This is a genomic window from Synechococcus sp. WH 8016, from assembly GCF_000230675.1.
In the GTDB taxonomy this organism is placed as follows: Bacteria; Cyanobacteriota; Cyanobacteriia; order PCC-6307; family Cyanobiaceae; genus Synechococcus_C.
In genome coordinates this window covers 1,038,820-1,144,878 of record NZ_AGIK01000001.1, presented here as the reverse complement: position 1 = coordinate 1,144,878, position 106,059 = coordinate 1,038,820, and the positions used below count along the sequence as shown (strand labels likewise).

Sequence of the window (106,059 nt, the reverse complement as noted above, 5' to 3'; positions counted from 1 at the left end):
CATCACCACCCGTCGAATTTCGGTCACTGGCGGCTGGATGGGACGGGATCGCAGTCAGGTGGTCTTCAGTCAGGTGCGTGAAGTCCGCAGCGTGTCCCGCGGCTTTGGCGCCTGGGGAGACATGGTTCTTGTCTTGACAGATGGATCACGTCTGGAGCTGCGCTCCGTCCCACGGTTCCGGGAGCTCGAGGCTTTCATCGAAGAGCGCATCCGTGCCCGACGTGAAAATGCGAGTGCGAAAGAGGAAGACAACAAGGGCTTCGCGGCCTGAGTTAGGTGTTCGCCTCAAGCGAATTTCCACAGAAGCCCTTGTGCTGTTGCACACTGGCAACAACATTCATCAATCACTCGGAACGCCATTGTGATCGGGTACATCTCCGACAATCTGTTGCTGCCAATCCTGGATTTTTTCTACGGATTGGTTCCAAGCTATGGCTTGGCGATCGTGGCCCTCACGGTGGTGATTCGCCTGGCTTTGTTTCCTCTCAGCGCAGGCTCGATTCGTAGCGCCCGGCGCATGCGCATCGCCCAGCCTGTGATGCAGAAGCGTCAGGCTGAGATCAAGGCCCGCTACGCAAGCGATCCCCAAAAGCAACAAGCCGAACTCGGAAAGTTGATGAAGGAGTTCGGCAGTCCTCTGGCGGGCTGCTTGCCACTGCTCGTTCAGATGCCCATTTTGTTTGCGCTGTTTGCGACGTTGCGGGGATCACCCTTCGCGGATGTGCCATACACCCTCAATCTCAAGGTGCTTCCCGCTGATCAGATTGCCGCTGTTGAGCCCAAGCCTTTCACCAGCGCCAGCCATTCGATCTTCATTACGGAAACGAATCACGTCCCCATCATCGCGAGCCTTCCCGGCGGCACCAAGATCGGGGCTGGAGACTCCGCCACGATTCAGCTCGAGACGCGCAGTGGAGAGAGTTTCCGCGATGTGATTTCGGGTGTTGATAACGGCCAAAGATTCCTTCCCAATTGGACGGTCACCAAGGGAGAGGGCGTTGTCAGCGTGAGTGAGACGGGAACGATTACGGCTCTCACGACCGGCGATGCAACGGTTGAAGGAAAAATCACAGGTTTGGCCGCCCGCAGCGGCTTCTTGTTCATCAAGGCCCTCGGTCAGGTTGGTTTTTACACCGAGGGGGCGATCAATTGGGACATCGCCATCCTGATTGGTGCCTTCGGTCTCAGCCTGTTCGCGTCACAGCTTCTCTCTGGCATGGGGATGCCCGCCAACCCCCAGCAGTCCACGGCTAACAAGATCACTCCAGTGATGATCACGGGGATGTTCCTGTTCTTCCCACTCCCTGCTGGTGTTTTGCTCTACATGGTGATCGCCAATATTTTCCAAGCCCTGCAAACGTTCCTGCTCACGCGTGAGGCTCTGCCTGACAACCTTCAGTCGATCCTTGATGATCAAAGGCTGAAGAATTCCCAGCCTGCAGCGGCCTCTGCGGGTGGTGGATCCAGCTCTGGTCGGATGCCCTTCGAGCCCAAAGGCGGAAACAAATGATTCCTGGGCTCGAGCCCGTTCCCCTTCGCGAGCTGCAAGCTCTTGGGTCTGTTCGTGATTGGGAATTCGAGGGCCAACTGGATGAGCTTCCCTCCCTAACCCCCGTTCGCGGCAATCTCCAGGCCGAGCACCGCGTCAATATTCTCGAGGTTTCCGGCTCAGCTCAGACCATCGTTTGCCTTTGCTGCGATCGCTGTCTGAAGCAGTTCAACCGCAAGTTGTCCACGCAGGTGAATGAGCTGATCTGGCTTGGCGATCCTGAAGCTGCAGAGGCGATGGCTGAGCAGGGCCTCGATGCGTCTTCAGTGGATGGACTTGTGGAAAGTCTTGATCCAAGGGGCAGCTTTGAACCAGAGCGATGGGTGTTCGAGCAATTGAGTCTTCAAATTCCAGCCGTCAATTTTTGCGGTGATGACTGTTCAGGCATGCCTCAAGCGGCCAACCAAGAGCCCCCTGCTTCGCTGTCGGCCGCGGCCGATCCGCGTTGGCAGGCACTGTTGAACCTGCGCGCTGATGTCGGCGAGGAGTCGGAGGTATCCCGTGACTGAACAGTGGGCCCAAGAACTCGATCTGCTCATTCGCGCCGGCACTCCTCTGATCTGGATTCGCAGCCACGAGGAGGAGCGCGTTGAATCTCTTTTGAGTCAAGCGGCCGAACGCTTGCCAGGCCGGCGACTGGCGTCATGGGACTTTGTGAGTGGCCTTTCAGGTGTCCTTGGCAGCGAGGGACTCGGAGCTCGTCAGCCGATGGTTGTTCTGCAGTGGTTGCAGGATCTCGATGGCAACAGTCCCACGCTGTTTCTGCTCAAGGATGTGCATCGCTTTTGCGATGACCCGGGGATCGCCCGCATGCTGCGCAATCTCACGAGTTTGTTGCGTGGACGCCCTCATACCCTTGTGCTCGGTTGTGGCAGCTGGACTCCGCCCCCAGATTTAGAAGAAGCCCTCACCCTGCTCGACCTGCCCCTTCCCCAAGAACAGGAGTTGATGACCCTGCTTGGCAATATTTCGAAGGCAACAGGATCGCCCCTCAATAGCGAGGTGCTTGAGGAGCTCACCCATGCCTGCTGTGGATTGAGTGAATCACGGGTGCGTCACGTGGCGGCGAAGGCGTTGGCTCAGCGCGGCGAGCTCGGCCGCCAGGACCTTGCTGATGTGCTGGAGGAGAAGCGTCTCGCCCTGGCGCGTAGCGAAGTGCTGGAGTTCTGTCCTACCGACGCCACCCCCGCCGATATTGGTGGGCTGGAAGCTCTCAAGCAGTGGCTCGAGCAGCGCCACCGTGCCTTCAGTGATGAGGCCAGGCGCTTTGGCTTGCCCCTCCCTCGGGGTGTGCTCTTGGTAGGGCCGCAGGGAACGGGTAAGTCGCTTACGGCGCGAGTGATCGCCCACAGCTGGTCCATGCCCCTCCTGCGTTTGGATGTGGGTCGGCTTTTTGCCGGACTCGTTGGCGCGAGCGAAGCACGCACGCGCGAAATGATTCAAAGGGCTGAAGCGATGGCTCCCTGTGTGCTTTGGATTGATGAAATCGACAAAGGATTTGGCAGTGACGGCCGCAGCGATGGCGGAACCAGTCAGCGGGTCTTGGCCACCGTTCTGACCTGGATGGCGGAGAAAACATCTCCAGTGTTTGTGGTGGCCACCGCCAATGGAGTGGATCGGCTGCCCGCTGAACTGCTCAGAAAGGGCCGCTTCGATGAGATTTTTCTCCTCGATATGCCCGCTCGCTCTGAACGTCAGAGCATCATGGAATTGCACATCGGTCGCAGACGGCCAGGGCTGCGCCTTCCCGTTGAAACCGTCGTCGACCGGACGGAGGGGTACTCCGGAGCAGAGCTCGAGCAAACGGTGATTGAAGCCATGCACCTGGCCTTTGCTGAGGGCCGTGAATTGGCGGAGTCCGATTTGATTCAAGCTGCGGCTCAATTGGTTCCTCTGTCGCGTACCGCCAAAGAACAATTGGAAGGCCTGAAGCAATGGGCGAGTAGCGGCCGGGCGCGTCCAGCTTCATTGCGACTGGTAACGAACCCTGACAGGGCGTAACGAACCAGGGGCATGGGCCCAGACAAGGTTTGGCGACCTCCGTATGTTTCGTCAATAGCGCCCCTTTGTCCGTGAATCGTTTTTCGGATCTCACCACCCAACTCGCTGCTGCCTGTCTTGGTGCCGGTGTGATTACAACCGTTGCGGTTGCTCAGGGGCAGAATCCGATTACAGCCCTCGGCATCACCTTGTTCTCGGCTGTTGCCGCGGTGATGGTTGGACAGGTTCTCTAGGAACGTTGATCATTTGATCTGAACCGAGACGTAGGCTTTTCAGCCTGCCCTCTTCAGAACTTCCGTGCTTGACCAGCGCCTGGTGCGTGACAACCCCGAACTGATTTCCCGTGAGTTGGGACGGAGGGGGATGGATGTTGATCTCACAGGTCTTCAGCTGATTGCACAGCAGCAACGCGATCTCGAGGAGCGTCGCAGCAGCCTTCAAGCCGAGGGCAACCGCATTGGCAAACAGGTTGGTCAGCGCATTCAAGCCGGGGCCGATCCAAAAGGGACTGAAGTTGCTGAACTTCGCCTGCAGGGCAACCAAATCAAGCAGAAGGTTGCCGTGATCGAGGATGAGGAGAAGCAACTCACGGCACGGTTGCGTGAGGAACTCCTTAGCTACCCGAATCTGCCGTCAGAGGCTTGTCCAGACGGTCGCAGCGAGGACGACAACAAAGAGGTTCGTCGCTGGGGTGATCCCAGGGTTGAAGACGGACTGATTGAGCATTGGCAAATCGCCGAGCAGCTGTCTTTGCTCGATACGGAGCGGTCCGTCCGAATTGCCCAAAGTCGCTTTGTGACCTTGTTTGGGCAAGGCGCTCGGCTGGAGCGAGCGCTCATCAACTTCATGCTGGACCTGCACACGGGGAAGGGCTACCGCGAAGTGCTTCCTCCGGTTTTGGTCAACAGCGCCAGCCTGATGGGATCAGGTCAACTGCCCAAATTTGCTGAAGAAAGCTTCCGTTGCGCGGAGGATGACCTCTGGTTGACACCCACCGCAGAGGTTCCGCTCACCTCGCTGCATCGCGACGAAATTATTCCTTCGGATCAATTGCCCCTGCGCTACGTGGCCTATAGCCCCTGCTTTCGCAGGGAAGCCGGTAGCTATGGACGGGACACGCGGGGGCTGATTCGCTTGCATCAGTTCAACAAAGTTGAGCTGTATTGGTTCGTCCATCCCGAGCGCTCTGAAGAAGCGCACGCCCAAATCACCGCCGACGCCGAAGCCGTGCTTCAGGCCCTGGACCTGCCCTATCGCGTGCTTGAGCTCTGTACGGGGGATCTGGGTTTCTCCGCCGCCCGCACCTATGACCTCGAAGTTTGGTTGGCAGGTGCAGGTGCGTTTCGGGAAATCTCCAGCTGCAGTGTCTGTTCCGATTTCCAGGCTCGTCGCTCCTCTATCCGCACGAAAGACGGCAAGACCACACGGTTGGTTCACACGCTCAATGGCAGTGGCCTCGCGATTGGCCGCACCATGGCGGCTCTGCTTGAGAACGGGCAACAGCCAGACGGGAGCGTGAAGCTTCCCCAGGCTTTGGTTCCGTACTTCGGTTGCGATCGTCTCCAGCCAGAATGAATCGATTAATGGATCCGATATGAACGTTCTGGCAGCACTGTTGGTTCTGGGGCTGCTGATCGTGATCCATGAGGCTGGTCACTTTCTTGCGGCCAGATTTCAGGGCATCCGCGTGAATGGATTTTCGATTGGATTTGGACCTGCCCTATGGAAACTCGAGCGTGGAGGTGTGACCTATGCCTTGCGCGCCCTTCCTCTTGGTGGCTTCGTGTCCTTCCCCGACGACGAGGAAGACAGTCCCATCCCTGCGGATGACCCTGACCTTCTTCGCAACCGCCCGATCCCACAGAGAGCCCTGGTCATTAGTGCAGGGGTGCTGGCCAATTTGTTGCTCGCTTGGCTGGTTCTCGTCGGCCATACCGCTCTGGCAGGAGTGCCCGGTGATCCTGACCCTGGGGTGATGGTGATGGCTGTTCAGCCGGGTGAACCCGCTGAGAAAGCAGGCTTGCAACCCGGTGATCAAATTTTGAGCATCGAGGGATTGTCCCTGGGTCGTGGCGAGAAGGCCGTGAAAGACGCCGTGACGCCCGTTCGCGACAACCCCTCTCGAGCCCTTTCACTTGAGGTGCAGCGAAATGGATCGCTTCGAGTGATTGCGCTCACTCCGGAGGACCATCAAGGCCAAGGACGCATCGGTGCCCAGCTCCAGGCCAACTTCAGTGGATCCACGCGCGCTGTCCATGGCGTGGGTGAAGCGATCGCAAGTGGATCAGAGCAGTTCTCTGGACTGTTGCAACGCACGGTGTCCGGATATGGAGCCTTGTTCACTGATTTTGGAACGACAGCTCAGCAGGTGAGTGGGCCGGTCAAGATCGTGGAGATGGGCGCCCAACTCTCCAGTCAGGGCGGAAGTGGTCTCGCCCTGTTCATGGCGTTGATTTCGATCAACCTCGCAGTGCTCAATGCCCTCCCATTGCCCCTTCTTGATGGAGGGCAGTTGGTGTTCATCCTTTTGGAGGGAGTGCGCGGACGGCCTATCCCAGAGCGCTTTCAGCTGATTGTGATGCAATCCAGCTTTTTGCTCGTGGTTGGCCTGAGTGTGCTTTTGATCGTGCGCGATACCAGTCAACTCACGGTTGTTCAGCGCTTGCTTGGTCAATGAACAGATAGAGTGAGAGATCAAGACGTCCGATCTGAACTCGCTGCATGGCCAAGAAGTCGATGATTGCCCGCGATGTGAAGCGGAAAAAGATAGTTGAGCGCTTTTCGGAAAGGCGCGCAGCCCTGATGGCTGCGTTTCATGCGGCTAAGGATCCTATGGAGCGTCTTGAGATCCACCGCAAGATCCAAGGGTTACCTCGTAACAGCGCCCCCAACCGTGTGCGCAATCGCTGCTGGGCCACTGGCAAGCCCCGTGGCGTGTATCGCGATTTTGGCCTGTGCCGTAACCAGCTCCGTGAGCGTGCACACAAGGGTGAACTTCCCGGTGTTGTGAAGTCCAGCTGGTGATTGGAGTTCACTCTCTCCCAATTGATTCGACGAAGAGGTGAGTCATCACCTCTTTTTTTTGACCTTTTTTATGGCGACGGATCTGTTGGATTTTGTGGATCTAACCGGGTAACCCCAGCAGTGGGTTCCGCTCAAATGTAAGAATCAGAATTGACAGAAAGACATAAACCAACGTGCAAGGTCAGACGCAGTCGATCTCCTTTGACGGTCGGGAGATACGGCTGACCACTGGGCGGTATGCCCCTCAAGCCGGTGGCTCGGTGATGATTGAGTGCGGGGATACCTCCGTATTGGTCACGGCTACACGCTCCACAGGTCGAGACGGAATTGATTTTCTTCCGCTGATCTGTGATTACGAAGAGCGTCTCTACGCAGCAGGCAGGATTCCTGGAAGTTTTATGCGGCGTGAGAGTCGCCCCCCTGAGCGAGCCACGTTGATTTGCCGACTCATCGATCGGCCGATGCGTCCGTTGTTTCCAAGTTGGCTGCGGGACGATTTGCAGATCGTTGCAACCTGCATGTCTCTGGATGAGCGGGTTCCAGCTGATGTCCTCGCGGTGACGGGTGCCTCCATGGCCACCCTGCTGGCAAAGATCCCCTTCTATGGGCCGATGGCCGCTGTTCGCGTCGGTCTGCTCGGTGATGATTTTGTCCTTAATCCCAGTTATCGGGAGATTGAGCGAGGCGATTTAGACCTCGTTGTCGCTGGCACTCCTCAAGGTGTGGTGATGGTGGAAGCCGGCGCGAATCAGCTCCCAGAGGGAGATGTGATTGAAGCGATCGACTTTGGTTATGAAGCCGTCTCTGAGTTGATCAAAGCTCAGCAATCCATCCTGAAAGAGGCTGGGATCGAGCAAGTGATTCCAGAGGCTCCTGAGCAAGACAAAACGCTGCCGGTTTATTTAGAGAAAGCTTGCAGCAAGGCGATTGGTGAGGTGCTCGGCCAGTTCGAGCAGACCAAGGCTGAGCGTGACGAAAAGCTGGATGCCATTCGCAGCACAACGGCGGAAACGATTCAGGGTCTCAAGGACTCTGATCCCGTCCGCGTCGCGGTGAGTGCCAACGGCAAGGCCCTACCGAACAGTTTCAAAGCGCTCACCAAAACCTTGATGCGCCAGCAGATCCTTAAGGACGGCAAACGGGTGGATGGTCGCAACCTTGATCAGGTGCGTCCGATCAGCGCCGCTGCGGGAGTGCTTCCGAAGCGCGTGCATGGCTCAGGTTTATTTCAACGCGGTCTTACCCAGGTGCTGTCGACCGCAACCCTCGGCACCCCAAGTGATGCCCAGGAGATGGATGACCTCAATCCAAGCAACGAAAAAACCTACCTTCACCACTACAACTTCCCGGCTTACTCCGTCGGTGAGACCCGTCCCATGCGCTCTCCTGGACGCCGCGAGATTGGTCACGGTGCCTTGGCTGAGCGCGCCATCGTGCCCGTTCTTCCTGCGAAAGACACCTTCCCCTACGTGGTGCGTGTTGTCAGCGAAGTGTTGAGCTCCAATGGCTCCACTTCGATGGGTTCCGTCTGTGGAAGCACATTGGCTCTGATGGATGCCGGCGTTCCTCTGAAGGCTCCTGTGAGTGGTGCGGCCATGGGCCTGATTAAGGAGGGTGATGAGGTCAAAATCCTCACTGATATCCAAGGCATTGAAGACTTCCTTGGCGACATGGACTTCAAAGTGGCGGGTACTGATAAGGGGATTACTGCTCTGCAGATGGATATGAAGATCACGGGTCTCCCTGTGAGCACCGTGGCTGATGCGGTGAATCAGGCTCGCCCTGCGCGTCTTCACATCCTCGAAAAGATGATGGAGGCGATTGAAAGCCCACGGGAGGGTCTCTCTCCTCACGCCCCTCGTTTGCTGAGTTTCCGCATTGATCCTGAGTTGATCGGTACTGTGATCGGCCCTGGTGGTCGCACCATCAAGAACATCACGGAGCGAACCAACACCAAGATCGACATCGAAGACAGTGGCATTGTCACCATTGCCTCCCATGACGGTGCCGCGGCAGAGGAAGCTCAGAAGATCATTGAAGGCCTCACCCGCAAGGTGAATGAGGGCGAAGTGTTCACGGGCTCCATTACCCGCATCATTCCGATCGGAGCCTTTGTGGAAATTCTTCCCGGCAAAGAAGGCATGATTCACATCTCACAGCTTTCTGAGGCACGGGTCGAAAAAGTTGAAGATGTTGTGAAGGTGGGAGATGAAGTCACGGTGCGCGTGCGTGAAATTGACAATCGCGGCCGTATCAACCTCACCCTGCGTGGCGTTCCTCAGAACGGCGAGTCTCCTGACTCACAACCTGCTCCGACACCCGTAGCGCCCCTCTCCTGAGAGGCGCCCGCCCAGGCTCAGACCTGAAAACCGGGATCAATCACTTCCATGGCCTGTGCCCCTTTCTTACACAAAGTGGCATGGGCTTTTCCATGGCTAGCGATCAAACAGCCTGCCTGGCGAACATCGCCGGTGTTGTAGGTGAGCTCTCTGCCGTCTGCATGGGTGAAGGCACCTCCAGCTGCGAGTAGCACCGCTTCTGGAGCGGCCATATCCCAATCTTTCGGAGCACTTTTCCCAGAGAGGGAAATGTATAAATCGGTTTCGCCGCGAAGGATGGTGGCCACTTTGCAGCCAACACTGCCCACGGCCTTGGAGTCGCCAAGTTCCAGGGCGGTAATCAACTGCTCAAGTCGCTGATCTCTGTGACTGCGGCTTGCCACCAAGATCAGCTCATGGGTGACCGTTCGCTCACTGAAACGAACTGGCGCTCGTTCTCCGGAGCGGTTTTCGCACCATGTCCCCTCACCCACGACCCCAATCCAAAGCTCTTCCGCCTCGGGGAGCAGCACCACCCCAAGGACTGGCCGCTGCTGATGCACCAAGGCCAGATGCACGGCGTATTCGCCTGTGCCTTGGAGGAAATCCTTGGTCCCATCGAGTGGGTCCAAAATCCATAGCCAATCCGCCGCCAAGGGTTGCCCCTCCGTCAGTTTTTCTTTGGCTGTTTCCTCACTGAGAAGGGTCCAAGCGGCGCTTGGGAAGGATTGTTTTAAGCCATCCAGCAGCCATTGATTGACGGCAAGATCAGCAGCGGAAACAGGACCTTCTCCGCCGTTGTCAACGCTCAGGGCTTTCGAAAAACCGTGGGGTGGTTGTTCTCCACGGGCATAGGCGCGCAGGATGTCGGCAGCCCCCCAGCTGAGGGGGCGAAGAACCTTTAAAACATCTTCCAGGTTGATACCGGCAAGAAGGGTCGGCGAGCTCGGCATCATGGTTTGATCTGGGCTGAGCCATTGTGAAGCAACGCGCTGAACCTGAGGCTGGCGTGCTTTATGTCGTAGGGACTCCGATTGGCCATCTCGGTGACCTGTCGCCTCGTGCGCGTGATCTGTTGATCGCTGTGGACACCATTGCTTGCGAGGACACGCGGCACAGCGGACAGCTGCTGAGCCGTATCGGTTCAGAGGCTCGACGGTGTTCCTTCCATCAGCACAACACCCGCACGCGGATTCCCCAGTTGTTGCTGGAATTGGAAGAGGGCCGCAGCGTGGCGGTGATCAGTGATGCCGGTTTGCCAGGGATTAGTGATCCTGGGCAGGACTTGGTCGCTGCTGCGCGTGCGTCTGGCTGTGAGGTGATTTCTATTCCTGGCCCTTGCGCGGCGACGACGGCGCTGGTGAGCAGCGGGCTTCCTACCGACCGGTTTTGTTTCGAGGGGTTTCTTCCGTCCAAAGGCAGAGAACGCCGGGACCGACTGGCCCTCATCGCAATGGAGCAGCGCACCAGTGTGATTTATGAGGCCCCTCATCGTTTGTGCCAACTGCTGGAGGAGTTGTTTGAGCTTTGCGGTGAGGAGCGATCGTTACAAGTGGCTCGAGAACTCACGAAGCGGCATGAGCAACAGGTGGGGCCAACCGTTGGCGCGGCGCGGATGCATTTTCAAGAGCACCCCCCCCAAGGGGAATGCACTGTGGTGTTGGGAGGAGCCCCACCCCTCGAGATCGAAGCCTTAAGCGACACGCAGTGTTGTGAGCAGTTGTTGGCACTCACCGCCGAGGGGATGAGTGCCAAGGATGCGGCCAAGCTGTTGTCCAGTCGGATTGGACGTTCGAAACGGGAGCTTTATGCGTTACTTCACGCTGTGAGCGAACCGTCAGACTGATCAAGTCAAAAGCGATTGCGATGCTGATCCGGCTACGACTGCTGCTGTTGAGTTTGGGGAGTGGGCTAACGCTGCTGTTAGTGCTCTGCCTTGGTGCACAAAATCTGAATGATCGCTATCGCCTCAACCTTGGCGTTGGTCGGTCTGCCCCCCTTCCCTCCGGCTTCATTGTTGGCGTCAGCTTGGTGCTCGGAATCATCAGCGGTGGCAGTGTGGCTGCGGTGTTGGCGCCAGCGCCTGATTCAGACCCAGACCGCTGAATCATGACTTGAGTGAAAAGAGGGATCCTTCAACCACTAAATGCGTGATGCCACGGGCAAGCAGGTAGGACGATGTTTGCTCAAAGACTTGGGTGTCTGGCACTTTGATCACCCGCTGACTGCGGCCGCATTGGCGTTTGGCAGCACGTGGACTTGCATAGAGGCATAAAGCCTGGCGTTGCTGCTCTGAGGGGTCACTCAGGCCCAATTCAGGGAACTCACTGAGCGGCCGTGGGTCCAGCTCCACCGTTTTGTCGACAAGCATGTAGACGCTGTCTGGCAAAAGTTCAGAGGCGAAGGGCCGGCAAATCACTTCTTGGGTGGTGACCTGTGGGAGGTCCACCGGGAGCACGGCTATCTCATGGAAAACATTTTCATCGTCCGTGTTGAAGGTTTCGTTGTCGTCGAGATCGGCGCCACCGAAATCTTCGGCATCATCGAGCGCGAGGATTTGGCCATCACCATCACCATCTTCATCTTCAACAGCATCGCCATCAGCTTCACTCCCCACGCTCTCTTTGCTGCCCTCCGCGTTGGTGCTTGGTGCTGAGTTAGGCACGCTGCTTTCTGAAGCAGAGCTCTCTAAAGCCGTCCCTTTGGCAGCACGCTGGATTTTGAGCTCGGCGTATTCATCAGCGCTCAACAAAGACCGAACGGTGCGACTCACCGTGTTTGCGCTGCATCCGAAGGCTGCCGCGATATGAGCGCTTGTTTCTCCAGCGCGGTACCGCTCCACAATTTCCTGCTTGTGGCTGTCGTTAAGCCGGCTGGGGGCCATCGTCTGTACCGCACAGTTTTCAAGCTTAAGCGGGGTGGTGGACGCCAACTGTCAAAATGGCCTGATGCTCCCTTAGCTCAGCTGGATAGAGCAACTGCCTTCTAAGCAGTCGGTCGTCGGTTCGAATCCGCCAGGGGGCGTTATGGCTTGAGGGGATTCAGCAAAAGCTGAGCCCCTTTTTTATTCCCAAGCGCGGTGTGAAGCGTTTTCCTTTGGCTGGCTGCTGTTACGAGTCTTGCCGCCGACAGGATGCTCAGCTTTGGGGCGCTGCGATCTTGACGCCTTCCTTGGTCACAATCTCGACGACCTTGTTCATGTCATCAAGCTCCTTTTCATTGGCCTTGAGGCTCTTAAAGACAGACTCCACCCCGCCAGGTTGGCCGATCATGACGTAACGGCAGAAATCGCCCTTAGGCGTTGGCGCATGAACCGTACCGGCTTTCACTAAATAGGATTCGCCAGTGGCAACGATGGTTGGGTGCCCTCCAATATTGAGGTTTAGTTCTCCCTCTAAAACCACATAGTTTTCATTCCAGTCGTGGGTGTGAGGGGGCTGTCCAACGCCACCAGGTGTCGCAAACTCAGCAACGCTGTATTTGCCATCGGTCTGGTCTGCCGTTAGGCGAAGGGTGATTGAATCACCAAGCACGTTGCAAACCTCAGGCTTTTTGTTGAAGAGGGCAAACATCTAACTAGAAATAAATACTTACTTGTGCACCTTCTGTGACGTCGCCAAGGATTTGTGTGTCTAAAAGCACGTTCTAAGCAGTCCGCCAAGCGCTTCTTCCTGGGTCAGCCGTAGTTGGCCTGGCGAATCATCTCAAAATCGATCCCCACAACTTTCGTTAGAACGAAGTAGAGACCCCATGCTGCGACGTTGGCTCCGATGACCCAGGCAAAAGTCGTTCGTCTGGCCTTTTTGCTGTCTTCGTCCATGCGTCAATGTCTCTTGATCTTGAGGCTACGGAAGGAGGGGACTCCATGTTGAGTTTTCCCTGGGCTGGGCACATGCGGACGCGCTGATTGACACCCACAAGGTTGATGGCCTAGCGCAAGCCGATCTGGTCTTGGCCGCAAAGCTGAATGGAAGTGACATTTAGACGCTTCCATTCATAAAGCTATCTCTGCTTCAACAAATGCACTCAAAAAGTACGAGTTTGGCATCATATAGAGGATGCTTGGCTTCAGCCTTAATGTCCGATCAGGGTGCAGCTTGGCGTGTTGATCAATCCATGAGCGGCCTTGCGTGTGTCGTCCATTGGCTGAAGCACGGTGCTTAGCGTTTCACTATCACGGATTGCTTCAAGAATCAGGATGCTTCCATAAAACACGATTTGGAAGTTCCAGGACTCGAAGCCAGGGAGAGTGAAGTTCATGGATTCGAGAGATGGGTTCGATGGATTCACCATCTCTCGAATCCATGGCTTCTGTGATGACAGGTATCAAGCTCTGCTGTGATGTTGCTCACGTTGTTTTTCATCCTTTCACCCATGTCAATGTCGATGCGAGTGTCTTCTGTTGTATGAAATGCCTCTTGCTGCTTGTTTCGCTGATGGGAACATCAGCCCTGGCTCAGAATTTTCAAACGATTGATCGCGTTGATGGTTGGTTGATTGAGCGCAAGGTTGATCGTGAACAAAATCATGTTTGCCGTGCATCGTTGCCTGGTGGTGGATCGTGGTTCTCTGCCCGGGTTCGTCTGGATCTCAATGACGCACTCGTGGTTCCAAAAGGATTGACCACACCCAATACGGCATCGGTTGATTCGGCGCGTAAGGCGCTGCATCTGTGCCGATCCAGTCTTCTCTACTTCTAAGCAGATCTGCGCTGAATCAGTTGGGGGCTGCGTGGGGGCTGGGTGCTTTGAAAGCGCTGTATTGGTTCTCAGGATTTCCCAAAGATCTTCTCCAGAGCATGACGTTCGTTTTGGAGTGAATTGGCTCCCCTTGATTTCAAAGCGCCCATGGGTCTTGGCTGCCGTGGACGATTTAAAAAGACCTTGCTGAGCCACCAAACCTGAAGGCCAAGAAACAGGACAGCCACCAGCCCCAGTGCAATTGCGCCCTGCATTAGTAGTGCTTGCCCCGGTTCTCAATGGCATCCCGTTTAAAGCACTCCAACTCCTCAGGCGTATGAAGCGGAGGCTTCTGCGTTTTGCCTGTCAGTCGCTTAAGAAGCCGTAGGAGACGTTTCATTTCGTCAGTTTGGCTCGGGCCGTGAAGATGGGGTTTGTGATTATCACGACTTGCAGTGTTTCACCACTGTGGTTCCACAGAGCATGGTCAAGGTTATGTCTCAAGACAGGCGCTTGAAACGTGGGCCGTTACCCCATGGACCAAGCCAGAGATAGCGCTCTGTGACCTGTTTGAGAGTGCCCCATTTCTGGCGACCAGTGGTGCCGCGGATTGTCAGCACGTCGTCTTGAAAATGCAGCTCCAACAGCGTTCCCATCAGAAGCTTCGGCAGCGGTTCCGCATCAATGACCACTGGGCTGACAGAACGGCTTGTAAAGCCGTTCTGCATCACCAGGGTCATCTGCACACGTTGGGTGCCATTGCCTCCCATACAACCCAGGTCGCCAGTCCAACCCACCAGCCAGATAGCTCCAAAACCATCTTGAATTCCAGGCTCCAACTGGACCTTGGCGTACTGGCTGGGGCTCTCCTCATGAATTTGGCAAGCCACTGTCTTGCTGTAGCGGCGCACAACATCCTGTGCACTGAGCCCTGGCTCGTTGGCCATCACCACTTGCATTGGAGCGATGGCAGAAAGCACAGCTGCCAAGATCGCAGTCTTGGTTCCCATCAACGAGCAGCAACAGCTTTCTCTATGTAGCAATCATTCTCAGGGCTGTTTCAGGACAGAGTTGGCGCGTGCAGCTTGCCTCTAGGGCACGTACAAAGCCAACGTCTTATTGATTTCCTTCTTTATTCCGTTTAGCCCTTGTTTTATTGCAAAGGTTGCTCGTTTAAAGATGTGCGTGTCAGCTAACGATCATAGCTGGAACGAAAATGTCCCTGAGGTTCTCCAATCGTCGATCGAAATTGAGCTGATCGGGCATTTAGTCACCGGAACCAATGGCACGTTTTGAGCCGCTGTTTAGGAACAGGAAATGCCGAAGCACTGTTAAAAAGTGGTAAAAACTTTGTTGATATTAAGTTGCCACGCTATGGTAATTAAAATGGATGTAATTATGGATCTCCGTACGGCAGGAGTTGTTATCCAGATCCTTAAATTGATGGCTGTGTCGGACGGGAACATGGCACCTGAGGAGCAGGAGCTCTTGGAATCTCTTGGTAAGCGTTATCTCAAAGAAGCCGCCATTCCGTCTTGGGCCGCAGCCTTCAGCCATCCCAATGATTTGGAGGTTTTGGCGGAGGAAATCCCTGAAGAATGTAGAGCTCTCACGGCAAAATTGTCCTACATGGTGATTGCCTCCTCTCGGGATGCTTACCAATTCACTGTTAACTCCGAAGAGCAAAAGGCTTTTACCCGTCTTTGTGACACTCTTGCCCTTGATCAAGACACCCAGAACGAGCTGATTGTGGAGGCGAAAAATGAGCTCGCTAAACGTCCAGGCCTCTGGGAAGTCCTGTCTTCGAGTTTTTCTTCTCCATTCAGAATGGGCGATTCCCCAGGCCCATGAAGATCGCGATGGGATTTGTCCAGGCTTTCTTTCATTCAGCGGCTGCCCTGCCTTAGCCCTTCCTCCAGATTGACTCTCGGTGTCACCAGGGTTTTCATGACGCCAGGTGTGCGGAGACGCTCCTCCTGTTGAAGATGCGCTGCATCTGCTGGGGAGGTGGCCGCGACGGCTCTCAAATGGCGATCGACTGACAAGAGGACAATCGGCTAGGTGGCCTAGTCTGCCAAGCGAAATCCAGAAAGCAAGGCTTTCTCCGCCGCAAAAGCCTCGCTGTGGAGGGGCGTGAAGCCTGCGGGGTGTCGACGGAGGCTGAACCATTTTTATTTCGCTATAGATAAATAGAAAGATTGCGCTGGAGCCAAAAAATGTTCACTGTTAAGCGTTTTTCATGAAATTGAGTAAACAGGCCGCTCATAATGACCAGATTGATAGTTTTCTAAATATTGGAGCTTCAGATTCCCTTTAGATTCTTTGGAGCGTTGCTGGTGGGTTCCTCCCTCCTTTCTATGGCAAGTTCGAAAAAAGAGTTGGCACTGCTTGGAAGCACGTTCCTTTTTGGTTATGGGGCCTTAGAGCTTGCGCTGCGTTTCGGTGGTTACTAAGACCACCCTGCAGCCCCAATGGCTTCATGGCTTCACGCTTTGACTGGGCTCTCTTTTTGTCGAGACCCCCTTATTCGATTCGTTCAATAGCGTCTGTAAGAACTAGCTAAAAGGCAGAGCTGACTCGCTCGCGATCGACTGTATGGCGGCTGCATTCTTCTTCCTGAAAGATGTTGCCTACTAGAATCAAAAGAAAAGGATCCGTGAATAAAGCTGCCGCGCTCCCCCTTCTTTTTCTTTTTGCTCAGCCGCTGAGCGCGCATGCGACAGAGTTATACGGTCAGGAGTTTTTTCAAAGTCCTCCCAGAAATATTTCGATCCACAATTCATATTCCAATGCCTATCAGAGGTCCTATCCCGTTATCTCATTAGAGCTACCCGCAGATGCTGGGGCGAATCTCAAAAGAATTGCCTTGTCGCAAATTAATGGCACTGAGAAGTGGAAATGGCGGGGTAAGGATCTCACTGTTTATTCTGGCTTTTATGATATGCGTAAGCGTGGAGAAAAGGGTCTTGCAAGTCTCCAGTCCAATGATGAGAGTGGAATCACTGAGATCATCTTCAGTCCTTCCATTAAGCCTGGTCAGATTATTAGCGTTGTGATCCCAAGTATTAATCCTAGGCAGGGGGTTTACGAATGGTCGGCAAGTTTTTATCCCGAATCTCCTTCCCTGCCGCCCTCGCAAACGCTTGGCCCAGTCCTGCGTTTGGACATTTATAGATCAAACATTCGCTTCTAATCGTAATTGCAGTTGATTTCTTTGATGGAGTGCTGCTTCCTTTGCAAAATCTGCTAGCGGTTGGATTGGTATGGGGCTGGCTGGGAATTTTAGGGAGTCTGCCCTTGTCTCTAAAAAGATTCAATATGGTTTAGGCGTGGCCTAACCAAGAGCTTTTATGACTTCTAGTCGAATCACACATCTCCTTTTGGCGGCTCTGGTTATTACGCAAGTGCCCAGTTGCATCAGTTTCATTCAGGCTCTCAATCGCTATGAGTCGCCTGAGGCTGCGCTTAGGGCTTGCAGTCAATGGGCGGAGAGTGCCGGCCAATACACCGTGAAGAGAACAGGGATTTGGACCAGTTACGCGCAGTCTCCAGTGCGCTTGTGCCGTAAGGAGGGCGATCACTACGTTGGATCTGAGATCCCTCTGGATGGAGCCAAGGAGATTGGTCAACGCCCTGATGACCCCAAAGGTTTTCTTTTTGACAGTGTCCCTAAAGCCGAGGATTCAGGGAAGCGTTGGGGTTTTAGGCGCAACAAGTGGTCAATCACCATTCCTCTCTGAAGTAACGATCCCGTTGCTCAGCAGAAACCCAAGGTCTGGCAGGGCTTGGGAAGGGCTTGACCAACCGATTCAGATGCCCTAGAACGCGAGCAGTGGTTCAGGCGTACTAGTGAGTATTGATCACCCTCTCCAGGGCAAGAGTCCGTTTGCGAGCCAGGATATTCCCGCATTTTTGAGCGTTAGTTCTGGTGACTTTGTCATCGTGCAGGCGGAGAGGCGGGTGGCTCGAAAGGTCGATGACAATTGGTGGATGGGACAGGTGGTGTTCTGTGAGGGGGGAGCTAGGGATCCGATGGTGAACACAATGTTTCAAGTTTCAGATGTTGATGATGGCGTGATTCATTGGGTGAACGGTGATGAGGTCACGCACATTGTCCGATCACTGGATGGTCTGCAGCTGATGGCATAAATCACGAGTTTTTGATGGTAAGGGCCTTGCGGATGCCTTTCTTAAGCAAGAGGCTTCACTCTGGCTTTAGGTTTTATTGGCAATAGCGGATGACAAATTGAGTGGTGTTATTCGTTGTGGAGATGAATAAACGAGGCGGTCATTAAAGGTGTGAAGAGTTTTCTCTTTAGGCCTTCTTTCTTGGAATTTTATTGCTTTTTCTCAAGGTTGAGATGAATCCCCTTCTTTTTCATGCTGTCAGGCTCAGTCCTTGAGGCCCCAGGTTTCTTGCAGGTCCACCAGCTGTTGATTGGCAACGCTGAAATAGTCGATGGCGAGTAAGTCCTGCTTGCATTCCCGTCCGCGCCGCAGGGCGTGGGCGACTCGCTCCGGCGTGCCCGCGCTAGAGATTTGGTGCGGATGGCTGCCGGCGACGACACTGTCAAAGAGTCCTCCCTCGTACATCGCCATCACGCCTAAAAACCAGAGCGTTGAGCCCGGGACGCTGCTGCTGGCAGCTCCAAATGCGGCGTTCTCTACCTCTCCGATGACATCCACGTTGTATCCACCCAGGACGTGAAGCCAATCGTGATGCGCAAGGGCGGCATTGGCACCGCCGAGCTCCCCAGGGGTGGTGAAGCCATGGCTCTGATAGTGCTGCCAAACAGCAGCTCCTAACGTGCCTGCCGGCAGCTGGGCAAGGGAGCGCCATTGAGCGGCCAGCTCGGGATCTTCCTTCACCGTGAAGGTCCATGCTTGCGACCCATGCTTCTCGAGTAGTCCTTCAAATTCGGCTTTTTGCAGGTCCTCTTCTCCCATTCAGAACAGCCGATAAAAATCACTCTGGGCTTGAGCCCTGGCTTGGGTGGCTACATCTCGGGCCAAGACAAGGGATCGATCATGGACGTTGAGTTGCTCTGCCCAGTGTTCCAACGATCGCTCCAGTTCGGCTGGGATGGGATTGACCATCATTTCTGTCAGGACGAGCAGCTCGATCAGCTCTTGCCGCTGTAGGGGGTCTGGAAAAATCACTCCGGCCTCTGCCACGCTCAGGCCGCGGATTTGTTCGAAGTTGATCTCCACTTCCAGAAGCTCACGGAAGATCAAAGACAGGAAGTGGGGCTGGAACGCTGAACACCAACCACTGGGGAGTCGCATGGCACCGACAACAGCGGCTGCAAGTTCTTCGGCTTGTGCGATGGAGGTATGAGCGAGAAACATGCTGCCGAAACTCCCTGTTGGTTCACTACTTTGACTGGAGAGGGAAGAGCATTCGGGAATGGAACAGGGAAAACAAGCTGAGATCTGATTCCCCATGCCTGAAGCCCCTTGGCTCGCATTCGTGTGCTTCCTAGATACCGAGCCCTCGAATCAATGAATGCTGGATCGCTAGGTGTGTTTGGATCACCAGCTGAAGCTCTAATTTGCTCGAAAGCATGGCCAGAACATCAGAGATTGATGGATGCCCTGAAGGGCTTTGGGAATGAAGCCTGTTTGGCTGATTGTGCAGGATGGGGCCGTTTCTGATTCGCCTCAATACGGCTTGCTAAATGCAATGATTCTGGATTGAGCACGATCAACGTAGCTTTGCCATCCGGTCGACGCTAGAGCCGATGATCTCAACAACGAATGCGTCCATGCCGTCGTGATCGATGCCAGGATTGAGTCGAAAGAGGAACGCATTCACCCAGGCCGTTTCTTTGTTGTTGATTTCATGGCCGCGGTCAACAAATCCTGGCTTTTGCCGAAAGAGATGCAGTAGCACCTCCAGCACATCTTGGGATGAGAGATTTTCGGGATCGATGAAAGGTAAGTTTTCCCTCACGTCCGTCAATGAAATCGAGGCCGAATAGTCGAAGTCCTTTGATATCACTTCAGATGGAGAGGCATTGATTCTTGAAGATCGTAGCGATCGCTCCCTCTCAGCCAACGTTGGAGCTCGATGGCTGGATCGCCAACCAGCACTACTTTGTGTTGAGGACCTTCCAACCTAAGTAGCCGGCACCGCCAAGGAAAATGATCGGAAGGATGGCTTTGATGAATCCCAAAGCCACCCAAACCAGCAAGAGCCCGGCACCGATCCCGAGACCGGTCTTCTTAACCATCGCTTGGCTTTCGTCAGTCATCGTTTCCCATTTGGGTAATGGCATGTCTGCATCTGCTGTGTCTTCCCTTTATGCCCCAATCTTTGCTTGGTGTCATGTTTTTTGCGCAAACCGGCGTGAACCTCATTAATGTTCAGCGCTGGTGCTAAGCAAATCCAATCGGGTCAATGCATTAAAATGAAATGCAAATTAATTGTATTGTAGGTCTTGTAAATCAAGACGTTTAAAGGTGGGAATTTATGTTAAAAGTGGTATATCAAAAAAACCAGCGGATGCTGATCAGGAAAAGGAAAATAATTGATCCTAGGTGATTTGCTTCGCTACACCAAGGCGAATTTGGGAGAGATTGTTGTAGCGATGCTAATTGGTAAAGAGAGATTGATTGAAGAATTGAAGTAGCATTTACTGCTGGTTACCCAGCCGCTCGATTAAAGCCAAAATGAGAACTTGTCTGAGCTTCTATCTCTTGACGCATTCGCGAAATAGCTTCTCTTGCGAAGGCCTTTTCATTTTCTTGGGCTGTGATGATGGCTTTGGTGATTTCACGAAGTTTGCCGATGTCGTCGCAAGCATCAATCTCTCTAAAAGCCGCTTCGAGCTGGAACTTTTGTTCAATCGACAAGCGATGATTGGTCATTGGCTCGATCATTCTCTAAAAAATCTATTGGGTTTTGTTCCTTATCGGTTGTTCGGTTAGAGGTACGGTTTGAAGGCTTCACTCCTCCCTGTTTCAACGGTGCTTCGGCCTCTTCACCATCAAAGTGGATTTCGACGTTGAGAGGGTGGCTTAGGGTCGTTAGCAACGACAACAACATCCGCACCTTGCGAAGAGACTCGGACTGATATGAATTTTGAGCTCAACGGGACAACGATCTATCTCGATCGTCCTAGTGATCGAGCTGTTGTTCAACGCGTAGCAATTCATATGCAGCGTCGCATTCTTGAAGATGATTGGAGGCCCTATGCCTCGAAGGCTGAGGCCTTACGTGCTTGGGCCAAACTCGGAGGAATTCGCTTGAAAGTGCTTCAAGCCTTGGATTTGGTCGAGTAGGTGATTGGCCATGGGCATGATTCATGGCTTTCTAGTGGATATCTCATCCTTTGCTCAGTTGGCACCATCAGAGAGCGAGATGATAAAAAAAACGGAGAGAAGCCATGATTTGTCCTCGTTATGGATCGCCTGCCTGTGGTCCCAAATGTTGCTTAGCAACAGCAGAAGTCTTCTCTACGTACACGCAGAGTGAACCTGGCTTTATGAGCTTTTGTCCAGTTGCTTCCCGCTTGAGTGAGTGGATCGTGGATGACAAGTCTTGGAGGCATGCAGCCATCAAAACCCGATGATGGCTGAAATCTTCACTGCAGACACGCCACTTCCAATCTCGTCGGTTTTGTTTCTGATGGCAATGCGCGATTGCACCGATGCGCTATCCACCCGTCTAAGCCACACTTTGTGTATCGAAATCGGAGGAGCCATGACGGCCGACACTCCACCTGAGCAGATCACAGAAGCAGCCTGACCACTTGGCCCCTGCTCCAACAGTTTTTTCACCCAACGGCGAGTTCCGTCCTTCGGTAGGCAATCTCTTGAGCGCCACGTCGATCGACACTCCATCTGCACCGAACCAGGTGCCCTAAGGAGTTCAAACACTCACCACTTAGGAACCAGGCCCCAGGCGCCGAACGCCAGACGCTTCGCACTCCTCTTTCAGTTCACTGTTGTCGTTTCGAGGTTCACACTTCTCCGATACAGGTTCACTGGATATTGGTTAGCGATATGCATAAACGAGCGAGCTAGGCCGTCTCTTCCATCCGGGAGGGGCGGCCTCTCCGCTTCTGGTTGCTTTTTCGTTTCCGTTTCACGACAAATCTTGATGTCAGAGCTTGGCTTGAGCCATACCAAGGGCATCGAGGATTTTTGATGAGCCCAAACTTGATTCAAGCTGCTGGTATCGGTAGTTTTTTAGCGGCTATTTCTGCCGTGTTCATAACGGCAGTGTTTGTCGTTGGCTGAGGGCAGAGGCCTGCTCGCTCCCCCTGCCTGTGCAGCCTTGCGGCATCGGCCTGTGGCTGCTCACGCTTGAGTTGCGCTGTCATCGTTGAAGTGCATTGAGATTGTGCTTTCTAGGGTTAGTCAGCTCGATCCTTGCTTTACAGTCAACACGATGACGACTGACCTCCATGACTTGGGAATACACGCAATTGCGTTTTGTTCCGAAAGGAAAGTCGTGGACTGGAGAAATTGAAGAGCTTTGGCTTGATGAAAAGCAGCTGATTTCCCGAAGGAACCCACAGCATGATGTCACTTTGGTGGGACTGATGAATGAGCTTGGACAGCAGGGGTGGGAATTGATTACCTATGCGCAGCCATTCACGGGCTACCACGGCGGTTGTTATACATTTAAGCGTCAAACATGATTATTACTCGCATCTGATTTGGCTCAATCATCCATGATCTGATTGAGCTTATGTTTGCGCTTGAGTGTGGTAGCGCGTCGCCTAAAAATCGTTGAATTTGCTTAGAATATCAGGCTAAATCGTTGATTTTAGTCGCTTCTTGAGCTCCCGACAGATGAGCATTCAACTGTTTTTAGCCTATTTTTTGATTGTTTGTTCGCTGGCTGGTTAGCAATCTGCTCGCGTTTGTTAATGGGATAATGGCTTTTTCAGGTCGATTCCCCATGACGTCATGGCGCAACATTGCCCGTTGGTCATTGCTTGTGGTTGTAGGCGCTCTCCCAGGGCCTGCTCTCGCCTTGGAGTCGGTGAGGTATCGCTGCGGACCGCTTGGTGAGGTGATTGTTCATCGTTCCACGGAAAATCCAACAGAGGCGGTCGTTGTTTATGGGAATCAACGTTGGCAAGGCACACTGAGTGGTGGATCGATGACATTTTTTAGCCCGACCCGTCAAACGCCTGGGAGTCCTTGGATGAACTTTGGCCGCAGCGGCGTTTGGCTGTACACCAATTACGTTGGGACTGCCGGTTGGAGTGAGTTTTGGGCAGAGGATGCCTCAACCTACCGGCGCAATCATCCAGACTTCCTTGAATCGAGTTGTGTGATGCTGAGCTCGTAAACGGTGTACCGCGTGGTTGGTCAATCAGTGCCCAACAGAAAAGCTTTCGCTTGATGTCAATGCGCTGGTCTAGTTGACCAGCCGTTTCTAATTTCAGGACAGTGAGCGTCTGGATTGGCGTTTGATGCCTTCTCCCAAGCCGAGACGCATCGTGCCGAGTCGTTCGTTAGAGCGATTTGTCGGCAGATGGTTGGTTGCTATTCCCGTGGCTTTAGCTCCGGCCTGGCTTTCTGCAGAATTGTTCCGCCTTCCAGCTGGAAGGGTGTGTGCAGCCATGAATCGGTCGTTGCAAGAGCAAGTTTCAGCCCCTGAGGCAACGCGCTTGCAACAGAACTGTCGTGAGGCCATTGATGAGAGCGTCAATTTTTGGCTTCTCTGGTTGATTTGGGCCCTTTTGATTCGGGCGAGCTATCGCTACTGGCCCTTATTGGTGGCGATGGTGGTTGAAGGTGAAAAACATGACTTCTAGGTCACTTCTTTAGGCTTTTCATCTTTTGATTTATAGGTGTGATGGATGAGGCTTTTTAAACGTCTTCAAATATGTTGTCTCGATGCAAGCTTGGGTTCAGAGTTGACCCTTTGAGAACACTTTTTGGCTAGTTCGCTTCTCTGAGGCATCGCTTTTTTTACTTAAATGGCCATCGCAACCCCTCGATGGCAGTTTTATTCGCTATTGGGTATGTGAGCTCTCGAGCATTCAGGCCTTCCTCGGCTATGAATCGATTACCTTTGGGGTTGATCTGATGCCCAAAGGCCCTTCCCTTACATCCCCTGCCTATGGGATGTCCTGGAATGTCGCTCCACCCTAGAAGCATGACGAACAGCACCCCCACGATCCTGATCTGGGTCAACCAATACAAGAAATACCAGCAGCTGATCGAGCAGGGGCTAAGTGATGAAGCCTCTGGCGTGAAAAGAGAAATTGATGAGGCGCTCCCCCTCATTGACTTGACCTGGAAAGACTTAGAACAAGCTGCATCCGATGAGCCCATTTCTTAATTTTGATCCCTGCTTGAGCAGTGAGCTTTAGGGCTCCTCGGTCTCAATGCTTTCCATGGAGTTCTCTGAACTCTTCGAGTTTATCGAGATCTTTTTGTTCATCCACGCTGTAGTCAGTAAGGATCAGAGCTTTCCCAATCGTCCCAAGGGCATATTCAATACGGTCGAGATTTTTTCGTCCCTCATCATCAGAACGAGCGGCTCGAATCACCGCAGGCTTCAGTTGATCAGCAAGTTTTTCCATCTCATTGGCGATGAAGAGCGCTTGATCAAGTGGTGTTGTCATGGAGAGTTTGAAAGCCTGCGTGAGTAAGTTTTTTGATTATAAATTAGACTCGCTTGGGCTTTGATGTGAATTCTTTGTTAATTCTTCGCTGAAAATAATATTGACTCAATGTCTTGAGGCTCATTGTTGAATCGCCCACGGGCTTGTGCGCCGTAGATCCTGGACCTGCCGACTGTTTTTAGGCCTTTGGGCCTGCAACTCTGCTTTTGAGCGCCAAAAGCACCCGAGATGCTGTGAGTTTGTTTGTTCAGACTGCCACGATCGCTCACCGTGAGTAAGTTGAGCAAAGACCTGTTCGGAACAGCAGCACAGCACTATGGCGTCATATTCATTTGATGTGGTTTCTGATTTTGACCGCCAGGAGCTGGTCAATACTCTGGATCAAGTCCGCCGGGATGTTGGAAATCGCTATGACCTTAAGGACTCGGGTACTGAGATTGATCTAGCTGAAACGGAAGTGGTTATCACAACAGCCAGTGATATGACATTGCAGGCTGTGGAGGACATCTTGAGAACTAAAGCGACGAAACGGGATCTTTCTTTAAAGATTTTTGACTTCCAAACTCCTGAAGCAGTGGGTGGGAATCGCGTCAAGCAGGTCATTCAATTGCGAAAAGGGCTGAGTCAAGAGTTGGCGAAAAAGCTGAGCAAAATGGTTCGTGATGAATTGAAGAAGGTCACGGTTGCCATTCAAGGGGAAAGTCTTCGTATTACTGGTAAGAGCAAGGACGACCTTCAAGCAGCCATCCAACTCGTGAGAAGCAAGGAAGAAGAATTAGATGTTCCGCTTCAATTTGAGAATTACCGCTAAATGGAAAGTTCCTAGTCTTGATCTTTCCGTTGAAGGTCTTATGACTAGTGATTGATGCTGGCAGGTCTTAAGGGACTTTTCGTTACTCAGTAGCATTAGAAGAGTTGGGTTCCAAGTTGCAATGAAAAGCTATTGTCAACTTTTGGTGACGTGAGAGAATTGTAGATAAGTTGTCCATTTAGAGATGTAAATAGTTTTTTGTCCCCCAAGGGGTAGATTTTGATGGTTCCTGAGAAATTGTTGCTCGGAGAAAACTCATCGACGTAGGCATTCGTGAATTGATTGCTGAGAGAGAGGTTGAAGTAGTTGTTAGGAAGCCAGTCGAAACTGATTCGAGCACTGCTTGCGGGGTAAGTTTTTCCGCAGTTCTTGTCAGCTGTGCAGAATCTTCCCCCCCAAAGGCTCTGGGCCGAAGGTCCTGCCGATACATTGAGAGTTGTGGTGTCAGTTTTGATCAGGTCATATCCAAGTCCAACTGAATTAATGAGATTATTCTGGCCGACCTGATTCAGCATGTCGTACTCATAGGTATTGGATGCATAAGCACTCAGTTTCCCTGAAAAAGTATATGAATAACGCAAGTCCACCTGCCCTTGGTTGGTGTCTGTTGAGCCCTCCTTTTGATTAGCGCTTCTTGTAATTCCGTACTCTGTATTGGCTTTGAAGGAGAGAAGATTTCTTTCATCCTTATATTGTGTGATCAGTTGAAATGTGCTGTCGAGGTCGTAATCACGATCTGTATTTGTGCCTGTCATTCCAGCTGAAAGACTTCCTGTCCAGTGCTTTTTTTTCGGTTTGGCTTTCAAAGCTGTCGATTTAATTTTAAGCTTGCCTAAACTTGGATGGTCAATCACAGTCACGGTATCAGTGCTCTCACTCTTCACTAATGTCCCTTGAATTTTGTCGCCATTGCTAAGGGTTAGCGTGATTGTTTCTGCAAAGACATTGCGTGTGCTGCTATCAAGCAGCAGCAACGCGGTTGCATTGAAGGCTATGGGGAGCCATACTAATCGTTTTAATATAGGGAGAAGACTTGTTGGTTGTATTTTCATCCGATCTTAAATAGAGAAGTTGATTTGAGCTCCTGTTGCCCATATCGTTGGCAGAGATCCTATCCCAGAAGGGTTGATGATCCACTGCATGAGTGGCTGTATTTGCAGGCGATCAGAGATTTGAATCTTGTAGTTGAGTTCAATCACTCCTTCATAACTTTGGTTGGGAGTAATGCTTTGGCTGAATCCGTTTCTGTTCACGCCTAGGGCCAGCACATCCAAGGGCCTGCCAGGGAGGATCCCTTGGCTGAGCAGTCCCCCGGCTAGATAGCTGATTAAGGGGTTGTTGTTTGGGTTCAAGCTGAGACTGCTAGAGATCCAGATTCGGTTCTCGTTTCCAATGGGTAGGGAGAATGGCCATGTGATCGTTCCGTAAATGCCATGATTGCTGCCATCGCCTAAGTTTGTGCTTTGCGTTATGTCTAGGTCGGTTGTTGCTGAATAACCGCCTAGTTGAATGAGTGGGTCTGGCAGGTTTTGTTCTGATTCTTCCGTGTTTGTCTGTTGAGAATTGATCCATGGATTCATCGACCATTGGAAGATTTGAAGATCACCTTGGAGCTTCGGCGTTAACGGCTTAACGCCTAGTGAAGCAGCAATCTGATGTGTCTTATTTAAGTTGTAGTACGCGTAATCGAAGCTCCCAAGCTGTTCATGATGCCATCCTATTTGTGCTCCTAAGGCGACAAGTGGAGTGATTGGAAGGCCAATGATCGATGCGTTGTAAGGTGTGTTTAAGGTGTAATTTGTGTAGTAATCAAGAGCTGGTATCTCCATTACATTGTTTTCGATCGAAATCACTCCAGCATTCATGCTCCAGCCGATTTTGTTTCCGCCCTCTATTCGTTCCAAGGATGCTTGTGTGATCCAGGTTCCAGTTGGATTGACCAAGCTTTGAAGCGGATAGTCCGTCCCTAGCTGTTCATTGAGTTTTGGATTACCTGTGAACTGATTCAGTTCCAGCTGTATTTGCCAGTGATCGAAGCCTGTCCAGTTGCTGCGATTTTTGTTCAGGCCAGTGCCGAGGGTGAGTCCTGCCGCAACTTGTTGCATCCAACTGCTGGCTGATGGTTCCAGTCCTCCTGCAATTCCCACCACCGGTTGGGCCGTGAAATCCAGAGTTAAATCAACCCAAGCAGGTGGTGGTTGAGATGTTTCCGTTTCGTTTGCCTGTGCTTCAGTCATCAAAAGACCAAAGCTCAGCATCGCATTCGCGATACTTAGAGCCGTGATCTTCACTTGATTCAGGCGATTGCAGCGAAGCTTTCTCGGAATGCCTTGATGGTCGCGTCGATGTCTTCATCGGAGTGGGCAAGCGACGTGAAGCCCGCTTCAAACGCCGACGGTGCAAGGTAAACACCGCGTTCCAGCATCGCTCTATGCAGCTGTCCAAACCGAACGGAATCGGTTGTTTTCGCTTCTTCGAAATTGCGAACTGGACCTTCACAGAGGAAGAAACCAAACATGGCGCCAACGCTGCCCCCGGTGATCGGAAGCCCTGCCTCACGGCCCGCATCGAGGATTCCTTGAATCAAGCGTTCCGTTGTGGCAGTCAGTTTCTCGTAACTTCCTGGCTGCTTGAGCAACTCGAGTGTTTTGATCCCAGCCGTCATCGCCAATGGATTGCCGCTCAGCGTCCCTGCTTGATACATAGGACCAGCTGGGGCCACCATCTCCATGATGTCTTTGCGACCGCCATAGGCCCCAACGGGCAAACCTCCACCAATCACTTTCCCCATCGTCGTGAGATCTGGAGTCACTCCAAAATGAGCTTGAGCTCCTCCGTAGCTGATGCGGAAACCAGTCATCACTTCATCGAAGACCAGAAGTGCGCCGTTTTCTTTGGTGAGTTCTCGCAACCCCTCCAAAAATCCTGGCTCAGGTTGGATGAACCCAGCATTGCCAACAATTGGCTCAAGAATGACGCCGGCAATGGCGTCGGGGTTCTCAGCGAAGAGCTGTTTGACCGATTCCAAATCGTTGTAGGGAGCGGTCAGCGTGTTGGCTGTGGTGCTCCGTGGTACTCCGGGGGAATCGGGTAGGCCGAGCGTTGCCACACCGGAACCAGCCTTGACGAGGAACATGTCCGCATGGCCGTGGTAACAGCCCTCGAACTTGATGATCTTGTCGCGCCCAGTGAATGCGCGAATCAGGCGCAGCATGGACATGCAGGCCTCGGTGCCGCTGTTCACAAAGCGCACCATTTCCACGCTGGGGACGGCTTCAATCACCATCTCCGCCAGGGTGTTTTCTAAGGCGCAGGGAGCACCAAAACTGGTGCCTTTCTCAATGGCCTCTTGAAGAGCACTAATGACCTCTGGATGGGCATGACCGCAGATGGCTGGCCCCCAGCTGCCGATGTAATCCACATATTTATTGCCATCGACATCCCAGGCGTAAGGGCCTTTGACCCGATCGAACACGATGGGCTGCCCGCCGACCGACTTGAAGGCGCGCACCGGAGAGCTCACGCCACCAGGCATCAGAGCCTTGGCAGCACTGAAAATGGCCTGGGAGTGGCTGGTGTTCAGAGTGGAAGCAGTCACGGGGACGGGAGCCAATGGGCAATTGCAAACCGTGCAACATCTTGACCCAAGAACGGCCCGATGTGTTTTTTATGTAGTTGAAGCCTAAGAATTGCTGACAAAACTGCCTAGGTTGCTGAAGTTCGGCACGTCATCCGTGAATTACGACTGGCCAGCGCTTGAGCGGGAATTGAGAGGGTTCCTTCCGTCGAAATCAGTCGTCGCAAGGCGCCAGGAATTGTTGTCTTACGACTGTGACGGTCTCACCATGGACCGGCACATGCCGAAGCTTGCGGTGTTGCCAGAAACGGCTGAGCAGGTGGCCCAAATCCTGGCCTGTTGCCATCGTCAGGGCATTCCCTTTGTGGCTCGAGGGAGTGGTACCGGGCTTTCCGGTGGTGCGTTGGTGGAGCAAGACGCGCTGTTGGTTGTGACCAGCCGCATGCGTCGCATTCTTGACATTGATCTCGCCAATCAGACGATCACGGTGGAGCCCGGTGTGATCAACAGTTGGGTGAGCCGTGCGGTTGTTGGTGATGGCTTTTATTACGCGCCAGATCCCTCCAGTCAGGTGGTGTGCACCATCGGCGGCAATGTGGCTGAAAATTCTGGTGGCGTGCACTGCTTGAAGTACGGCGTCACCAGCAACCATGTGCTCGCCTTGGATGTTGTGCTGCCGGATGGCACACCCACACGCCTTGGCAGCGCGTTGTGCGATGCGGCTGAACTGGATCTGCGGGGCGTGTTTATTGGAAGTGAGGGCACGCTTGGAATTGCTACGGCGATCACGCTTCGCTTGCTGCATGCCCCGGATGCGGTAGCGGTGTTGCTCGCCGACTTCTCTTCCATGCAGGCGGCTGGAGAGGCTGTGCGCTTGATCACGCGCGCTGGGGTGTTGCCGGCTGGGTTGGAAATCATGGACCAGACCTGCATCAAGGCGGTGAACGAAGCGTTTGGAGAAGAGGAGTATCCGCCGGAGGCAGGAGCGGTTTTATTGATTGAGCTGGATGGCCAGCAACCAGAGGTCAAGCAAGCTGTCACGGTCGCCACCGCCCTTTGTCGAGAGGCTGGGGCCGGCGCTATACGGGAAGCCTGGAGTGAAGAGGATCGGGCCCGTCTATGGAAAGGGCGTAAAAGTGCCATTTCAGCGCTTGGCAGGCAATGCCCTAGCTATTACCTCCAGGACGGTGTGGTCCCGCGCACGGCTCTGCCAAGGGTTCTCAAGGCCATTGATCAGCTCAGTGCGGAGCACGGATTGGTGGTGGCGAATGTGTTTCATGCCGGTGATGGCAACCTGCATCCGCTGATCTTGTATCGGGCTTCAGAGCAGGGTGTGAATGAACGGGTGAAAGCCCTCGGAGGCGCGATCATGAACCTTTGCCTGGAGGTCGGCGGCAGCATCAGTGGTGAGCACGGCGTTGGCAGCGATAAACGCTGCTTTCTCGACCAAATGTTCAGCGCCGAAGATCTGGACAGCATGCAATGGGTTCGGCTGGCTTTTGATCCGCTTGGCCGTGCCAATCCCGGAAAAATTTTTCCGACTCCACAAACCTGTGGTGAGTCGATGCGACGGTCCGTGCAATTGCAGGCAGAAGGACGATCGCTTCCTGAAGAAGCCATTGTCTACTGAAATCAGTCCTCAACCTCTTCGTCGTCCTCCAAGTCCCAGGCCAGGTCAACAATCACAGGTGCATGGTCGCTGGGTTGGAGCCGTCCGCGTTCTTGCTTATCGATCGAACAGCTTCGTGCGACGTCCCGAAGGGTTTCATCGAGATAGACGTGATCGATTCGCCAGCCACGGTCTCGGTCCCAAGCACCACTGCGGTAATCCCACCAGCTCCAATGGCCGCTGTTCGGCTCAAACAGACGAAAGGCGTCCTGGAGATCGGGGCCTAAGGCTGCTCGCAACGCGTTGCGTTCGCGATCGGAGGCCATGATCCCCCCGGATAAGCGATCGGGATCAGGGAGGTCTCGCGCTTCAAGACCGATGTTGAAATCTCCCACCACGCAGAGCGGTTCATCTCTGGTTTGGATGGCCTTTAGGTAGCGCTCCAGACAGGACAGCCAGGTGAGTTTGTAGCTGTATTTGTCCGATTTGAGACTCGATCCATTGGGGACGTACAAATTCACCACGCGAATGCCATCGATCAGAGCGCTGATCACACGTTTTTGAGCACCAAGTTCCTCGGCTTCGCTGTCGTCCACAAGTTCTGCGCTGAAGCCCATGCGCACATCGTCCAGAGGGGTGCGACTAATCAGCGCAACGCCGTTGTAGGCCTTCTGTCCATGAATCTGAACTTGATATCCCCTCTCGAGAAAAGGCTCTAGCGGGAATTGAGGATCATCCACCTTGGTTTCCTGCAATGCCAGCAGGTCTGCTTCCGAGCGCTCAAGCCAATTCAGAACATGATCCAGTCGGGTTCGCACGGAATTGACATTCCAGCTGGCGATTTGCACGGATGATGCGGCTTCTAAAGGTGACCCTTAGCATCAGGCCGTTATCTGGGAGCTGAGAACGTGCCATCGCTTACCCCGTTCCGACCCCATCTGCTTGGGCTCATCAGTGCTATTTCGCTGGTCACTTGCCTGGATGGCTTGGCTCAGGAAAGCCCGATGAGTAGCGGCTATCAGTCTCCCCAGCAGCGTGACGTGTTCCAGACCGTGCCCGGCCAGAAAAACCAGGAGTCGGTGCTTGATGCCACCAACCCCATGGAATTGATGAATCGGTTGCGCAGGGCGAATGCAATGAATGACGCCACACCGCCTGCCGATGCCATTGATGCGGCCCTTAGGGCTCTGGAGTCGTCCCAGCCAACGCCTTAGTCGGAGGGGTGGGAGGGAGCAGCACGCTTTCACGACGTTTTGCAGTGCTGTCCTCACTGTTTCGGAAGGAATCAAGTTGCCAGCGCACGGCTAACTGATCGAGGGTTTGCTTGTCCTGTTTGCTGCCAGAAAGTCTGTTTCGGGCATTGAGCAGGACCTGTTGCGATTGCTGATTCTGTCCCTTGTCTCGATGGAGAAGGGCGAGGGCAAGCAAAGGCTGCATGCTCTTGGGAGACTCTGTGGCGATCAGGCGATAGGTGGCTATGGCTGCATTGTCTTGTCCGGAGAGACGTTGCAGATCCGCTAAGCGCAATCCAAGCAAGAGTCTTTGACCTTTGGGGGTTTGCTGGAAACGATCGCTTGTCTGTTTCAAAGCGGTGGCCTGACGCTTTGTTTCCACATCCAACAGCAGTTGGAGGTTTTGGACCTCTGGCCGATTGGGCCACAGGGCTTGAAGGGTGATGAGCTCGCGCCTTGCGCCATCGCGATCCCCTCCTTGGAGCTTCCTTTGGGCCAGCAGCAAGCGCCAACGCCAATCGCGTGGATGGGAGAGGGCGAGTCGCTCCAGCCTTTGCTCTGGCTCCAGGGCCTGCGGCGCCTTGGCTTTCTGCGCTTTGGCTTTTGGTGCCTTGGCTTTTCGCGCCTTCGTCTGCTGGTTCCCCGTTGGATTTTGATTGAGTGACTGGGCGACAAACCAGCCTGTGATCAGGGCCAAAGGAAGTCCCAACCCCATCAACCATCGATTTCGAAACGCCTGTTGTCGGTTAGCGCCGGCCAATCTGCATGGGGAGTGCTTGGACCACTCTGAATCGAATCCCTCGAGCTGGCTAGAGTCATCACAGGCAAATGGAAGCCACTGACAGCAATGCGCGACCATCCGATTTCCCCGGTTACAGAACCCCTCCAGTACCGGGCGATCGGTGTTGTTAGGGGTATCTACCGACCGGAATCCGAGGATCAGTTGACCCGGGGAGTCTTGATTGATTCCGATGGCAATGAATTAGAGACTGTCGTTCTTGGCAGGATGCTGACCCTTATGCGTCGTCATCTCGACATGACAACGCCCCACCTTTGGGTGGTCTACCCCCGCTGCCGTGAGTCTGAGCAGCTGCATCTTCAAATTGCAGGAATTTGGGAGCCGAGCACGCTGGCGACAGCTGAAACCTCGGATGCCGAGGCCTCCGAGGCCCAGGACGCGTTGGATCAACTGCCCGAAGGTGACGATTTTTTCTCGATTCGCGGCGAATTGATTTTCACCAAGCCAGAAGCCAATGAGCTTGTGGTGAAGGTGCGGCAGCTGCCTCGCGCTGACGGATTCCGCCCATTGCCGTTCAAAGTTCAGCTCACTGGAGAGCTGCCCCTTGAGCACCTAAGACATTTCGTCAGTTTGGATGTGCGACGTCAAGGACAGCTCCTCGCCGTAGAGGCTGTGGAAGTGATTGCACCGATGCCGACGCGAGGCGGAAAAGGGCGGGAGGGTTCCCGTAAGGGAGGCGCTCGTTCCCGACCTGCCAAGACCTGATGCCCTCTTCCCCCACCTTCAACACCACGGCCGGTGTCGCGGTGGCCAGTGCCACTGGATTGGCTGTGTTCGGACCGTTGATCGGACTGTCGCCGGCTTGGATTGCTCTCGGCTTGGGAGGGGCCCTATTGGGCCTCACCGTGGATGCCGCTCAGTTGAATGGGATGGGAGGTCACCTGTTGGCGGAATCCCTGCCCGGCGGACGCAACAGATTGCGCAGAGTCGCGTTTCACGAAGCAGGTCACTGGTTGGTGGCTCAAGAGGAAAATCTTGAGGTCAAGAGGGTTCTTGTCGGAACCCGTGGCTGCCTGAAGGCAGGGTTGCGCTGCAACGGTGTCACTGAATTTGCACTGCCCGACCGGGCCCGGTTGTCTCTGGAAGACTTGCGTCGTTGGAGCCGCGTCCTGCAGGCGGGGATGGCTGCAGAGACATTGCTCGAGGGACCCCCTCAAGGTGGTGAAGATGACAGGGCTTTATTGGGACGCATCTGGGGCGTGTCAGGACAAGATGTCGACACGGCTCAGCGCGAGCAAAGACGGGCCCGTCGGGAGGTGGAGCAGCTTCTGCGTTCGCGGCGCACTGAGATTGAATCAATCGCCGACCGGTTGCTGGACGGCATGCCACCAGAGCCAGCATGAGTGCGCTGGTCATTGATTGTCCAACGGGGCTTGCCGGGGACATGTTGTTGTCGGCACTCCTGGATTTAGGAGTGCCGGAGTCGGTTGTGCATCAGCCCTTGCAGGCGCTTGGCCTCGCCAAGGCCTATGCACTCAATGTGGAGGAATCGAAGAGTGGTGGCTTGCGTGGTCTTCGGCTCACGGTGAGGAGCGAGGAATCCAATCCACCCCATCGTCGCTGGTCAGATTTACGCCAGTTGATCTCGGACGCTTCGCTGTCACCTTCCCTAAAGGCCAAGGTTTTGCAGGTGTTTCAGGCCCTGGCTGATGCGGAAGCCACGGTGCACGGCTGTGCTCCTGATCAGGTTCATTTCCATGAGATCGGGGCCATCGACAGCTTGGTGGATGTGATCGGCGTCTGCGCTGGAATTGAGCACCTTTCCCCGGGTTTGATTTATTGCACAGCACCCCCAGCAGGCCATGGACGCGTGACGACGGCCCACGGGGTGTTGCCTGTTCCAGTGCCAGCGGTTCTCGAATTGGCAAAGCGCCATCAGCTGCCGCTCCTCACCGGGGAAAATTTCCCTGCGGCTGAGCTCACCACGCCCACCGGTCTGGCTTTGATGGCGGTGTTGGCAGATCACTTTCATCGTCCCTCCAGGATGGAGGTTGAAGCCGTTGGCATTGGCCTCGGCCATCGGTCTTTGGACCGTCCCAACTTGCTGCGCATGATGCGCATTCGTGATGCGACCAGAACGGAGCCTGGTTGGCAGGAGCTTGTGGTGCAGGAGGCTTGGATTGATGATGCCACGGCCGAAGAGTTGGCAAGCCTGGCTCAGCACTTGCGTTTGGCTGGTGCATTGGACGTGGTTCAAGGAGCCGTCTTGATGAAAAAGCAAAGGCCGGGTACTGCTGTTATGGCCCTCACAACACCAAATCAGGCTGCGGCCTTGCGGCAGGTGTGGTGGCGCCATAGTCCAACCATCGGCTTAAGGGAGCGAGAACAGGGGCGCTGGGTGTTGCCCCGTCGTTGTGGGACTAGCACCACCCCTTGGGGGATGATTCGCGCTAAGCAGACGCGCCGTCCAGATGGGACCTTCACCTTGAAGTGGGAGCAAGATGAGCTCCAGCGCGTCTCTGCTGAGGCTGGTCTCACCGTGATGGAGCTTCGTGAGCGCCTGTCTCGCGAGACGCTTGCTTTTGTGCCCGAGGAGGACTGGCAGTGTTGAAACGGCTTTCTTTTCCTGGTGGTTTACGGCTTTGGATCACCCTGCTGACCCTCGCCTTTGTGGGCGTGGCGTTGGCGAGCCATGCCACAGGATTGCGTGCCCTCACCATCAGCCGACAGGGATGGTGGTGGTTGTTGTTGGGGCTTGGTTTGAGTTGGCTCAGCTTGGTTGTCAATGCCCTGGCTTGGAAGGTCTTGGTGATTTGGCTCGGACATCAGCCGGAGCGCTTGGCCTTGGTGCCGCTCTATCTGCGAAGCAATTTGCTCAAATATTTGCCCGGTGGCATCTGGCATTTCCTCGATCGTTTTCGTGCTCTCCGGCCTGATCTTGGTGGCGGCAAGGCTTTGGTTTCGGTGTTGATGGAGCCCATGGTGATGGCCGTTGCTGCGTTGCTTTGGGTGCCGTTCGGTGGGTTCCAAAACGGTTTGGCGTTGCTCTGCGTTCTTCCTTCTCTGCTGCTGCTGCCACGTTGGCGGGAGCCTTTGTTGCGACGGTTGGAGACCAGCAAGTTGCGTCAGCTCAATCGAGTGGACCCAGGCACGACGACCTCCATTGAGGATGAGGATCTGGGCAGTGGTCGAGTGTCGTACCCCTGGTGGCCCCTCCTCTCCGAACTGCTGTTTGTTCTCTGTCGATTTGCTGGGTTTTGGTGCTGCTTGCAAACGTTCGGACTCGTGTCTGGGCAGCCCCTAGGCCTTTGGCTTGCGGCCTTTGCCCTTGCCTGGACGGCAGGTCTGGTCGTTCCTGCTGCTCCTGGAGGGTTGGGGGTGTTTGAGGTGGTTCTGTTATTTCGTATCGGCACGATTGTGCCGGAGGCTCCCCTCCTTGCGGTGGCCCTTAGTTACCGATTGCTCGTCACCTTGGCGGATCTGATCGCTGCCGCTGCTGTGAAGGGTGATGCCTGGGTCACGGCAAAGCTTCGCGTTTGATCGGCTGTTCTGATGGTGTGGCCTCTCCCTGAATTGCCAATTCGCTGGGAGGCGTTGCCCTGTCCGCTTGATGCTGGTTGGGCTTTGATCCGTCTTTGGGAACTGCCAAAACGGGCCGATAACGGGCTGTCCCTTGGAGGGTTTTCCGCAGCGGCTTACCAAGCATCGGATGATCGACTTTGGTTGCTGAGTGATGCGTCACGGGGATATTTGCTCCCGGTGGGCCCGCTTGCAAAACCCTTACGAACAGGAGGTCAACTGCAGGTTGGTCCCCGCTTGGTTTTGCGAGATCAAAGTGGAACCCCCCTCTCTGCCTCGTTAGATGCAGAGGGTTTGGTGCTTACGGGCGATCATGGGGCTTGGATTGTGAGCGAGGGGCGTCGTCAAGCAGGGCATCAGGCGCGTCTTCAGCGTTTTTCGCTTCGCAATGGCTGGTTGTTGGAGACCAAGGCTCTGCCACCTGCATGGATGGCTCTTCCTGGTCAGGGACTCGCGGTGAATCAAGGGCCAGAGTCTTTGACGCGCTCCATCGATGGTGGACTCTTGATCGCAGCGGAGTCTCCATTGCTTCAGGATCTTGCTGCCGGCGATAGGGATGGCGTGCGTCTAGCGCATTTGGACCGGGAAGGTGTCATGGAAGAGCGTGGTCGCTTGCCTCTCGATTCCAGCGTCTCAGATCCAGAAGAAACCGATTCAGAAGAAACCGTTGGATTGTCCGAACTTCTTGCCTTGGAAGGCCCCCCTGGTCTGTTGGCACTGATTCGTCGTCATCGCCCCCTTCAATGGACCTCCAGGCTCCAATTGTTCTCTTGGCCTAAACGCAAGTCTCCGCTGGCTTTGCAGCCCATCATGGGTTGGGATTTCAGGGGTGAGGATCTGCCTCGCGAAAATTGGGAGGGTCTGGCTTGGGGGCCAAAGCTTGACGATGGGCGTCGCACTCTCGTGATCGTCAGTGACGATAATTTCAGTCTGATTCAGCGCAATTTGGTGGGACTGTTGGCTCCTCGCCGGAGCCCTGGTTGCCTTTCTTTGCCGAAGAATTAAGTCTCGGTTGTGTGGTCGAGGCCTGGCACCAGGGCTGCTGCAGCAATGAGGCCGAGTCCAAGGATCATCAAGGCAGGCCAAAGCGCTGCCGCAAGCCGCTCGTCGCTCGCATATTGAAAAACGCGCACGGAAAGGGTGTCGAAATCAAAGGGGCGAAGCGCGAAGGTCAGCGGAAGTTCCTTCACCGTGTCCACAAAGACAAGCAGGGCACCGACCGCGAGCGGGCCCCGCAGCAGGGGAATGTGAATGCGACGGAGCACATCCGGCCAGCGACAGCCAAGGCCAGTGGCTGCCTCGTCCAGGCTGGGTGACATGCGTTCCAAGCCGGCATCAAGTCCCCCTTTGGCAACGGCAAGGAAGCGATCGCTGTAGCCCCAAAGCAACAGCAGGATGGGTGAGAGCTGCCAGGGCCCACCGATGAGGAGGAGGGCCAGAGCGAGGACGGCCCCTGGGATCGCATACCCGAGCCCCGCGAGAAAGGTCAGGCTGTGCAGCCAAGGGGCCGTGGTCCAGCGCTTTGTGATCGCCAGGAGCAAGGCCGCTGCTAAGGCCAAACCTGCCGCGGCGAGGGCGAGCCCAAGACTGCGCAAGGTCAACAGCAACAGCTCTGGTTGTAAGCCGGTTTGAAGTTGATCAAGGTTCAAGCAGGCCCAGATCAAGGGTGTACCAAGACTGAGAAACGGTGGAATGAACCCCAAGGCCTGAGCGGCCAAGGCTCTCGTTCCGGTGAGCGTCCAATTCGGGGATTCTCCACCTGTGAGGCCTTCGGACCATCGACGGCTTCGACGCCGCAGTTTGCGTTCGCCGATCAACAGTCCCGTCACGATGATCAGCGTGACGAGGGCAAGTCCGACCGCTCCTGCGGGGTTCCCTTCGAGTTGCCAGGCTTGGAGAATGCCAGCGGAAAGGCTGGGGATGCCCAGGAGTTGGACGGCCCCAAGTTCGTTGACCACCTCCATTCCCATCAGAGCGATTCCGGCTCCGATGGCAGGGAGAGCCATCGGCAGAGCGATGCGTCGAAAGCTTTCCCATGGCCCCACGCCTAGGCATCGACAGGCTTCAAGCTGCCGGCGACCGCAGATGCTGAAGCTTTCAGTGCTGAGCAGGAAAACATAGGGATAGGTGCTTAAGGCCATGATCAGCACCCCCCAGCTCAGGCCATGAATTCGGATCCCATGGATGCTGCCCAGATCAACCAGCGTTGCCGCTAGGAGATACGAAGGGCTGGCGAGTGGGAGCAGCTGGGCAATCCGAAGAAGGCGTCGGCCGGGGAAGCGGCAATTGGCGAGAAGCCAGCCGTTGGCTGAGCCAAGAATGGCCCCCAGACTTGCGGTTCCCAGCAGCAGGAGCGTTGTTCCCCGGATTTGGATCAGACCATCGGCTCCCAGACTGGCCGTGCCAAGAAGCAGGCCCCTGACCCCCTCTCCAATTAATCCGCCCAGGGGAAAGAGCGCAAGCGCGGCGAGGAGGCAGGCCAAGGTTGCCAACAGGGTCCTTCCCTGCTGCCACTGGCTTTGCAAGCTCTTGCTTGTCATGAGTGGTAGCGCTCAACCACAGCGATCAACCAAGCGAGCGATGGCAATGGAGCCATTCCAATGGAGCGAGGCCAACGGCTGGGACCTTCACAAGAAGGGAATGCAGTCATGTCCCCGTTGACGGAATGGATTCCTATTGACCTGCATTCGCACAACCAGCCTGTTGAGAACAGTACTCAAGAGTGGCTTGGTTGGTTGAGGCCTCCCATCGATGAAAATCCTGGGCTGAGAGATGGAAGGGGGCTCAAATGATGCCGTCAGAGGCGGTGATTCCGAACAGGGATCGGGACGAGTGCGGGCTCCATCAAGCCACCGCCACTGTTGTCGTCATCGTCAGAGTTGGCCGAGTACCAAAGAACGATGCCAATCAAAATGAAACCAGTCCCGAGAAGGGTGAGTTCCAACATCGCCAACTCAAAGCTGGTGAAACTCTAATCACTTTGATTAGGTTTCGACATCCAGGTTGAACGAAACCTGTGAAGGGGATTGGTTTAGGAAAAACCCTTGCCGGCGTCTTTGGCAACGCAGGCTTGAAGTTGCCTCCTCAGGGTGCTGTGGTCCATCTCTTGGCCGATCAACACCAACTGGTTTTTGCGCTGGCCATCCCACTCGCTGTCATCGATAGAAAAGCGTTTGCCAGCCAAGTGAAAAACATGGCGCTTTTCGCTTTCGTTGAACCACAGGATGCCTTTGGCACGAAAAACGCTCTCGGGCAGTTGGTTGTCGAGGAAGTTTTGAAATTTGCGCAGGGAGAAGGGTCCGTCGCTACTAAATGACAGCGAGGTATAGCCCTCGATGTCGAGATGGTCAGCATGGCTTTCATGGTCATGGTCGTGATGCGCGTGCCCATGGCCGTGATGGTCATGACCGTGGTCATGGTCGTGATGGTCATGCCCGTGGTCGTGATCGGCTGAGTTTGCGATGCGATCGCTTTCAAACAATCCGACACTCATCAGCAGCGGCAAGGGAACCTCTCCCTTGACGGAATGGAGGATTCGGGCGTCTTTCTTGATACTGCGCAGGCTTTCTTCCAACGCTTCAACGCGTTCTTTAGGCACCAAATCAGTTTTGTTCAGGAGAAGGATGTCTCCGTAAATGATTTGGGAGCGCCCAACTTCACTTTCAAAAACGCGGTCATTGCAATTTTCAGCATCAATCAGGGTGATGATCGAATCCAGTCTCGTCTGATCTCTTAATTCACTGCCCAGAAATGTCATTGCGACAGGAAGTGGATCGGCAAGGCCTGTGGTCTCCACAACCAAATAATCCAAGGGATCTGGGTGCTTCAGAATCTTTTCAACGGCTTCCAATAACTCACCATTGATCGTGCAGCAGATGCAGCCATTGCTGAGTTCCACCATGTCTGCGCTGGTGCTCACCACAAGATCATTGTCAATACCAATCTCGCCAAACTCATTCACGAGAACAGCCGTTTTGAGTCCGTCTTGATTGCTGAGAATGTGATTGAGAAGGGTGGTCTTTCCGGCCCCTAAAAATCCAGTGAGAATGGTGACAGGTGTGCCGTTGGTTTCAATGGTCTGGTTGGAAGCAGTCGCTGACATGGCCGGATTTAAAAAGTTGCGGGGAGGGAGTCGATCGCTTGTGCTAAGTCGGCATCACGGCTGGACAGTCCACCAAGATCATGGGTCGTTAGCCGAATGGTGACACGGTTGTAGACATTGCTCCACTCAGGATGGTGATTGGCGCGTTCGGCCAGGAGTGCAACCTGAGTCATAAAGCCAAAGGCTTCAACGAAGGAGGGGAAGCGCCACTCTCTTTCCAGTCCATCATCAGCGATGGTCCAGGCAGGGCAAGCAGAGCAGAGGCTCTCCCGTGCCGCGTCATCGAGCAAAACGGCTTGCTTTGACATGGATGAAACCGGATCTTGGGTGTCTGAAGTTTGGTTCAGAGCCCATCCACTGGGAGAACCGACCTAATCTTTTAGAGCGTTTTGATTGCCCATGGCGATGGCCCCCTTGCTTGGTCGTTCGTCCTCTGTTCGGATCTGGGTTGTGAGCTCACTCCTTCCCACAGCAGCGCTTGTGATCTGGGCCTGTCAGGCCCCATCCGCCTCGGCGCAGCGAATCGTCAAAAAGATCGAGAGCCGTTGTCCTTTGGGCTATGTGGACATGCTCAATGGCAAATGCACCACGCTTGGAATGATGACCTACACGGTCCAGGCCATCGACGGCCGATCGTGCCCATCCGGATGGGTGGATGTGGGAGGTGGCTATTGCCGCAAACAATGAGTCGTTGCTTTGCCTCCCAGCAATGTCATCCCTAAGGTGCCGAAAGTTGTTGCAACTTTGATGGTTCGTTTGTTTGCCCTTGGGGTGTTGTTGTCTTTGGTCGCACCCACCGACGCCTTAGCGCAGAAAAAGATCCCGAAAGCAAAGGGTCACAATCAGTGTCCCTTGGGTTATGTGAATACTCTTGGTACCACTTGCGTATCACCGATTTACTATGAAATGAGGCCAACAAACGGTGAAGCTTGCGCCTCCGGTTGGATGAATGTTGGTGCTGGTTATTGCCGGAAAAAGTAGGTCTGAACGTGAATCAACAGCCGGTTGCTTTTTGGTCCTTAAAACCGTGGTGGTGTCAGCCCTGGAGCATCGTGCTCACGGGATGTGTCATCTCGATTGGCAGCTGGCTGTTTCTTCATCGCCTTTGGATCACGCTTCCCATAACCCTGGTGATTTTGGCTTGGTGGATGTTGTTTCTGGTGCTTGTGCCCACTGCCTATAGAAGGCAAGAGGAGATTCAACCCCTGCCTTGAACCCAATTACCACCCTGGGTTTGGTGAATTTGCATCGCTGAAATGTGTGGGTGTCTTCACCTCAAAGCACCGGGCTGTATAGGGTTCAATCAGCGTTGGAGCCCAGATGGGATCCAGGACCACGGCCTGGGATCGGTTAGGCGATTACCTGCATCAGACCAAAATCATTGGCTCCATTGCGAGCACGCTTTACTGGGATCAAAACACCCGCATGCCCTCTGGCGGGGCTTCCTGGCGTGGAGAGCAGTTGGCGCTCCTCGCGATTCAATTGCATTCCCGGCAGAGCTCTCGGGAGTACGCCGAGCTGATTCAGGAAGCCCGTGTCGAGTGGAACCAGTCAGATCTTTCAAGGACGGAGCAGGCCGCTTGTGGTCGAAATCTTGATTTGCTGGAACAGGATCTGGCCAGGCAACAGGCCTTAGATCCTGCGTTGGTGGCAGCGTTGGCAACGGCGAAAGCCGAGGGTTACAACAACTGGCAACAAGCAAGGGCTGACTCCGATTTCGGCTTGTTTGCTCCCTCTTTGCGCACCATGATTGGATTGCGCCAGGAACAGGCGCGACAGCTTTCAGAGCCGCGAAGTTGTTGGGAAACCCTGGCTCAGCCCTTCGAGCCCGATCTCACGTTGAAGCGTCTGCAGGCCTTGTTTGCGCCACTTCGGCAGCGTTTGCCCGAATTGTTGCAACGAGCGGGTGGGCAGCCACGTCAGCGAGAACTCAGTTGGGATCTTCCTGAACCTGCACAGCAACAACTCTGCGACAGGTTGTTGACCTCCTGGGGACGGGATGCGTCGATCACCTGTGTGGCGCGATCCCCCCATCCCTTCTCGATCACGCTTGGTCCAAGCGACTACAGGATCACGACAAGAGTCGTTCCAGGGCAACCGCTCTCCTGTTTCTTGGCCACAGCCCATGAATGGGGCCACTCTCTCTACGAGCAGGGCCTTCCTGATCAGTCGCATCAATGGTTCGCTTGGCCTCTGGGGCAAGCGACATCCATGGCCGTGCATGAAAGTCAATCGTTGTTTTGGGAAAACCGGGTTGCCAGAAGTCGGCCGTTCGCGCAGCAGTGGTGGCAGGATTTTGAGGCTGCCGGGGCTCCGCTCGCATCAGCAGACGCTCTTTGGAGGGCGATGAACCCGTTGGCCCCTGGTTTGAACCGGGTCGAGGCCGATGAGCTCAGCTACGGCTTGCATATTTTGATCCGAACGGATCTAGAGATTGCTTTGCTCGAGCAAGGCCTTTCGGTGGAGGAGCTCCCTGCTGAATGGAATCGGCAGTACAGGGAGCTTCTGGGCGTGACACCCTCCAACGATGCTGAGGGCTGCCTCCAGGATGTGCATTGGAGCGAAGGACTGTTCGGATACTTCCCCTCGTATTTGCTCGGACATCTGATCAGTGCTCAGCTGAGTGAGGCGATGGCCGTTGCCATTGGTTCTCCTGAGGAGCATGTTCGCAATGGTGACGTTGCACCCTTGCTGGCCTGGCTGAGGGAGTCTGTGCATCCCGTCGGACGGGCGATGAATGCGGAACAATTGGTGCAGAGCGTGAGTGGTCGGGAGCTGACCTCTGAACCCTTCTTGCGCTACCTGGAAGAAAAACTTGCGCAACTTTTGGCTACGAAGCAAAGTTGAGGCACGTAAGCGTTACGTATGTGGTACGGATACGTGCTTTGGGTTGGGGGTCGGGCCCCCGTAGGATTCCGGCGCTGATCGTCCTCTCCCATGGCCAATCTCGACCAGGCTCCAAGCCGCAGCATGCCCAACCTGCTTCATGTGCTGCCGGCCTTTGCTGATGAGGCTGAGCTACGCCTCAACACCATCGTGGAGCTGAACTCCAACACGATCAACAAGTACGAGCTCATTACGGAAACAGGCCATCTCAAGCTGGATCGGGTTGGGTACTCCTCTCTGGCTTATCCCTTTGCCTATGGCTGTATTCCTCGCACTTGGGATGAGGATGGAGATCCTCTCGATATTGAGATCGTGAACGTGACCGAACCCTTAATTCCTGGTTCGATCGTGGAAGCAAGGATTATCGGCATCATGACCTTTGATGATGGTGGTGAGGTTGATGACAAGGTGATCGCCGTTTTGGCAGATGACAAGCGTGTTGATCACATCAAGAGCTTCGAAGATCTTGGTGAGCAATGGAAAAAGGAAACTACTTACTACTGGGAGCATTACAAGGATCTGAAAAAGCCTGGCACCTGCACGGTGAATGGATTCTTTGGCACTGAAAAAGCCGTAGAGATCATCAAGAGCTGTGAAGCTCGGTATGTTGCTGAGATTGATCCAAAACTCGTGGATTGATATCAGAGCGCTTCTATTGAATAGAGCGCTCCTGTTGCATGATTAGGTCAAAGCGGGGTGATGCCCCGCTTTTTTATTGTGAATTGGTGATCAAGGTTGAATTAAAAGAGGTCCAGATGAGGCTGGAATATTGAATTTCTCTCGTAGTTTGGAAACGGATTGATCGGCTTCTGACCAGAAATTAAAATCTCTGATGAGGTTAGTGTTGCAAGCCAGTCCCTTCTCATAGCCTTCCATCGCATCGTTTGGATGGAAGGCTCCTCTGGAGGGTGGAATGATATCTCCAACCGTACTGAAGGCTTTTCCTAAATGAAAGTCGAGAATTACTTCTAAGAGTGATTCAAACCCAAAACCATCGTCAAAGAGCCCGGCCTGAAAGGCTGCCACATTCATTTCTCCCTGTACATCTGTATTGAATCCTCCAAGAATGTGGCAGCAATCGTGATTTAGGAGGAATTCAGATGTGCTTTTTTTCTCCCCCGGTAGTGCCCAATTCCTATCCCGGTACCAATGGAAAACTGTGTGCCCAAGGCTGCCTTCTGGATAAGTCTCTAATTGTTGATACCGTTCAGAAACAGCCCGATCACCGATGGCTTGGTGGAACATTGTGATGACACCTTTGATCACTTTCGATGCTGAGTCGAGGCCCAGAAATTCGCCTAAGCTCCTGCGTCCGTAATCGATTAAAAGTCGCTTTAAGTGATTATCCCGAACGCGATGTAGGTCTTTGATTGTTTGGGGGTGAATCTCTAGATGTTCGGCAAAATCATCCACAATCGCCACCATCCGTGGGTCGACCTTCATATCTACATAAGGCAGAAGAATCAGGATTTGAAGGAGTTGTTCGCGTTTGCTTTTATCGGCCATCTTCTCTGATAGAGCCGCTGGCTTAATGCCATCGAGGTGGTTCAGATCGATGGACGACTTCAGAACAAAGTTCTGAATGGATTCGATCATTTCCAGGGTGATGGGCTCAAGTTCTGCAACGCCTCCCATGGAGCCCACTTCCTGCATGGCTTGCAAGAACAGATTTGCGTCTCCTTCAGACCAAGACAGTTGGTGCTTCATTTCGGCTTGGAGGCTCTGGAGTCTGGCTAGCACATTTCTTAAATCCTTAAGGTTTCACTGCTCGCAGTGTGCGGTTTTTTTTTCGCACAGTGCATACGTTGAGACCAGTGAGTCTTGGCTGTCTGCTCATGAGTCTCAAATGCACCGCTTGCGTCCCTGGCCTCCCGGTGGCGTTGCTCGCTTCCTCTCTTCTCGTGGCGGCTCCAGCGCTGTCTCGATCCCAGCCCAACCCATTCCAGCCCACCCAAGTGTCAATGGCTGTTCGTTCGCCAGTGGAGGGTCGCGTTGTGTTGGATCTGGGCCGCAGGCAAATCAGTGTTGTGCGCCAGGGGCAGACCCATGGCCCATGGCCCGTGGCGATCGGTGATCCCAAGACCCCAACACCCTCTGGGGTGTTCAAGGTCGAAAACATGATGATGAATCCTCAGTACCAGAGCACCAAGTCAGGGAAGCTGCATCCCAAACGTGGACCTAACAGCCCATTGGGCCATCGCTGGATTGGCTTCCTGCGCAGTGGACCCAATCAATTTGGTATTCATGGCACTCCCTGGCCCCATTGGGTCAAAACCAGAGCAGCCGTATCCAACGGCTGTGTGCGCATGTTGAATGCGCATGTTCAGCAGCTGTATGACCACGTGGAAGTGGGAATGGCAGTGGAAATTAAGCGTTGAAACCAGCGATCACTGGCTCCGCTCCTGTTCAAAAATCTCCTGAAGGATCTCGCCAGCTCCTTGATCTTTGAGCTTATGGGCGAGATCTCGTCCCACCGCTTCAGGATCGGCGATGGGGCCAGCCTGCTCGTCACGGATCAGCCGCTTGCCATCGAGGCTGGCCACCATTCCCGTGAGCTGGATGGTGTCACCTTCAATTTGGGTGTTTACGCCGATGGGCACTTGGCAACCGCCCTCAAGCACCCTCAGGAAGGCTCGTTCCGCTAAGCAGCGAGCTGCGGTTGGTGGATGGTTTAGCACTTGAATCAGCTCCATCACTTCGGGACGATCGCAGACGCATTCAATCCCTAAAGCTCCTTGACCCACCGCATGGAGAGAGATGTTTCCGGGGATGCTTTGGTGAATTCGATCGCCGAAGCCGAGTCGGCTGAGTCCAGCGGCGGCCAAGATCAAACAGTCGTAATTGCCTGAGTCGAGTTTCTCAAGTCGGGTAATGACGTTCCCGCGAACGTCTTTGAACTGAAGATGGGGGTAGTGGTAGCGCAGTTGGGCTAGGCGGCGTAACGAGCTCGTTCCAACAACCGAACCCTCTGGGAGTGTCTCCAGTGTGTACTCAGCATTTTTGCTGTTCACCACTAAGGCATCGGCGGGGTCTTCCCGTTCGGTGATGCAACCCAGCATCAGCCCTTCGGGGAGATTTGTAGGGAGGTCTTTGAGGGAGTGAACAGCGATCTCGGCACGGCCCACCAGCATTTGAGCTTCCAGCTCTTTGGTGAATAAGCCCTTATCTCCGATCTTCGCTAGGGCAACGTCGAGGATTTTGTCTCCCTGGGTTGCCATGGCCTCAACAGAAATGTCGAGACCGGGGTGGGCTTTTTCAAGTTCTGCTTTGACCCAATTGGTCTGAACCATGGCCAGCTGGCTGCGGCGTGAGGCGATGCGCAGATGCTCGAGGGCCATGTTTGAGAGACTTCAGTCCGCAAGATTACGCAGACGTGCCCCCCGCTGTCACGTGGATGTCTATGAAAATTGGCATGCCTCTCAGTCGCCTTGTCAGGGCGCTCAGCTTTACGATTCAACACAGATGAGCGATTGCCATGCCAGGGCCTGTGGTTAACGGAGTTCGTAAGGACGGTCTGCCTGCTCTGGATCAGGCAACGTCGGCCAAGGAGGTCCTCCCTTTTTTGCCGCTTTTGAATGAGGGCACGATCAAATTGATTCTGTTAAGCAGCGGCGGTGTCTTGATGGCGCGGCTGAGGAATACAACCGATCCAGATGGTGAACGGGCATACCAATTGATACGTCCACTCAGTGTGATTCAAACCAGCTCTGATCAGCCGTGGGAATTGCAGCCTTATCTAGAGGGCCTGACGTCACAAAAAAATGTTGTGGTTTATAAAGCCGCCGTGGCCTCCATTCTTGATCCTGATCCTCGGCTTCTTCAGGTCTATGCACGCAACACATCTCAAGAGTGTCCGCCTTCAGAAACTCCTGTGGAACGATTGAAACGGGCTTTTCAAGAATTCACCGAATGCATCGAGGATGAGGCATAAGCTGATATTCATAATCGTTTATGGACGAGCGTTGAATCTCAAGCCCTGGAATTTTAATTTTGAATTTTAAGCTTAAGTGTTCAAGCTCGAATGGCTTGTCGCTTTCTTAGCTATGGGTGCCAATATCGGAATTCTCTTTGAAAAGTTTTTCTAGGTCTAATTTCCCTTTTTCGGAAAGAAGTGTTTCGTAGTCAAGTTCCTTTTCGATTGACTCGATTAAGTCGTCATCGTCTGTGAGATCTGGATGAAATTCGCGATACCAGGCCAAAATTCTGTCTTCGATCTCAAAGATTGCATTGAAGAATGGCGTGATGTTGTTGTGCAAGCTGTTTTGTTCGGCTTCCGTTAGGCCCTTGAATTGGTGGTCATGCGTCATGAAGGCATGGGTCACAAGTCTTGCTTTCTTCAGTGACTCCAGAGCTGCCAGGAAATCACTGGATGAGTTTCTAATGTTGCTGTCCATTCGTTTGATCGATCGTTGCTTGTTTGTTATTGGTTTTGTGGGTTGAGTTGATGGAAGTATGATTGATTGATAGTGATTAGCTCATAGTGTTTAACTGAAGGGAGTGTGCATTTGGGATAGATTTCAGTGGGCTGTTGAGAGAGCTTTGCTGTGGGGCACTAAAAAACCCCTGTCAAAGACAGGGGATGGTCAAGCTGCCAGCTGAAGCTTGGCGTGCTATTTGATGTATTCCTTCAGAACTCCATTCCTGTTGGGATGGCGTAATTTCCGCAGAGCTTTGGCTTCAATTTGACGAATCCGTTCGCGGGTTACATCAAAGATTTGTCCAATCTCTTCCAATGTTTTCATGCGTCCATCGTCAAGGCCATAGCGAAGACGTAGGACATCACGCTCACGGGGGCTCAGCGTTGCAAGAACTCCTTCAAGGTCTTCTCGAAGAAGGTTTTTGGCAACATCTTGCTCTGGATTCTCGATGTCGGCTTCGATGAAGTCGCCCAGTCGTGAATCCTCTTCTTTGCCGATGGGGGTTTCGAGGGAGATTGGGAGCTGTGCACTCTTGGCGATAAATCGCAATTTTTCGATGGTCATTTCCATCGATTCAGCGATTTCTTCCTCTGTTGGCTTGCGACCAAATTCCTGGCTGAGAACCTTGGTGGTTTTCTTGATCCTTGAAATGGTCTCGTAAAGGTGAACGGGTAGTCGGATGGTTCGCGACTGATCGGCAATGGCACGGGTGATCGCCTGACGGATCCACCAGGTGGCATAGGTCGAGAACTTGTACCCCTTTTCATGATCGAATTTCTCTGCAGCACGAATGAGACCGAGGCTGCCTTCCTGAATGAGGTCCTGAAAGCTCAGGCCTCGGTTCATGTATTTCTTGGCGATCGATACCACCAGGCGCAAGTTCGATTGCACCATTTTTTCTTTGGCGCGTCGGCCGAGCATCAGCCGTCTGCGGAAACGGATCACTGGCATCTCAACCAGTGCTGCCCATTCCTTGGTGTCAGGAAGTTTGCCGTTATCGCTCTCAAATTGCGCAGCTAGTTCCTCGAGATGCAGCAGGTCCGCAATTTTGCGAGCCAATTCAATCTCTTCGTCCGGACGCAGGAGGCGAATGCGTCCGATTTCCTGCAGGTAAACCCGAATGGAGTCTTCGGTGTAGACGCCTTTAGGCCCAACTTTGATGCTCGCTAAGACCTTGGCTTTCGCTTCTGCTTTGGCATCTTTGGCCTTTGCAGCTGCCGTTTCAGTGGCTTTCACCGCGGTTGCGGTTGTCGCCGCCGCAGCCAGCAATTGATCAGCTGATGTGTCCAGGTTGGCGGCAGGAGCGGTGGCTTTTGCTTTGCTGCTGGCCTTGCTGGTTTTGGCTTTTGTGCTGGTTTTGCTTGCTTTTGTTTTCGTGCTGGCTTTTGTGGCGGTTTTGGCTTTCGAGGCAGGCTTTGCTTTGGCCTTCACCAGCTTTGGCTGACCTTTTTCATCGGCCAGCATCACGATCGAAGGCGCTGGTTTTGCTTTGGCCTGTGCCAATTTGGTCGCGGCAGGACTCATGGCGGTCAGTAACGAGGGAGAGAGCGGGACAGGAGGCGAATGTCATCAACAGTCAGGGCAACCAGCCTGATGGAGGCCGTTGCTTTTGTGGCGTCACCTTCCCGTCATAGAAACGGTGCGCAAAGAAAAACGCGGAGCGTTAAGCAAAGTTGAGAGAGCTGGAGTGGTCCGATGCAGAACTGTCAAGGGCATTCTCAGACCGGTCGGCTTCATGGAATCCCATGGCTCGAACTTCGGATCTTCCCTTTGGAAGGAACTCTGCTGGTTCCAACAACAGCTATTGAGCTGTCCAACAGTTTTATTTTAAAAAAAACGTGTCATGAACGCAACCCCAATAACCGATTTTTCAAAAAATCCCGTCCGTCCGCCGCCAGTTTCAGTGGTGGTTGATGTTTGGCTCGAGGCTGGGCGGGATGGTCGCACCTTCACCTACAGCGATGGCAAGCAGCTGAATGTCCGTTTAGGGGACCTGGTTCAGGTGTCTCTTCGTGGTCGTCGCATGCAGGGTTTGGTCACGGCCTGCCGCAGGCCGTCTGTGGATGAAAAGCGTGCGCTCCAGCCGGTCGAGGCTCTCCTTCAACAGGCTGCTGTTGGACAGTCATGGAGATCGTGGCTTGAGGAGATGGCGCAGCGTTGCCACACCAGCCCGTTTCGAATGCTGAAAGCAGCGCTTCCTCCCGGCTGGCTTGGTCAGCGCGTTGTCGCCAGCGTGAAGGAACGCAGGCTGTGGTGGGTGTCGTTGCCTGATAGCAACGCTGGTTTGGAGGCTGGTTTGGATGCTGATTTGCCGGCGCGGCAGGCCTGCTTGGTGGTCAAGTTGCAGGAGTTGGGGGGAGGAGCGTGGCAGCGAGACCTGGTAGCGGCAGGCTTTCAATCAGGAATCGTGCAAGCCCTGGTGCGCCGGGAACGGCTGGTTCGTGAGTTGCGTCTCGCTACGGATGCCCAACCAAGTCCGCCGTCGCTGGGAGTTGTTTCGGAGATGGAAGTGCCGAGAACCCTTACCGACGAGCAGACGATTGCGATCGAAACCCTTAAAAATCAGCCGGAAGGTGGGGGTGTGCTGCTTTGGGGGATCACCGGCTCAGGGAAGACCGAGGTCTATCTCCAGCTGGCTGCCGATGAGTTGGCCGCAGGGCGGCATGTGTTGGTGCTAACACCAGAAATTGGTCTGATCCCCCAGCTGGTCGATCGCTGTCGACGTCGATTTGGGTCACGCGTGCTCGAATATCACAGCGGTTGCACGGAACGGGAACGGGTACGCACCTGGCGCAACAGCCTCGAAGCAGAGGGGCCGCTCGTCATCGTTGGCACCCGTTCAGCCATCTTTCTGCCGCTCAGCCCCCTGGGTTTGATCGTGTTGGACGAGGAGCATGACAGCTCTTACAAGCAGGAATCCCCGATGCCCTGCTATCACGCCCGTGACCTGGCGATGGCGAGAGTGCAACGGGAGGGAGGGCGTGTGTTGCTGGGTAGCGCCACCCCCTCTCTTGAGACCTGGATTCAGCTCGCTCCAGACGGTCCGCTGGCTTTAGCGCGGCTTCAACAGCGCATCTCTGATCAGCCTTTGCCGCCGGTGCAGATCATTGACATGCGCCATGAGCTGGCCGATGGCCATCGCCGCTTAATCAGCAGGGCGCTCATGGATCGCTTGTCGAAACTTCCTGAACAAGGGGAACAGGCGGTTGTCTTGGTACCGCGTCGTGGATACAGCACGTTTTTGAGCTGCCGAAGCTGTGGGGAGGTGATGCAGTGTCCCCACTGCGATGTGGCGCTAACCGTTCATGGGAAAAGCACCGCTCAACAGTGGCTGCGTTGCCACTGGTGTGATCATCGAGCCCCGGTGACGACGAGCTGCGGGCACTGTGGTTCTACGGCTTTTAAGCCCTTTGGCGCTGGGACTCAAAGGGTTTTGGAACAGCTGGAGTCTGAGTTGGAAGGACTGCGATTGCTGCGCTTTGACCGGGACACCACCGGGGGACGCGACGGCCATCGGCGCTTGTTGGATCAATTTGCCGCTGGCGAAGCGGATGTGTTGGTGGGGACGCAAATGTTGGCAAAAGGGATGGACCTGCCGCGCGTCACGCTTGCGGCCGTGTTGGCGGCTGATGGCCTGTTGCATCGTCCCGATCTTCGCGCTGGGGAGCAGGCGCTTCAGTTGTTGTTGCAACTGGCTGGCAGGGCTGGTCGTGGTGAGCGTCCAGGGCAAGTGCTCGTTCAGACCTACAGCCCCGATCATCCGGTGATTTTGCATTTAGTGGATGGGCGTTATGAGCGTTTTCTGGAGGAGGAAGCCGTGGAGCGACGCGATGCTGGATTGGTGCCCTTTGCCAGGGCTTGCGTGTTGCGATTGTCTGGGACATCTGCATCCGCAACGGCGACGGCAGCTGCCGTGTTGGCGGAACAGCTTCGACCCGGTTGCAAGGACTCTGGTTGGCAGCTCATCGGTCCAGCTCCAGCTCCGGTGGCACGGGTTGCTGGTCGCAGCCGCTGGCAGTTGTTGTTGCATGGGCCCCAAGCTTCGGCCTTGCCTTTGCCATCCGGCAGCTCTCTATGGGATGGCTTGCCCAGTGGGGTGGCCCTGGCTGTTGATCCAGACCCGCTGCAGCTCTGAACTCAAGACGGTAATTCCGGGTAGCCGAAACCCATCAGCAATCGGAGCCGTTGCAGGCTGGCCGTCAACACGAGCAGCGCCAAGATCGCGAGACCGCCCAATCCGAGCCGGCTCCAACGCCACTGACTCCATTGCAAACGATTCTGAACGCCAATCCTGAGCGGCCAGATGAGCTCGCCCTTGGCATTTTTGCTTGCCACGGCAGGGCTGCTTTGCAAGCTGCGCAAGCTCGCTTGCTCCCCAAGGCGTATTGCGATTTGCAGCTCATTGAGGCTCTCAAGAGCGCTTAGATCGAGTTCCAAAAGTAGCTCCTGCTTAAGCCCCACCAGCCAGTTGCGCTCTGTCAGCTGGAGGGTGGGTGCTGGCAATGAAAGGCCTGCCGTGCGTCCCGCTGCTTCCACGGTTTGGCTGAGGAGTGCAGCGGCGTCTTCACTGGTTTGAGTCGGTGCCTTCACCTCCAGGTGACCATGGCCTGCGTTGCGAATCTTCCACGGCAGATTCATCACCCTCAGCTCACGACTGAACGCGTCCTGCCATGGAAGGTTGAGGCCACTGCGGCTATCGATCGTCCAAGCCATCTCCACCCTGTCTGGTCCTGGGAGGTTGAGGTCTGCAGTGATGCGTACGCAGCCGCTCAACAAGAGCGTGAGCCCCACCAGCACGGCGATCACCAGCAATGCAAAGCCTGCTGGCGCACGGGTTGGACCGGTTGGAGGGGATGGCGGCGGCGGCGGCAGTTTGCGGCGATTGAACAACTTGGATCGTTTGCCAACACGCGGATCCATCTCCAAGGTTGGCAATTGCATCGACCAATTCGCAGGTCTTTCCAGGCTTGGCGCTTCCAGCACATCCAGCAATTGCCGCGCCCTGATGCGCAGATCTGGATCCTTGCAACGGGTGAGCAGTCGGCAGGTGCTCAGCGCCTTGTTTTCATCCCCCTTTCCCATCCAAGCTGTGACCATCAGCATGCGGATCTCAGCGCCTCGACTGTCGCTGATCGGGTTGGCTTCTGCGAGGGGCTCCAGCAGGGCGATGCATTGGCCGTAGTCGCCACGCTCCAGAGCGGCTTCTGCGGCTGCCATGGCATTGGTCATCGATTAACCGCGGCCGAGAACCATCGTTCCGATGCCGGCATCGGTGAAGACTTCAAGGAGAAGGGCATGGGGGACACGACCATCCACGATGTGCGCTGCCGCTACCCCCTGAGCTAGGGCACGGATGCAACATTCGGTTTTGGGCGTCATCCCACCGGCCACAACGCCCTCGTGAATCAATTGCCGAGCCTCGGACAGCCTCAGTTGTTGGATCAAGGAGTCGGGATTGTCGCGATCACGAAGGATTCCTTGGGTGTCCGTCAGCAAAATCAATTTCTCCGCTTCCAGTGCAGCGGCAAGCTCACCAGCAACCGTGTCGGCATTGATGTTGTGAGATTCCCCTTCCAGGTTGGCAGCCACGCTTGAAATCACCGGAATGTATCCCCGCGCCAGAAGTGGTTCCAACACATCGGGATTGACCCGTGCCACGTCGCCGACCAAGCCATGATTTCCATCCCCCCAGGGACGTGCCTCCACCAGTCGGCCGTCACTACCGCTGAGGCCTACAGCGCAAGCTCCCAGTCGGTTGAGTCCATTGACGATCTGTTTGTTCACTCGGCCGACAAGCACCATCTCCACCACGTCCATCGTGTCGGCATCGGTGACCCGCAATCCGTCGCGAAACTCGGAGGGAATATCGAGCCGCTTGAGCCAGGTGTTGATCTCTGGGCCTCCGCCATGCACCACCACGGGTTGCACTCCCACACTTGCCAGCAGGGCGATGTCGCGAAACACCGCATCGCGTAGCTCTGCGTGGACCATGGCCGCGCCGCCGTACTTGACAACGATTCTCCGTCCAGCAAATCGTTGGATGTAGGGAAGGGCCTCGCTCAGGACGGAGACCCGGAGGGAATCATCCATGCTGCAGGTGCTCAGGGCTCTCCATGCTCGCCTGTCGTGGCCTCACTCTTGGGAAGCAGGGTTAAATCCAGCTGATCGTTTTCCAGCGGGATGATTTGCGCTTTAAGCCCTTTGGCAAAAAAGCGTCCCAGGCGCTCGCGACGTTCTTGCCAACGCTCGAGACCCACGGCTTCGCAAGCAAAGCGCATCCTTAAGCCATATCCAGCATCACCGCAGATCTCTTCGACTTCCAGGAGCTGAGAAGGCTTGTCCTCATCCCACAGTTTCAGTGCTTCAAGAGAGCTCTCGAGGTGTGCTTTCTGCCCATAGCGCCAGCGCGTGACGTCATTAAGCAGTTTGACCAGTTCTGGAGACGCCGCCTCGCGTTCTGCGCGAAATTGTGGTTTGGGTGTCACCCGGCGTGCTGGGGGAAGCTCAGAGGATTTGAGCGCGAGGCCCCCGAGAAAGATGGGAATTCCGTAAAAGATGGTGGGCAGGCTGAGATTGGCATTGCCAGCTCCGTAGGCCAAAGCACCAACCACGGTGAGGACACCGCCAGCGATGGTGATCAGACTTCCGGGCGAAATGAGCTCGTTCATGGGGGCCCGTGCATTGAAGCCATTGTGACCAAGAGGGCTGCAGGATGGGTGCAGGAGTCCAAGAATCATGAACAACCCGTCCGAGCAGCCTCTAGAAACCCGTGTGCTGATTGCTCAGCTGGAGACGGATCGCGCTTGGCTGCTCGAACAAATTGATCGTGGCCGCTGGCCCGAATTAAGACTGGATTTAGCGGCCCTGGAGCGAGAGCTGGGGCAGCTGCTGTTGCGCGCTTCAGAACAATTTTCTGACAAAAGCCAGTGAAAACTCTGGCGCTTGCTGGCGTTAAAAAGGAATGTCGTCGGTCTCGGGAACCAGGGGAGAGGTGTTCCACTGAGCTGCTGAGTCCTGCCCAGCCGCCGCTGGCTTGCTCGGTGCTTGAGAAGACTGGGGCGTTTGCGCTGGTACGGGGCGAGCTGGCGCAGTGCGCGCAGCCACTGGGGGCTGGTCTTGGCTCGAGACCGCCCCTCCCACTGAATGGAGTCGCGAAAGGGTGAACTCAGCTCTTTTCTCTTTGGTGCCGTCTTGACGAGGAACCGTGTTCATTCGCAGTCGGCCCTCAATCAGGAGACGCTGCCCTACCTGCACGCGATTTTGAAGGTCCTGGGCAAGATTTCCCCATCCCACCACCTTCAACTGCCCCTTGGGATCATCAGGTCGGAGGGCATCAAAAGAAACGTCCATCTCAGCAATGGGCGTTTGGTTGTCTTGGGTGTATCGCAGGGTGGGAGCTTGAAGGACATCCACCTCGAGCACGCAGTGGTTCATTCTCAGCTGTGACGGTGAGCGCCATCCTGATGCACCGACCGGAGAATCGCCAGGGGACTGTCTGGTTGCTGGCAGGGACGGGTGATGGCCCGCGGTTGGCGGCGGTTCTGATCTCGAAGGGCTGGCATGTCCATGTCAGCGTCGTCAGTGACTCTGCTGCGCAGCCCTATCAGGGGATGCCGCTGGAAGGGATCCACGTGGGTGCGCTCGGGGGTTCAGAGGGGATTTCTCAATGGCTGCAGACGATTCCTGTGGATTGGGTTGTGGATGCCACTCACCCGTTTGCGCTGAGGATTAGCGACCAGTTGAACCAGGCTTGCAAGGGCTGGGGCCAGAGGTTGGTGCGGTTCGAACGGCGGATGGAGGCCTCGGGGAAGGCTTTTGTGCTCAGCTCCATGGCGGACCTTGCCGATCAGTCGTTAGCGGGGCGACGCCTTCTTTTGGCCCTCGGCGCCCGCCAATTGGTTGAAGCAGCGAGGGTCGCGCGTGAAGCAGGAGCCACCGTGTTTGCTCGCGTCCTTCCTTCGCCGATGTCGCTGATTCAGGCGGCAGCAGCGCGCGTTCCATCGGATCATCTGGCCGTGGTGCGACCCCTGCAGGGTCCCGAGCCAGGGGCCCTGGAAGCAGCGCTTTGCAGGCGCTGGGCGATCACAGACGTGGTCTGCAGGCAGTCGGGGGGGGCGACGGAGGCGCTCTGGGCGAGCCTTTCGATCGAGATGGGGCTGGGGTTGTGGCTCCTCCGCCGACCTCTACCGATTGCTGAAGTTGCTGTTGTGCATAGCGTGGGCGAGCTTCTCACGCATCTGAATGGCACCACGTCCTGAGGCTTTGTGGTTGGTTTTAACCACGGAGGCTGATGTTCAGAAAGCCTCTGCACTCGCTGAGCAGCTGATCAGCCGTGAGCTAGCAGCTTGCGTGAGCTTCCAGGCCATTCAGTCTTGCTACCGCTGGGAAGGGCGGGTTGAACATGCCAATGAAGTGCAGCTTCTGATCAAGACCACGGCACCCGGTTTGAACGCGCTGCTCGGGGCCATCGAGGCCCTTCACAGCTACGACACCCCTGAGATCCTGCATTGGCAGGCTCAGCCATCGCACGCCTACGGCGCTTGGGCCGCGGCGTCGATCAATCCAGATGCTTAGCGATCAGATCAGGCAAGGAAACCTTGGAGCGAGGCCCTAATTGGGTCACCACCTGTCCGGCACAGATTGATCCCATTTTGCCGCAGACATCAAGGGGAAGGTCATGGGTGTAGCCATGCAGGAAGCCACCCGCATAGAGATCGCCCGCTCCTGTGGTGTCGACGAGATCGCCGAGTTTGTAGGAGGGGATGTCCCAGCGTTGATCACCGCAGAGCACCACAGACCCTTGAACACTGCGGGTCAGCACGGCCACGCTGCATCGACCTTTCACTTGTTCAAGTGCGCTCTCGAAGTCTGTGGCTCCGTACAACGATTTGATCTCATCCTCATTGGCAAAGAGCACATCGACATGTCCATCGACAAGCTCGAGAAAGCTTTCACGGTGACGGTCAACGCAGAAACCATCGGAGAGGGAGAGGGCGACTTGTCCGCCGCTTTCTCGGCAGGCTTCAGCCGCCGTGATGAAAGCCTTTTTGGCCTCAGGGCTATCCCAGAGGTAGCCCTCGAGATAGAGAACCTTGGTGTCGCGAACCATGGAGAGATCGAGATCATCAGGATCCAGTTGGGTTGAGGCACCGAGGTAGGTGCACATGGTGCGCTCGGCATCCGAGGTGACCAAGATGAGGCAACGGGCCGTACTCGCACCGCTCACGGCAGCCGGTGTCTCAAAACGGGTGCCCACAGAGCGGATGTCGTGGATAAAGATGGTTCCTAGTTGGTCGTCACGAACACGACCAATGAACCCGGACTTGCTCCCGAGTTGAGCGAGACCGGCCAGGGTGTTGGCGGCTGAACCTCCAGAGGTTTCGAGACCTGGACCGCTTGCTTCGTAGAGGCTTTTGGCTTGGTCCTCGTCAACAAGGGCCATGCTGCCCTTGCTGAGGTTGTGATCGCTCAGAAATTGGTCCTCGGTTTGAACCAAGACGTCGACGATGGCGTTACCGATGCCTACGACGTCGAGAGAACTGGCGGTGCTGAACCGGGGAGTGGAGGACATCTCTGCTGTCGGTAGTACAGCGAGTATGGCTGTTCGCTGGATCGCTGTTTTGCGTCAGCGATGCGAGCGGGCTCAGGCGCTGAGGAGTGCGCGTTTGGGGCCATGGATCGGATCTTCCACCACGATCGTTTGGTCTCGGCTGGCGCCGAGGGAAACGATGGCAATCGGCACATCCATCAGGTCGGCGAGGAAGCGCAGGTAGTCCATCGCCGGCGCAGGAAGGTCTTCGAGGCGACGGCATTCCGCCGTGGAACATTGCCAACCAGGGAGGGTTTCAAAGATGGGCTTGCAGCGAGCGAAATCTTCGGAGCTGCTGGGGAAGTGCTCAATGCGTTCGCCGTCGAGCTCGTAGGCGACGGACACCTGGATTTCATCCATCTCGTCCAGGACATCGAGCTTGGTGATCGCCAGGCAATCCAGTCCGTTGACTTGAACGGCGTAGCGCCCAATCACCCCATCAAACCAGCCACAGCGGCGTCGGCGGCCCGTGGTTGTTCCAAACTCCCCGCCTCGATCACAGAGCTGGTCGTTCAAACTTCCCGAGAGCTCTGTGGGGAAGGGACCTTCTCCAACCCGAGTGGTGTAAGCCTTGGCCACCCCAATCACTCGGTCGATCAGGGTCGGGCCGACACCTGCACCGATGCAGGCCCCTCCTGACACAGGATTGGAGGAGGTCACGTAGGGATAGGTTCCGTGATCGAGGTCGAGGAGAGTGCCTTGCGCTCCTTCAAAAAGAATGTTTTTGCGGTTGCTTGCGGCTTCATGGATGGCACGGGTGCAATCCACCACGTGAGGCGCTAAGCGCTTTCCGTAAGCCAGATATTCACCGATGATTTCTTCAGCATCCAACGGCTTTTCGCCATAGATGGTTTCGAGCAGTTGATTCTTCTCGCTCAACGGCCCTTCAAGCCGATCCCGCAGTCGATCTTCGTCGAGCAGGTCGAGAACACGAATGCCGCTTCGCTGAGACTTATCCGCATAGGTGGGGCCGATGCCGCGGCCGGTTGTGCCGATTCTGCGCTCACCTCGTTGCTTTTCCATCGCCAGATCCAAGAGGCGGTGGTACGGCATCGTGACGTGCGCCGTCGATGCCAGCTGGAGTCCTGAAATGTCGATCCCGTTGGAGATCAGCATGTCGAGTTCTTCGAGCATCACCTTGGGATCGACCACGGTTCCGGAGCCGATCAGGCAGGTGGTGTCTGGGTAGAGGATTCCGGAAGGGATCAGGTGAAGCTTGAGCACGCGACCGTCCACCACGATGGTGTGGCCGGCGTTAACGCCTCCCTGATAACGCACCACAACATCAGCGGAGCGGCTCAGAAGATCCGTGATCTTTCCTTTTCCCTCGTCACCCCATTGAGCACCGATGACGACAACGTTGGCCAAAGAATCGGCGGCCCGAAGCCGCATTTCTGCACAATCCAGCACTTTCGCAGACAGTCCTGCCTGCGGTCAAAGTGCTGTTCGATTTTGTGATCAAGTGCCGCGAACGGCTGCTTTTTCGGCCTTGCCCAGTTCCTTGTCGATCCTGGCTCGCAGAGCATCGGGAACGGGACGGTTGGTGTAGTTGTTGTAGTGACCAGCCAAGGAGTTGAGTGCCGTCTGCATGGTCGTGAAAGAACTCAAGCCGTTCACCTTGGGACGTGCTCTGTAGCGAGAGACGTAGTCGGTGATCAAATCGCGAGCCTCTCCTTCAGCCTCTTGGCGATTCGCCGCGTCCTGGGGCAACGCCAACGTGTCGTGAATGGTGTGGGCAACAGCGACTGTGTCTTGGACGTAGTCCCCGCTAAGCGTGGACGATTCGTTTCCGCAGGCCGTTACGAGCAAGGAAAGCCCAAGACAGAGGGCCAGGCTCAGATTGATTAGACGGCTGGTAAGGCGTTTCAGTACGGCGATCATGACGAAGGAAATTTGCTGGACTTTACGCGGGGTCAGAGCTGGACCCGTAGCTCGGTCGGGATCGCTTCAAGCAGGGAAGAGATGGCTTCGGCTCGACTTAAAACGTTGGCGTCCCTCTCCGACCGTTGCACGAGTTCCACCTTCCCATCGGCGGCAGCGCGACCAACCACAACTCTCCAAGGGATTCCAATGAGATCGGCATCCTTAAATTTCACGCCGGCCCGCTCTCCACGATCGTCCAGGAGGGCATCGATTCCCGCGGCCCGCAGCTCGTTGTAAATCTCTTCACCAAGGCCCATTTGGACCTCGTCTTGAACATTGGCTACCACCACGATCACCTGAAAAGGGGCAATGCTGAGCGGCCAGATCACTCCAGCATCATCGTGATGCTGCTCAACGGCTGCCTGGGCAAGGCGTGAGATTCCTATGCCGTAACACCCCATCCAGAGGTGCTGCTGTTTGCCTTCTTTCGTGGTGATTTGAGCTCCCATGGATTGGGAGTACTTGCGACCGAGTTGAAAGATATGCCCCACCTCGATCCCGCGTCGTTCTTCGAGGCTCTGTTCTGGGCTGTGGACATAGTGATCTCCTGCTCTGGCATTGCGGAGATCCAGCGCTGGTATGGTGCCGAGATCAGACCAAGTGCAGCCCCAACGGTGCTCGTCGCTTGTGTTGGCTCCGCAGACAAAACGGTCGAGCTCGGCAGCTGTTGTATCGGCGAGTTTGTAAAACTTCGTTCGCCAGCTGCGCGCGCCCGTGAGGTGCTGATCAGACAGGTCAGGGCCGATCGATCCAAACGGCCATGGCTGCAGTCCTTGAGATTTCAGCTGATCGGCATTGATCGGGCTGAGATCGAGAACGGGGCTATCGAGCTGTTGTGTGAGCGCATTCACGAGTTTCACCTCGTTGAGTTCCTGGTCTCCTCGGAGACAAACAAGAACCGGCTGTTCATCGCCAGATTCGAGCTTGGCGAGGAGAAGCAGAACCTTGATGACTTGGCTGGGGTCAAGCGACTGGGCGGAGCAGAGCGCATCAATCGTGATTTGCCCTGGAGTGGACATGACCTGCGATTCCCCGCTTGGTAAAGGCAGAGCAGGGGGTGCGATCGAGATGGCTTTTTCTTGATTGGCTGCGTAATCACCATCAGGGCTGATGAGGATCAAATCTTCGCCAGCATCTGCCGTCACCATGAATTCCTGGGATGCGGCGCCGCCGATGGCTCCACTATCGGCATCCACCCCGACAGCCGTCAGGCCGCAACGTTGGAAGACCCGGGTGTAGGCCTTTTCCATCTGCGCGTACATGCTTGCCAGATCTGCTTCATCGCCATGGAAGGAATAGGCATCCTTCATGATGAATTCACGGCCTCGCATCAAGCCAAAGCGTGGGCGAATCTCGTCCCTGAATTTGCTTTGAATTTGATAAAGGGTGACGGGGAGCTGGCGATACGACTTCAAGAGGTCGCTGGCTAATTCCGTAATGACTTCTTCATGGGTGGGGCCTAGGCCAAGGGAGCGCTCCTGGCGATCTTCAAGGTGGAACATGATCCCCTCGCCGGCGGTGTAGCCCTGCCATCGGCCACTTTTTTCCCACAATTCGGCCGGTTGAAGTTGCGGTAGCAACGTTTCAAGGGCCCCTATCTCATTCATCTCCTCCCTGACGATTCTCATCACCCTTTGAAGGACCCTCCACATCAGTGGGAGATAGGCATAGATTCCTGAGCCAACGCGTCGGATATATCCGCCACGAATCAGCAATTGTTGCGAGGCGATTTCGGCGTCAGCGGGAACATCCCGCAGCGTCACCAGCATCAGGCGGGAGACGCGCATAGCGATCAATGATCAACAAGATTGGAAGCTACCACCGCTGCAAAAAGAGGTCGCTTCAGGAAGTGTCCCGATCGCTTGGAACGACGCTGGCATCCTGAGTCTCAGCTGCTACTGTCTGCCCAATCCAGCGCGTCCTAAATCAGTCTCATGTTTCCTAGGTCGATTAATGATCCTGTTTCTGCTGCCGAAGATTCCTTGATATCCGAAAAAGATGTTGATGCGGTGATGGCTCAATCAGATGCTTTAGTTGCTATCGATGATGTTCAAAAATCCTTAAATCGATCAAGGGCTTCTGTTTATCGTTATACAAATACTGACGTTCGTAATTTAAATCCTCCTTTTAACCCTAAAAAGTTAAATCCTGAATACCGCAGTGATCAAAAGGATCCTCTCCTTTTTCATCCCAATGAGGTTGCCCGTTTTGCCAAGGATGTCCTGAGGATCAAGGAGGTCACCGTTGAAGTTCTCAACTCTCCTTCGACAGCGACTCAGCAAGTCTTAGGAGCCATTCTCGAAGAGTTGCGCCAAATCAGAACACATCTGGAAGACCTTCCCGCAGCTCCCTCTGACCTGGCGGCGCGCCGTGATCGACAAGAGCGTCCAGCCGCTTAGCGCTGGGATGGTGCGACAATCTCTTTAGTTTCTTCATAACGCCTTTCCGGAGCTATCCATGCCATTGGGTATGGCTTGCACAGGAGTACTTCCCTCCCCTGCCGGATGTCCTTAATCCTGTCTGAATGGACCCCGAGCCTGCCCGCGAATTTTCTCCGCAACCGTCGTTTCAAGTTGCTGCGCCAACACTTGCCTTTCTGGGGTTCATCCTCGCTTTCACCAGCCTTGGGATTCCGTTGGCTGCTGTGCTGACCGATCGCCCTCCCATGGGTTCTTTGACACCACTCACTGCGCAAGATCGTCATGGATCTGAGGTCCCTGCCTCCTTCACCCTCTCCGGGGCTACTCAATCTGATCGTTGAGATTCCAGCGGGTAGTTGCAATAAATATGAGTTTTCAGAAGACGTTGGCGTGATGGCCCTGGATCGGGTGCTTCACCCATCGATTCGCTACCCCTTTGATTACGGATTTGTTCCCAACACGCTTGCGGAGGATGGATCTCCTCTTGATGCCATGGTCATCATGGCGGAACCCACTTTTGCGGGCTGTTTGATCAAAGCCAGGCCGATCGGAGTGCTCGACATGGATGACACGGGTCATTACGACGGCAAGATTCTGTGTGTCCCCGTCGCTGACCCTCGGCAAGCAGGGATTCAGAGCATCCAGCAAATTGCACCCAGCCAGCTGGAGGATGTGGCCGAGTTTTTCCGTACATACAAAAATATGGATGGTCGTGTCATATCAATTGGGGGTTGGCGTGATTCGGATGCCGTCGCTCCCTTGTTGGAGGCATGCATTCGAGCGGCCGGTAGCTAAGGGCCCAGGGTGCTGAATCCAGCTTTTCTCGGCAAGATCTGTGATCGAAGCGCTATTAGGGCCTTACTTCTTGTAAGTTGGTTCGCGCCTAGATTGTGAACGACCCGTGCCCACCATCCGTTTTGAGCAGGAAGGCCAACAGGTCGGTTGCATCGAAGGAGCGAATTTACGGAAAGCAGCGCTTTCCTCCGGGATCAATCCCTACAAAGGCCTGAATAACCTCAACAATTGTGGAGGGGTTGGCCAGTGCGGAACCTGCGTGATCGAGGTTCTAGAAGGAGCCCAGAACCTTTCCCCCCGAAGTGATGTGGAAGAGGTGTACCTCTCTGATCGCCCTGCGAACTATCGCTTGAGCTGCCGCACCAGTGTGAATGGCGATGTGACCATTCGGACTCGGCCTGACGAAGGCGTTGGCAAGGGTTCAAATAGCCTGCTTGGCGCTTTGAAGAACTTGTTTGGACGTTGAGCTTGGCTCCAACCATCAAGGTTTACAGCTACTCCCGCTGCTCCACCTGCCGTAAGGCCCTGGCTTGGCTTGATGCCAACAACCTGGCCTACGAGGTCGTTGACATCACAACAGCTCCTCCCTCAAAAGAGGAGCTCGCGCTTGCCTTTGATCGGTTGGGACGTCGTCAACGTCTCTTCAACACCAGTGGTCAGAGCTATCGGGCTCTTGGGGCAGAGGTCGTTAAAGCGATGAGTGACGATGCTGCACTGGCGGCTTTGGCGGCGGATGGGCGTTTGATTAAACGCCCTTTTGTGGCATTGCCGAGCGGAGATTTTTTGGTGGGATTCAAGCTCGAGGATTGGAATCAGGCCCTTTTGGGTTGAAGTTGAGTCCATCCAGCTCTGTAATCAGTTCGTCCACGCCACCTTGGGTGTGAAGTTGGAACATGCTGGTGCGTTTGAATTCTTCGAGGAACGCCACCAAGAGTTCCTGGCTTCTTTCCAGTACAACTCCTTGTTCGAGGGTGCGTGCAAGCTCCTCCCAGAAACGGTCGAGCGTTTGAATCCCTAGATCCTCGAGCACTTGGTCTTTCTGGCCAAGTTGGTCGCCTGCGCTCTTTGAAAGCCCCAATAGTGAATCCACCATCCCCATGGCGAGCTGACGACTCAACTCGGATTCCGCCTTTTGCACGCCAGGGAGCTCCCTGAGCGGTGCCGGCAAGACCAGGCCATCCAGATTCCTCTGCAGGGCGTGGCCAAAGAGGGCCACGAGTTGTGGCCGCATCCCTGGCCCCACCTGCGTGAGGATCAGAGGCAGCCAGAGTCGCAGCAGCTCTGCCAGTTCTCGCTCTTCACTGCTGTCTACAGATTGATGACTACAAAGCCGGAGAATCCTGTCGGGCAGATTTGGCGAGCGCACGATGCCTTGCATGGCATCCAGCACACGAAGTGTGATCACTTCAAACAGTTCAAGCGCTAGGACGGCGACAACGCCGCGACTGACAGCTGCTCGAAGGGGCTCAAGATTCAGAAGCTGAGCGCGGGACAGACGCTCTGTGACTGGAACGACGCGCAACAGACGCCAAAAGGGGATCAGGAGAGGTAGGTCAATCCAACGTCTGAGTAAGGCGTCTCTCCAGGCAATCGCGGGAAATCGGCGTTTCAGTCGAATGGTGCGAACCAGGATGTCCAAGAGGAACAGGATTTGAAACGGTATGTCGATCCGCCAGGAGAGGTCGATTGGCATTCCGTTTTCATCAATCCCGCGTGAGTAATTGGTCTCCGCCAGCGGGAGAATTTTGGTGTTCCAAAACTGCTGTTCTTGGCCCCAGTCGTGCTTGCTCAAGTAACGGTCGCTGAGAAGATGGGCCGCCGCTTGTTTGGCTGAATCCATCTCAGCTCGGGCTCTTAGACGGTTCTTGAGCTTTTCGAATGCGCCTACATTCCCGGAGCTGATGAACGGGTTTTCATCCACTAATTGGCTGTTTTTAACAACCAATTCCAGCCGCAATTGTCGTGCGGCTGGACTGTTAATGCCCTGCTTTGAAGCGGTTGTCTCGAGTCTGCGGAAATGTTCGACATACGACATCGTGTCGGGGTGAACAGCGATGCCCTTCAGCGGGTCGTAAAGGGGGGTGATGTTTGGCAGCCACGGCAGTGGCAAGGCCAAGTTGATCGAAGGGAGGGGATACAGCGTTCTCTGCAGCCAGAAATTTCGCAGCGGAATGTAGGTGACATCGAAAATCACCCAGATCAAGTTGAGCGCTGCGATCAGGGCTAAGGCCTGATCCCAGCGATTCCAGAGCAATTGGATGGTGCGGGGTTTCACGCCCTGCCAGCGGGGTCGGACCATGGATCACCGTGCCTGGTTTCAGGCTAGAAGCACAGGCTGATCGCGCCTATCGTGATTTTCAGGATTGAAGCAAGGTGCCTGTTGGCAGACAAGCAACACAACAGTCGGTCTGAAGACGACCAACCCAACAGCAGCGAGCCTCTTCAGGAGCGCAACCAGGATCTGAAAAAGGAACGGGGTTCTGGACATCCGCTCTGGGATTTTTGGGGCCCGCTGTTTTTCACCGTGGCTCTTTATTTCGGGATCCGCCACTATTTGGCCGAGGCACGCTTTATTCCCTCAGGCTCGATGCTGCCTGGCTTGCAGATCCAAGATCGTCTGTTGGTCGAGAAGCTCACCTACCGCGGCCGCAAACCTCGGCGGGGAGAAATCGTTGTGTTCAATTCCCCCTATGCCTTTGATCCTGCCTTGCGTGCAACGACGTCACCCCCACCTTTTCAATGCGTTCTCGCCAATATCCCTTTGATTGGCCTGATTCCTGGAGTCAGTCATTCGGCTTGTGATGCCTACATCAAACGGGTTGTGGCTGTGGCGGGCGATCAGGTGGTGGTGAACCCCCGAGGAGAGGTGCAAGTCAACGGTGTTGCTCTCGATGAGCCCTATGTGACCAATTACTGCGCTCTAGACAAGCGGGGGATGAGCCTTTGCCGCACCCTGAACGCCACGGTCCCGGAGGGACGGGTCCTCGTTCTTGGTGACAACCGCAGCAACAGCTGGGATGGGCGTTATTGGCCGGGTGGGGCCTTCCTTCCTGAAGATCAGATTATTGGTCGTGCTGTCTGGCGCTTCTGGCCATTCAATCGGCTTGGTTCGTTGGGATCTTGAGTCCACAACTCACCACTTGCCCTCGGATGGGGACGCCGATCCAAGGCTGGTTGGCAGCTTTTGGGGCGTAGGGGGCGTCACGGGTGTGATCCCATGTTTGCTCAGGATCGAAGAGCAACCAGCGGTTGCTTCCGATGCTGAGTCGTTCTTCGTCCTGTCCAAGCAACCGTGCCGGGCCAAAACTGAGCGCTTGCCACAGTTGGTTCACACTCCATCCCAAATCGATCACGAGATGTTTCCAGAGCGTTGGCAGCACGAGGTGGTGACCGGATAGCCCTTTCGGACGTTGATCCGGAGGCAAAAGACACTCCTCATCGTCGAGCGGCATGCCATGAACAGCAACGGCGTTGATCGTTCCTTCCCGTAGGCCATCAATCAAGGCGTTGCGATCGGCTTCTCCACCAATGGATGGAGTGACAAACCATTGGGTTGTTTCAGCTGTTTGCTTGGAACGATCCTGCACGAGATGCCACCAGCTCACCGTGGCCAGAGCTGGTGACGGCGTGTGGCTCAGCATCTCCACGCCATCAGCGGTGGAGAGATTCATGAGCACAAGCTTGCGCTTGCCGTGGCGGCGCTGCAATTCCAGGAGCTGCCCCATGGGCAGTGTTTCGCTGATGGTTGGATCGGCAGGCCACCCGGCTCGGAGTGTTTCCACGCCTTCCCGGATCATTCCGTCTCCACGCAGGCTGGAGTCATGGGGTGCAATCAGCACAGGGGCTCCAGCCATCTCTCCGAGCATCAGGGCGCGGTCGATGAGGTTGGCAGACGGCATCTGCTCGCCAGCGCTGAGACCGATAGCCCCTGCCTGAAGAAGATCAGCGTGGCTGCTGAGGCGTTCTCCTTCTCCGCGGTGGCTGAAGCTTCCCCATAAATGCACTTTGAGATCGCAATCTTTCGGCTGGAATCCCTTTAAGCGCTCTGGGCTGTCCCGTTCCGATTCACCATTTGGAAGCAGGGCTAGCTGCCCATAACCGGCTCTCCCTGCAGCGTTGATGAGGGTTTCGAGCGTTTCTCCGCTGCCTGTAAATGGATGGGGAAGGCTCGAGTGTGGGTCGACAAGACAGGGGGCCAGGAGTTGCTGGCCCCGGTCATGGCCCGAAACACCTCGCTCCCTGGCTCGCGCCCTTGCCTCGTCTCCAAGAGCGATGAGACGATCGTCTTCAAAGAGAGCAGCACTCCCTACTTGGAGCGGCTGATCGCTGGCGACGAGAACTTGCACCGGGTCGAGCAGCATCGTCTCAGTCATGGGTTCACAGGGCTCCTGCTGCTGTTCGATCCAGAACCCCACCGAGGTGGGACGTGAGATTCAGGCAACTCACCACTGCAGGTTGGCTGGGATTTTCGGGCATGTCGATCACTGTGACGCCACCGTTGCCTTGTTTCACGGCCCAAATGTTTTTGGGGGCAAGGCCTAAGAGATGACACAGGATTGTTTTGTTCACGGCGTCATGCGCCACAACTAAGGCTGTCTCCGACGGATCGAGCCCATCCGCGATCGCGTTCCAACAGGCCACAGAGCGTTCCCAGACGTCTTGAATGGTTTCCCCTTCGGGCATTTGCACGGTTTCGGGAGCGTCCTTCCAGGCTTGGAGCAACGCCTCCCAGCCCTCTCGAATTTCGGATTCCAGTTTCCCTTCCCACAGTCCGTGACCGATTTCCATCAGGCCATCCGTCACGGTGAGCGGCACGCCGGCGTGCGATTTCAAAATCCCCTCAGCGGTTTCTTTGGGGCGAGACATCGAGCTGCTGTAGGCCCGATCCAGCGTCACCCCCTCGAGGAAGGAGCGAGCCGCCTCTGCTTGGGCATGGCCGTTGCTATTGAGCGGAATATCAATCTGTCCCTGGAAACGCCCCTGCCGGTTCCAATCCGTTTCACCGTGGCGGACCAGGATCAAACGCGCCTGGCTGCCCTTGGCTGGCAGCGCTGGTTCTAAGTGGGCAATGCTGTTCAAGCATTCGATCTGCACTTGGTAACCGTTAGGCCCTGGTGAGAGGTTGAACACAGACAAGGATGCATTGTCGAGGCGGAGCCGTCTGAAGCCTCCTTGGGGTTCGCCCAGCAACACCAGAATCAAGCAGCGCAGAATCGCGTTGTGACCCACGACCAGAACGGTGTCGTCGCCGGTGACCGGATGCCGATCCAACAGGCCTTTTAAAAAGGCACGCGCCTGAACCATCAACTCGGGCAGCGGTTGGTAACGCGTGCCATCAGCGCGGGTGAGTTCGAGGGCTTCCGGTTGTTGGCGCCAGGTGGCGTAGCCCTTTGGATCCTTGATGGCCCGTTCATCGGCGCTGAGTCCGCTCCAGGGCTCAAGATCGATTTCCAGGAGTCCGTCATCCAGCACGGGAGTCAGCCCGTCTTGTCGCACGCTCAGCACGCCGGCTGTGGTGGAGGCAGCCCGTTGAAGCGGTGAGCTGTAGGCCGCATCAATCGGCACGTCGGCCAAGGCGATGCCTATGCGCCGCGCTTGGTCTTCGCCGATCGCGGTGAGTGTTGATAGATCATTACGCCCTTGGATGCGGCGCTCAACGTTGAAGCTGCTCAGGCCGTGGCGGACCAGGAGGAGACGCAGTGACACCGCAACAAGAGGGAAAGGCGCGGTCATCGTATGGGCGCACGGTCCGTTCAGACGCCGAAATGGTCAAAATCGGCCGTTGGTAGCCCATCGCCGGAGAGAATCGTTTGCAGTTGCCCATCGTCTGTTGACCAGCCCGCTGAACGGACGTTCAAACGCAGTGCCCAAGTGGAAAGTCCTTTTGGCTGTCGTTTCGATGGTGCTGGCTTGCAGCGTTTGGTTCCTCGGCTTGATGGACAGCCTCGGGCGACCTTCTGTGGCTCCAGCTTTGTCCTTGGAGCAGCAGGAGCTGGCGTTGTTGGCCGATCCCGTGTTGACGCCAGCGCTTAAACCGCTGCTGGTGGGTCAAGATCCGGCCAAGAGCTTGCTTGAAACGTTGAGAGACACCCCTCTCGACAGTCTCAGCGATCGCCAAACCCTCTTGTTTGCCTCGCTCGAAAATGATCCGGAGCGTCGCAAAACCCTTCTGGAGACTCCACTCCAGACCCCAAAGCTTCGGACCCTTCAGGAGAGCCTGGCCACCGAGCCTCTCCCCCGTGACCTCTCCTCTCAGGACCAAGACCTGTTGTCGGACAACAGCCCTGATCCCTTAACGCGGCGTCTGGTGTGTCAGGCCCTGGGAGGGGCCGAGGCTGATTGTGTTGAAAGCTTTTCAGCCACGGCTGCGGCTCGACGTCTTGTTCTGAGTGAACTGATGCCGCTCGCGGCGTTGTTGTTGGGTTCTCTTCTGCTGGTTCGTCAGCTTTGGTTGCTTGTGCGCCGAAAGCAATCCTCCTGGCCTGAGCTGCAAGCCCCTCCCCTTGGCTTGGTTGACATGGTGCTGCTGATCGCTGGTGGTTTTGTGGTGCTGGGCGAGGTGTTGGTTCCACTGCTTGTGACCCCTCTCTCAGCCTTGGTGGCTCGCAGCATGGCGGCCCCTCTCAACCAGTCGGTGGCTGTGTTGATTGGGTATTGCGCTTTGGCGACGCCTCCGTTGCTCATCCTCAAGAGCCAGCTGGATGGATTGGATCAACGGCTGGTGCCTGCAGGAGGTTGGCTGCAGTGGCGGGTGAGCCCATGGTGGACAGCTCTGTTTCAGGGTGGTCGCGCCTGGTTGATGGTGATGCCACCGGTGGTGTTGACCGGTTGGTTGATGACTCGCCTGATCGGGGATCAGGGAGGCAGCAATCCATTGCTGGAAATGGTGTTGAACGGCAGGGATCCGTTGGCCCTGTCACTGTTGGCCATCACCGCGGTTGTGTTAGCCCCGCTGTTTGAAGAAACGGTGTTCCGTGGGGTGTTGTTGCCCGTTTTAGGTCGCTCGTTCGGGCGGGGTTGGAGCGTGTTCGGTAGCGCCCTTGTGTTTGCGGTTGCTCACCTCAGTATTGGTGAATTGCTGCCCTTGTTGGTTCTTGGTTTGGGGTTGGCATTGCTGCGTTTGAGCAGTGGTCGTCTCCTCCCCTGTGTGGTGATGCATGCTCTCTGGAACGGTGTCACCTTCCTGAATCTTGTCCTGCTTGGCAGTTGAGATGATTTCCCTGATGCTGTAAGACATCTCTGCCTTGCGGGCGGACCATACGGGTGGTTCACTGGCGCATTGCCCTGTTCGTTCAACGTGGTCGCGGTTCCCCAAATTCAACCTGCTCCACAGGAACACGTTTCAGCCACTGGCGCCCTCGAGCTCATTCAGGGTTCGCTGTCTGCCAAGCGTGTTGCACGCCGCTCGCCCCTGCTGGCTGGCCTTCATCGTGTCGCCGATGGCAGTTTGATTGGTGTGTTCACCGCTGTTTTGGCTCTCAGTGGACTCACCCTTCACTGGCAATACCGCTGGACGGTCGCCTTTCAACGCTTGGAGGACACGCGAGGTGTGGGTCATCGACTGACGGAGTCCACTGCCATGCTTGAGCGCTATCTCCTCGATCGCACCCAGACGCCAACGGCGATGGTGCCGACGACCGCTGAAAAATTGCTGTACATCGAACGTCCTAATCAAGAGGCGTCCGCTGGATCCCACGATCATCTGGCTTTCATCGGCTCCTTGATGGATCGTTCAATTCATCACGGGTATTGATCAGATGCCAGCCAACCGGCAAGGCTCGATCTCCAAAACACGTCGCGAACGACGGAGGGTGATTCGTCTTGAGCCGGTGCCCGCCGGTCGCATGAAGGTGGTGTTTGTCCTGCTGTGTGCAGGCTTAGTGGGATTGGTCGGGCGTATGGCTTGGCTACAGATTTTTCAAGCCTCTGAGTTGGAGGCGCGGGCCCGCGTGGTGCAAACGCAACGCACCAAGCCCCTGGGCAGCCGTCGGCCGATTGTGGATCGCAACGGCAGGCTTGTGGCCTTAGACGAGGAGCGCTATCGACTTTGGGCTCATCCTCGGTACTTCAACTTTCCTGGCGACGAGCCGACCCTCATTCGCGACCGCAAAGAGGTTGCTGCACGCCTATCTCCGGTGTTGGCTCTCTCCACGGACGAGCTCAACAAAAGGATGGGAGACAGCTCGTCGGGCATCAAGTTGGCTGAGGGTGTCGACCCTGAAACGGCGACAACCGTTCGTTCCTTAGGAATCAGCGGCATCGATCTGGAGCCCTATCCCTACCGCGTCTATCCGCAGGGATCTCTCTTTGCCAATGTTGTTGGCTTCCTCAACCAAGAGCGTCAGCCCCAGGCGGGTCTGGAACAAAGTCGTGACGATGACCTGCAGCGTCACGAGCAGGCCCGAAGTCTCCGTCGCGGAGCCGATGGAACCCCATTGCCAGACAACCTGGCGCCGGGCGTGTTTTTTGGGGATGACCTGAGATTGCAGCTCACCTTGGATGCTCGCTTGCAAGAACTGGCGGCAAAGGCGCTGACGGCACAGGTCAAGACCTGGAAAGCCAAAAAGGGGGTGGCGATCGTGATGGATGTCACCAATGGCGAATTAATGGCGCTGGCTTCAACGCCCACCTATGACGCGAATCGTTATTGGGACTTCAAGCCAGAGCGTTTTCGGGAATGGTCTGTTCAAGATCTCTACGAACCTGGATCGACCTTTAAACCAATCAATTTGGCACTAGCGCTTCAGGAAGGTGTCATCCAACCCAATGAGACGGTTTACGACAGTGGCGCCCTCACGATTGGTGGCTGGCCGATTCGCAACCACGACCGCAAGGGCAATGGGGTGGTGGACTTTGCAACCGTGCTGCAGGTGTCAAGCAATGTCGGCATGGTCCAGGCGATGCGCAAAATGCGCCCCTCTAATTACTGGGACTGGTTAAGTCGGCTTGGGCTCGATGCGAAGCCGGATACAGACCTTCCAGGGGCGGTGGCAGGTCAGTTGAAGACCAAGGAACAATTCACCACACAGCCCATCGAGCCAGCGACCGCGGCCTTCGGTCAGGGCTTCTCGCTGACACCTCTAAAGCTTGTTCAACTCCATGCACTGATCGCGAATGGCGGGAGGTTGGTGAGCCCTCACATCACCCGTGGTTTGCGGGCCGGTCATGCCTTGGCTCCGAGCGGAGAGCGCATGGGGCAGACCTTGCTCCGCCCAGAGGTCACGCGCACGGTTCTGAATTGGATGGAATCTGTGGTGGAAAAAGGCAGTGGTAAGGGGGTGCGCACCCCTGGTTATCGCATTGGCGGCAAAACAGGAACGGCGCAAAAGGCCGTGAATGGTGTGTATGTCCCTGGGGCTTTGATTTGCAGTTTTGTCGCAACGCTGCCGATTGAGGACCCTCGCTATGTGGTGCTTGTGGTGGTTGATGAACCACAAGGGGCCCACGCCTATGGCTCAACTGTGGCTTTGCCTGTGGCTAAATCCATCATTGATGGGCTGCTGGTGATTGAAAAAATCCCACCAAGTGGTCAGGTTAAATCTGCACAAACGGACACATCTCCTCCTTGAGCTGTCAGTTTGAAAATCGTCGCTACGTTGAATTCATAGATTTTTAAGTGCGCCATGGCCACCCTCCTTGAGCAGCTTTCCGCCATGACAGTGGTGGTGGCCGATACGGGTGATCTCGAGGCGATCAGGCGTTTCACTCCTCGTGATGCGACCACCAATCCCTCCCTGATCCTTGCTGCAGCCCAGATTCCTGCCTATGAGAATCTCATTGATGAAGCCTTGCGTTCCTCCCGCAGGCTTCTAGGTGAGAGTGCTCCGGTGGAGCAAGTGGTGCATGAAGCACTCGATGAAATCAGCGTGATATTCGGAAAGGAAATTCTCAAAATTGTGCCTGGCCGAGTTTCAACGGAGGTTGATGCTCGCTTGAGTTACGACACCGAGGCCACCATTGAAAAAGGTCGGAAGCTCATCCGCCTTTACAACGACTCAGGAATTAGTAACGACCGTGTCTTGATCAAAATTGCCTCCACGTGGGAGGGGATCAAAGCGGCTGAAGTTCTTGAGAAGGATGGCATCCATTGCAACCTCACCCTGTTGTTTGGTTTTTCTCAGGCTGTGGCCTGCGCTGAAGCAAACGTGACCTTGATCTCGCCATTTGTTGGTCGGATTCTGGATTGGTTCAAGGCCGACACAGGCCGCGATTCCTATCCAGGTCCTGAAGATCCTGGTGTGATTTCAGTTACCAGCATCTTCAACTACTTCAAGACCTACGGCTACAAAACCGAAATTATGGGAGCGAGCTTTCGCAATCTCGATGAGATCACCGAGCTGGCAGGTTGTGATCTCTTGACCATTTCTCCGAAATTGCTGGATCAATTGCGCAGTAGTGATGCTTCGTTGGTTCGCAAGCTCGATCCTGCCAATCTCCCCCCTGTCGCTGCGCGAATGAACGTTGACCAGCAGCGTTTCATTTCGATGATGGCCGACGATCGAATGGCCACGGACAAGCTCAGCGAAGGCATCAAAGGTTTCAGCAAGGCCATCGAAACTCTCGAGCAGCAGCTTGCTCACCGTTTGGCTCAGATTGAGGGTGGCTCAGCGTTCAGCCATGCCGTTCAAGAGATTTTCCTGTTGAACGATTTCAACGGCGATGGCTGCATCACCCGCGATGAATGGTTGGGAAGTGATGCGGTCTTTGATGCCTTGGATCAAGATCATGACGGTCGTTTGACCCCCGATGATGTGCGTTTGGGTTTCGGTGGTGCCTTGTCCTTAACCGCTGTTTGATCAAGCTGGTTTAAGGCTTCAGACCGCATGCACGCCTTTGCTCTTTGGAGTGGAGGCGTGCCAATTCAGAAGCTTGCAACAGAAGCTTGCAACAGTGGCTGCCAACAGTGCTCGCTGCGTTCCTACGCAATCGTTAGGGTCATTCAGCGGGTCTTTCGGGGGGTGGCTTCCATGGCGCTCCAGCTTGTTTGGTTCAAGCGAGACCTGCGGGTGAAGGACCACCAACCCCTGCAGCAGGCTTTGCTCAGGGGGCCAGTGTTGCCGCTCTATGTCGTTGAGCCCGAGTTGTGGCAGCAGCCAGACGCCTCCGAGCGGCAGTGGTTGTTTTGCCGAGAGTCGTTGTTGGATTTGCGCCTCGCTCTTGCGCAGCTCGGCCAGCCGTTGCTGGTGCGCACTGGTGATGTGTTGGAGGTGTTCGAGCGGGCCCATCGTCAATTTGGTCTTGATGGGCTCTGGAGCCATGAAGAAACCGGAAATGGTTGGACGTATCAGCGCGATCAACGAGTCGCCCGCTGGTGCCGGCAGCACGGGATCCCTTGGAAGGAGATCCCCCAATTTGGGGTGATCCGCCGGCTGCGGTCGCGCAATCGTTGGGCCAAACGCTGGGAAGCGCAGATGGCCGAGCCGATCACGCCTTCCCCGTTAGGACTGCCATCCATTGAGGGGATTGAGGCTGGCCTCATTCCTGAGCGCCCCCACCCGGCGTTGGCGGCCGATCCATGCCCGCATCGTCAAAGCGGCGGACGTTCCATGGCCTTGCTGGAGCTGAACGATTTCCTCGAACATCGCGCGCCCGGGTATGCACGCTCCATCTCCAGCCCAAATACGGCCTTCACTGGTTGTTCGCGTCTTTCGGCTTATCTCACGTGGGGGTGTCTCTCGATGCGGGAGGTGATCCAAACAAGCCGTGGCTTTAGCGGCCGTGGGATCAGCAGCTTTGAGTCACGCCTGCATTGGCATTGCCACTTCATCCAAAAGCTTGAAGCGCAGCCAGCGATTGAATTCGAAGATTTTCATCCGTTCATGCGGGGGTTGCGCCGCGCTGATGATCAGCGGCTTGCCGCCTGGGCGGAGGGAAGGACTGGAGTGCCTTTCGTGGATGCCTGCATGCGCGCCTTGCGGGCCCACGGTTGGATCAACTTCAGGATGCGAGCGATGTTGATGTCGTTTGCCAGCTACCACCTCTGGTTGCCGTGGCGAGATAGCGGCCTTCATCTGGCGCGACAGTTTGTGGACTATGAGCCCGGGATCCACTGGAGCCAGTGCCAGATGCAGTCAGGCAGCACGGCCATCAATACGGTGCGGGTCTACAACCCGATCAAACAGGGGCAAGACCATGACTTGAAGGGTGCCTTCATTCGCACTTGGCTTCCTGAACTCCATCTGGTCCCTGATGTCTACGTGCATGAGCCGTGGAAGTTATCGATGGCAGCGCAACGCCAGGCCGGGCTTGAGCTTGGAGTGGATTACCCCCTGCCCATGGTGGAACCTGCGCTTGCGGCTCGGGAAGCGAAGCAGAGGATTTGGGCGATCAGGGAGCGCTCTGGGTTTTCTGCCATCGCCGATGGCATTCAGCAGCGCCACGGGTCGAGACGTTCAGGCTTATCGCCGATGGGTTCGGGTCGCCGTCGACGACGGCGAAACCCTGCGCCTGATGATTCCCAACAACTCACGCTTGATCTTTAACCTCTCTGCAGCAGCAAGCGGCGGATCACCCTCTGGGCAATGTCGCCGTAGCCCATCTCACCAGAGAGAATTTGGGCAATGCGCCGCGGGGCAGTGGGGCGCTTGATTCCCAGTTGATAGCCCACGTTTGGAAAGCGATAAAACACTTGAGCAATGCGACGCCCCCAAGCCATCGAATCACCCCAGCGTTCGCGCATGCGCTTTGTGTAGTTGGAGAGGTCAGGCTCAGTTCCGTTGAGCCAAGAATCGAGACTCACGGCTGCTTCGCAGCCGCTCATCAGTGATGGCCTGAGGCCTTCGGCAAGGAAGGGGTCGCAGAGCGATGCGGCATCACCGACTGCCACGATCCCTTTGCCGTGGAGAGGTGTGTGGCCATTCCAAACTCTTAAATCCGCGGTCTGTCGCAGTCCGGCTGTGGAGGCAAATCCCAGATCTGGTAGGAGTTGTTCGAGCACGGCTTCCGCGTCACTGGCCCGACGTCCAATAAACGTGCCAACACCCACATTGATGCCGTTCGCCAGTGGGAACGCCCAGGCGAAACCATGGTGGACGAGCCCAAATTCAAACCTCGCTGTGCCTGGTTGCAAGGTCCCCATTCCTTCGAGTCGAACGGAGAGCGTCTTGGCCATGTGCAGATCTCGTGGGCCGATCCCCAAGCGTGTGGGCCAGGGAGAACCTGAGCCATCAGCCAGAACCACGGCTTTGGCCTCGAGCACTTCATTGTCTTTGCTGTGAACAAGCCAATGGTTGTCAGACGGCTGAAGGTTTGTGACCTCGAAGGGTCGCTTCAGCTCTGCCCCTAAAGCGATCGCTTGCTCGAGCAAGAGTGCGTCGAGCCGTTCACGCTTGACGATCCAGAAGGGTGCAGAGCCTGGAAGTTCAGCGACCACGGGATCGGTAAGACACCAGCTGAAATCAACCTGTTTAATGACGTCATCAACAGCTGGTTGAAGGTCGAAGGGGAACCACTGCTGAACGGAGGCCGCCATCCCACCAGCGCATGGCTTGACTCGCTCTGATGGGTCGCGTTCCAGGATGGTGACGCGATGCCCTAAGCGGGCTAAGTGGAAGGCCGCGCTGGAGCCGGCCGCACCGGCTCCGATGACAGCAAAGTCAGTGGTGCTCAAACCTTGAGGATTTCAACCTCTTTATCAGCTAAGTGTTTTTCAAGTTCTGCGATGAACCGGTCGGTTGTTTTTTGAACTTTATCTTGCTCATCTCGGCTTTGATCTTCTGATAATTCTCCCTCTTTCTCTTGTTTCTTGATTTTGTCGATGGCATCTCGGCGCACGCTGCGCAAGGCCACTTTTCCCTCCTCTGAGTATTTAGCGGCAAGTTTGCAGAACTCTTTGCGTCGTTCTTCTGTGAGTGGTGGCACGTTGATGCGAATGACCTTGCCGTCATTGTTTGGGGTAAAGCCCAGGTCACTTGTTGCGATTGCCTTTTCGATCAGTGCCAGAGATCCCATGTCGAAGGGTTGAACGGCAATCGTTTGCGAATCGGGAGTGGAGAGAGACGCGAGTGATTTCAGGGGGGTATCGGCGCCGTAGTACTCGACATTGATCCGATCCAATAACGAAGGATTGGCTCGGCCGGTACGGATGGTGTTGAAGTTGCGCTGGGTGGCTTCCACCGACTTGCGCATGTTGGCTTCGAGATCGGAGTTCGACATGACGATGACTAGTTGCTGATACGAGAACCGATGGGTTCCCCGGCCACGGCTCTGCCGATGTTGCCAGGTTCAAATAAATTGAAAACAACAATGGGAATATTGTTGTCTTTGCAAAGAGCGATGGCCGTGCTGTCCATCACGGCGAGCTCTCCGCTGAGCACCTGTTGAAAGGTCAAGGAGTCGTAACGAACGGCATCGGGGAATTGATGGGGATCTTTGTCGTACACACCGTCAACCTTGGTGGCTTTGAACACCACATCAGCGCTGATTTCGGCCGCCCGTAAAGCCGCCGTGGTGTCGGTGGTGAAGAAGGGATTGCCACAACCTGCTCCAAACACGACCACCCGGCCTTTCTCTAGGTGGCGCATCGCGCGCCTACGGATGTAGGGCTCTGCGACCTCTTGCATTTCAATGGCGGTCTGGACGCGAGTGGGAATGCCGGCTCGTTCCAGTCCGTCTTGCAGGGTGATGGCATTCATCACGGTGGCGAGCATGCCGACGTAGTCAGCGGTGGCGCGATCCATGCCTGCGGCAGAACCTTTCAAGCCTCTGAAAATGTTTCCCCCGCCAACAACAATCGCCAATTGAGTGCCAGTGGCAACAACCTTGGCAACATCGGTGGCGATGGCCTGAACAATTGCTGGATCGATTCCGTAGCCCTGATTGCCCATCAGCGCTTCACCGCTGAGCTTCAGGAGGGCACGCGCGTAGGCCATTCAACATCCTTGTCTGTAGGACAGTAGCAAGGCTGTTCTTGGGGGGTCGAGAAAGCTAATTCGCTTCTGACGTTGCCTTGGCGCATGGGTGCGTAGGGCAACCAGATCACTGTGGAAGGCCCGTTCCAAACGCGATTCCTTAGAGCGCGATCCCTTAAAAAGCGATTCCTTAGAACTCGATTCCTTGCTGAGCTTTGACGCCCTGTTCTCGGAAGGGGTGTTTGACGAGGGACATCTCCGTCACCAAATCGGATCTTTGAATCAGTCCTTCGGGGGCGCCTCTGCCGGTGAGGGCAACGTGGGTGAGCTCAGGCCGTTCATCGAGGCCTTGCAGGACTTGATCGAGTTCGAGATAGCCAAGCTTCAAGGCCACATTCACCTCGTCCAGCACCACCAGCTTTTGTTTGGGGTCTCTGAGGTAAGAGAGCGAGGTCTCCCAAGCCGCTTGCACCAGCTGACGATCACGCTCTCGATCTTGGGTTTCCCAGGTGAAACCCTCGCCCAGGGCATGCCAGCTCAAGGCATCTCCAAAGGCTTTCAGTGCTTTGGCTTCTCCAGGCTCCCAGCCTCCTTTGATGAATTGGACAACAGCCACCTGGTGCCCGTGCCCCAGGGTCCGTAAGGCCAAGCCAAGAGACGCAGTGGTCTTGCCCTTGCCGTGGCCGGTGAAGACCAAGACCAATCCCTTTTCAACACTGCGTTCAGACACCCGTTGGCGCTGCACGTCTTGACGGCGTGCCATGCGCTTTCGGTAAGCATCGGCGTCTTTCTCTGGAGCCAAATCGCCGCCCATGCCCAGGGATTCGGCTGATTGGTCCAAGGCTGATGGGTCTAAGGCTGATGGGTCCACAGGCGATGACTTTGCTGCTGACGTTGGATCCGAGCTCATGACATCTCCCCAGTTGTCTCCAGCATGCCGCTGGAAGGGCAGCGCGCTGTGATGCGCTGGAGAGCCGCTCCGGCCAGCACAGACTGCTCAACGTTGCAAAAGCCGATCTCCCGCAACTGCTTGGGGATGTCGTCCTCGAGCAAAGCCATGGCCGTTTCCGTCTCAAACAAAGCGCAGAACAGTTGTTGGGGAAGTTTCAAAAATGGACCAGCCGGGTGGAGGTCCACCACCACCAGCCAGCCTCCTGGTCTCAGCAATTCCAAACAGGACAGCAACACCTGTTGGCGTTCTTTGCGAGGGAATTCATGCAGCGCCAGGCTGATTTGAATGGCATCAAAGCTGGCTGGTGCGCAGGGCGGAGCTTCTGCCAGCCCCTCAATGCAGGTCAGGAGCGGCTGACGGGTGGCGGCGAGTTCTAGGACCTTGGGTGAGACATCGAGGCCCGTGACCTGAAACCCGGCTTCGATCCATGGCGCTGCCGCCTCTCCTGAACCACAGCAGAAGTCGAGCACCTTGGCCCCCCTGGGCAGAACGGGATCGAGCGCTGAGAGCCCAAGGCTGCGCAGTTGGTCGACTCCTCCAACACTCAGCGCGGAGATCCCTGTAACGGTGTCATAAATCCAGCGATAGCGATAGGCCAGTTGGCGAAGGGGGGATGTCATCAGGCTTCTCTCCTTGCTAGCGCTGCATCGACGGCCTGTTGCTGATCTCGTCTGGTGATCCAGTGGTGATAGGTGCGGGTGTGGATCGCCACGGAATGTCCCATCATCCTGGCGGCAACGGTATCGGGAAGTCCGATGTGGATGGTGCGTACAGCCCAGGCATGGCGAAGGTCGTAGGGCGTAAGGGGAACGTCGTACCGCCTGAACTGCTCTGCCACACGCCGTCCAACTTGTTGGAGCGTGGTGTGGCGCAAATCGGTGCAAACCGGCGGCAGGGCCGCGGCCTTTGAGGCGAGATGCGTCAAGTTGAAGCGGTCCACCCACTCTGGATGGAAGGGCCAAACCTGATGCTCACCGGTTTTGGTTGTGGGAAGGACGCGGATGACCCTGTCCCCTCCCTCCGCCAAAGCCGAGACATCCGTAAAAAACACTTCATGGTTGCGCAGTCCATAGGTGGCCATCAGTCCGTAAACAAGACGCCAACCCGGATTGGGAATGCGCAGCATGGCCTCCAAAATTTGCTGGTCGCTGGGCAACTGCCGAAAACGAGCGCGGTGCAGGCCGTATCCCCCCGCTTCTGCACGCCAGGCATCCGGTAGCGGCAGGTTTTGATGACGGGCGAGTGCTCCTAGGGCCGTGGAACACTGTTGGCGACTTCGGCTTCCATCGGGATAGCTGTTCAAGGTCAGCAGTAATAGGTCAGGGGTGAGGGATGCGTGCTGTTCCAGAGCCAAGGCCTGGAGGCGTCGGAGGTAGGGCTGGTAGGCCCCGCTCCAAGTGGTGCGGCTACCCGCTGGGGAGCGCCGCCGCCGGGGGTCGGCGAAAAATGCTTGTTTAAAGGTCTCTAGATCGCGTTCTAGGGGGTGGGCCAATGGGGTGGATGTGCCCGGTGGGTTGTTGTTCTGCTGAACCTTTTGCTTCGGTAACCATTGGTCCCATTCAAAAAGCTGTCGGTGCAATTGCAGCTCCACAAGCTGCACGATGCGTTCCGCCTCTTTCAACCCATTCAGGTCGGCCACCAGTCCCAGACTCAGGCGCTGGGTTTTCCATTGGTTGGGTTGCTGACGGCATGGCAGCCGTCCACGCAGATTGAGTTTTTGCCCGCGTCGCTCCACACGAAGACCACAGCCCTGCTCGGCCAAGGCCGCATTAGCGGCCGCGATCGCGGTGTCGAAGTTCATGACCCTGTAAAGACAGCGTCACCATGACGTTGATGGGAGTTACGCTCAACCCCTCAAAACAAAGAAACTTCCATGGCTCGGGTTGGCATTCTTCTGCTCAATCTGGGTGGTCCAGAACGGATTCAGGATGTTGGCCCCTTTCTGTACAACCTGTTTGCAGATCCAGAGATAATTCGACTGCCCAATCCGATTCTGCAAAAACCGCTGGCTTGGTTGATCAGCACGTTGCGCAGCAGTAAATCGCAGGAGGCCTATCGCTCCATTGGTGGAGGCTCTCCTCTTCGCCGAATCACGGAGCAGCAAGCGCGAGAACTTCAGAGCCTGTTACGCCAGCGTGGAGTGGACGCGACCAGCTATGTGGCCATGCGCTACTGGCACCCGTTTACCGAGTCGGCCGTTGCTGATATCAAGGCTGATGGCATTGATGAGGTGGTTGTTCTTCCCCTCTATCCCCATTTTTCAATTAGTACCAGCGGCTCGAGCTTCCGGGAGCTGCAACGCCTGCGCCAAATGGATGAACGCTTTGAGGCGTTGCCTTTGCGTTGTATTCGTAGTTGGTACGACCATCCGGGCTATGTGCGCTCGATGGCTGAGCTCATCGCCGAGCAGGTCCGCGCCAGCGACGACGTCGAACACGCGCACATCTTTTTTAGTGCCCATGGCGTTCCGAAGAGCTACGTGGAAGAAGCCGGCGATCCCTATCAGCAGGAAATTGAAGCCTGCACCGCTTTGATCATGGCTGAATTGGAGGCCATTGTTGGTCACTCCAATCCCCACACCCTGGCCTATCAAAGCCGTGTTGGGCCGGTGGAATGGCTGAAGCCTTACACCGAGGAAGCCCTTGAAGATCTCGGCCGGGCGAAGACGCAAGATCTCGTGGTGGTTCCCATCAGTTTTGTGAGCGAGCACATTGAAACGCTCGAGGAAATTGATATTGAGTACCGCGAACTCGCGACCGAGTCAGGTGTCGTGAATTTCCGACGGGTGAGGGCCCTCGATACCTATCCACCTTTCATTGCTGGATTGGCTGATTTAGTTGTTGCCAGCCTTGAGGGGCCTGAGGTGAATCTCGACCAGGCGGCCGAACTCCCCACCACCGTGAAGCTCTATCCCCAGGAAAAGTGGGAGTGGGGTTGGAACAACAGCTCGGAAGTTTGGAATGGACGCTTGGCCATGGTTGGTTTTTCTGCCTTCCTTCTCGAGCTGATCAGTGGCCATGGCCCACTGCATGCTGTTGGTTTGCTTTAAACAGTGCCAATTGGTTAGACGGCCACTTAATCTTTAGGGTCAGATCCCTGTGAGGCAGCCGTGACCCTGACATCCGTTCCCACGGCCGCGGATGCGTTGGATTGGAACGGTCAACGCCGTATCACCGGCGCCCACGCCTTGATGAATGCCCTCAGGCTTCATGGCGTCGACACCATTTTTGGCTACCCGGGCGGTGCGATCCTGCCGATCTATGACGCTCTGCATATCGCCGAAAGCGAAGGCTGGCTGAAGCACATTTTGGTGCGTCATGAGCAGGGTGGTACCCATGCGGCCGATGCCTATGCCCGTGCTACGGGTCGCGTTGGCGTTTGTTTTGGAACGTCTGGCCCTGGAGCCACCAATCTGGTGACGGGCATTGCCACGGCCCAAATGGACTCTGTTCCCATGGTGGTGATTACAGGGCAAGTGCCTCGGCCAGCGATCGGCACGGATGCTTTTCAGGAAACAGATATCTTCGGCATCACCTTGCCAATCGTGAAGCACTCCTGGGTGGTTCGTGACCCAGCTGATCTTGCTTCCGTGGTTGCACAGGCTTTCCTGATCGCCTCGTCAGGACGCCCTGGCCCCGTGCTGATTGATATCCCAAAAGATGTCGGTCAAGAAGAATTCGATTACGTCCCAGTCCCACCCGGATCGATCCATCCGCCTGGGTTCAGGCAGCCAGCCCAGCCTTCGGTTCAGGCGGTGAACGAGGCGCTTGCGTTGATTCGTGCATCGAGTCGTCCCCTCTTTTACGTCGGGGGTGGTGCGGTGAGCGCAGGGGCCCATGACAGCCTCCAAGTCTTGGCGGAGCGCTTCCAGATCCCGGTGACCACCACGTTGATGGGGAAGGGCGCTTTTGACGAGAATCATCCTCTCGCCTTAGGCATGCTGGGGATGCATGGGACGGCATACGCCAATTTCGCAGTCACAGACTGCGATCTATTGATCGCCGTTGGGGCTCGTTTTGATGACCGGGTGACAGGCAAGCTCGACACATTTGCTCCCAAGGCCAAGGTCATTCATTTTGAGATTGATCCTGCTGAGGTGGGGAAAAACAGGCGCCCCGATGTGGTCGTTCTCGGTGATGTGGGTTTAGGTCTGGCGAAGCTTGTCGATCAGAGTCTCCAGCATTCCGCCGAGCAGAGGACCGCGTCTTGGTTGGAACAGATCAACACCTGGAAGGAGCTTTACCCGCTCACCATCCCGGCCAAGGAGGGAGCGATCTTTCCGCAAGAAGTGTTGTTGGCTGTCCGGGATCTGGCCAGTGACGCCATCATCACGACCGATGTAGGCCAACATCAGATGTGGGCTGCGCAGTACCTGCGCAATGGGCCGCGTTGTTGGATCAGCAGTGCTGGGCTGGGAACGATGGGATTTGGAATGCCAGCGGCTCTCGGGGCGCAGGTGGCGTTCCCGGATCAGAAAGTGGTTTGCATTGCTGGTGATGCAAGCATCCTGATGAACATTCAGGAACTTGGAACCCTGGCGCAGTATTCACTCCCTGTGAAAGTTGTGATTGTGAATAACCACTGGCAGGGAATGGTTCGGCAGTGGCAGGAAAGCTTCTACAACGAGCGATATTCAGCATCCGACATGCTCAATGGCATGCCTGACTTCAGTGCTTTAGCGAGGGCTTTTGGGGTTGATGGCGTCAAGATCACCGAACGAGATGATCTGCACAGCAAGCTGAGTGAAGCGTTTGCGACCCCTCGTCCAACCTTGATTGATGTCCATGTCAGGCGCGGAGAAAATTGCTATCCGATGGTTCCACCAGGTGCCAGCAATGCGCAGATGGTGGGTCTTCCCTCCCATCCTGAGTTGGCCCAGGACTCCAGATGATCATGTCCGGATGTTTTCGCCTTCCCAGCCAGCGACCACTGTTTCTGCAGCGCTTGCGCAGCGAGTCTGTGATCCGTTTTTGCTCCAGTCTTCTGATCTTGTTGGTCGTGTTGGTGGTTTCACCATTGCCATCGCTGGCCGCAGAAGTGTTACAGGTGCGTTCGTCCACGCTTCTCCAGATTGGAGATAGCAACCGCAATTACAGCGTTCGTTTGGCTTGTATTGCAGTCGATCCTGTCAATGAAGCGGCTGCTGTCGATCTTTTGAAAAAATCCGTGCCGCGACGCAAACGGGTGAACCTGCGTCCGGAGGGAAATGAAGATGGTGTTTTGATTGCCCGCGTGACCCCTCTCGATGCCGATCAGGACCTTGGGGGTTCCCTGCTAGAAACCGGTTTGGCGACTTCAAGTTGCCCCGCAGGCTGAGATGGGAAAAAATCGCTTCGCGGCCGGCATCGTGATGGTGCCCTGCTTGCTTCTATCAGCCGCTTTTTTTAGTACGGCGGTCTGGGGTGATGTGCCTGGAGAAAATCAATCCCTTGCTCTCGGACTGGGAGGGCTGCTGTTGGCAGCAGGTTTGCTCGCCCTGTTGATCCCAGCGACAAATCCTGAGACAAAAGAGGACGAAACGGATCCATCTCCCTAAATTTCGACAAAGACCCTTTCTCTCATGACCCCTCCAGCTGAGGTCCCCATGAGTGACCGTGTTTCTGATTCGGGATGGGGGAAGCTCTTCAGAGGTCTCCCCATCGGTCATGGTTTGATCGTGGCGGCAAGCCTGCTGGGATGCCAAGCTCTCGCGGCTAGCACGCAGGAAAGAGCCCCCGTGCTTGCGCTCATGTCAGATGGGTATCAGCCTGCTCATGCGGTTTTTCGTCAAGGTTTTGCTCTCGGGGAAGAGCAGGTTCGAGCCTGTGGATCTTCTCCCTCGCTTGTGGAGTGGCGCACGGTCGGTCTCGATGACGATCCGGCTCCCCTTCTAGGGTCCAGCCGTTCTTTAGTGATTGCGCCGTTTGCGACGGAACTGCCTCGTTTTTCTCGACTCGCCCAGGATCACCAGATCAATGTGATTCTTCCCTATCAGCGCGGTGCGTCTTTAAATCAATTGGTGCCGCTTGATCCCCAGGGATTGCTGCATCCTTTAAGCCCTTCCCAGCAGTCGGAAATCGACCAACTGGCTGCCGACACCCTGGCGCAGGGATGGCGAAGAATCATGGTGGTTGCCGATCCTGCTGATCGCGCTGCAGAGATGGTGGATGCCTATACGGAGGCTTTCAAGCAACTGGGAGGCAAGGTGGAAACCTATGAGAAGGCCCTCGTTCAGCAGGTCAACGCTGATGATGCCTCCGCGGTGAACCAATTGATCCAAGATCTGGCTTGGAAACGTCCTGCTGCCATTGCTCTGGCCGCTGATCCCTCTAGTCGGTTGGCGATGCTCTTGGATCAAGCCCAGACCGATGGTCGGCTGAGGGGAGCTTCGCCTGCCACACCGGGGAGGATTTGGCTGATGCCCGTGATCCGTCTTGATGCCGTGCCTCCAAAACCTTGGGCACAATTGATCCCTGACCAACCGGCGCATGGTCCCGGTTGGTCTTCCTTCGCAGCCTCTTATCAGCAGCGTTGGGGGCAGGCTCCTGACCTCTTAGCGGCCTCTGGTTTTGATGCGGCCCGTCTTGTGGCTCTGTCCATGCTTGCGCCCGCGCCCGTATCAGAGGAAGGTCTCCGTGACCCCATCGGTTGGCTTGATCCGGATGCTGAGGTTCAGCCCTTGTGTGAGGCGATCGCTCTGCGCCAGCAAGGTCAGCCCGTTCGTCTAGCAGGGGCTGCCAGTGATCTGGCCTTGAGACCCGGACAGATCCCATCGGGAACGGCAACCACGCGATTGATCGCTCCGCAGTCGGGCGCTGATCGTGATGGGAGCCTTTAAAGCCGGTGTTGCGTCTTAGTGAGCTCCGTCTTCCGCTGGATCACGGCCCCGATGATCTGGAGCAAGCGGTGCTGCGATACCTCAAGATCCCACGGGCGCGCCTTCTCGATTGTCAGTTGGTGAAGCGGAGTGTTGATGCCCGTCGTCGCGATCGCATTCAGCTGATTTATTCCGTGGATGTTGCCTTAGATGGTGAGGCGGCGCTGATGCGCCGAAGGCACGGCGATCGAAGACTTCGTCCAACCCCAGACACTCATTACCGCTATGTCGCCCGTGCCCCGGAAGGGATTGGCGGGCACTCCGAGCAGCGGCCTGTGGTGGTCGGCGCTGGCCCCTGTGGTTACTTTGCGGCTCTTCTTCTGGCTCAGATGGGGTTTCGCCCCTTGTTGCTCGAACGGGGACAGCCCGTGAAACAACGAACGGCGGATACGTTTGGATTTTGGCGCCGAACCGCTGGGTTCAATCCGGAATCCAATGCCCAGTTTGGCGAGGGCGGTGCCGGAACCTTTTCGGACGGGAAGCTTTATAGCCAGGTCAGTGATCCTGATCATTACGGCTGCAAAGTTCTGGAAGAACTGGTGGCCTGTGGTGCCAATCGTGAGATTCTCACGAAGCACCGACCCCATATCGGCACCTTCAAATTGGCCACGGTGGTGCGGGGCTTGCGGGCCAAAATCGAGGCGCTCGGTGGGGAGGTTCGTTTCGGCAGTCGGGTGGATCAGCTCTTGCTGGAACCCTGCGCGGGACCTCCTGGTTCAGATCATGCTTCAGGGAAGTCCCAGCGAGTGGTTGGCTTGTCCTTGGCGGATGGGACGTCCTTGCCCTGTCGTCAGGTGGTGTTGGCTCCAGGGCATTCAGCCCGAGACAGCTTCCAGATGCTTCAGCAGGCTGGCGTCGCGCTTGAAGCCAAGCCCTTTGCGGTCGGCTTTCGCATTGAGCATCCCCAAGCGTTGGTCGACGAAGCTCGCTGGGGGCTGAATGCAGGCCATCCCCTCCTCGGCGCCGCGGAATACAAGCTCGTTCACCATGCGGCTAATGGTCGCTGTGTTTACAGCTTTTGCATGTGCCCTGGCGGATTAGTGGTTGGAGCCACGTCCGAGACGGGCCGGGTGGTGACCAATGGCATGAGCCAGCATTCACGCAACGAGCGCAATGCCAACGCAGCCTTGGTTGTTCCTGTGGAGCAGGAGGACTTGGCGGCCTACGCCGCCTGGCCGGGGGATCCCTTGGCCGGTCTTGCTTTCCAGCGGGCGCTGGAACAACAAGCGTTTGTTTTAGGGGGGGCTGATTACAGCGCCCCGGTGCAGCGGCTCCAGGATTTCTTGGCCGGACGGCCCACAACGGAACTCGGTGCCATCGGCGCTTCTTATCAACCTGGCGTGTCACCAAGTGATTTACGCAGCCTTTTGCCGATGCCGATGGTGACGGCATTGCAGGAAGCTTTGCCTCTCTTTGCTCGTCGCATTAAAGGGTATGACCATCCCGATGCGTTGTTAACAGCAGTGGAAACCCGCACATCGTCTCCCCTGCGAATTCCTCGCGACGACCATTTCGAGTCGATTAATACGCTGGGTCTCACGCCTGCTGGCGAAGGGGCTGGCTACGCGGGGGGGATTCTTTCAGCAGCGATTGATGGCATTCGTGTCGCAGAGGCTGTGGGCTTGCGGCTGGGTTCTTCACTCTGAGGAGTCCGCAGCTTGACCAACAATTCCGCTCCACTGCACCGCTTTCACTTGATCGCGACGCCAGGAGTGGAAGAGGCTTGGCTCTGAAACGGTGCAGAGAGGGCAGAGACTGATCTGTTGATCTGGAATACCGCAGCGTTGCAGTTGCTCACGGGCGGCAAGACGAATATCGAGGCGACACCTGTTTGGCTCTGGATCGGGCAGAAGGATCCCCAGAGCTTCCATGTCGCTGAGCTTGAGAGAACGATCGGAATCGAGGGCTTGTCCCACCTGCTCCGCCACGGTTGTCTCAACCTGATAGAGAGCCCCACTGACGGCTGGACCAAGGGCCACAATCAGCTGTTCCGGCTTCGCTCCTCGCGTTGTTAAACGCCGAATGGCCGCAGGAAGAATGCCACTGGCGACCCCTCGCCAGCCTGCATGACAAGCGGCGACGTGACCAATCGTGGGGTCTGCAAGCAGTACGGGGGTGCAATCGGCACCGCAAACCCAGAGACTTTGGCCACCACGGTTGCTCACCAGACCATCAGCCTCAGGCCAGGGAGACGCGCTGGCTTCGTCAGCATTCAGAACTCGGTTGCCGTGAACCTGTTGGGGGCGATGGACACTCACTCCAGCCGATAGATAGGCCGCTAAGGCATCAGGCCCTCGGTTTTGCCAAAGACGGGTGAAAAATCCATGTTCGAACCCTGCGGCCTGCATCGCATCCGAGGTGAGGTAGTAGCCGCCGTAGCAGCCCACCCATGTCCAATGCTCCAGGGTGTTGAACAGGTTGTCGGGCTGACGGAATGGTTCGGCAGCAGTGGTCATGGTTCTGCTTGATCCCGCAGCATCCAAAACCCTTCAAAACGCTCGGCGTCTGGGGAGGTTTGAACAGCGATGAACTGCAAACCGTCAGCATGCTCTGCTGCCTGTGTCATCAGTGCTGAGACGTGGACGGCTTCCTCTGAGCTGAGATCGCTCACAAGCCAACAGTCATCCTGACCGGCCTCCAGGAGGAGTTGGGTGCCGCTCACTCTGAGACGAACCGGTTCAATTCCACCGAGCAGTCCAGCGAGGGCTAATCCCCTGGTTTGGCTGAACAGGCGCAAGCCGGGGATGATTTGGTCATCGTTAATGGTGTTGGGAACGGGGAGCAGGCCTCGGAATCCGATGGGCCATCCGGTGGCTTCGCGCAGGGATGCGGCGGGAAGTTCGGCCCAATTCCAGGCATCACCCCGCACGGACTCAGGTAGCGGACGAGGAGGCGTGCTGACCGGGACAGGAGGGGGCGCAAGAGGACCTGCCATGTACCCCTCTTCCTTGGGGTAGAGATCCTGTTCGCGCTCAGCGATCCAATCGAATAGGGCATAGGTGCGACGGCTTGGAACCATCTCGAGGCCCAGTTCAGAGGCAGCTCTCTGAACCATGGTGCGCATGGAGCTTCTCCAAGAACGCAGCTTTCGAGGAACGGCCCAGCCTTGCTGTTGAGCTGCCGCCATGGCTTCTGTGAGAGCGCTAGTTAACCAGGTGGAATTAACACTGCTCGCAGGACAGCGTTTTTCGAAGCGAAAACTGGATGTTGTCCCTTCGCAGGGGGAGCTGACGATCAGCAGCTCCCAACGTTTTTTCCCATCAGGCTCGAGGATCGGTCTGGAATAGAAATCGAGTTCCCAGTCGCCTGAAAGGATTCCGCTTGAACGTTCACTCCCATCGTTCTGGATCTGTTCGGCGGACATCATCCAGCTGATTGTTCCTGTTGCTTCAGGACGTTACGAGCCCTGTTGGCTCGATCGGTTGCTTCTGCCATCACTTTGTCTTTATCGACAAGTAATTCACCAGGTTGTCCCTCCAACATGGCTGTGTTCAGGGCGATTCGGCCGCGACCAGGATCCAATTCCGTGATTAAGGCTTTGACAGCGTCGCCTTGATCGAAGATTTCGCGCATCGAGCGCATGCTGCCTCCGGTAATGGCTGATTGATGCAGAAGTCCGCTGATCCCTCCGAGATCCACGAACAGTCCATAGGGCTTGATCGCCGCCACATGACCCTCCACCAGTTGTCCGACCTCTAGTTCTGAGAAACGGGCGGCAGTGGCAGCTCTCTTCTCGGAAAGGACCAATTTCCGCGTTTCAGAATTGACCTCGAGGAAGGCCACACCCAAGGTTTTGCCCACCAATGCTTCGTGGTTTTCACCATCCTGCAGTTGGGAACGGGGGATGAAGCCTCGTAGTCCCTCCAAATCGCAAGTCACACCACCACGGTTGAAACCGGTGACTTTCACTTGAGAAACCCTGCCCTCTTTCTCAAGCTGCTTCACCTTGTCCCAGCTTTGACGCAGGGCGAGCGCGCGGCAGCTGATGGTGACCATCCCATCAGCATTTTGTTCCCGCGTGACCAATACTTCAATCTCAAGGCCCTTGGGGAATCTTTCCTTGAGGTTGGTGATCACTCCCAGACCACATTCGTTCTTGGGCATGAAGCCCGGGGCTTTGCCCCCGATGTCGACATAGACACCATCGCTTTCCATCCCGATGACGGTTCCTGTGACCACTTCTCCTGTGGTGCCCACCGGCTCGTTGGCATCGAGGGCTGCCAAGAAAGCACCCTCGTCAAAGTCAAAGTCGTCGACACTTCGATTGGAGGCTTTGGCAGGCCGTGGGCTGGATTTCGAGGATTTTGAATTGGAGTCGGATGGGCCAAGAAGATCAGCCATGCTCATGCCACTGAGCTCATCCGTCCCAAAGCGCAAATCGTCGTCGTCAACGACTGATGGCTTTGCCGCCGCCGTTGACGACGACGTTGGGGCCATGGGGGGCCTAGCCGTGGTGTTTTGAGCGATTTGCGCCGCTTTCTCTAATTCAACAGCCCGTGCCATCGCGGCATCGGCGGCCGTCCTCGCTTCTTCTGCCTCACGCCGAAGGCGATCCTGTTCGTCTTTGCGACTTATATGCATCACCTGCAGGGGCTTGCGCGGAGGCTGAGCTGCCGGGCTTTGCCCTTTGCTGTCCATGGATTGTTGGCTTTCTGATCCCGCCATGGGTCTCAATGTCCTCGATCAGTCAGTCTGGCAGCAAATGGGAGGCGTGTCGGCCGATGACTGCACAAGCTCACTTGGGTCTTTCCGCCACACGGCGCTTGGACAGCTTGAGTTGGCCAGAGGCGGAGAAAGCCTTACAGCAATCCGGTTCCACCGTGGTTTGGCCGATGGGCGCTTTTGAACAACACGGCCCCCATCTCCCTCTTGCCACCGATGCTCTGTTTTCTGAGCGGATCCTCGCCTCTGTGTTGTCAGAGCTCGCAGCAAATGCTCCGATTTGGAGCCTGCCCTCACAATCCATTGGATTTTCTCCAGAGCATGCAGGCTTTCCTGGAACCTTGAGCGTGTCCTCGGGCTTGTTGACCCAACTGATCATCGAGGTGGGAACGCAGTTGAGTGCCCAAGGGGTGAAGCGCTTGGTGTTGTTCAACGCCCATGGGGGGCAGATTGGATTGCTTCAGGCTGCGGCAAGGGAACTTCGTGTTCAGTCGCCATCTATGGCGGTTCTTCCCTGCTTCTTGTGGAGTGGCGTATCTGGTTTGGCTGCGTTGATTCCTGAGGAAGAGCTACGGGGCGGATTGCATGCCGCGCAGGCTGAAACCAGTTTGATGCTGGCTCTTGAGCCGCGGTTGGTGGGGGAGGCTCGTCCCGTCGACGGTGACCATCGCCAGCCCGCCTCTCTCGCCACTCCACCTCCTGGTTGGAGCCTGGAAGGAGCGGCCCCTACGGCCTGGCTGACATCTGACCTCAGTAGCAGTGGTGTGATCGGTGATTCACGCGCAGCCAGTGCCGAACTTGGGGAAGCCTTGGAACGCTGCCTGGTGAGCCATTGGGCCAATCTCTTTGGCAGTTTGTTGGCCAGTAATTGGCCCCCTTCTCAACCTGTTGCGGTTGTCAACTGACCCTTCAAGCACGTCTGTTGAGGTGAACACTGGTTACAGTCGTCAGCATTGCTGATAACCGGAAGAGAATCATGTCAACCCTTGACTCCACAGCAGTCGCTGTGCTCGATGATCAGCAGGGTTTGGCAGAGCTACCTGATTTCACGACGGATGCTTACAAGGATGCCTATAGCCGCATCAACGCCATCGTGATCGAAGGTGAGCAGGAAGCTCATGACAATTACATCTCCTTAGGCACGCTGATCCCTGATCAGGCTGAGGAACTCGCCAAGCTGGCGAAGATGGAAATGAAGCACATGAAGGGCTTTACCGCCTGTGCAAAAAACCTCAACGTTGTGGCTGATATGCCCTTCGCTCAGGAGTTTTTTGCTCCTTTGCATGGCAATTTTCAATCCGCTCTCAAAGAGGGCAAGGTGGTGACCTGCCTGCTGATTCAGGCCCTCTTGATCGAGGCCTTCGCGATTTCGGCCTATCACATCTACATCCCTGTTGCTGACCCCTTCGCGCGCAAAATTACCGAGGGGGTCGTTAAGGACGAATACACCCACCTCAACTACGGACAAGAGTGGCTCAAGGCCAATTTCGAGGCAAGCCGCGACGAGTTGATGGAAGCCAACAAGGTGAATCTTCCGCTGATTCGCTCGATGCTTGAGCAGGTGGCTGCTGATGCTTCTGTCCTGCACATGGAAAAGGAAGATTTGATCGAAGACTTTTTGATCGCTTATCAGGAAGCCTTGAACGAAATCGGTTTCAGCTCCCGGGATATCGCTCGCATGGCGGCAGCAGCTCTTACGGTTTAACTGGGTTTTAACCCTGAGGATGGACGGATGGCGGGCGTCAATTTCGTTCCTGTCCGTTCATCCTGAACCCGACCCGTGCTTAGGTGGGTTCGAATCCCATCGCCTTATCGGTGCATGTGGTTCGGATCCCTACTTCTAAGTACGACCGTCGGCAGCACATGTTTGGTCTGATCGGACATTCCACCAGTTTTGAAGCTGCTAGGCGTAAAGCTTTAGAGCTGGGTTTCGATCACATTGCAGAGGGTGACCTGGATGTCTGGTGCAGTGCTCCCCCTCAGTTGGTCGAGCATCTGGAAGTCACGAGCCTGACTGGAAAAACAATCGAAGGGGCCTATATCGATTCGTGTTTTGTGCCCGAAATGCTGAGCCGCTTCAAAACGGCAAGACGCAAGGTGCTGAACGCCATGGAGCTAGCTCAGAAGAAAGGCATCAATATCACTGCTCTAGGCGGCTTTACCTCAATTATTTTTGAGAATTTCAACCTGCTCAAGCATCAAACCATTCGCAGCACCACCCTGGAGTGGGAACGGTTTACGACTGGAAACACCCATACGGCTTGGGTGATCAGTCGACAAGTTGAAATCAATGCTCCTTTGCTTGGCATTGATCTCAGCAAGGCTCGGGTCGCGGTGGTGGGAGCCACTGGAGATATCGGAAGTGCCGTTTGCCGTTGGTTAACCAAGCGCACTGGAGTTAAAGAGCTGCTGATGGTCGCTCGTCAGCAGCAGCCCCTGCAAGACCTGCAACAGGAATTAGGTGGGGGCCGCATCCTCAGCCTGGATGAAGCGCTTCCTGAGGCTGATGTTGTTGCCTGGGTAGCGAGCATGCCCCGCACCTTGGAAATTGATGCGGATCGACTACAGAAACCCTGCTTGATGATTGACGGTGGGTATCCGAAGAACCTTGATTCCAGGGTGGCTGGAAAAGGCGTTCACATTCTTAAAGGAGGCATCGTTGAATTTGTGTCCGATATCGGCTGGACGATGATGGAAAATGCTGAATGGCAAATGGAGAAGCCTCAGCGGCAGATGTTTGCTTGCTTCGCTGAAGCCATTCTTCTCGAATTTGAGGCTTGCCACACCAACTTCAGCTGGGGTAGGAACAACATCACCCTTGAAAAAATGGACTTCATTGGTGCTGCCTCGATGAGGCACGGTTTCACCACGCTCAACCTTCAGGGGCAGCTTCAGGCTGCCGCTGCCTGACGTTCACAGATCTGGTTTTCATGGCACGTCGCCCCCTGCTTGAGTTTGAAAAGCCCCTGATTGAGCTTGAACAGCAGATTGAGCAGATCCGCCAGTTGGCAAGGGATTCAGAAGTTGATGTAAGCCAGCAGTTGCTTCAGCTGGAAACCCTTGCTGCTCGCAGACGCGAAGAGATTTTTCAAAATCTGACTCCAGCGCAGAAAATTCAGGTTGCTCGCCACCCTCATCGTCCGAGCACTCTGGATTTCATTCAGATGTTTTGCGATGACTGGGTTGAGCTCCATGGTGACCGTCGCGGGAGCGACGATCAGGCTTTGGTGGGTGGCCTCGGTCGGTTGGGTGATCGCTCGGTGGTCTTATTAGGCCATCAAAAGGGGCGTGACACCAAGGAAAACGTGGCTCGGAACTTTGGGATGGCGACCCCAGGCGGTTATCGCAAAGCCCTGCGATTGATGGAGCATGCCGATCGTTTTGGCCTGCCCATTCTTGCTTTTATCGACACGCCTGGTGCCTATGCAGGCTTGCTGGCTGAGGAGCAGGGCCAGGGGGAGGCGATTGCCGTCAACCTTCGCGAGATGTTCCGCCTGAGAGTGCCCATCATCGCCACGGTGATTGGGGAAGGGGGATCTGGCGGTGCTCTTGGAATCGGTGTTGCTGACCGTCTGCTGATGTTCGAACACAGCGTCTACACGGTGGCGAGTCCTGAGGCCTGCGCCTCGATTCTGTGGCGTGATGCAGCGAAAGCACCGGAAGCAGCGGCGGCGTTGCGCATCACCGGCAAAGACTTACTCAGCCTTGGCGTGGTGGATGAGGTGCTTGCAGAACCGTCAGGTGGAAACAATTGGGCCCCACTTGAGGCAGGAGCAACGCTGCGGGAAGCTCTCGAACGAAATCTTGCTGAGCTTTCAGCACTCCCGCCCCAAGAATTGCGGGATCAGCGTTACCGAAAGTTCCGGGCGATGGGCCGCTTCCTTGATCCCACCGCGTCAGATGCTGATTCAGCTTCTTAGGATTGCCGCGATCGCTGAGGCTCATTGCCCTCTGTACTAATTACCGGAGCATCACGCGGCATTGGCCGCAGTGCTGCCTTTACGTTTGCTGAAGCTGGCTGGGATCTCATCCTTCTGTCGCGAGACGAAGCTTCTCTCCAATCCCTAGCGTCTGAATTGGCTTCAACGGGTCAACGCATCGTGTACGGAGCTGTTGATCTCACCAAACCTGAGGAGATCGCTTCAGGGGTGGCAACCTTGCTCAGTCAGGGGCTTACACCGTCTGTACTGATTAACAATGCTGGCGCTGCTTGGACCGGAGGGCTGCTTGAGATGCCCTTGGATCGCTGGAATTGGCTGATGCAACTCAACCTCACCAGCGTGTTTCAGATGTGCGCTGCTGTGGTTCCTGCCATGCGTCCTCAAGGAGGACTTGTGATCAACATCAGTAGCCATGCCGCACGAAATGCTTTCCCGGACTGGGGGGCGTACTGCACGGTGAAGGCCGCCTTAGCCAGCTTCACGCGCTGCCTTGCTGAAGAGGAAAGGGCGCACGGGATTCGTGCCTGCACGCTCACCCTCGGTGCTGTTGATACGTCACTTTGGGATTCTCCAACGGTTCAGAGCACGTTTGACCGGCGTGCCATGCTTCCAGTCGAGCAAGCTGCTGTTACGCTTCTTCATCTTGCGCAGCAACCGTCCACACAAATTATTGAAGACCTCACTTTGATGCCAGCTACTGGTGCCTTTTAAAACACCCCTGACATGACTTCTACAATTCCAGCTATCTCCAACGGCACTTTGACTTCACTGAATGCTGAAGTTCAACCCGTTTCTCAGAGAATTCGCCAGCGTCTCATCGATCAGGGTGTTTCTTTCCTGGCCAATGACAACGTTGCGGCATTCATCCAAACCGGTGAGCTCGATGAACTCGAGATAGAGGTTGCTGATCGTGTCAGGGAGCTTCTGCGCAGCCTGGTCATTGATATCGAAAATGATCACAACACAGCTGAAACGGCCGAGCGTGTGGCTCGGATGTATCTCCGTGAGGTGTTTAAGGGTCGCTATCACCATCAACCCAAGGTGGCGAGTTTCCCCAACGTCAAGCAGCTCGACGAGATTTATACCGTTGGCCCCATCACCGTCCGCTCTGCCTGCTCCCACCATCTCGTCCCAATCATGGGGAACTGCTGGATCGGCATCAAGCCTGGCGATCGTGTGATTGGTCTCTCCAAGTTCACCCGTGTGGCTGATTGGGTGTTCTCAAGGCCGCACATCCAAGAGGAAGCGGTGATGATCCTTGCTGACGAAATTGAACGGCTCTGTGCTCCTCAGGGTTTGGGCATCATCATCAAGGCTCAGCACTACTGCATGAAATGGAGAGGTGTGCGTGAACCGCAAACCAGCATGGTGAATTCAGTGGTTCGTGGTGATTTCCGTCATGACCCCAGCCTCAAGCAAGAATTTTTCGAGCTTGTGCGCCAACAGGAAGCCATGCTTAGCACCTGATTGTTCATTTGAGCTGAGGGTGATCAGCGCGGTTGAATCGGTTTTATCGAATCGGACCGATCACGTTGCTGCTCACCCGCTGGACTTCGCCATCGCTGGTTGCAACGACCATCACGGCCATGATTTGTGAGCCTTGGTCGTCTTGGCTGATTTGATAGGTTTCCTCGCTGCGATCAGAGACGAGTTTCCAATGGCCATCCCCTTGGCGTTGGTACCAGTGAATATGAACGCTGTTGATTTGTTCTCCCTGGAGATCAAATTTTGTCTTGATGAGTTGTCCTTCTCTCGCCTCTCCGATCAGGACAAATTGTTTTAGTCCTTGGATCGTTTGTTTGATCCGACCTTCTGCCTGGACGTCTGTTGAGATCTCCTTATTGAGAACATTGATTTGCTGTTGAGGATCTGCTGTTAAACCAGGCACGCATTGCAAACTCCCGCCTTCGAGGCGACAACCTGGAAGCATTCCTTGCGCTTGCGTGGCCGCAGGCAAAAGACTGATCCACGCGAGAAGACATACAGATGCTGCAGCCCGATAGGCCATGGAAATTGGTCTTGTTGATGGCAACTTATTGCCGAAGTGGTCTGTTGTCATGAACGGCTTGAACAAGGGCGCGAACTTTGTCCAGGTCTTTCACTCCCGGCTTCGTTTCCAGTCGGCTTGAGGCATCGAGTCCATAGGGGGAAACCAGTCCGAGAAGGTCAGGGACCCATTCAGCGCTGATTCCTCCAGCCAACCACCAGATGGTGTCTGGTTGGAGCTGCTGATCCAAATGGGTGAACCAGTTTGGGTCCAGTCGATGGCCGGTGCCGCCAAGTTGATCAGGGCTCCAGGCATCGAGTAAAAGGGCGTCGCTATGGGTTTCAAAGGAGCCCAATTCACGCAGATCTTGTTCCGTGCGCAGTCTCAGGGCTTTCCACCAGCGCACCGTTGGATGGCGCTGCTTTAGTTCAAGGCAGCGCTCTGGCGTTTCCGATCCATGCAGTTGAACGATGGTTGGTGTGCCATCCCCTTGAAGGGCGCTTTGGATGGCGTGATCGGAGCAATCCGCGACAACCCAGACACGCTCAACGTCGGAATGTTGCTTTTCCAATTCCATAAAGATGGATCGTCGGAGCGGCTCCTCGACGAAACGGGGGGTGTTGTCAACGCCGATCACCCCGATCGCCTGCACTCCCATCGCTGCGATCGAACAGGCTTGAGAGCGATCGGTGAGGCCACAGATCTTCAGAGCGATAGCCGCATCGGACATTCGATCGAGGTGCTCGGGTGGATCCTTTCTAGGATTGAATCATCGGGCCACGGCAGTGCCCAAAGGAGGAGCCCATGGGCGAAGGCTGGCAGCTGATGCAGATTCGCGGCATTCCGCTGAGGGTTCACCCCAGCTGGTTCATCATTTTGGTGTTGTTCACCCTTGCTTTTCAGCAACAGGCCGCGGCTCTTCCAGAAGGGTCTGGTGCGCCACTCCTTAGCTGGATGTTGGGTTTGGCCACGGCACTCCTGCTGTTTGTCTCCGTGCTTTTGCACGAACTAGGCCATTCCCTTGTCGCCCTAAGGGAAGGGGTCAAGGTGAACAGCATCACGCTGTTTTTGCTTGGTGGCGTTGCTCGCGTGGAACGGGAATGCTCTACGCCGATGGGATCTTTTCGGGTGGCCGCTGCTGGACCAGCCGTCAGCTTTGCTTTGGCTGGTTTGTTGTTGGCTAGTCAGCACGCTGCAACCCATGCCAATCCATTGCTGGGCAATCTTGTTGGTCAGCTTGGTGCCCTGAATTTGGTCTTGGCAGTGTTCAATCTTTTGCCGGGACTGCCCCTTGATGGAGGCTTGATCCTTAAAGCGCTTGTGTGGCAGTTCACGGGGAGCCAACGCCGCGGGATTCAGGTGGCGACGGCCACAGGACGTCTTCTGTCGCTGAGCGCGATCATGATCGGGGTCTATATCTTCCTTCGTGGTGGGGGATTCACAGGCCTTTGGCTGGTGATGCTGGGTTGGTTTGGCATGGGAGCCTCGCGCTCCCAGTCTCAGACCCTCGCGCTGCAGCAGCTCTTGATCAATTTGCGTGTAGGACCTGCCTCCTCCAAGCGTTACCGGGTGTTGGAAGCCGATCAAAGCTTGCGCAGCCTGAGCCAAATGCGTCTGAGAGGCGCTGAGTCGGAGAGTGATCTGCTGCCCGACTGGGTGCTGGTTTGCCGCTCTGGGCGCTGGATCGGGTATGTGACCGATCAGCCCCTCAAGGACTTATCGGTTCAGTACTGGGATCAACAAACCGTTGGTGAGCACATGCGCCCGCTCGCTGAACTCCCTTCTCTTCAAGAGTCGGCTCCCCTTTGGAAGGCCGTGCTTGCCCTCGAGCAAAGTGAACATGGCCGACTGCTTGTTACGGGTGCGGCGGGGCTTCCCTCCGGAACTCTGGATCGCAGTGATGTGGGCGAAGCGGTTTTGAAGGGGCTGTCCCTCAAATTGCCGCCACCCTTGCTCGAAGCCTCAAGGCGCCGCAACGACTATCCCTTTGGCTTACCGCTTCTCCAAGCGGTTACGTCCATGCGTGCCTCTGGAATGTTGGATGAGACCTCGGATTCGTTGACCTCATAACCAGCCGCCCGTTCGGTGATCAGCTGCCGCTCCCTGCTGCTGATTGGCGTCACGTCCCAGCTGAGTCCTGGCCAAAGCTCGGCAATGGCTTCGGTCAGAGCCGCTTCCACGCTGGCCGCCGAAGGTGCGCAGGGCTGCCAGCAGGGTGGAGCCGTTCCAAAGACGTCTTGCCAAAGCTGTTTGGAGGGGGCCAAGGGGATTTCACCGTGCTGCAGCAGGTGCCCCCTCTGCCAAAACTGGGCGCTGCCGATGCGTTTATGCCCCGCAGGATCGACTAAATCCGCCGTGGTGGCGCTGGCGAAGCAATTTCGGCTTCCAGCGAGGGCCGGGTCATCTCCTGGGTGAAGCTCGAGGCCGAGTCGGGCTAATCCAGATGCGATCCAGCTGTTCACACGGCGATAGGCTTCGCGGCGTTGTCGGGGGGGATGCGGCCAGATCAAGGCGTAGGTGAGTCCACCACCATGCAGGACAGCGCCTCCACCGCTGGGGCGTCGGACCATGGCTAAGCGTCCGCTTTTCACCAGATCTAGCCAATGATTCGACCGTGGTGTTTGATGGCGCCCGAGTGACAGCCAGGACCCTTCCCAGAGATAGAAGCGGAGCACGGGGCCAGGGTTGTTTGTGTTTTGGCAATGCTCCAACAACAGGGCGTCAAAGGCCATCTGTTCTGGACCGCTGCCGGCGAGCGTTGGGATCAGTCGGCCGTGGGTTCCGAACTCAGACCGGCAGGATGCAGGAATCGACATGGCCGGAATGGAGATTTTGGATTGGCTCCTGGTGGTGCCTCTGGGACTGCTTGCCGGGGGCTTGGCTGGTCTGCTGGGGATTGGCGGTGGGTTGATTTTCGCTCCTCTGTTGCTCTGGATGGGATTAACACCCCATCAGGCTCTGGCGACAAGCACCTTCGCCATTGTGCCGACAGCGATCAGCGGCACGGCGACCCATCTACGCGCGCGAACGGTGCCTGCTCCGGCTGGATGGGCCATTGGGATCGCCGCGTTTGTGACGGCCCTTGTCTTCAGCCGCCTGGGGCGTTTGGTCGATGGATGGCACTTGTTAGCGCTGCAATCACTGCTTTATTTGTTTTTGGCTTGCACGATTCAGTCCCGTCCGGATGATTCGGAATCTGAGCTGGATCAGACCTTCTCTCTGCCAGGACTGACATCCGTCGGTGGCTTGGCGGGATTCGCCGGCGGAATGCTGGGCTTGGGCGGTGGGCTCGTGATGGTGCCCGTGATGGTTCGTGGGTTGGCCGTCCCCATTCGACTTGCGATCCGATTGAGCACGGTGGCAGTGGCGTGTTCCACGGCGGCGGCATCTCTTCAGTTTCTTTCTGAAGGGAGAGGACAACCCACCCTGGGTTTGCTCTTGGGGGGAGTGGCTGCAGTGGGCGCTCAGTGGAGTGCCTCGCGCTTGGACGATGTGAGGGCTGATCGGCTGGCCTGGATGCTGCGCGGCCTGGCCATTCTGTTGGCGTTGGATAGTGCTCGCCGAGCATTCCAGCTTGCGCTCCTTGGGTGATTCTGGGGCCAACGCCCGCTTCCCAGATGGCTTGACTCAGATGTTGAACTCAAGGCCGTAAGGGCAAGCATTGCGACAGGCGGCCAGCAGCCGATCACCATCCACGCGCGATCTCCCTCAGCGTTGATCAAGGAGAGTCCAGAACGCTGCATCCACTTCGTAGCCAATGGTGGCGGCCATCTGGAGCAAGTTGCCCCGCTGAGATTGGGGAAGGTGTTTCCCCAGGTGATCGAGAAGCATGAACCGGTGGGTGATCCAGATCTCCAGGGCTTGAGGGTCGAAGCGAATCCCTTCACTGGGACTGAAGTCGTGGGGGACCACCATCGCCACGTGTTGGATCAGGCTTCCGCCAGATCGCTCCAGCACGAGCGGGAGCCAGGGGTGCACGGCATCGGCCCTGAGGGCCCAAAGTCGGGGCTCCGGGCATTCACTTAGCTCTCTGGGATCGTCGGCATCCCGCGGCCAGTTGTACTGCAGCTCTAACCCCGCACCATCGCTAAGAAGATCTGTGAGCGGCCGTTCCATCCATGGGTTCAGCGCCCTGAGATCAAGCGTCTGAATGGCAACGGCATCGATAACAACGGGTTGCGTTCGGCTTTGGGCATCCATGGGGGTGTGACAGGCCTTTGCGAATGATGGCTTGTAGAGGGGGTGAGGAGAAAGAATGGAGGAGCGTTACGCATCCGTCATGGTCAGTTCTATTACTCAAACTGAGATTTTCATCGCTTTAGTGGTGGCTGCCCATGCCGGCGTGTTGGCTGTTCGCCTTTGTGTGAGCCTGTATCGGGCGTGAACGGACGTATGGGTTGAGCGATGGGCTCTTGCAGTCTTTCTCCGCTGCGTTAAAAGCGGATATGGCTAAGGCAGCTTCATCGCCAACACGACAACGATCCAAGTCATCTGATCGCTCTGCTAAGGAACCGGTCGATGCTGTGACCCGTGCCGCCCTGATTCAAAGTCAGGGCGATCGCAGAGACATGCTGTGCAGTGGCCTGGCACTAGCAGTGAAAATTGGTCTGATCAGCCTTGGTGGCGTCAGTCTTGTCAGGCTTTCGATGGCTTACCAGGAGCGCTTAGACCGCCATGGAGAGCTGGCTGCTGTTGTGGATGTGGAGACCAACAAGCTGCGTGGCCTACAGCAACGGTTTGACCGTTTGTTCACCCTCGGCGGCAGAGATCGCCTGATGGATGAACAGGATCAATGGATTGCTCCAAACCGTTTGCGCATTATCTGGCGCTGAAGCCGTGGCTCTTTGAGTGGCTCTTTGAGATTCGCCGCCAACGACACTTGAAAGGTCAAACTGGGATCAGATAAAGGCATCTCGCGATGGGAACCCCAGGCACCGTTCTCATTACTGGAACAACCTCTGGTGTGGGCTTGAATGCCACGCAGGCGTTGGTTCGTCAGGGATGGACCGTGATCACGGCCAATCGGAACCCTCAGCGTGCTGCTGGCGCTGCTGATCGGCTGGACATTCCCCGCGATCGCCTGCATCACATCCTGATGGATTTAGGAGATCTCGAGAGTGTCCGCCACGGGGTGGAGAGCCTTCCCGGCGGAGTGGATGCTTTGGTTTGTAATGCGGCGGTTTACGAGCCGAAGTTGAAACAGCCCAAGCGCTCGCCGCAGGGGTATGAACTGTCGATGGCCACCAATCACTTGGGCCATTTCTTGTTGATTCAGCTTCTTCTTGATCGCTTGAAGGCGTCTACCCATCCCTCAAAACGGATTGTCATCCTTGGCACAGTGACCGCTAATTCCAAGGAACTTGGAGGGAAAATCCCCATTCCAGCTCCAGCTGATCTTGGTGACCTCTCAGGTTTCGAAGCTGGCTTCCTCGATCCAATCGCGATGGCGAGTGGCCAAAAATTTAAGCCCGGAAAGGCTTACAAAGACAGCAAGCTGTGCAACATGATCACCACTCAGGAACTTCATCGACGGATCCACGCGGATACCGGAATCAGCTGCACGTCTCTCTATCCAGGTTGTGTGGCTGACACGCCTTTATTTCGCAACACCCCGAAAGCCTTTCAAGTGATTTTCCCTTGGTTTCAAAAAAAGATTACGGGCGGTTATGTCTCTCAGTCTCTAGCTGGTGAGCGGGTTGCGATGGTGGTGGCGAATCCTGACTTCAGCCAGTCAGGTGTGCATTGGAGTTGGGGCAATCGTCAAAAAAAGGATGGCAAGCAATTCAGCCAAGAATTGTCCGACAAGGCGACAGATCCAGATGTCGCCCGTAGGGTTTGGGAGCTTTCAATGAAACTCGTGGGTCTCTGATCAGTCGAAACCCAGAAGGTCAAAGATCTCCCTGTCTTTGAGGGACACAGCTTCCAATGGTTCAACATTATTGAGCATATTGCTGGCCAAGCGGATGTACTCCTCTTGAACAGCTTTCACGCCATCCTCGTTTTCGTCCATCTCGAAAATGGTGCATTTTTTCAGGCGTGAACGTCGAATAGCATCCACATCCTTGAAATGAGCCATCGTGCGTAGGCCCGTTTTTTCGTTGAATTTATCGATCTGGTCCGTATCAACGGAGCGATTGGCCACGACGCCTCCGAGGCGCACCTTGTAGTTTTTCGCCTTGGCTTGGATCGCTTGCACGATTCGGTTCATCGCGAAGATGGAATCAAAATCGTTGGCGGTCACGATCAAGCAATAGTTCGCATGTTGAAGGGGTGCAGCGAAGCCACCACAAACCACGTCGCCAAGCACGTCAAAGATCACGACATCGGTGTCTTCGAGAAGGTGGTGCTCCTTCAGCAGCTTCACGGTTTGGCCGGTGACGTAACCGCCGCAACCGGTGCCTGCGGGTGGCCCCCCGCTTTCGACGCATTTCACCCCGTTGTAACCCGTGAACATGAAGTCCTCGGGGCGGAGTTCTTCGCTGTGAAAGTCCACCTCCTCGAGGATGTCAATCACCGTTGGCACCATTTTGTGGGTGAGGGTGAAGGTGCTGTCGTGCTTGGGGTCACAACCAATCTGGAGCACGCGTTTGCCCAGTTTTGAAAACGCGGCAGAGAGGTTCGAAGAGGTGGTGGATTTACCGATGCCACCTTTGCCATAGACGGCGATGACAAGAGCGCCTTCCTCAATCTTTGTCCCCGGGTCCTGATGGACCTGAACACTGCCGTCACCATCCGCCGGACGGGTGAGAGTTGTGGTCATGCAGAGACCTGCTTCGTGGGTGTTGTTTTCATTTAACTTCAGCAAGCTTGAACAGTCAGCTTTCAATTCGTGATCGAAACATCAGGACTGATGGTGTTGAAAGACTGACGAGGATTGGGCGAATTGGCATGAAAATAGCTGGGTCAATGAGTACAAAGACTCAGCCGATCATGCCTCGTTGCAGGTAAGCAATTGCGGCTAAAAATGGTTGTGTGGATGGTTAGGCGCTGAAGTGGGCTTTCGCGTCGTACAGCGTTTCGCTGTCGATTTGGTTACGCCCAGTGGATTTGGCAAATGTTTCGGTGTTTCGGCGTACTTTTCCCCGAACGAAGAAGGGGATCTTTTTCAGCTCTGCTTCCCCATCAGCCGTCCACACCAGCTCATTTTCGAGGGTGCCGACAGCGACCTCCGTTTCTGCAGCAGCTCCAGAACCTCCCGCATGGCCAAGGTGGCTTTGATGCCCATCCACGAACTCAAAATCGTGTCGGAACATGCCGATGAGGTGTTCCTCTAGACCCATCATCAGCGGGTGCACCCAGCTGTCGAAGATCACGTTTGCGCCTTCCCAGCCCATTTGAGGACTGTTTCGGGCCGGCACATCTTGGACATGCATCGGCGTGCTGATCACGGCACAGGGGAGGCCGAGTCGTTTGGCGCTATGGCGCTCCATTTGGGTGCCGAGCACCAGTTCCGGAGAAGCGGCGGCCATGGCGGCCTCGACGGCGAGGTAGTCATCACTGATAAGAGCTTCAAGCCCCATCGCTTTTGCTGCCGCTCGCACGGGTCGAGCCATTTCTCTGCTGTAGGTGCCTAGGCCAACCACTTCAAAGCCAAGCTCCTGTTTGCAGATTCGTGCTGCTGCCAAGGCATGGGTTCCATCTCCAAAGATGAACACCCTTTTCCCGGTTAGGTAGGTGGAGTCGACGGATTCTGAGTACCAGGGCAGCCTGGACTGACGAATTCCCTCTTGGGGGGAAGGTGGTGTCATCCCCAGCAGCGTGTGAACTTCAACAAGGAAGTCTTGGGTTGCGCCGATTCCAATCGGGACGGTGCTGGTGAAGGGGATTCCAAAGCTGCGCTCGAGCCAAGCGCAGCTTGATTCGGCGATCTCTGGGTAGAGGCACACATTGAGGTCGGCTTCTGGGAGTCGAAGCACATCCGCCACCGTGGCGCCCAACGGAGCGACGACCCCCACGTCGATGCCATGCATGCTTAACAGCCGTTGAATTTCGAGCACATCGTCTCGACAGCGAAAGCCGAGCAACGATGGTCCCAGCAGATTCACGCGGGGTCGCCGTCCTTCGTTTTGCCATGCCTTGGGGTCATGGGTCAGCTCAGCAGGAGCCTGATCTTTCAACAGAGTCCGAACCAGTTGATAGAACGTTTCTGCGGCACCCCAATTCTCTTTTTTGCTGTAAGCCGGCAGCTCTAAATTCACGATTGGCATGGTCAAGCCCATGCCAGCAGCTAAAGAACCAGGCTGGTCCTGAATCAATTCCGCCGTGCAGCTTTCGCCAACGAGGAGGGCATCGGGTTGGAAGCGATCAACGGCTTCGCGCACGTGGCGTTTCACCAGTTCCGCGGTGTCACCGCCAAGGTCTCTGGCTTGAAACGTGGTGTAGGTGACGGGGGGGCGTTGATCTCGACGCTCGATCATCGTGAACAAGAGATCGGCATAGGTATCCCCTTGCGGTGCGTGCAGCACGTAATGCACACCTTCCATGGAGGCCGCAATGCGCATGGCGCCGACATGAGGTGGTCCTTCGTATGTCCAGAGGGTGAGTTGCATGGTTTTTAGGCGTGAACAGGGTCAGAGTCGATGGGGGCGCTACTAGGCGGGTTCAGCGCTTGGCGAATGAGTTCGCGTCGTCTCAGCGGGCGGGAGAACAACTCGGCCAACTCACCGGCCTGATCGATGCCATGGATGGGACTAAACACCAATTCAATCGACCACTTGGTGGCGATTCCTTCTGCTTCGAGCGGATTGGCAAGCCCCATGCCGCAGACCACGAGATCGGGTTGCGTGGCACGGACGCGATCCAGCTGCTTCTCCACGTGCTGTCCTTCCATCACAGAAGTGCCTTCAGGGAGAAGCGCAAGCTCCTCAGCCATTTGCTCACGATTTAAGTAGGGCGTCCCCACTTCCACCAATTCCATCCCGCATTCCCTTTGCAAGAAACGAGCGAGCGGAAGTTCGAGTTGAGACTCCGGCAGAAGAAATATTCGTTTGCCGTTGAGGATGTCTCGATGGGGCGCTAGAGCACTTTGGGCGCGAGCGACCAGCGGATCCAGCACGGAGGCGACCTGGTCAGCGTTGATTTGAAAGTCTTTTGCTGCGGCTTCCATCCAGCTGCGGCTCCCTTCCGCACCCAAGGGGAAGGGAGCCGTTAAGACCCGAGCACCACGATCGCGCAGCAAGCGTGCTGTTGTTGTGAGGTACGGCTGTGTCAACAAGACCGTGGTCCCTGGCCCAACGGCGGGCAATTCCGTGGATTGGCGTGGGGGCAAGCTGCAAACCGAGTCGATGCCAATCCGACCAAAGAGGTGAATGAGGCGATCTTCGACGGCATCGGCGAGCGTTCCGACCATCAACAGCTGGCGTTGATCTGTCGAGGGCATGAGGGGAATTAAGGCCGAAAGAGCACCGTCTTCACCTTGGGTAAAGGTGGTTTCGATGCCGCTTCCCGAATAATTCACGACCTGAACGCGGCCTCTCAATTCATCGTTGAGCCGTTCTGCTGCCCGCGCCAGATCCAGCTTGATCACTTCGCTGGGGCATGACCCCACTAAAAACAGAGTGCGAATCTCAGGCCGTCGTTCCAGCAGCTCACGTGCGACGCGGTCGAGTTCATCTTGAGCATCAGCGAGACCTGCGAGGTCGCGTTCGCTCAGAATCGCTGTTCCAAACCGAGGCTCAGCAAAAATCATCACGCCAGCAGCGCTTTGAATCAAATGAGCGCAGGTGCGTGAGCCCACTACCAAGAAAAAGGCATCCGGCATCCTGCGGTGCAGCCAGACGATCGAGGTCAGACCACAGAACACCTCCCGTGGTCCTGTTTCCTTGAGCAGATTCACGCTCATCGCTTTAAAGGCAGGTTCCTTCCGTCACGATGACGCCAGATTCACGTAGTGCTCAGACCTAACAAAATTCTTCGGGATCGGTGTTGATTTCCAGTTGGGCCAGATTTGCCGGAGATGACTACATTTCAGCGCAAATGAGGCCTTCGATCAGATGTTGTCCTTACGAGCTTTCCCTGCCGTTCTTGCTCTGGGTTTGACCTTGGCGGCCTGTCAGTCAGTCGAGAAAAAGGCAGAAACAGACCAAGCCCAGGTGCTCTCCGACTCTGCTCTTGTCTGCAGTGCAACGGCTGAGGTGGAAAAAGCCCTGGAGCAAGTGGATGATCTAACACCTGCTTCAACGGTGGCTGATGCTGAAGCAGCGGGTGCGTCGCTCAAAAAAGCCCTCGCCAAACTTGATGAGGCTGAAGCTGAACTTCAAACCTCACAGTGGAAGGAATATCGCGACCAAGTGGCGATCTACGAAAAATTTGTGGGTCAGGTTCGACAGAACAAATCGATGACGCTCGAGGATGCCGCTCAGCAACTCAAAGCAAAAGTTGCTCCCGTGCTTGCAGCTCGAGAGCAACTGGCCGAAACCACGGCTTGTATCGACGTTGAAAATTTGACTAATTCAGAGGATGAAGCCTCTCGGGATAAGTCGAAGGACGAAGGACCCGACAAGGCTGATTCCGAATAATTTCAATCAATTGCGTTGATCAACGGCATTGATCAAAGGCGACGACGAAAACGATCGTCGCCGAATCCCCCTGTTGATTGAGATGAATCCCTGTCGATCTGGGTCAGACGCCAAACATTTCTGCTCAAACGGCTCGCCCGTAGGCCTCCTCTTTCAACGCGCTCTGATCCTGGGCGGATTCCTAGCAATTGAGTGACTTCCGCCGTACTCAATGGCGCTCCCGTTTTGAGGGCTAGGTCGGTGAGCTCGAGTCTCTGGCGCAGCTCGACAAGATTGGCAGCTCCACCATCTTCAGCATCGCTCCAAATCCAACGACCGGGACCTTCCTGGTTGAGCTTTTGCATTAAGCCCATTCCGATCATCCCCAGCGCTTGTTCGGCGCTGAGATCGGAACTTAACGCGGTTGTTTCTGGGTTATGGGTCTGATTGGCTGCCATGCTGCGCTCCCGATT

Annotated in this window: 124 protein-coding genes and 1 tRNA gene (1 of these 125 only partly in view); 69 read left to right on the top strand and 56 right to left on the bottom strand. The window is 55.7% G+C overall.

What is annotated here, in order from left to right:
* The 9 genes from SYN8016DRAFT_RS06200 to SYN8016DRAFT_RS06165 all read left to right on the top strand — a co-directional run.
* Positions 1-271, top strand: the 3' portion of a protein-coding gene (locus SYN8016DRAFT_RS06200) for a PH domain-containing protein (RefSeq protein WP_006853477.1). Its footprint begins 146 nt before the window's first position; 271 of the gene's 417 nt are visible here — the last part of the coding sequence; its start codon lies beyond the left edge, outside the window; the stop codon is at positions 269-271.
* Between the two features lie 90 nt (positions 272-361).
* Positions 362-1,510 carry a membrane protein insertase YidC gene (gene yidC, locus SYN8016DRAFT_RS06195; RefSeq protein ID WP_006853476.1) on the top strand — a complete coding sequence of 383 codons (1,149 nt, stop codon included), beginning with the start codon at positions 362-364 and terminating at the stop codon, positions 1,508-1,510.
* Positions 1,507-2,058, top strand: coding sequence for a DUF177 domain-containing protein (locus SYN8016DRAFT_RS06190; protein ID WP_006853475.1), 552 nt, complete (start codon positions 1,507-1,509; stop codon positions 2,056-2,058). The genes yidC and SYN8016DRAFT_RS06190 overlap by 4 nt, the downstream gene beginning before the upstream one ends.
* Complete coding sequence (locus SYN8016DRAFT_RS06185) at positions 2,051-3,550, top strand: AAA family ATPase (protein ID WP_038013465.1); 1,500 nt, start codon at positions 2,051-2,053, stop codon at positions 3,548-3,550. Before SYN8016DRAFT_RS06190 ends, SYN8016DRAFT_RS06185 begins: the two co-directional genes overlap by 8 nt.
* Before the next feature lie 71 nt (positions 3,551-3,621).
* Positions 3,622-3,783, top strand: coding sequence for a hypothetical protein (locus SYN8016DRAFT_RS15525; protein ID WP_006853473.1), 162 nt, complete (start codon positions 3,622-3,624; stop codon positions 3,781-3,783).
* Positions 3,784-3,847: 64 nt separating this feature from the next.
* The gene (serS, locus tag SYN8016DRAFT_RS06180) at positions 3,848-5,125 is read left to right on the top strand and encodes a serine--tRNA ligase (protein WP_006853472.1); all 1,278 of its coding nucleotides are present in this window, start codon (positions 3,848-3,850) and stop codon (positions 5,123-5,125) included.
* Positions 5,126-5,144: 19 nt separating this feature from the next.
* A complete protein-coding gene (gene rseP, locus SYN8016DRAFT_RS06175; RefSeq protein ID WP_006853471.1) occupies positions 5,145-6,227 on the top strand; it encodes an RIP metalloprotease RseP in 1,083 nt (360 codons plus the stop codon).
* A gap of 44 nt (positions 6,228-6,271) precedes the next feature.
* Complete coding sequence (rpsN, locus tag SYN8016DRAFT_RS06170) at positions 6,272-6,574, top strand: 30S ribosomal protein S14 (protein WP_038013462.1); 303 nt, start codon at positions 6,272-6,274, stop codon at positions 6,572-6,574.
* A 173-nt stretch (positions 6,575-6,747) separates the two neighbouring features.
* The gene (locus SYN8016DRAFT_RS06165) at positions 6,748-8,913 is read left to right on the top strand and encodes a polyribonucleotide nucleotidyltransferase (protein ID WP_006853469.1); all 2,166 of its coding nucleotides are present in this window, start codon (positions 6,748-6,750) and stop codon (positions 8,911-8,913) included.
* 17 nt (positions 8,914-8,930) lie between these two features.
* Here SYN8016DRAFT_RS06165 and SYN8016DRAFT_RS06160 read toward each other — a convergent pair whose 3' ends face one another.
* The gene (locus SYN8016DRAFT_RS06160; RefSeq protein ID WP_006853468.1) at positions 8,931-9,848 is read right to left on the bottom strand and encodes a 3'(2'),5'-bisphosphate nucleotidase CysQ; all 918 of its coding nucleotides are present in this window, start codon (positions 9,846-9,848) and stop codon (positions 8,931-8,933) included.
* Between the two features lie 23 nt (positions 9,849-9,871).
* Here SYN8016DRAFT_RS06160 and rsmI point away from each other — a divergent pair, with 23 nt between their 5' ends.
* Together rsmI and SYN8016DRAFT_RS06150 are read left to right on the top strand one after the other, a co-directional pair.
* Positions 9,872-10,738: a 16S rRNA (cytidine(1402)-2'-O)-methyltransferase gene (gene rsmI, locus SYN8016DRAFT_RS06155; protein WP_006853467.1), complete on the top strand. Its 867-nt coding sequence runs from the start codon at positions 9,872-9,874 to the stop codon at positions 10,736-10,738.
* Positions 10,739-10,758: 20 nt separating this feature from the next.
* Positions 10,759-10,998, top strand: a complete 240-nt coding sequence (locus SYN8016DRAFT_RS06150) for a hypothetical protein (RefSeq protein WP_006853466.1) — start codon at positions 10,759-10,761, stop codon at positions 10,996-10,998.
* Position 10,999: 1 nt separating this feature from the next.
* Here the strand turns inward: SYN8016DRAFT_RS06150 and SYN8016DRAFT_RS06145 are convergent, their stop codons facing one another.
* Positions 11,000-11,776, bottom strand: a complete 777-nt coding sequence (locus SYN8016DRAFT_RS06145) for a helix-turn-helix domain-containing protein (protein WP_006853465.1) — start codon at positions 11,774-11,776, stop codon at positions 11,000-11,002.
* Between the two features lie 66 nt (positions 11,777-11,842).
* On the opposite strand from SYN8016DRAFT_RS06145, the gene SYN8016DRAFT_RS06140 reads away from it, so the two are divergent.
* Positions 11,843-11,916: transfer RNA gene (locus tag SYN8016DRAFT_RS06140), tRNA-Arg, on the top strand.
* A 113-nt stretch (positions 11,917-12,029) separates the two neighbouring features.
* Here SYN8016DRAFT_RS06140 and SYN8016DRAFT_RS06135 read toward each other — a convergent pair.
* The 3 genes from SYN8016DRAFT_RS06135 to SYN8016DRAFT_RS06130 all read right to left on the bottom strand — a co-directional run bounded on the left by SYN8016DRAFT_RS06135 (position 12,030) and on the right by SYN8016DRAFT_RS06130 (position 13,152).
* Positions 12,030-12,464, bottom strand: coding sequence for a cupin domain-containing protein (locus SYN8016DRAFT_RS06135; protein WP_006853464.1), 435 nt, complete (start codon positions 12,462-12,464; stop codon positions 12,030-12,032).
* A gap of 104 nt (positions 12,465-12,568) precedes the next feature.
* Complete coding sequence (locus SYN8016DRAFT_RS15520) at positions 12,569-12,712, bottom strand: hypothetical protein (RefSeq protein ID WP_006853463.1); 144 nt, start codon at positions 12,710-12,712, stop codon at positions 12,569-12,571.
* Positions 12,713-12,966: 254 nt separating this feature from the next.
* The gene (locus SYN8016DRAFT_RS06130; RefSeq protein WP_006853462.1) at positions 12,967-13,152 is read right to left on the bottom strand and encodes a hypothetical protein; all 186 of its coding nucleotides are present in this window, start codon (positions 13,150-13,152) and stop codon (positions 12,967-12,969) included.
* Positions 13,153-13,172: 20 nt separating this feature from the next.
* Here SYN8016DRAFT_RS06130 and SYN8016DRAFT_RS06125 point away from each other — a divergent pair, with 20 nt between their 5' ends.
* A complete protein-coding gene (locus SYN8016DRAFT_RS06125; RefSeq protein ID WP_006853461.1) occupies positions 13,173-13,592 on the top strand; it encodes a hypothetical protein in 420 nt (139 codons plus the stop codon).
* 68 nt (positions 13,593-13,660) lie between these two features.
* Here the strand turns inward: SYN8016DRAFT_RS06125 and SYN8016DRAFT_RS06120 are convergent, their stop codons facing one another.
* The 3 genes from SYN8016DRAFT_RS06120 to SYN8016DRAFT_RS06115 form a co-directional block, all read right to left on the bottom strand.
* Positions 13,661-13,846, bottom strand: a complete 186-nt coding sequence (locus SYN8016DRAFT_RS06120; RefSeq protein ID WP_006853460.1) for a hypothetical protein — start codon at positions 13,844-13,846, stop codon at positions 13,661-13,663.
* Entirely contained in the window at positions 13,846-13,971 is a 126-nt protein-coding gene (locus SYN8016DRAFT_RS15950) for a hypothetical protein (RefSeq protein ID WP_255445021.1), read from the bottom strand. Before SYN8016DRAFT_RS15950 ends, SYN8016DRAFT_RS06120 begins: the two co-directional genes overlap by 1 nt.
* Positions 13,972-14,071: 100 nt before the next feature.
* Positions 14,072-14,581, bottom strand: a complete 510-nt coding sequence (locus SYN8016DRAFT_RS06115) for a hypothetical protein (RefSeq protein ID WP_006853459.1) — start codon at positions 14,579-14,581, stop codon at positions 14,072-14,074.
* Positions 14,582-15,014: 433 nt separating this feature from the next.
* On the opposite strand from SYN8016DRAFT_RS06115, the gene SYN8016DRAFT_RS06110 reads away from it, so the two are divergent.
* Positions 15,015-15,422: a hypothetical protein gene (locus tag SYN8016DRAFT_RS06110; RefSeq protein WP_253909792.1), complete on the top strand. Its 408-nt coding sequence runs from the start codon at positions 15,015-15,017 to the stop codon at positions 15,420-15,422.
* 35 nt (positions 15,423-15,457) lie between these two features.
* Here the strand turns inward: SYN8016DRAFT_RS06110 and SYN8016DRAFT_RS15315 are convergent, their stop codons facing one another.
* Positions 15,458-15,616, bottom strand: coding sequence for a hypothetical protein (locus tag SYN8016DRAFT_RS15315; protein WP_159098306.1), 159 nt, complete (start codon positions 15,614-15,616; stop codon positions 15,458-15,460).
* A gap of 611 nt (positions 15,617-16,227) precedes the next feature.
* Between SYN8016DRAFT_RS15315 and SYN8016DRAFT_RS06105 the strand changes: the two genes are divergently transcribed.
* The 3 genes from SYN8016DRAFT_RS06105 (at position 16,228) to SYN8016DRAFT_RS06095 (ending at position 17,720) form a co-directional block, all read left to right on the top strand.
* A complete protein-coding gene (locus SYN8016DRAFT_RS06105; protein ID WP_141561386.1) occupies positions 16,228-16,764 on the top strand; it encodes a DUF2808 domain-containing protein in 537 nt (178 codons plus the stop codon).
* Between the two features lie 187 nt (positions 16,765-16,951).
* Positions 16,952-17,311 carry a hypothetical protein gene (locus SYN8016DRAFT_RS06100; RefSeq protein ID WP_159098305.1) on the top strand — a complete coding sequence of 120 codons (360 nt, stop codon included), beginning with the start codon at positions 16,952-16,954 and terminating at the stop codon, positions 17,309-17,311.
* Between the two features lie 172 nt (positions 17,312-17,483).
* On the top strand, positions 17,484-17,720 hold the full coding sequence (locus SYN8016DRAFT_RS06095) for a DUF3104 domain-containing protein (protein ID WP_371212436.1): 237 nt from the start codon (positions 17,484-17,486) through the stop codon (positions 17,718-17,720).
* Positions 17,721-17,963: 243 nt separating this feature from the next.
* Here the strand turns inward: SYN8016DRAFT_RS06095 and SYN8016DRAFT_RS15730 are convergent, their stop codons facing one another.
* The 5 genes from SYN8016DRAFT_RS15730 to SYN8016DRAFT_RS06070 all read right to left on the bottom strand — a co-directional run bounded on the left by SYN8016DRAFT_RS15730 (position 17,964) and on the right by SYN8016DRAFT_RS06070 (position 20,441).
* The gene (locus SYN8016DRAFT_RS15730; protein ID WP_006853453.1) at positions 17,964-18,518 is read right to left on the bottom strand and encodes a hypothetical protein; all 555 of its coding nucleotides are present in this window, start codon (positions 18,516-18,518) and stop codon (positions 17,964-17,966) included.
* Positions 18,519-18,920, bottom strand: a complete 402-nt coding sequence (locus SYN8016DRAFT_RS15725; protein WP_006853452.1) for a hypothetical protein — start codon at positions 18,918-18,920, stop codon at positions 18,519-18,521.
* A gap of 355 nt (positions 18,921-19,275) precedes the next feature.
* The gene (locus SYN8016DRAFT_RS06080) at positions 19,276-19,629 is read right to left on the bottom strand and encodes a hypothetical protein (protein ID WP_253909791.1); all 354 of its coding nucleotides are present in this window, start codon (positions 19,627-19,629) and stop codon (positions 19,276-19,278) included.
* Positions 19,630-19,663: 34 nt separating this feature from the next.
* Positions 19,664-19,825, bottom strand: coding sequence for a hypothetical protein (locus SYN8016DRAFT_RS06075; RefSeq protein ID WP_253909790.1), 162 nt, complete (start codon positions 19,823-19,825; stop codon positions 19,664-19,666).
* Between the two features lie 391 nt (positions 19,826-20,216).
* On the bottom strand, positions 20,217-20,441 hold the full coding sequence (locus SYN8016DRAFT_RS06070) for a hypothetical protein (RefSeq protein WP_170952809.1): 225 nt from the start codon (positions 20,439-20,441) through the stop codon (positions 20,217-20,219).
* 207 nt (positions 20,442-20,648) lie between these two features.
* Between SYN8016DRAFT_RS06070 and SYN8016DRAFT_RS06065 the strand changes: the two genes are divergently transcribed.
* The 5 genes from SYN8016DRAFT_RS06065 to SYN8016DRAFT_RS06035 all read left to right on the top strand — a co-directional run bounded on the left by SYN8016DRAFT_RS06065 (position 20,649) and on the right by SYN8016DRAFT_RS06035 (position 23,877).
* On the top strand, positions 20,649-20,855 hold the full coding sequence (locus SYN8016DRAFT_RS06065; RefSeq protein ID WP_006853447.1) for a hypothetical protein: 207 nt from the start codon (positions 20,649-20,651) through the stop codon (positions 20,853-20,855).
* Positions 20,856-21,982: 1,127 nt separating this feature from the next.
* Positions 21,983-22,219, top strand: coding sequence for a hypothetical protein (locus SYN8016DRAFT_RS06050; RefSeq protein ID WP_006853444.1), 237 nt, complete (start codon positions 21,983-21,985; stop codon positions 22,217-22,219).
* A 263-nt stretch (positions 22,220-22,482) separates the two neighbouring features.
* Positions 22,483-22,878 carry a hypothetical protein gene (locus SYN8016DRAFT_RS06045; protein ID WP_006853443.1) on the top strand — a complete coding sequence of 132 codons (396 nt, stop codon included), beginning with the start codon at positions 22,483-22,485 and terminating at the stop codon, positions 22,876-22,878.
* A gap of 124 nt (positions 22,879-23,002) precedes the next feature.
* Positions 23,003-23,347: a hypothetical protein gene (locus tag SYN8016DRAFT_RS06040; RefSeq protein ID WP_006853442.1), complete on the top strand. Its 345-nt coding sequence runs from the start codon at positions 23,003-23,005 to the stop codon at positions 23,345-23,347.
* Positions 23,348-23,691: 344 nt separating this feature from the next.
* Positions 23,692-23,877: a hypothetical protein gene (locus SYN8016DRAFT_RS06035; protein ID WP_006853441.1), complete on the top strand. Its 186-nt coding sequence runs from the start codon at positions 23,692-23,694 to the stop codon at positions 23,875-23,877.
* Positions 23,878-23,920: 43 nt separating this feature from the next.
* Here the strand turns inward: SYN8016DRAFT_RS06035 and SYN8016DRAFT_RS06030 are convergent, their stop codons facing one another.
* Complete coding sequence (locus SYN8016DRAFT_RS06030) at positions 23,921-24,163, bottom strand: hypothetical protein (protein ID WP_006853440.1); 243 nt, start codon at positions 24,161-24,163, stop codon at positions 23,921-23,923.
* 316 nt (positions 24,164-24,479) lie between these two features.
* Between SYN8016DRAFT_RS06030 and SYN8016DRAFT_RS06025 the strand changes: the two genes are divergently transcribed.
* A complete protein-coding gene (locus SYN8016DRAFT_RS06025) occupies positions 24,480-24,974 on the top strand; it encodes a YajQ family cyclic di-GMP-binding protein (protein WP_006853439.1) in 495 nt (164 codons plus the stop codon).
* A gap of 95 nt (positions 24,975-25,069) precedes the next feature.
* On the opposite strand, the gene SYN8016DRAFT_RS06020 is transcribed toward SYN8016DRAFT_RS06025, so the two are convergent.
* The 3 genes from SYN8016DRAFT_RS06020 to hemL all read right to left on the bottom strand — a co-directional run bounded on the left by SYN8016DRAFT_RS06020 (position 25,070) and on the right by hemL (position 28,572).
* Positions 25,070-25,948 (bottom strand): DUF481 domain-containing protein, encoded by an 879-nt coding sequence (locus SYN8016DRAFT_RS06020; protein ID WP_253909789.1) that lies wholly within the window; start codon positions 25,946-25,948, stop codon positions 25,070-25,072.
* Positions 25,949-26,032: 84 nt separating this feature from the next.
* Positions 26,033-27,211, bottom strand: a complete 1,179-nt coding sequence (locus SYN8016DRAFT_RS06015) for a carbohydrate porin (protein WP_253909788.1) — start codon at positions 27,209-27,211, stop codon at positions 26,033-26,035.
* A 59-nt stretch (positions 27,212-27,270) separates the two neighbouring features.
* Complete coding sequence (gene hemL / locus SYN8016DRAFT_RS06010; protein ID WP_038013457.1) at positions 27,271-28,572, bottom strand: glutamate-1-semialdehyde 2,1-aminomutase; 1,302 nt, start codon at positions 28,570-28,572, stop codon at positions 27,271-27,273.
* Between the two features lie 136 nt (positions 28,573-28,708).
* Between hemL and SYN8016DRAFT_RS06005 the strand changes: the two genes are divergently transcribed.
* Positions 28,709-30,181, top strand: a complete 1,473-nt coding sequence (locus SYN8016DRAFT_RS06005) for an FAD-linked oxidase C-terminal domain-containing protein (RefSeq protein WP_006853435.1) — start codon at positions 28,709-28,711, stop codon at positions 30,179-30,181.
* A gap of 2 nt (positions 30,182-30,183) precedes the next feature.
* Here SYN8016DRAFT_RS06005 and xth read toward each other — a convergent pair whose 3' ends face one another.
* A complete protein-coding gene (gene xth, locus SYN8016DRAFT_RS06000) occupies positions 30,184-31,008 on the bottom strand; it encodes an exodeoxyribonuclease III (protein WP_006853434.1) in 825 nt (274 codons plus the stop codon).
* A 60-nt stretch (positions 31,009-31,068) separates the two neighbouring features.
* Between xth and SYN8016DRAFT_RS05995 the strand changes: the two genes are divergently transcribed.
* Positions 31,069-31,374, top strand: a complete 306-nt coding sequence (locus SYN8016DRAFT_RS05995) for a hypothetical protein (protein WP_006853433.1) — start codon at positions 31,069-31,071, stop codon at positions 31,372-31,374.
* On the opposite strand, the gene SYN8016DRAFT_RS05990 is transcribed toward SYN8016DRAFT_RS05995, so the two are convergent.
* Entirely contained in the window at positions 31,340-32,152 is an 813-nt protein-coding gene (locus tag SYN8016DRAFT_RS05990) for a lipopolysaccharide assembly protein LapB (RefSeq protein ID WP_253909786.1), read from the bottom strand. The two genes, SYN8016DRAFT_RS05995 and SYN8016DRAFT_RS05990, sit on opposite strands and share 35 nt — an antisense overlap.
* Before the next feature lie 87 nt (positions 32,153-32,239).
* On the opposite strand from SYN8016DRAFT_RS05990, the gene SYN8016DRAFT_RS05985 reads away from it, so the two are divergent.
* Genes SYN8016DRAFT_RS05985 through SYN8016DRAFT_RS05965 form a run of 5 tightly spaced genes read left to right on the top strand, consistent with a single transcriptional unit; the run spans position 32,240 to position 36,715 of the window.
* Complete coding sequence (locus SYN8016DRAFT_RS05985; protein WP_006853431.1) at positions 32,240-32,896, top strand: hypothetical protein; 657 nt, start codon at positions 32,240-32,242, stop codon at positions 32,894-32,896.
* Entirely contained in the window at positions 32,896-33,534 is a 639-nt protein-coding gene (locus SYN8016DRAFT_RS05980; RefSeq protein WP_006853430.1) for a hypothetical protein, read from the top strand. Before SYN8016DRAFT_RS05985 ends, SYN8016DRAFT_RS05980 begins: the two co-directional genes overlap by 1 nt.
* On the top strand, positions 33,531-34,742 hold the full coding sequence (gene larC / locus SYN8016DRAFT_RS05975) for a nickel pincer cofactor biosynthesis protein LarC (RefSeq protein WP_006853429.1): 1,212 nt from the start codon (positions 33,531-33,533) through the stop codon (positions 34,740-34,742). Before SYN8016DRAFT_RS05980 ends, larC begins: the two co-directional genes overlap by 4 nt.
* Positions 34,736-35,671, top strand: coding sequence for a lysylphosphatidylglycerol synthase domain-containing protein (locus SYN8016DRAFT_RS05970; RefSeq protein ID WP_006853428.1), 936 nt, complete (start codon positions 34,736-34,738; stop codon positions 35,669-35,671). The genes larC and SYN8016DRAFT_RS05970 overlap by 7 nt, the downstream gene beginning before the upstream one ends.
* Before the next feature lie 12 nt (positions 35,672-35,683).
* Positions 35,684-36,715 carry an esterase-like activity of phytase family protein gene (locus tag SYN8016DRAFT_RS05965; RefSeq protein WP_006853427.1) on the top strand — a complete coding sequence of 344 codons (1,032 nt, stop codon included), beginning with the start codon at positions 35,684-35,686 and terminating at the stop codon, positions 36,713-36,715.
* Here the strand turns inward: SYN8016DRAFT_RS05965 and SYN8016DRAFT_RS05960 are convergent.
* The 4 genes from SYN8016DRAFT_RS05960 to SYN8016DRAFT_RS05950 all read right to left on the bottom strand — a co-directional run bounded on the left by SYN8016DRAFT_RS05960 (position 36,712) and on the right by SYN8016DRAFT_RS05950 (position 40,120).
* Complete coding sequence (locus SYN8016DRAFT_RS05960; RefSeq protein WP_006853426.1) at positions 36,712-38,250, bottom strand: iron ABC transporter permease; 1,539 nt, start codon at positions 38,248-38,250, stop codon at positions 36,712-36,714. The two genes, SYN8016DRAFT_RS05965 and SYN8016DRAFT_RS05960, sit on opposite strands and share 4 nt — an antisense overlap.
* A 257-nt stretch (positions 38,251-38,507) precedes the next feature.
* Complete coding sequence (locus tag SYN8016DRAFT_RS15515; protein WP_006853425.1) at positions 38,508-38,657, bottom strand: hypothetical protein; 150 nt, start codon at positions 38,655-38,657, stop codon at positions 38,508-38,510.
* Between the two features lie 84 nt (positions 38,658-38,741).
* Positions 38,742-39,812, bottom strand: a complete 1,071-nt coding sequence (locus SYN8016DRAFT_RS05955; protein WP_006853424.1) for a GTP-binding protein — start codon at positions 39,810-39,812, stop codon at positions 38,742-38,744.
* An 8-nt stretch (positions 39,813-39,820) separates the two neighbouring features.
* Positions 39,821-40,120: a 4a-hydroxytetrahydrobiopterin dehydratase gene (locus SYN8016DRAFT_RS05950; RefSeq protein WP_006853423.1), complete on the bottom strand. Its 300-nt coding sequence runs from the start codon at positions 40,118-40,120 to the stop codon at positions 39,821-39,823.
* Positions 40,121-40,211: 91 nt separating this feature from the next.
* Here SYN8016DRAFT_RS05950 and SYN8016DRAFT_RS05945 point away from each other — a divergent pair, with 91 nt between their 5' ends.
* The 5 genes from SYN8016DRAFT_RS05945 (at position 40,212) to SYN8016DRAFT_RS05930 (ending at position 43,337) form a co-directional block, all read left to right on the top strand.
* Positions 40,212-40,499, top strand: coding sequence for a hypothetical protein (locus SYN8016DRAFT_RS05945; protein WP_006853422.1), 288 nt, complete (start codon positions 40,212-40,214; stop codon positions 40,497-40,499).
* A gap of 60 nt (positions 40,500-40,559) precedes the next feature.
* Positions 40,560-40,793: a hypothetical protein gene (locus SYN8016DRAFT_RS15720; protein ID WP_006853421.1), complete on the top strand. Its 234-nt coding sequence runs from the start codon at positions 40,560-40,562 to the stop codon at positions 40,791-40,793.
* Positions 40,742-41,026, top strand: coding sequence for a DUF6737 family protein (locus SYN8016DRAFT_RS05940; protein WP_370586507.1), 285 nt, complete (start codon positions 40,742-40,744; stop codon positions 41,024-41,026). Before SYN8016DRAFT_RS15720 ends, SYN8016DRAFT_RS05940 begins: the two co-directional genes overlap by 52 nt.
* Positions 41,027-41,132: 106 nt before the next feature.
* The gene (locus SYN8016DRAFT_RS05935) at positions 41,133-42,659 is read left to right on the top strand and encodes a carboxypeptidase M32 (protein WP_006853419.1); all 1,527 of its coding nucleotides are present in this window, start codon (positions 41,133-41,135) and stop codon (positions 42,657-42,659) included.
* 90 nt (positions 42,660-42,749) lie between these two features.
* Positions 42,750-43,337, top strand: coding sequence for an inorganic diphosphatase (locus tag SYN8016DRAFT_RS05930; RefSeq protein ID WP_006853418.1), 588 nt, complete (start codon positions 42,750-42,752; stop codon positions 43,335-43,337).
* A gap of 90 nt (positions 43,338-43,427) precedes the next feature.
* Here the strand turns inward: SYN8016DRAFT_RS05930 and SYN8016DRAFT_RS05925 are convergent, their stop codons facing one another.
* Positions 43,428-44,405 carry a hypothetical protein gene (locus tag SYN8016DRAFT_RS05925; RefSeq protein ID WP_006853417.1) on the bottom strand — a complete coding sequence of 326 codons (978 nt, stop codon included), beginning with the start codon at positions 44,403-44,405 and terminating at the stop codon, positions 43,428-43,430.
* Between the two features lie 128 nt (positions 44,406-44,533).
* On the opposite strand from SYN8016DRAFT_RS05925, the gene SYN8016DRAFT_RS05920 reads away from it, so the two are divergent.
* Positions 44,534-45,076, top strand: a complete 543-nt coding sequence (locus tag SYN8016DRAFT_RS05920; RefSeq protein ID WP_006853416.1) for a L,D-transpeptidase — start codon at positions 44,534-44,536, stop codon at positions 45,074-45,076.
* A 9-nt stretch (positions 45,077-45,085) separates the two neighbouring features.
* Here the strand turns inward: SYN8016DRAFT_RS05920 and hemC are convergent, their stop codons facing one another.
* A complete protein-coding gene (gene hemC / locus SYN8016DRAFT_RS05915; protein WP_006853415.1) occupies positions 45,086-46,036 on the bottom strand; it encodes a hydroxymethylbilane synthase in 951 nt (316 codons plus the stop codon).
* Positions 46,037-46,173: 137 nt separating this feature from the next.
* Between hemC and SYN8016DRAFT_RS05910 the strand changes: the two genes are divergently transcribed.
* Positions 46,174-46,629 (top strand): DUF6561 domain-containing protein, encoded by a 456-nt coding sequence (locus tag SYN8016DRAFT_RS05910; RefSeq protein WP_006853414.1) that lies wholly within the window; start codon positions 46,174-46,176, stop codon positions 46,627-46,629.
* 106 nt (positions 46,630-46,735) lie between these two features.
* Here the strand turns inward: SYN8016DRAFT_RS05910 and SYN8016DRAFT_RS05905 are convergent, their stop codons facing one another.
* Positions 46,736-47,092 carry a hypothetical protein gene (locus tag SYN8016DRAFT_RS05905; protein ID WP_006853413.1) on the bottom strand — a complete coding sequence of 119 codons (357 nt, stop codon included), beginning with the start codon at positions 47,090-47,092 and terminating at the stop codon, positions 46,736-46,738.
* A gap of 216 nt (positions 47,093-47,308) precedes the next feature.
* Positions 47,309-48,640, bottom strand: a complete 1,332-nt coding sequence (gene rpoD / locus SYN8016DRAFT_RS05900) for an RNA polymerase sigma factor RpoD (protein WP_006853412.1) — start codon at positions 48,638-48,640, stop codon at positions 47,309-47,311.
* A 319-nt stretch (positions 48,641-48,959) separates the two neighbouring features.
* On the opposite strand from rpoD, the gene priA reads away from it, so the two are divergent.
* A complete protein-coding gene (priA, locus tag SYN8016DRAFT_RS05895) occupies positions 48,960-51,251 on the top strand; it encodes a primosomal protein N' (protein ID WP_006853411.1) in 2,292 nt (763 codons plus the stop codon).
* Between the two features lie 2 nt (positions 51,252-51,253).
* Here priA and SYN8016DRAFT_RS05890 read toward each other — a convergent pair whose 3' ends face one another.
* Genes SYN8016DRAFT_RS05890 through SYN8016DRAFT_RS05880 form a run of 3 tightly spaced genes read right to left on the bottom strand, consistent with a single transcriptional unit; the run spans position 51,254 to position 53,784 of the window.
* Positions 51,254-52,345 (bottom strand): DUF3153 domain-containing protein, encoded by a 1,092-nt coding sequence (locus SYN8016DRAFT_RS05890; RefSeq protein ID WP_006853410.1) that lies wholly within the window; start codon positions 52,343-52,345, stop codon positions 51,254-51,256.
* Between the two features lie 3 nt (positions 52,346-52,348).
* Positions 52,349-53,206, bottom strand: a complete 858-nt coding sequence (argB, locus tag SYN8016DRAFT_RS05885; RefSeq protein ID WP_006853409.1) for an acetylglutamate kinase — start codon at positions 53,204-53,206, stop codon at positions 52,349-52,351.
* An 11-nt stretch (positions 53,207-53,217) separates the two neighbouring features.
* Positions 53,218-53,784: a DUF2854 domain-containing protein gene (locus SYN8016DRAFT_RS05880; RefSeq protein WP_006853408.1), complete on the bottom strand. Its 567-nt coding sequence runs from the start codon at positions 53,782-53,784 to the stop codon at positions 53,218-53,220.
* 67 nt (positions 53,785-53,851) lie between these two features.
* On the opposite strand from SYN8016DRAFT_RS05880, the gene SYN8016DRAFT_RS05875 reads away from it, so the two are divergent.
* Complete coding sequence (locus tag SYN8016DRAFT_RS05875) at positions 53,852-54,046, top strand: hypothetical protein (RefSeq protein ID WP_006853407.1); 195 nt, start codon at positions 53,852-53,854, stop codon at positions 54,044-54,046.
* Between the two features lie 21 nt (positions 54,047-54,067).
* Here the strand turns inward: SYN8016DRAFT_RS05875 and SYN8016DRAFT_RS05870 are convergent, their stop codons facing one another.
* Positions 54,068-54,550, bottom strand: a complete 483-nt coding sequence (locus SYN8016DRAFT_RS05870) for a single-stranded DNA-binding protein (RefSeq protein WP_006853406.1) — start codon at positions 54,548-54,550, stop codon at positions 54,068-54,070.
* Between the two features lie 29 nt (positions 54,551-54,579).
* Here SYN8016DRAFT_RS05870 and cobK point away from each other — a divergent pair, with 29 nt between their 5' ends.
* Positions 54,580-55,374 carry a precorrin-6A reductase gene (gene cobK / locus SYN8016DRAFT_RS05865; protein WP_006853405.1) on the top strand — a complete coding sequence of 265 codons (795 nt, stop codon included), beginning with the start codon at positions 54,580-54,582 and terminating at the stop codon, positions 55,372-55,374.
* Positions 55,358-55,690: a divalent-cation tolerance protein CutA gene (gene cutA / locus SYN8016DRAFT_RS05860; protein ID WP_006853404.1), complete on the top strand. Its 333-nt coding sequence runs from the start codon at positions 55,358-55,360 to the stop codon at positions 55,688-55,690. The genes cobK and cutA overlap by 17 nt, the downstream gene beginning before the upstream one ends.
* On the opposite strand, the gene SYN8016DRAFT_RS05855 is transcribed toward cutA, so the two are convergent.
* The 4 genes from SYN8016DRAFT_RS05855 to SYN8016DRAFT_RS05840 form a co-directional block, all read right to left on the bottom strand.
* Positions 55,674-56,687 (bottom strand): adenosine kinase, encoded by a 1,014-nt coding sequence (locus SYN8016DRAFT_RS05855; RefSeq protein ID WP_006853403.1) that lies wholly within the window; start codon positions 56,685-56,687, stop codon positions 55,674-55,676. The two genes, cutA and SYN8016DRAFT_RS05855, sit on opposite strands and share 17 nt — an antisense overlap.
* A 72-nt stretch (positions 56,688-56,759) precedes the next feature.
* Positions 56,760-58,097, bottom strand: coding sequence for an adenylosuccinate synthase (locus SYN8016DRAFT_RS05850; protein WP_006853402.1), 1,338 nt, complete (start codon positions 58,095-58,097; stop codon positions 56,760-56,762).
* A 66-nt stretch (positions 58,098-58,163) separates the two neighbouring features.
* Entirely contained in the window at positions 58,164-58,586 is a 423-nt protein-coding gene (gene psb27 / locus SYN8016DRAFT_RS05845) for a photosystem II protein Psb27 (RefSeq protein WP_006853401.1), read from the bottom strand.
* A gap of 32 nt (positions 58,587-58,618) precedes the next feature.
* Positions 58,619-60,415, bottom strand: coding sequence for a proline--tRNA ligase (locus SYN8016DRAFT_RS05840; protein ID WP_006853400.1), 1,797 nt, complete (start codon positions 60,413-60,415; stop codon positions 58,619-58,621).
* Between the two features lie 147 nt (positions 60,416-60,562).
* Between SYN8016DRAFT_RS05840 and SYN8016DRAFT_RS05835 the strand changes: the two genes are divergently transcribed.
* The 4 genes from SYN8016DRAFT_RS05835 to SYN8016DRAFT_RS05815 all read left to right on the top strand — a co-directional run bounded on the left by SYN8016DRAFT_RS05835 (position 60,563) and on the right by SYN8016DRAFT_RS05815 (position 62,674).
* Positions 60,563-61,027: a hypothetical protein gene (locus SYN8016DRAFT_RS05835; RefSeq protein ID WP_006853399.1), complete on the top strand. Its 465-nt coding sequence runs from the start codon at positions 60,563-60,565 to the stop codon at positions 61,025-61,027.
* Positions 61,028-61,330: 303 nt separating this feature from the next.
* Complete coding sequence (locus SYN8016DRAFT_RS05825) at positions 61,331-61,843, top strand: inorganic diphosphatase (protein WP_006853397.1); 513 nt, start codon at positions 61,331-61,333, stop codon at positions 61,841-61,843.
* Positions 61,844-61,949: 106 nt separating this feature from the next.
* Entirely contained in the window at positions 61,950-62,309 is a 360-nt protein-coding gene (locus SYN8016DRAFT_RS05820) for a 2Fe-2S iron-sulfur cluster-binding protein (protein WP_006853396.1), read from the top strand.
* A 2-nt stretch (positions 62,310-62,311) separates the two neighbouring features.
* Positions 62,312-62,674: a Spx/MgsR family RNA polymerase-binding regulatory protein gene (locus tag SYN8016DRAFT_RS05815; RefSeq protein WP_038013851.1), complete on the top strand. Its 363-nt coding sequence runs from the start codon at positions 62,312-62,314 to the stop codon at positions 62,672-62,674.
* On the opposite strand, the gene SYN8016DRAFT_RS05810 is transcribed toward SYN8016DRAFT_RS05815, so the two are convergent.
* Entirely contained in the window at positions 62,637-64,142 is a 1,506-nt protein-coding gene (locus tag SYN8016DRAFT_RS05810) for a hypothetical protein (protein ID WP_006853394.1), read from the bottom strand. The two genes, SYN8016DRAFT_RS05815 and SYN8016DRAFT_RS05810, sit on opposite strands and share 38 nt — an antisense overlap.
* 51 nt (positions 64,143-64,193) lie before the next feature.
* Between SYN8016DRAFT_RS05810 and lepB the strand changes: the two genes are divergently transcribed.
* Positions 64,194-64,967 carry a signal peptidase I gene (lepB, locus tag SYN8016DRAFT_RS05805; RefSeq protein ID WP_006853393.1) on the top strand — a complete coding sequence of 258 codons (774 nt, stop codon included), beginning with the start codon at positions 64,194-64,196 and terminating at the stop codon, positions 64,965-64,967.
* On the opposite strand, the gene SYN8016DRAFT_RS05800 is transcribed toward lepB, so the two are convergent.
* Positions 64,939-66,216, bottom strand: a complete 1,278-nt coding sequence (locus SYN8016DRAFT_RS05800; RefSeq protein WP_006853392.1) for a hypothetical protein — start codon at positions 66,214-66,216, stop codon at positions 64,939-64,941. The genes lepB and SYN8016DRAFT_RS05800 overlap by 29 nt on opposite strands.
* A 4-nt stretch (positions 66,217-66,220) precedes the next feature.
* A complete protein-coding gene (locus tag SYN8016DRAFT_RS05795; protein ID WP_216725581.1) occupies positions 66,221-67,549 on the bottom strand; it encodes a histidine phosphatase family protein in 1,329 nt (442 codons plus the stop codon).
* A 124-nt stretch (positions 67,550-67,673) separates the two neighbouring features.
* On the opposite strand from SYN8016DRAFT_RS05795, the gene SYN8016DRAFT_RS05790 reads away from it, so the two are divergent.
* The 5 genes from SYN8016DRAFT_RS05790 to SYN8016DRAFT_RS05770 all read left to right on the top strand — a co-directional run bounded on the left by SYN8016DRAFT_RS05790 (position 67,674) and on the right by SYN8016DRAFT_RS05770 (position 74,325).
* The gene (locus SYN8016DRAFT_RS05790) at positions 67,674-69,053 is read left to right on the top strand and encodes a CPBP family intramembrane glutamic endopeptidase (protein ID WP_141561383.1); all 1,380 of its coding nucleotides are present in this window, start codon (positions 67,674-67,676) and stop codon (positions 69,051-69,053) included.
* Positions 69,054-69,140: 87 nt separating this feature from the next.
* Complete coding sequence (locus SYN8016DRAFT_RS05785; RefSeq protein WP_006853389.1) at positions 69,141-69,596, top strand: hypothetical protein; 456 nt, start codon at positions 69,141-69,143, stop codon at positions 69,594-69,596.
* 4 nt (positions 69,597-69,600) lie between these two features.
* Positions 69,601-71,412, top strand: a complete 1,812-nt coding sequence (locus SYN8016DRAFT_RS05780; RefSeq protein WP_006853388.1) for a penicillin-binding protein 2 — start codon at positions 69,601-69,603, stop codon at positions 71,410-71,412.
* Positions 71,413-71,466: 54 nt separating this feature from the next.
* Complete coding sequence (locus SYN8016DRAFT_RS05775; protein WP_006853387.1) at positions 71,467-72,639, top strand: transaldolase; 1,173 nt, start codon at positions 71,467-71,469, stop codon at positions 72,637-72,639.
* Positions 72,640-72,810: 171 nt separating this feature from the next.
* Positions 72,811-74,325: a deoxyribodipyrimidine photo-lyase gene (locus tag SYN8016DRAFT_RS05770; protein ID WP_038013846.1), complete on the top strand. Its 1,515-nt coding sequence runs from the start codon at positions 72,811-72,813 to the stop codon at positions 74,323-74,325.
* Here SYN8016DRAFT_RS05770 and SYN8016DRAFT_RS05765 read toward each other — a convergent pair.
* The 6 genes from SYN8016DRAFT_RS05765 to SYN8016DRAFT_RS05740 form a co-directional block, all read right to left on the bottom strand.
* Positions 74,322-75,452 (bottom strand): NAD(P)/FAD-dependent oxidoreductase, encoded by a 1,131-nt coding sequence (locus SYN8016DRAFT_RS05765; protein WP_006853385.1) that lies wholly within the window; start codon positions 75,450-75,452, stop codon positions 74,322-74,324. The genes SYN8016DRAFT_RS05770 and SYN8016DRAFT_RS05765 overlap by 4 nt on opposite strands.
* Entirely contained in the window at positions 75,449-75,997 is a 549-nt protein-coding gene (gene frr, locus SYN8016DRAFT_RS05760) for a ribosome recycling factor (RefSeq protein WP_006853384.1), read from the bottom strand. Before frr ends, SYN8016DRAFT_RS05765 begins: the two co-directional genes overlap by 4 nt.
* 8 nt (positions 75,998-76,005) lie before the next feature.
* A complete protein-coding gene (gene pyrH, locus SYN8016DRAFT_RS05755; protein WP_006853383.1) occupies positions 76,006-76,713 on the bottom strand; it encodes a UMP kinase in 708 nt (235 codons plus the stop codon).
* Between the two features lie 169 nt (positions 76,714-76,882).
* Positions 76,883-77,602 (bottom strand): cob(I)yrinic acid a,c-diamide adenosyltransferase, encoded by a 720-nt coding sequence (cobO, locus tag SYN8016DRAFT_RS05750; RefSeq protein ID WP_006853382.1) that lies wholly within the window; start codon positions 77,600-77,602, stop codon positions 76,883-76,885.
* Complete coding sequence (locus SYN8016DRAFT_RS05745; RefSeq protein ID WP_006853381.1) at positions 77,599-78,264, bottom strand: class I SAM-dependent methyltransferase; 666 nt, start codon at positions 78,262-78,264, stop codon at positions 77,599-77,601. Before SYN8016DRAFT_RS05745 ends, cobO begins: the two co-directional genes overlap by 4 nt.
* Entirely contained in the window at positions 78,264-79,445 is a 1,182-nt protein-coding gene (locus tag SYN8016DRAFT_RS05740) for a site-specific integrase (RefSeq protein WP_006853380.1), read from the bottom strand. Before SYN8016DRAFT_RS05740 ends, SYN8016DRAFT_RS05745 begins: the two co-directional genes overlap by 1 nt.
* 72 nt (positions 79,446-79,517) lie before the next feature.
* Here SYN8016DRAFT_RS05740 and hemH point away from each other — a divergent pair, with 72 nt between their 5' ends.
* From hemH to SYN8016DRAFT_RS05710, 6 genes are read left to right on the top strand one after another with little or no spacing between them, the layout of a single operon-like run.
* Positions 79,518-80,693 (top strand): ferrochelatase, encoded by a 1,176-nt coding sequence (gene hemH / locus SYN8016DRAFT_RS05735; protein ID WP_006853379.1) that lies wholly within the window; start codon positions 79,518-79,520, stop codon positions 80,691-80,693.
* 60 nt (positions 80,694-80,753) lie between these two features.
* Positions 80,754-82,535 carry a biosynthetic-type acetolactate synthase large subunit gene (gene ilvB / locus SYN8016DRAFT_RS05730; RefSeq protein WP_006853378.1) on the top strand — a complete coding sequence of 594 codons (1,782 nt, stop codon included), beginning with the start codon at positions 80,754-80,756 and terminating at the stop codon, positions 82,533-82,535.
* Between the two features lie 2 nt (positions 82,536-82,537).
* Positions 82,538-82,960 (top strand): hypothetical protein, encoded by a 423-nt coding sequence (locus SYN8016DRAFT_RS05725; RefSeq protein WP_006853377.1) that lies wholly within the window; start codon positions 82,538-82,540, stop codon positions 82,958-82,960.
* 1 nt (position 82,961) lies between these two features.
* Positions 82,962-83,180 carry a GIVxVP protein gene (locus tag SYN8016DRAFT_RS05720; protein ID WP_006853376.1) on the top strand — a complete coding sequence of 73 codons (219 nt, stop codon included), beginning with the start codon at positions 82,962-82,964 and terminating at the stop codon, positions 83,178-83,180.
* Between the two features lie 48 nt (positions 83,181-83,228).
* On the top strand, positions 83,229-84,461 hold the full coding sequence (locus SYN8016DRAFT_RS05715; protein ID WP_253909785.1) for an ABC transporter substrate-binding protein: 1,233 nt from the start codon (positions 83,229-83,231) through the stop codon (positions 84,459-84,461).
* Positions 84,462-84,466: 5 nt separating this feature from the next.
* Entirely contained in the window at positions 84,467-86,146 is a 1,680-nt protein-coding gene (locus tag SYN8016DRAFT_RS05710) for an NAD(P)/FAD-dependent oxidoreductase (RefSeq protein WP_006853374.1), read from the top strand.
* Here the strand turns inward: SYN8016DRAFT_RS05710 and pgeF are convergent.
* From pgeF to SYN8016DRAFT_RS05695, 3 genes are read right to left on the bottom strand one after another with little or no spacing between them, the layout of a single operon-like run.
* Positions 86,138-86,956 carry a peptidoglycan editing factor PgeF gene (gene pgeF / locus SYN8016DRAFT_RS05705; RefSeq protein ID WP_006853373.1) on the bottom strand — a complete coding sequence of 273 codons (819 nt, stop codon included), beginning with the start codon at positions 86,954-86,956 and terminating at the stop codon, positions 86,138-86,140. The two genes, SYN8016DRAFT_RS05710 and pgeF, sit on opposite strands and share 9 nt — an antisense overlap.
* A complete protein-coding gene (locus tag SYN8016DRAFT_RS05700; protein WP_006853372.1) occupies positions 86,953-87,864 on the bottom strand; it encodes a Tab2 family RNA-binding protein in 912 nt (303 codons plus the stop codon). Before SYN8016DRAFT_RS05700 ends, pgeF begins: the two co-directional genes overlap by 4 nt.
* Positions 87,864-89,165: a S1 RNA-binding domain-containing protein gene (locus tag SYN8016DRAFT_RS05695; protein ID WP_006853371.1), complete on the bottom strand. Its 1,302-nt coding sequence runs from the start codon at positions 89,163-89,165 to the stop codon at positions 87,864-87,866. Before SYN8016DRAFT_RS05695 ends, SYN8016DRAFT_RS05700 begins: the two co-directional genes overlap by 1 nt.
* A gap of 56 nt (positions 89,166-89,221) precedes the next feature.
* Here SYN8016DRAFT_RS05695 and SYN8016DRAFT_RS05690 point away from each other — a divergent pair, with 56 nt between their 5' ends.
* The 6 genes from SYN8016DRAFT_RS05690 (at position 89,222) to folE (ending at position 94,570) form a co-directional block, all read left to right on the top strand.
* Complete coding sequence (locus SYN8016DRAFT_RS05690; RefSeq protein ID WP_006853370.1) at positions 89,222-90,067, top strand: creatininase family protein; 846 nt, start codon at positions 89,222-89,224, stop codon at positions 90,065-90,067.
* Positions 90,068-90,138: 71 nt separating this feature from the next.
* Positions 90,139-90,867, top strand: a complete 729-nt coding sequence (locus tag SYN8016DRAFT_RS05685) for an aldehyde oxygenase (deformylating) (protein WP_006853369.1) — start codon at positions 90,139-90,141, stop codon at positions 90,865-90,867.
* A 158-nt stretch (positions 90,868-91,025) separates the two neighbouring features.
* The gene (locus SYN8016DRAFT_RS05680) at positions 91,026-92,072 is read left to right on the top strand and encodes a long-chain acyl-[acyl-carrier-protein] reductase (RefSeq protein ID WP_038013443.1); all 1,047 of its coding nucleotides are present in this window, start codon (positions 91,026-91,028) and stop codon (positions 92,070-92,072) included.
* A 20-nt stretch (positions 92,073-92,092) separates the two neighbouring features.
* Entirely contained in the window at positions 92,093-93,082 is a 990-nt protein-coding gene (locus tag SYN8016DRAFT_RS05675; protein WP_006853367.1) for an acetyl-CoA carboxylase carboxyltransferase subunit alpha, read from the top strand.
* Between the two features lie 24 nt (positions 93,083-93,106).
* Positions 93,107-93,814 (top strand): SDR family oxidoreductase, encoded by a 708-nt coding sequence (locus tag SYN8016DRAFT_RS05670; protein ID WP_006853366.1) that lies wholly within the window; start codon positions 93,107-93,109, stop codon positions 93,812-93,814.
* 12 nt (positions 93,815-93,826) lie between these two features.
* A complete protein-coding gene (gene folE, locus SYN8016DRAFT_RS05665) occupies positions 93,827-94,570 on the top strand; it encodes a GTP cyclohydrolase I (RefSeq protein WP_006853365.1) in 744 nt (247 codons plus the stop codon).
* 43 nt (positions 94,571-94,613) lie between these two features.
* Here folE and SYN8016DRAFT_RS05660 read toward each other — a convergent pair whose 3' ends face one another.
* Together SYN8016DRAFT_RS05660 and SYN8016DRAFT_RS05655 are read right to left on the bottom strand one after the other, a co-directional pair.
* Positions 94,614-95,111, bottom strand: a complete 498-nt coding sequence (locus tag SYN8016DRAFT_RS05660) for a hypothetical protein (RefSeq protein WP_006853364.1) — start codon at positions 95,109-95,111, stop codon at positions 94,614-94,616.
* 25 nt (positions 95,112-95,136) lie between these two features.
* The gene (locus tag SYN8016DRAFT_RS05655) at positions 95,137-95,820 is read right to left on the bottom strand and encodes a phosphoribosylanthranilate isomerase (protein WP_006853363.1); all 684 of its coding nucleotides are present in this window, start codon (positions 95,818-95,820) and stop codon (positions 95,137-95,139) included.
* 74 nt (positions 95,821-95,894) lie between these two features.
* On the opposite strand from SYN8016DRAFT_RS05655, the gene SYN8016DRAFT_RS05650 reads away from it, so the two are divergent.
* Positions 95,895-97,160, top strand: coding sequence for a site-2 protease family protein (locus SYN8016DRAFT_RS05650; RefSeq protein ID WP_006853362.1), 1,266 nt, complete (start codon positions 95,895-95,897; stop codon positions 97,158-97,160).
* On the opposite strand, the gene SYN8016DRAFT_RS05645 is transcribed toward SYN8016DRAFT_RS05650, so the two are convergent.
* Positions 97,070-97,906, bottom strand: coding sequence for a ligase (locus tag SYN8016DRAFT_RS05645; RefSeq protein WP_006853361.1), 837 nt, complete (start codon positions 97,904-97,906; stop codon positions 97,070-97,072). The genes SYN8016DRAFT_RS05650 and SYN8016DRAFT_RS05645 overlap by 91 nt on opposite strands.
* A gap of 7 nt (positions 97,907-97,913) precedes the next feature.
* On the opposite strand from SYN8016DRAFT_RS05645, the gene SYN8016DRAFT_RS05640 reads away from it, so the two are divergent.
* Complete coding sequence (locus SYN8016DRAFT_RS05640) at positions 97,914-98,681, top strand: sulfite exporter TauE/SafE family protein (RefSeq protein WP_006853360.1); 768 nt, start codon at positions 97,914-97,916, stop codon at positions 98,679-98,681.
* Positions 98,682-98,798: 117 nt separating this feature from the next.
* On the opposite strand, the gene SYN8016DRAFT_RS05635 is transcribed toward SYN8016DRAFT_RS05640, so the two are convergent.
* On the bottom strand, positions 98,799-99,290 hold the full coding sequence (locus SYN8016DRAFT_RS05635; protein WP_006853359.1) for a CRR6 family NdhI maturation factor: 492 nt from the start codon (positions 99,288-99,290) through the stop codon (positions 98,799-98,801).
* A 79-nt stretch (positions 99,291-99,369) separates the two neighbouring features.
* Between SYN8016DRAFT_RS05635 and psaM the strand changes: the two genes are divergently transcribed.
* From psaM to SYN8016DRAFT_RS05625, 3 genes are all read left to right on the top strand, one after another.
* On the top strand, positions 99,370-99,474 hold the full coding sequence (psaM, locus tag SYN8016DRAFT_RS14450; RefSeq protein ID WP_071778033.1) for a photosystem I reaction center subunit XII: 105 nt from the start codon (positions 99,370-99,372) through the stop codon (positions 99,472-99,474).
* Between the two features lie 61 nt (positions 99,475-99,535).
* Complete coding sequence (locus SYN8016DRAFT_RS05630; protein ID WP_006853357.1) at positions 99,536-99,922, top strand: hypothetical protein; 387 nt, start codon at positions 99,536-99,538, stop codon at positions 99,920-99,922.
* Between the two features lie 86 nt (positions 99,923-100,008).
* Entirely contained in the window at positions 100,009-100,959 is a 951-nt protein-coding gene (locus tag SYN8016DRAFT_RS05625) for a protochlorophyllide reductase (protein WP_006853356.1), read from the top strand.
* Here SYN8016DRAFT_RS05625 and bchL read toward each other — a convergent pair whose 3' ends face one another.
* From bchL to SYN8016DRAFT_RS05610, 3 genes are all read right to left on the bottom strand, one after another.
* Positions 100,960-101,850 carry a ferredoxin:protochlorophyllide reductase (ATP-dependent) iron-sulfur ATP-binding protein gene (gene bchL / locus SYN8016DRAFT_RS05620; RefSeq protein ID WP_006853355.1) on the bottom strand — a complete coding sequence of 297 codons (891 nt, stop codon included), beginning with the start codon at positions 101,848-101,850 and terminating at the stop codon, positions 100,960-100,962.
* A gap of 220 nt (positions 101,851-102,070) precedes the next feature.
* A complete protein-coding gene (locus SYN8016DRAFT_RS05615; RefSeq protein ID WP_006853354.1) occupies positions 102,071-103,639 on the bottom strand; it encodes a ferredoxin:protochlorophyllide reductase (ATP-dependent) subunit B in 1,569 nt (522 codons plus the stop codon).
* Positions 103,640-103,644: 5 nt separating this feature from the next.
* On the bottom strand, positions 103,645-104,931 hold the full coding sequence (locus SYN8016DRAFT_RS05610) for a ferredoxin:protochlorophyllide reductase (ATP-dependent) subunit N (protein WP_006853353.1): 1,287 nt from the start codon (positions 104,929-104,931) through the stop codon (positions 103,645-103,647).
* Positions 104,932-105,082: 151 nt separating this feature from the next.
* Between SYN8016DRAFT_RS05610 and SYN8016DRAFT_RS05605 the strand changes: the two genes are divergently transcribed.
* Positions 105,083-105,607, top strand: a complete 525-nt coding sequence (locus SYN8016DRAFT_RS05605) for a hypothetical protein (protein WP_006853352.1) — start codon at positions 105,083-105,085, stop codon at positions 105,605-105,607.
* 32 nt (positions 105,608-105,639) lie between these two features.
* On the opposite strand, the gene SYN8016DRAFT_RS05600 is transcribed toward SYN8016DRAFT_RS05605, so the two are convergent.
* The gene (locus SYN8016DRAFT_RS05600; RefSeq protein WP_006853351.1) at positions 105,640-106,044 is read right to left on the bottom strand and encodes a hypothetical protein; all 405 of its coding nucleotides are present in this window, start codon (positions 106,042-106,044) and stop codon (positions 105,640-105,642) included.
* Between the last annotated feature and the right edge of the window lie 15 nt (positions 106,045-106,059).

Excerpts from the sequence above, each read along its gene's own strand:
- SYN8016DRAFT_RS06190 (WP_006853475.1), top strand. The coding sequence starts at position 1,507 with ATGATTCCTGGGCTCGAGCCCGTTCCCCTTCGCGAGCTGCAAGCTCTT.
- rseP (WP_006853471.1), top strand. The coding sequence starts at position 5,145 with ATGAACGTTCTGGCAGCACTGTTGGTTCTGGGGCTGCTGATCGTGATC.
- rpsN (WP_038013462.1), top strand. The coding sequence starts at position 6,272 with ATGGCCAAGAAGTCGATGATTGCCCGCGATGTGAAGCGGAAAAAGATA.
- SYN8016DRAFT_RS06160 (WP_006853468.1), bottom strand. The coding sequence starts at position 9,848 with ATGATGCCGAGCTCGCCGACCCTTCTTGCCGGTATCAACCTGGAAGAT.
- SYN8016DRAFT_RS06150 (WP_006853466.1), top strand. The coding sequence starts at position 10,759 with ATGCTGATCCGGCTACGACTGCTGCTGTTGAGTTTGGGGAGTGGGCTA.
- SYN8016DRAFT_RS06145 (WP_006853465.1), bottom strand. The coding sequence starts at position 11,776 with ATGGCCCCCAGCCGGCTTAACGACAGCCACAAGCAGGAAATTGTGGAG.
- SYN8016DRAFT_RS06135 (WP_006853464.1), bottom strand. The coding sequence starts at position 12,464 with ATGTTTGCCCTCTTCAACAAAAAGCCTGAGGTTTGCAACGTGCTTGGT.
- SYN8016DRAFT_RS15520 (WP_006853463.1), bottom strand. The coding sequence starts at position 12,712 with ATGGACGAAGACAGCAAAAAGGCCAGACGAACGACTTTTGCCTGGGTC.
- SYN8016DRAFT_RS06130 (WP_006853462.1), bottom strand. The coding sequence starts at position 13,152 with ATGAACTTCACTCTCCCTGGCTTCGAGTCCTGGAACTTCCAAATCGTG.
- SYN8016DRAFT_RS06125 (WP_006853461.1), top strand. The coding sequence starts at position 13,173 with ATGGATTCACCATCTCTCGAATCCATGGCTTCTGTGATGACAGGTATC.
- SYN8016DRAFT_RS06120 (WP_006853460.1), bottom strand. The coding sequence starts at position 13,846 with ATGCAGGGCGCAATTGCACTGGGGCTGGTGGCTGTCCTGTTTCTTGGC.
- SYN8016DRAFT_RS15950 (WP_255445021.1), bottom strand. The coding sequence starts at position 13,971 with ATGAAACGTCTCCTACGGCTTCTTAAGCGACTGACAGGCAAAACGCAG.
- SYN8016DRAFT_RS06115 (WP_006853459.1), bottom strand. The coding sequence starts at position 14,581 with ATGGGAACCAAGACTGCGATCTTGGCAGCTGTGCTTTCTGCCATCGCT.
- SYN8016DRAFT_RS06110 (WP_253909792.1), top strand. The coding sequence starts at position 15,015 with ATGGCTGTGTCGGACGGGAACATGGCACCTGAGGAGCAGGAGCTCTTG.
- SYN8016DRAFT_RS15730 (WP_006853453.1), bottom strand. The coding sequence starts at position 18,518 with ATGGGAGAAGAGGACCTGCAAAAAGCCGAATTTGAAGGACTACTCGAG.
- SYN8016DRAFT_RS15725 (WP_006853452.1), bottom strand. The coding sequence starts at position 18,920 with ATGTTTCTCGCTCATACCTCCATCGCACAAGCCGAAGAACTTGCAGCC.
- SYN8016DRAFT_RS06075 (WP_253909790.1), bottom strand. The coding sequence starts at position 19,825 with ATGACTGACGAAAGCCAAGCGATGGTTAAGAAGACCGGTCTCGGGATC.
- SYN8016DRAFT_RS06070 (WP_170952809.1), bottom strand. The coding sequence starts at position 20,441 with ATGACCAATCATCGCTTGTCGATTGAACAAAAGTTCCAGCTCGAAGCG.
- SYN8016DRAFT_RS06065 (WP_006853447.1), top strand. The coding sequence starts at position 20,649 with ATGAATTTTGAGCTCAACGGGACAACGATCTATCTCGATCGTCCTAGT.
- SYN8016DRAFT_RS06050 (WP_006853444.1), top strand. The coding sequence starts at position 21,983 with ATGACTTGGGAATACACGCAATTGCGTTTTGTTCCGAAAGGAAAGTCG.
- SYN8016DRAFT_RS06045 (WP_006853443.1), top strand. The coding sequence starts at position 22,483 with ATGACGTCATGGCGCAACATTGCCCGTTGGTCATTGCTTGTGGTTGTA.
- SYN8016DRAFT_RS06040 (WP_006853442.1), top strand. The coding sequence starts at position 23,003 with ATGCCTTCTCCCAAGCCGAGACGCATCGTGCCGAGTCGTTCGTTAGAG.
- SYN8016DRAFT_RS06035 (WP_006853441.1), top strand. The coding sequence starts at position 23,692 with ATGACGAACAGCACCCCCACGATCCTGATCTGGGTCAACCAATACAAG.
- SYN8016DRAFT_RS06030 (WP_006853440.1), bottom strand. The coding sequence starts at position 24,163 with ATGACAACACCACTTGATCAAGCGCTCTTCATCGCCAATGAGATGGAA.
- SYN8016DRAFT_RS06025 (WP_006853439.1), top strand. The coding sequence starts at position 24,480 with ATGGCGTCATATTCATTTGATGTGGTTTCTGATTTTGACCGCCAGGAG.
- SYN8016DRAFT_RS06015 (WP_253909788.1), bottom strand. The coding sequence starts at position 27,211 with ATGACTGAAGCACAGGCAAACGAAACGGAAACATCTCAACCACCACCT.
- SYN8016DRAFT_RS05985 (WP_006853431.1), top strand. The coding sequence starts at position 32,240 with ATGCGCGACCATCCGATTTCCCCGGTTACAGAACCCCTCCAGTACCGG.
- SYN8016DRAFT_RS05980 (WP_006853430.1), top strand. The coding sequence starts at position 32,896 with ATGCCCTCTTCCCCCACCTTCAACACCACGGCCGGTGTCGCGGTGGCC.
- larC (WP_006853429.1), top strand. The coding sequence starts at position 33,531 with ATGAGTGCGCTGGTCATTGATTGTCCAACGGGGCTTGCCGGGGACATG.
- SYN8016DRAFT_RS05965 (WP_006853427.1), top strand. The coding sequence starts at position 35,684 with ATGGTGTGGCCTCTCCCTGAATTGCCAATTCGCTGGGAGGCGTTGCCC.
- SYN8016DRAFT_RS05960 (WP_006853426.1), bottom strand. The coding sequence starts at position 38,250 with ATGACAAGCAAGAGCTTGCAAAGCCAGTGGCAGCAGGGAAGGACCCTG.
- SYN8016DRAFT_RS15515 (WP_006853425.1), bottom strand. The coding sequence starts at position 38,657 with ATGTTGGAACTCACCCTTCTCGGGACTGGTTTCATTTTGATTGGCATC.
- SYN8016DRAFT_RS05955 (WP_006853424.1), bottom strand. The coding sequence starts at position 39,812 with ATGTCAGCGACTGCTTCCAACCAGACCATTGAAACCAACGGCACACCT.
- SYN8016DRAFT_RS05950 (WP_006853423.1), bottom strand. The coding sequence starts at position 40,120 with ATGTCAAAGCAAGCCGTTTTGCTCGATGACGCGGCACGGGAGAGCCTC.
- SYN8016DRAFT_RS05945 (WP_006853422.1), top strand. The coding sequence starts at position 40,212 with ATGGCGATGGCCCCCTTGCTTGGTCGTTCGTCCTCTGTTCGGATCTGG.
- SYN8016DRAFT_RS15720 (WP_006853421.1), top strand. The coding sequence starts at position 40,560 with ATGGTTCGTTTGTTTGCCCTTGGGGTGTTGTTGTCTTTGGTCGCACCC.
- SYN8016DRAFT_RS05935 (WP_006853419.1), top strand. The coding sequence starts at position 41,133 with ATGGGATCCAGGACCACGGCCTGGGATCGGTTAGGCGATTACCTGCAT.
- SYN8016DRAFT_RS05930 (WP_006853418.1), top strand. The coding sequence starts at position 42,750 with ATGGCCAATCTCGACCAGGCTCCAAGCCGCAGCATGCCCAACCTGCTT.
- SYN8016DRAFT_RS05925 (WP_006853417.1), bottom strand. The coding sequence starts at position 44,405 with ATGAAGCACCAACTGTCTTGGTCTGAAGGAGACGCAAATCTGTTCTTG.
- SYN8016DRAFT_RS05920 (WP_006853416.1), top strand. The coding sequence starts at position 44,534 with ATGAGTCTCAAATGCACCGCTTGCGTCCCTGGCCTCCCGGTGGCGTTG.
- hemC (WP_006853415.1), bottom strand. The coding sequence starts at position 46,036 with ATGGCCCTCGAGCATCTGCGCATCGCCTCACGCCGCAGCCAGCTGGCC.
- SYN8016DRAFT_RS05910 (WP_006853414.1), top strand. The coding sequence starts at position 46,174 with ATGCCAGGGCCTGTGGTTAACGGAGTTCGTAAGGACGGTCTGCCTGCT.
- SYN8016DRAFT_RS05905 (WP_006853413.1), bottom strand. The coding sequence starts at position 47,092 with ATGGACAGCAACATTAGAAACTCATCCAGTGATTTCCTGGCAGCTCTG.
- rpoD (WP_006853412.1), bottom strand. The coding sequence starts at position 48,640 with ATGAGTCCTGCCGCGACCAAATTGGCACAGGCCAAAGCAAAACCAGCG.
- priA (WP_006853411.1), top strand. The coding sequence starts at position 48,960 with ATGAACGCAACCCCAATAACCGATTTTTCAAAAAATCCCGTCCGTCCG.
- SYN8016DRAFT_RS05890 (WP_006853410.1), bottom strand. The coding sequence starts at position 52,345 with ATGACCAATGCCATGGCAGCCGCAGAAGCCGCTCTGGAGCGTGGCGAC.
- argB (WP_006853409.1), bottom strand. The coding sequence starts at position 53,206 with ATGGATGATTCCCTCCGGGTCTCCGTCCTGAGCGAGGCCCTTCCCTAC.
- SYN8016DRAFT_RS05880 (WP_006853408.1), bottom strand. The coding sequence starts at position 53,784 with ATGAACGAGCTCATTTCGCCCGGAAGTCTGATCACCATCGCTGGCGGT.
- SYN8016DRAFT_RS05875 (WP_006853407.1), top strand. The coding sequence starts at position 53,852 with ATGAACAACCCGTCCGAGCAGCCTCTAGAAACCCGTGTGCTGATTGCT.
- SYN8016DRAFT_RS05870 (WP_006853406.1), bottom strand. The coding sequence starts at position 54,550 with ATGAACCACTGCGTGCTCGAGGTGGATGTCCTTCAAGCTCCCACCCTG.
- cobK (WP_006853405.1), top strand. The coding sequence starts at position 54,580 with ATGCACCGACCGGAGAATCGCCAGGGGACTGTCTGGTTGCTGGCAGGG.
- cutA (WP_006853404.1), top strand. The coding sequence starts at position 55,358 with ATGGCACCACGTCCTGAGGCTTTGTGGTTGGTTTTAACCACGGAGGCT.
- SYN8016DRAFT_RS05855 (WP_006853403.1), bottom strand. The coding sequence starts at position 56,687 with ATGTCCTCCACTCCCCGGTTCAGCACCGCCAGTTCTCTCGACGTCGTA.
- SYN8016DRAFT_RS05850 (WP_006853402.1), bottom strand. The coding sequence starts at position 58,097 with ATGCGGCTTCGGGCCGCCGATTCTTTGGCCAACGTTGTCGTCATCGGT.
- psb27 (WP_006853401.1), bottom strand. The coding sequence starts at position 58,586 with ATGATCGCCGTACTGAAACGCCTTACCAGCCGTCTAATCAATCTGAGC.
- SYN8016DRAFT_RS05840 (WP_006853400.1), bottom strand. The coding sequence starts at position 60,415 with ATGCGCGTCTCCCGCCTGATGCTGGTGACGCTGCGGGATGTTCCCGCT.
- SYN8016DRAFT_RS05835 (WP_006853399.1), top strand. The coding sequence starts at position 60,563 with ATGTTTCCTAGGTCGATTAATGATCCTGTTTCTGCTGCCGAAGATTCC.
- SYN8016DRAFT_RS05825 (WP_006853397.1), top strand. The coding sequence starts at position 61,331 with ATGGATCTGAGGTCCCTGCCTCCTTCACCCTCTCCGGGGCTACTCAAT.
- SYN8016DRAFT_RS05810 (WP_006853394.1), bottom strand. The coding sequence starts at position 64,142 with ATGGTCCGACCCCGCTGGCAGGGCGTGAAACCCCGCACCATCCAATTG.
- SYN8016DRAFT_RS05800 (WP_006853392.1), bottom strand. The coding sequence starts at position 66,216 with ATGACTGAGACGATGCTGCTCGACCCGGTGCAAGTTCTCGTCGCCAGC.
- SYN8016DRAFT_RS05780 (WP_006853388.1), top strand. The coding sequence starts at position 69,601 with ATGCCAGCCAACCGGCAAGGCTCGATCTCCAAAACACGTCGCGAACGA.
- SYN8016DRAFT_RS05775 (WP_006853387.1), top strand. The coding sequence starts at position 71,467 with ATGGCCACCCTCCTTGAGCAGCTTTCCGCCATGACAGTGGTGGTGGCC.
- SYN8016DRAFT_RS05770 (WP_038013846.1), top strand. The coding sequence starts at position 72,811 with ATGGCGCTCCAGCTTGTTTGGTTCAAGCGAGACCTGCGGGTGAAGGAC.
- frr (WP_006853384.1), bottom strand. The coding sequence starts at position 75,997 with ATGTCGAACTCCGATCTCGAAGCCAACATGCGCAAGTCGGTGGAAGCC.
- pyrH (WP_006853383.1), bottom strand. The coding sequence starts at position 76,713 with ATGGCCTACGCGCGTGCCCTCCTGAAGCTCAGCGGTGAAGCGCTGATG.
- cobO (WP_006853382.1), bottom strand. The coding sequence starts at position 77,602 with ATGAGCTCGGATCCAACGTCAGCAGCAAAGTCATCGCCTGTGGACCCA.
- SYN8016DRAFT_RS05745 (WP_006853381.1), bottom strand. The coding sequence starts at position 78,264 with ATGACATCCCCCCTTCGCCAACTGGCCTATCGCTATCGCTGGATTTAT.
- SYN8016DRAFT_RS05740 (WP_006853380.1), bottom strand. The coding sequence starts at position 79,445 with ATGAACTTCGACACCGCGATCGCGGCCGCTAATGCGGCCTTGGCCGAG.
- hemH (WP_006853379.1), top strand. The coding sequence starts at position 79,518 with ATGGCTCGGGTTGGCATTCTTCTGCTCAATCTGGGTGGTCCAGAACGG.
- SYN8016DRAFT_RS05725 (WP_006853377.1), top strand. The coding sequence starts at position 82,538 with ATGTCCGGATGTTTTCGCCTTCCCAGCCAGCGACCACTGTTTCTGCAG.
- SYN8016DRAFT_RS05720 (WP_006853376.1), top strand. The coding sequence starts at position 82,962 with ATGGGAAAAAATCGCTTCGCGGCCGGCATCGTGATGGTGCCCTGCTTG.
- SYN8016DRAFT_RS05715 (WP_253909785.1), top strand. The coding sequence starts at position 83,229 with ATGAGTGACCGTGTTTCTGATTCGGGATGGGGGAAGCTCTTCAGAGGT.
- pgeF (WP_006853373.1), bottom strand. The coding sequence starts at position 86,956 with ATGACCACTGCTGCCGAACCATTCCGTCAGCCCGACAACCTGTTCAAC.
- SYN8016DRAFT_RS05700 (WP_006853372.1), bottom strand. The coding sequence starts at position 87,864 with ATGTCCGCCGAACAGATCCAGAACGATGGGAGTGAACGTTCAAGCGGA.
- SYN8016DRAFT_RS05695 (WP_006853371.1), bottom strand. The coding sequence starts at position 89,165 with ATGGCGGGATCAGAAAGCCAACAATCCATGGACAGCAAAGGGCAAAGC.
- SYN8016DRAFT_RS05690 (WP_006853370.1), top strand. The coding sequence starts at position 89,222 with ATGACTGCACAAGCTCACTTGGGTCTTTCCGCCACACGGCGCTTGGAC.
- SYN8016DRAFT_RS05685 (WP_006853369.1), top strand. The coding sequence starts at position 90,139 with ATGTCAACCCTTGACTCCACAGCAGTCGCTGTGCTCGATGATCAGCAG.
- SYN8016DRAFT_RS05680 (WP_038013443.1), top strand. The coding sequence starts at position 91,026 with ATGTTTGGTCTGATCGGACATTCCACCAGTTTTGAAGCTGCTAGGCGT.
- SYN8016DRAFT_RS05675 (WP_006853367.1), top strand. The coding sequence starts at position 92,093 with ATGGCACGTCGCCCCCTGCTTGAGTTTGAAAAGCCCCTGATTGAGCTT.
- folE (WP_006853365.1), top strand. The coding sequence starts at position 93,827 with ATGACTTCTACAATTCCAGCTATCTCCAACGGCACTTTGACTTCACTG.
- SYN8016DRAFT_RS05660 (WP_006853364.1), bottom strand. The coding sequence starts at position 95,111 with ATGGCCTATCGGGCTGCAGCATCTGTATGTCTTCTCGCGTGGATCAGT.
- SYN8016DRAFT_RS05655 (WP_006853363.1), bottom strand. The coding sequence starts at position 95,820 with ATGTCCGATGCGGCTATCGCTCTGAAGATCTGTGGCCTCACCGATCGC.
- SYN8016DRAFT_RS05650 (WP_006853362.1), top strand. The coding sequence starts at position 95,895 with ATGGGCGAAGGCTGGCAGCTGATGCAGATTCGCGGCATTCCGCTGAGG.
- SYN8016DRAFT_RS05645 (WP_006853361.1), bottom strand. The coding sequence starts at position 97,906 with ATGTCGATTCCTGCATCCTGCCGGTCTGAGTTCGGAACCCACGGCCGA.
- SYN8016DRAFT_RS05640 (WP_006853360.1), top strand. The coding sequence starts at position 97,914 with ATGGAGATTTTGGATTGGCTCCTGGTGGTGCCTCTGGGACTGCTTGCC.
- SYN8016DRAFT_RS05635 (WP_006853359.1), bottom strand. The coding sequence starts at position 99,290 with ATGGATGCCCAAAGCCGAACGCAACCCGTTGTTATCGATGCCGTTGCC.
- psaM (WP_071778033.1), top strand. The coding sequence starts at position 99,370 with ATGGTCAGTTCTATTACTCAAACTGAGATTTTCATCGCTTTAGTGGTG.
- SYN8016DRAFT_RS05630 (WP_006853357.1), top strand. The coding sequence starts at position 99,536 with ATGGCTAAGGCAGCTTCATCGCCAACACGACAACGATCCAAGTCATCT.
- SYN8016DRAFT_RS05625 (WP_006853356.1), top strand. The coding sequence starts at position 100,009 with ATGGGAACCCCAGGCACCGTTCTCATTACTGGAACAACCTCTGGTGTG.
- bchL (WP_006853355.1), bottom strand. The coding sequence starts at position 101,850 with ATGACCACAACTCTCACCCGTCCGGCGGATGGTGACGGCAGTGTTCAG.
- SYN8016DRAFT_RS05615 (WP_006853354.1), bottom strand. The coding sequence starts at position 103,639 with ATGCAACTCACCCTCTGGACATACGAAGGACCACCTCATGTCGGCGCC.
- SYN8016DRAFT_RS05610 (WP_006853353.1), bottom strand. The coding sequence starts at position 104,931 with ATGAGCGTGAATCTGCTCAAGGAAACAGGACCACGGGAGGTGTTCTGT.
- SYN8016DRAFT_RS05605 (WP_006853352.1), top strand. The coding sequence starts at position 105,083 with ATGTTGTCCTTACGAGCTTTCCCTGCCGTTCTTGCTCTGGGTTTGACC.
- SYN8016DRAFT_RS05600 (WP_006853351.1), bottom strand. The coding sequence starts at position 106,044 with ATGGCAGCCAATCAGACCCATAACCCAGAAACAACCGCGTTAAGTTCC.